The organism is Acidobacteriota bacterium (genome assembly GCA_016208495.1).
Classification (GTDB): Bacteria; Acidobacteriota; Blastocatellia; order Chloracidobacteriales; family Chloracidobacteriaceae; genus JACQXX01.
This window is the reverse complement of the sequence record JACQXX010000091.1, coordinates 1-115,343: the sequence shown is the minus strand read 5'-3', so window position 1 is coordinate 115,343 and position 115,343 is coordinate 1. Positions and strand designations below refer to the sequence as shown.

General features: G+C 50.6%; 71 protein-coding genes (1 of these 71 running past the window's edge). 36 read left to right on the top strand and 35 right to left on the bottom strand.

The window, feature by feature from the left end; genetic code table 11:
- Nucleotides 1-11, bottom strand: partial view of a hypothetical protein gene (locus HY774_18795; GenBank protein ID MBI4750536.1) — the beginning only. The gene continues 349 nt to the left of window position 1, outside the view; the window shows 11 of its 360 coding nt (coding positions 1-11); the start codon lies at nucleotides 9-11; the stop codon falls past the left edge of the window.
- 197 nt (nucleotides 12-208) lie between these two features.
- On the opposite strand from HY774_18795, the gene HY774_18790 reads away from it, so the two are divergent.
- The gene (locus HY774_18790; GenBank protein MBI4750535.1) at nucleotides 209-793 is read left to right on the top strand and encodes a lipid II-degrading bacteriocin; all 585 of its coding nucleotides are present in this window, start codon (nucleotides 209-211) and stop codon (nucleotides 791-793) included.
- Here the strand turns inward: HY774_18790 and HY774_18785 are convergent.
- The 3 genes from HY774_18785 to HY774_18775 all read right to left on the bottom strand — a co-directional run bounded on the left by HY774_18785 (nucleotide 755) and on the right by HY774_18775 (nucleotide 2,622).
- Entirely contained in the window at nucleotides 755-1,300 is a 546-nt protein-coding gene (locus tag HY774_18785) for a hypothetical protein (protein ID MBI4750534.1), read from the bottom strand. The genes HY774_18790 and HY774_18785 overlap by 39 nt on opposite strands.
- Before the next feature lie 60 nt (nucleotides 1,301-1,360).
- Complete coding sequence (locus tag HY774_18780) at nucleotides 1,361-1,675, bottom strand: hypothetical protein (GenBank protein ID MBI4750533.1); 315 nt, start codon at nucleotides 1,673-1,675, stop codon at nucleotides 1,361-1,363.
- 152 nt (nucleotides 1,676-1,827) lie between these two features.
- The gene (locus HY774_18775; protein ID MBI4750532.1) at nucleotides 1,828-2,622 is read right to left on the bottom strand and encodes a sterol desaturase family protein; all 795 of its coding nucleotides are present in this window, start codon (nucleotides 2,620-2,622) and stop codon (nucleotides 1,828-1,830) included.
- A 237-nt stretch (nucleotides 2,623-2,859) separates the two neighbouring features.
- On the opposite strand from HY774_18775, the gene HY774_18770 reads away from it, so the two are divergent.
- Nucleotides 2,860-4,182 carry an ergothioneine biosynthesis protein EgtB gene (locus tag HY774_18770; GenBank protein ID MBI4750531.1) on the top strand — a complete coding sequence of 441 codons (1,323 nt, stop codon included), beginning with the start codon at nucleotides 2,860-2,862 and terminating at the stop codon, nucleotides 4,180-4,182.
- Entirely contained in the window at nucleotides 4,182-5,150 is a 969-nt protein-coding gene (gene egtD, locus HY774_18765) for an L-histidine N(alpha)-methyltransferase (GenBank protein ID MBI4750530.1), read from the top strand. Before HY774_18770 ends, egtD begins: the two co-directional genes overlap by 1 nt.
- A gap of 215 nt (nucleotides 5,151-5,365) precedes the next feature.
- Here egtD and HY774_18760 read toward each other — a convergent pair whose 3' ends face one another.
- Both HY774_18760 and HY774_18755 read right to left on the bottom strand, forming a co-directional pair.
- The gene (locus tag HY774_18760; GenBank protein MBI4750529.1) at nucleotides 5,366-8,908 is read right to left on the bottom strand and encodes a CHAT domain-containing protein; all 3,543 of its coding nucleotides are present in this window, start codon (nucleotides 8,906-8,908) and stop codon (nucleotides 5,366-5,368) included.
- A 127-nt stretch (nucleotides 8,909-9,035) separates the two neighbouring features.
- Nucleotides 9,036-9,452: a hypothetical protein gene (locus HY774_18755; GenBank protein MBI4750528.1), complete on the bottom strand. Its 417-nt coding sequence runs from the start codon at nucleotides 9,450-9,452 to the stop codon at nucleotides 9,036-9,038.
- A gap of 348 nt (nucleotides 9,453-9,800) precedes the next feature.
- Between HY774_18755 and HY774_18750 the strand changes: the two genes are divergently transcribed.
- Together HY774_18750 and HY774_18745 are read left to right on the top strand one after the other, a co-directional pair.
- Complete coding sequence (locus HY774_18750) at nucleotides 9,801-10,184, top strand: RidA family protein (protein MBI4750527.1); 384 nt, start codon at nucleotides 9,801-9,803, stop codon at nucleotides 10,182-10,184.
- Between the two features lie 341 nt (nucleotides 10,185-10,525).
- Entirely contained in the window at nucleotides 10,526-11,704 is a 1,179-nt protein-coding gene (locus HY774_18745) for a hypothetical protein (protein ID MBI4750526.1), read from the top strand.
- Nucleotides 11,705-11,776: 72 nt separating this feature from the next.
- Here the strand turns inward: HY774_18745 and HY774_18740 are convergent, their stop codons facing one another.
- Nucleotides 11,777-12,934 carry a hypothetical protein gene (locus HY774_18740; GenBank protein ID MBI4750525.1) on the bottom strand — a complete coding sequence of 386 codons (1,158 nt, stop codon included), beginning with the start codon at nucleotides 12,932-12,934 and terminating at the stop codon, nucleotides 11,777-11,779.
- Between the two features lie 169 nt (nucleotides 12,935-13,103).
- On the opposite strand from HY774_18740, the gene HY774_18735 reads away from it, so the two are divergent.
- A complete protein-coding gene (locus tag HY774_18735; GenBank protein MBI4750524.1) occupies nucleotides 13,104-15,350 on the top strand; it encodes a response regulator in 2,247 nt (748 codons plus the stop codon).
- Nucleotides 15,351-15,457: 107 nt separating this feature from the next.
- On the opposite strand, the gene HY774_18730 is transcribed toward HY774_18735, so the two are convergent.
- Entirely contained in the window at nucleotides 15,458-16,804 is a 1,347-nt protein-coding gene (locus tag HY774_18730; GenBank protein ID MBI4750523.1) for a hypothetical protein, read from the bottom strand.
- A gap of 148 nt (nucleotides 16,805-16,952) precedes the next feature.
- Between HY774_18730 and HY774_18725 the strand changes: the two genes are divergently transcribed.
- From HY774_18725 to HY774_18710, 4 genes are all read left to right on the top strand, one after another.
- A complete protein-coding gene (locus tag HY774_18725) occupies nucleotides 16,953-17,627 on the top strand; it encodes a CDP-alcohol phosphatidyltransferase family protein (GenBank protein ID MBI4750522.1) in 675 nt (224 codons plus the stop codon).
- Nucleotides 17,624-18,079, top strand: coding sequence for a GtrA family protein (locus tag HY774_18720; GenBank protein MBI4750521.1), 456 nt, complete (start codon nucleotides 17,624-17,626; stop codon nucleotides 18,077-18,079). Before HY774_18725 ends, HY774_18720 begins: the two co-directional genes overlap by 4 nt.
- Nucleotides 18,080-18,560: 481 nt before the next feature.
- Complete coding sequence (locus tag HY774_18715) at nucleotides 18,561-19,160, top strand: RNA polymerase sigma factor (protein MBI4750520.1); 600 nt, start codon at nucleotides 18,561-18,563, stop codon at nucleotides 19,158-19,160.
- Nucleotides 19,161-19,163: 3 nt separating this feature from the next.
- Nucleotides 19,164-20,828: a zf-HC2 domain-containing protein gene (locus HY774_18710; GenBank protein MBI4750519.1), complete on the top strand. Its 1,665-nt coding sequence runs from the start codon at nucleotides 19,164-19,166 to the stop codon at nucleotides 20,826-20,828.
- 248 nt (nucleotides 20,829-21,076) lie between these two features.
- Here HY774_18710 and HY774_18705 read toward each other — a convergent pair whose 3' ends face one another.
- Complete coding sequence (locus HY774_18705) at nucleotides 21,077-23,512, bottom strand: sigma 54-interacting transcriptional regulator (protein ID MBI4750518.1); 2,436 nt, start codon at nucleotides 23,510-23,512, stop codon at nucleotides 21,077-21,079.
- 506 nt (nucleotides 23,513-24,018) lie between these two features.
- On the opposite strand from HY774_18705, the gene HY774_18700 reads away from it, so the two are divergent.
- The 3 genes from HY774_18700 to tssM all read left to right on the top strand — a co-directional run bounded on the left by HY774_18700 (nucleotide 24,019) and on the right by tssM (nucleotide 28,830).
- Entirely contained in the window at nucleotides 24,019-24,372 is a 354-nt protein-coding gene (locus HY774_18700) for a hypothetical protein (protein MBI4750517.1), read from the top strand.
- Nucleotides 24,373-24,464: 92 nt separating this feature from the next.
- Nucleotides 24,465-25,178 (top strand): DotU family type IV/VI secretion system protein, encoded by a 714-nt coding sequence (locus HY774_18695; GenBank protein MBI4750516.1) that lies wholly within the window; start codon nucleotides 24,465-24,467, stop codon nucleotides 25,176-25,178.
- Nucleotides 25,179-25,335: 157 nt separating this feature from the next.
- Entirely contained in the window at nucleotides 25,336-28,830 is a 3,495-nt protein-coding gene (gene tssM / locus HY774_18690; GenBank protein ID MBI4750515.1) for a type VI secretion system membrane subunit TssM, read from the top strand.
- Between the two features lie 127 nt (nucleotides 28,831-28,957).
- Here the strand turns inward: tssM and HY774_18685 are convergent, their stop codons facing one another.
- Nucleotides 28,958-29,467: a DinB family protein gene (locus HY774_18685; GenBank protein ID MBI4750514.1), complete on the bottom strand. Its 510-nt coding sequence runs from the start codon at nucleotides 29,465-29,467 to the stop codon at nucleotides 28,958-28,960.
- 243 nt (nucleotides 29,468-29,710) lie between these two features.
- Between HY774_18685 and HY774_18680 the strand changes: the two genes are divergently transcribed.
- Nucleotides 29,711-30,148 (top strand): amidase, encoded by a 438-nt coding sequence (locus tag HY774_18680; protein ID MBI4750513.1) that lies wholly within the window; start codon nucleotides 29,711-29,713, stop codon nucleotides 30,146-30,148.
- A 3-nt stretch (nucleotides 30,149-30,151) separates the two neighbouring features.
- The gene (locus tag HY774_18675; GenBank protein MBI4750512.1) at nucleotides 30,152-31,117 is read left to right on the top strand and encodes an amidase; all 966 of its coding nucleotides are present in this window, start codon (nucleotides 30,152-30,154) and stop codon (nucleotides 31,115-31,117) included.
- 367 nt (nucleotides 31,118-31,484) lie between these two features.
- On the opposite strand, the gene HY774_18670 is transcribed toward HY774_18675, so the two are convergent.
- Entirely contained in the window at nucleotides 31,485-32,300 is an 816-nt protein-coding gene (locus HY774_18670; GenBank protein ID MBI4750511.1) for an SDR family oxidoreductase, read from the bottom strand.
- A gap of 124 nt (nucleotides 32,301-32,424) precedes the next feature.
- Nucleotides 32,425-33,012, bottom strand: a complete 588-nt coding sequence (locus tag HY774_18665) for a TetR/AcrR family transcriptional regulator (GenBank protein MBI4750510.1) — start codon at nucleotides 33,010-33,012, stop codon at nucleotides 32,425-32,427.
- 251 nt (nucleotides 33,013-33,263) lie between these two features.
- Here HY774_18665 and HY774_18660 point away from each other — a divergent pair, with 251 nt between their 5' ends.
- A complete protein-coding gene (locus HY774_18660; GenBank protein MBI4750509.1) occupies nucleotides 33,264-35,813 on the top strand; it encodes a zinc-dependent metalloprotease in 2,550 nt (849 codons plus the stop codon).
- Between the two features lie 355 nt (nucleotides 35,814-36,168).
- Here the strand turns inward: HY774_18660 and HY774_18655 are convergent, their stop codons facing one another.
- The 3 genes from HY774_18655 to HY774_18645 all read right to left on the bottom strand — a co-directional run bounded on the left by HY774_18655 (nucleotide 36,169) and on the right by HY774_18645 (nucleotide 42,427).
- Nucleotides 36,169-36,549 (bottom strand): hypothetical protein, encoded by a 381-nt coding sequence (locus HY774_18655; GenBank protein MBI4750508.1) that lies wholly within the window; start codon nucleotides 36,547-36,549, stop codon nucleotides 36,169-36,171.
- 135 nt (nucleotides 36,550-36,684) lie between these two features.
- Nucleotides 36,685-37,236 carry a TetR/AcrR family transcriptional regulator gene (locus tag HY774_18650; GenBank protein MBI4750507.1) on the bottom strand — a complete coding sequence of 184 codons (552 nt, stop codon included), beginning with the start codon at nucleotides 37,234-37,236 and terminating at the stop codon, nucleotides 36,685-36,687.
- A gap of 238 nt (nucleotides 37,237-37,474) precedes the next feature.
- Nucleotides 37,475-42,427: a DUF4011 domain-containing protein gene (locus HY774_18645; protein ID MBI4750506.1), complete on the bottom strand. Its 4,953-nt coding sequence runs from the start codon at nucleotides 42,425-42,427 to the stop codon at nucleotides 37,475-37,477.
- 616 nt (nucleotides 42,428-43,043) lie between these two features.
- On the opposite strand from HY774_18645, the gene tssE reads away from it, so the two are divergent.
- The 5 genes from tssE to tnpA all read left to right on the top strand — a co-directional run bounded on the left by tssE (nucleotide 43,044) and on the right by tnpA (nucleotide 49,543).
- Nucleotides 43,044-43,529 carry a type VI secretion system baseplate subunit TssE gene (gene tssE / locus HY774_18640; protein ID MBI4750505.1) on the top strand — a complete coding sequence of 162 codons (486 nt, stop codon included), beginning with the start codon at nucleotides 43,044-43,046 and terminating at the stop codon, nucleotides 43,527-43,529.
- 44 nt (nucleotides 43,530-43,573) lie between these two features.
- Entirely contained in the window at nucleotides 43,574-45,442 is a 1,869-nt protein-coding gene (gene tssF / locus HY774_18635; GenBank protein ID MBI4750504.1) for a type VI secretion system baseplate subunit TssF, read from the top strand.
- Nucleotides 45,406-46,446, top strand: a complete 1,041-nt coding sequence (tssG, locus tag HY774_18630; GenBank protein MBI4750503.1) for a type VI secretion system baseplate subunit TssG — start codon at nucleotides 45,406-45,408, stop codon at nucleotides 46,444-46,446. The genes tssF and tssG overlap by 37 nt, the downstream gene beginning before the upstream one ends.
- Before the next feature lie 266 nt (nucleotides 46,447-46,712).
- Nucleotides 46,713-48,899, top strand: coding sequence for a type VI secretion system tip protein VgrG (tssI, locus tag HY774_18625; GenBank protein MBI4750502.1), 2,187 nt, complete (start codon nucleotides 46,713-46,715; stop codon nucleotides 48,897-48,899).
- Nucleotides 48,900-49,090: 191 nt separating this feature from the next.
- A complete protein-coding gene (gene tnpA, locus HY774_18620; GenBank protein MBI4750501.1) occupies nucleotides 49,091-49,543 on the top strand; it encodes an IS200/IS605 family transposase in 453 nt (150 codons plus the stop codon).
- A gap of 186 nt (nucleotides 49,544-49,729) precedes the next feature.
- On the opposite strand, the gene HY774_18615 is transcribed toward tnpA, so the two are convergent.
- From HY774_18615 to hpnJ, 4 genes are all read right to left on the bottom strand, one after another.
- A complete protein-coding gene (locus HY774_18615; GenBank protein MBI4750500.1) occupies nucleotides 49,730-50,110 on the bottom strand; it encodes an EamA family transporter in 381 nt (126 codons plus the stop codon).
- The gene (locus tag HY774_18610; protein MBI4750499.1) at nucleotides 50,107-50,535 is read right to left on the bottom strand and encodes an EamA family transporter; all 429 of its coding nucleotides are present in this window, start codon (nucleotides 50,533-50,535) and stop codon (nucleotides 50,107-50,109) included. Before HY774_18610 ends, HY774_18615 begins: the two co-directional genes overlap by 4 nt.
- Nucleotides 50,536-50,571: 36 nt before the next feature.
- On the bottom strand, nucleotides 50,572-51,459 hold the full coding sequence (gene hpnK, locus HY774_18605; GenBank protein MBI4750498.1) for a hopanoid biosynthesis-associated protein HpnK: 888 nt from the start codon (nucleotides 51,457-51,459) through the stop codon (nucleotides 50,572-50,574).
- 132 nt (nucleotides 51,460-51,591) lie between these two features.
- Nucleotides 51,592-53,049 carry a hopanoid biosynthesis associated radical SAM protein HpnJ gene (gene hpnJ / locus HY774_18600; protein ID MBI4750497.1) on the bottom strand — a complete coding sequence of 486 codons (1,458 nt, stop codon included), beginning with the start codon at nucleotides 53,047-53,049 and terminating at the stop codon, nucleotides 51,592-51,594.
- Nucleotides 53,050-53,245: 196 nt separating this feature from the next.
- Here hpnJ and HY774_18595 point away from each other — a divergent pair, with 196 nt between their 5' ends.
- The gene (locus HY774_18595; protein MBI4750496.1) at nucleotides 53,246-53,917 is read left to right on the top strand and encodes a hypothetical protein; all 672 of its coding nucleotides are present in this window, start codon (nucleotides 53,246-53,248) and stop codon (nucleotides 53,915-53,917) included.
- A 98-nt stretch (nucleotides 53,918-54,015) separates the two neighbouring features.
- Here the strand turns inward: HY774_18595 and hpnH are convergent, their stop codons facing one another.
- Nucleotides 54,016-55,032 (bottom strand): adenosyl-hopene transferase HpnH, encoded by a 1,017-nt coding sequence (gene hpnH / locus HY774_18590; protein ID MBI4750495.1) that lies wholly within the window; start codon nucleotides 55,030-55,032, stop codon nucleotides 54,016-54,018.
- Between the two features lie 191 nt (nucleotides 55,033-55,223).
- On the opposite strand from hpnH, the gene HY774_18585 reads away from it, so the two are divergent.
- From HY774_18585 to HY774_18575, 3 genes are all read left to right on the top strand, one after another.
- Nucleotides 55,224-55,922: an SOS response-associated peptidase gene (locus HY774_18585; GenBank protein ID MBI4750494.1), complete on the top strand. Its 699-nt coding sequence runs from the start codon at nucleotides 55,224-55,226 to the stop codon at nucleotides 55,920-55,922.
- Between the two features lie 584 nt (nucleotides 55,923-56,506).
- Nucleotides 56,507-59,809, top strand: coding sequence for a TonB-dependent receptor (locus HY774_18580; GenBank protein MBI4750493.1), 3,303 nt, complete (start codon nucleotides 56,507-56,509; stop codon nucleotides 59,807-59,809).
- Between the two features lie 424 nt (nucleotides 59,810-60,233).
- Entirely contained in the window at nucleotides 60,234-62,216 is a 1,983-nt protein-coding gene (locus tag HY774_18575; protein ID MBI4750492.1) for a proprotein convertase P-domain-containing protein, read from the top strand.
- Nucleotides 62,217-62,283: 67 nt separating this feature from the next.
- Here the strand turns inward: HY774_18575 and HY774_18570 are convergent, their stop codons facing one another.
- From HY774_18570 to HY774_18560, 3 genes are all read right to left on the bottom strand, one after another.
- Nucleotides 62,284-71,142 (bottom strand): amino acid adenylation domain-containing protein, encoded by an 8,859-nt coding sequence (locus tag HY774_18570; GenBank protein MBI4750491.1) that lies wholly within the window; start codon nucleotides 71,140-71,142, stop codon nucleotides 62,284-62,286.
- Nucleotides 71,143-71,171: 29 nt separating this feature from the next.
- Entirely contained in the window at nucleotides 71,172-72,191 is a 1,020-nt protein-coding gene (locus HY774_18565; GenBank protein MBI4750490.1) for a glycosyltransferase family 2 protein, read from the bottom strand.
- A 133-nt stretch (nucleotides 72,192-72,324) separates the two neighbouring features.
- Nucleotides 72,325-73,074: a 3-oxoacyl-ACP reductase FabG gene (locus HY774_18560; GenBank protein ID MBI4750489.1), complete on the bottom strand. Its 750-nt coding sequence runs from the start codon at nucleotides 73,072-73,074 to the stop codon at nucleotides 72,325-72,327.
- A gap of 455 nt (nucleotides 73,075-73,529) precedes the next feature.
- Here HY774_18560 and HY774_18555 point away from each other — a divergent pair, with 455 nt between their 5' ends.
- The 5 genes from HY774_18555 (at nucleotide 73,530) to HY774_18535 (ending at nucleotide 80,259) form a co-directional block, all read left to right on the top strand.
- Nucleotides 73,530-74,300: an HD domain-containing protein gene (locus HY774_18555; GenBank protein MBI4750488.1), complete on the top strand. Its 771-nt coding sequence runs from the start codon at nucleotides 73,530-73,532 to the stop codon at nucleotides 74,298-74,300.
- 14 nt (nucleotides 74,301-74,314) lie between these two features.
- Entirely contained in the window at nucleotides 74,315-75,862 is a 1,548-nt protein-coding gene (locus tag HY774_18550) for a PilN domain-containing protein (protein MBI4750487.1), read from the top strand.
- Nucleotides 75,863-75,998: 136 nt separating this feature from the next.
- Nucleotides 75,999-76,574 (top strand): type 4a pilus biogenesis protein PilO, encoded by a 576-nt coding sequence (pilO, locus tag HY774_18545; protein MBI4750486.1) that lies wholly within the window; start codon nucleotides 75,999-76,001, stop codon nucleotides 76,572-76,574.
- Nucleotides 76,575-76,735: 161 nt separating this feature from the next.
- On the top strand, nucleotides 76,736-78,925 hold the full coding sequence (gene tadA, locus HY774_18540) for a Flp pilus assembly complex ATPase component TadA (protein MBI4750485.1): 2,190 nt from the start codon (nucleotides 76,736-76,738) through the stop codon (nucleotides 78,923-78,925).
- Nucleotides 78,926-79,068: 143 nt separating this feature from the next.
- Nucleotides 79,069-80,259: a type II secretion system F family protein gene (locus HY774_18535; protein ID MBI4750484.1), complete on the top strand. Its 1,191-nt coding sequence runs from the start codon at nucleotides 79,069-79,071 to the stop codon at nucleotides 80,257-80,259.
- Between the two features lie 160 nt (nucleotides 80,260-80,419).
- Here HY774_18535 and HY774_18530 read toward each other — a convergent pair whose 3' ends face one another.
- The 5 genes from HY774_18530 to HY774_18510 form a co-directional block, all read right to left on the bottom strand.
- The gene (locus HY774_18530) at nucleotides 80,420-81,274 is read right to left on the bottom strand and encodes an alpha/beta fold hydrolase (GenBank protein ID MBI4750483.1); all 855 of its coding nucleotides are present in this window, start codon (nucleotides 81,272-81,274) and stop codon (nucleotides 80,420-80,422) included.
- 135 nt (nucleotides 81,275-81,409) lie between these two features.
- Nucleotides 81,410-82,774 carry an FAD-dependent oxidoreductase gene (locus HY774_18525; GenBank protein ID MBI4750482.1) on the bottom strand — a complete coding sequence of 455 codons (1,365 nt, stop codon included), beginning with the start codon at nucleotides 82,772-82,774 and terminating at the stop codon, nucleotides 81,410-81,412.
- Nucleotides 82,775-82,880: 106 nt separating this feature from the next.
- Nucleotides 82,881-83,741 carry a presqualene diphosphate synthase HpnD gene (hpnD, locus tag HY774_18520; protein MBI4750481.1) on the bottom strand — a complete coding sequence of 287 codons (861 nt, stop codon included), beginning with the start codon at nucleotides 83,739-83,741 and terminating at the stop codon, nucleotides 82,881-82,883.
- Nucleotides 83,742-83,923: 182 nt separating this feature from the next.
- Nucleotides 83,924-84,835 carry a squalene synthase HpnC gene (hpnC, locus tag HY774_18515; GenBank protein MBI4750480.1) on the bottom strand — a complete coding sequence of 304 codons (912 nt, stop codon included), beginning with the start codon at nucleotides 84,833-84,835 and terminating at the stop codon, nucleotides 83,924-83,926.
- A complete protein-coding gene (locus HY774_18510; GenBank protein ID MBI4750479.1) occupies nucleotides 84,832-88,389 on the bottom strand; it encodes an IPT/TIG domain-containing protein in 3,558 nt (1,185 codons plus the stop codon). Before HY774_18510 ends, hpnC begins: the two co-directional genes overlap by 4 nt.
- A gap of 520 nt (nucleotides 88,390-88,909) precedes the next feature.
- Here HY774_18510 and HY774_18505 point away from each other — a divergent pair.
- On the top strand, nucleotides 88,910-89,872 hold the full coding sequence (locus tag HY774_18505) for a PhoH family protein (protein ID MBI4750478.1): 963 nt from the start codon (nucleotides 88,910-88,912) through the stop codon (nucleotides 89,870-89,872).
- Nucleotides 89,873-90,082: 210 nt separating this feature from the next.
- Here HY774_18505 and HY774_18500 read toward each other — a convergent pair whose 3' ends face one another.
- From HY774_18500 to HY774_18490, 3 genes are all read right to left on the bottom strand, one after another.
- Nucleotides 90,083-90,484 carry a hypothetical protein gene (locus HY774_18500; GenBank protein MBI4750477.1) on the bottom strand — a complete coding sequence of 134 codons (402 nt, stop codon included), beginning with the start codon at nucleotides 90,482-90,484 and terminating at the stop codon, nucleotides 90,083-90,085.
- A gap of 165 nt (nucleotides 90,485-90,649) precedes the next feature.
- Nucleotides 90,650-91,504, bottom strand: a complete 855-nt coding sequence (locus tag HY774_18495; protein ID MBI4750476.1) for an SDR family oxidoreductase — start codon at nucleotides 91,502-91,504, stop codon at nucleotides 90,650-90,652.
- Nucleotides 91,505-91,602: 98 nt separating this feature from the next.
- A complete protein-coding gene (locus HY774_18490) occupies nucleotides 91,603-93,759 on the bottom strand; it encodes an FHA domain-containing protein (protein ID MBI4750475.1) in 2,157 nt (718 codons plus the stop codon).
- A 1,299-nt stretch (nucleotides 93,760-95,058) separates the two neighbouring features.
- Here HY774_18490 and HY774_18485 point away from each other — a divergent pair.
- From HY774_18485 to HY774_18475, 3 genes are all read left to right on the top strand, one after another.
- On the top strand, nucleotides 95,059-96,666 hold the full coding sequence (locus HY774_18485; protein ID MBI4750474.1) for a replication initiator protein A: 1,608 nt from the start codon (nucleotides 95,059-95,061) through the stop codon (nucleotides 96,664-96,666).
- Nucleotides 96,667-97,322: 656 nt separating this feature from the next.
- Nucleotides 97,323-98,012, top strand: coding sequence for a hypothetical protein (locus HY774_18480; protein MBI4750473.1), 690 nt, complete (start codon nucleotides 97,323-97,325; stop codon nucleotides 98,010-98,012).
- A gap of 62 nt (nucleotides 98,013-98,074) precedes the next feature.
- Nucleotides 98,075-101,176 (top strand): matrixin family metalloprotease, encoded by a 3,102-nt coding sequence (locus tag HY774_18475; GenBank protein MBI4750472.1) that lies wholly within the window; start codon nucleotides 98,075-98,077, stop codon nucleotides 101,174-101,176.
- A 169-nt stretch (nucleotides 101,177-101,345) separates the two neighbouring features.
- On the opposite strand, the gene HY774_18470 is transcribed toward HY774_18475, so the two are convergent.
- Nucleotides 101,346-102,071 carry a chromophore lyase CpcT/CpeT gene (locus tag HY774_18470; protein MBI4750471.1) on the bottom strand — a complete coding sequence of 242 codons (726 nt, stop codon included), beginning with the start codon at nucleotides 102,069-102,071 and terminating at the stop codon, nucleotides 101,346-101,348.
- Nucleotides 102,072-102,325: 254 nt separating this feature from the next.
- Here HY774_18470 and HY774_18465 point away from each other — a divergent pair, with 254 nt between their 5' ends.
- Entirely contained in the window at nucleotides 102,326-103,102 is a 777-nt protein-coding gene (locus HY774_18465) for a GntR family transcriptional regulator (protein ID MBI4750470.1), read from the top strand.
- A 252-nt stretch (nucleotides 103,103-103,354) separates the two neighbouring features.
- On the opposite strand, the gene HY774_18460 is transcribed toward HY774_18465, so the two are convergent.
- From HY774_18460 to HY774_18450, 3 genes are all read right to left on the bottom strand, one after another.
- Nucleotides 103,355-104,746 (bottom strand): MBL fold metallo-hydrolase, encoded by a 1,392-nt coding sequence (locus HY774_18460; GenBank protein MBI4750469.1) that lies wholly within the window; start codon nucleotides 104,744-104,746, stop codon nucleotides 103,355-103,357.
- A 205-nt stretch (nucleotides 104,747-104,951) separates the two neighbouring features.
- Complete coding sequence (locus tag HY774_18455) at nucleotides 104,952-108,593, bottom strand: carboxypeptidase regulatory-like domain-containing protein (protein ID MBI4750468.1); 3,642 nt, start codon at nucleotides 108,591-108,593, stop codon at nucleotides 104,952-104,954.
- Between the two features lie 427 nt (nucleotides 108,594-109,020).
- Nucleotides 109,021-112,341 (bottom strand): TonB-dependent receptor, encoded by a 3,321-nt coding sequence (locus HY774_18450; GenBank protein MBI4750467.1) that lies wholly within the window; start codon nucleotides 112,339-112,341, stop codon nucleotides 109,021-109,023.
- 1,651 nt (nucleotides 112,342-113,992) lie between these two features.
- Between HY774_18450 and HY774_18445 the strand changes: the two genes are divergently transcribed.
- Nucleotides 113,993-115,343, top strand: a 1,351-nt coding sequence (locus HY774_18445; GenBank protein MBI4750466.1) for a transposase, incomplete at its 3' end; no start/stop codon positions are given.

Sequence of the window (115,343 nt, the reverse complement as noted above, 5' to 3'; positions counted from 1 at the left end):
TTCGGAATCACCGAAATTCCATCCCCCATTTATGGGGACTTGTACTTAGCAAAATCCGGTTAGGAGCTTTTTAGAGGAGACGATTATTTTTTGGTTTGGCCCACGGTTTGCCTGAAGGTGAGTGGATTTACATTTCTGAGTTGACCTGGGCAGCTTTCTTGCCGGGATTAACTCAAATTCATCTGAATGTTTGATAAGGAACGCACATATGGCGAAAACCGCACGTCCTGGCCAGTATCGCACCGGAGCTTCACTGGTTGAATCTCCTCCCCAACAGCCAATCTCCCCTCCTATTACAACCTCTTCGCAACCTGAAGCTGCTTTTCAGAATATTGATAGTACCCTGGCATTTTCACACTATAGAGGTGGGAGTGGACGTCCTCTCCGAATGTCATTCAATGATATTGATACGTCATCAGTTAAACCGTCACAATTTCCTGCACTCAAAGCTTATATAGGTCCTGGTAAAGTTTGTCGAAATCAAATAATCCAAATTGAAGATGCAAGATTAAAATTTTTAACTTCGGGTGATCAGTCGCTTTTCTTAGGCAACATTACATTAAAATTAAATGGAGTGCTTATTACAAGAGACGATTGTTCCTTTGAATTTAAAGGAATTTTGAAAGCCTTTGATGATATTTATGATTTTAACCCTTCGTTTCATCGAAACATTTTTGCCGAAGGATTAACGAGATTAGGCAGTCTCATACCTGGCACCCAATATTACATCCAAATCCGAGGCGAGAAACCTATCTCAGAAAAAGGAACAAGCCCAGCCGGTGAAGCTAAATGAAGCAGTGAAGAAAAGTTGTCCCAGCTTCATAAACCCCACGATCACCAAACCTGCGATTGCAACACATAGCCCCAACCAGCTTCGGTGTTTGTTCAACTCAAGCTTCCATCTCAAGCCATTTTCAGGAGGAAGATACAGATTGTCCGTCTTGATTCCTTCAATGAGTTTTGAATTTGGCATCACCCAGATCGTCGCCTGTGAACGAACAGCAAGCCGATCAGCAACCGTCAAGCCAGTGTACTGATTTTGATAGATGGGTTGATTGATGAGGTACGTCTCATTTTCCGACCCAAAGACAACATCGCCATTGGCTCTGTCATAGAAACAATAAGCGTACTGAATCTCATAAGTTACAAAATCAGTAACGGTGGGGGTTTTCAACCCATTGTAAGCCGCAAAACCCAGGCCGAGACAAACAACCAGCCACCCGAAGATGTACTTGCGTTTTCTTCGGGCCATCACGTAACAGCAAACAACGGCACTGATGAGATAGAAGAAGAATTCCATGGCTGACTCACCGGGATTACCAGATTACTTCATCACAGTCTATTCGAAGAAGATCTTTTGCTAGAACGGGGAAGGACAAAAGTGTTTTGTGTTTTTCTTCAATCGGAGCACCACAAATTGCTTCCCGGCAATGTAAATTTCGATACACCCAAAACCTGACACTCGACTCCCTTCGGCAAAAACCGAATTGGTCCATCCAAAAGACTTAAACCGGTTTTCGACAAACTTCAGCCTGGATTGGTTGAGCTTCTGATTGCGCTCCCTTTTTCCAAGCCGCGCAATCACAATGATGTTTGTGTCTTTGACTTCTCTGGCTTTTTGAAGAGCATTATCCAACACCGCCAGGGCAATTTCGCATTCGGCTGGAGCTTGCAAGATATCTTGAACAGACAGAGTCTTCTTTTGGGAATTCAATCTATCAGCATTCAGGTGGTATGGACCAAAAATGGCAAGGCTCAAAAAAAGGATAAGGAACCAGACTTGTTTCATTCAGATAAACCTCTTTTGTTCTCAAATCAGAAATTTGGTTATCCCTTTCTCAACGGCCACACCTGTTGAAACCAGAAGGTTTTTGGAAACGTCTCGATTCCGTCAAACCCGAGTCGGGCTGGAACCTTTTGGTTTGGTAGATAGGCTGTCCCAAAAATCCAGTCCCAACAACAAAAAACAATCCCAAAATTCCGATTCAGGGGGCCGCTGTCAGGATGCACGTGATGCCAGATGTGAAGCTCCGGATGGTTGATCAGGTATTTCAACGGCCCAATCGAAAGATGAAGGTTTGCGTGGGCATATTGCCCAACCAGCGTTCCGATGACGGCATACCAGATCAGCACGTAGCCGCTACACCCGAGATACACGACTGGCACATAGAGCAACGTGTCGTACATCACGGCTTCCAGCCAGTGAAAACGCCAGTTCCCGATCCAGTCCATTTCGGTAATGCTGTGATGGACTTTGTGAAATTCCCATAACCATGGGACCCGATGTAACAGGTTGTGGATCAAATACTTGCAGAAATCCAGAACAATCAGAACCCCCAGAAGTTGAGCCCAGAACGGCCAGTCTTCCACCACGCCGCGATAAATCCATCCATAGAGCCCAAACCGGTCAAGCCAGTTTTCAAACGATTCGATCAGAAATGGAATCACGGCAGCCGTTAACATTCCAAATAGTTTCGCGTTGAACAGAAAGTGGCCCACGTCGGTCAAAAATCCGGGCCGGACAATCCCACGCGGCACCGTCGGGCGGAGGCGTTCGACTATCACACACATCAGGGCAAACACCGCCAGCCAGAAAAAATAGTCGTAGATCAAAAATTCCATAAGCCCACATATGCGAAGTGCAAAAGTGCCGACAAGTCGGCGCACTCCAAAAATTTCCGCTGGAACGGTTTCTTTGTGGCGCTGAGTTAGTGCACAATCCCTAACATCCAGAGCAACTACTGTCATTTCACATTCTTACACATTACTGATTTTGGTTCAGAGTTTAACCGGATCTCTTCATCGGAACAAACCGGCTGAAACCTTTTTCAGTAACCGCTTGACCAGGAGACCAATCCGATGAGCAACCACGTTTTTGGTCAGTCCCAACTTGCCTCCCCCACGCCCAAAGATCAGCTTCTTGAGGAATTCCAGAAAGTTCGCACTTTGAGCGAAACCCTGTGCCTGCCGCTTGAAACTGAAGATTATGTCATCCAGTCAATGCCGGATGTCAGCCCGCCCAAATGGCATCTGGCCCATACAAGCTGGTTTTTTGAAATCTTTATCCTGCAATCATTTGCCAAAGATTACACCTGCTTTCACCCAAAATATAATTTTCTGTTCAATTCCTATTATGAAGCGGTTGGCGAACGTCATCCGCGTCCCAAACGAGGGCTGCTGTCACGTCCAACCGTTGATGAAGTCATGCAGTACCGGCACTTTGTTGACGAAGAAATGCAGCGCTTTTTTGAAACGCTCGACGACACCACGTTTGAAACCATCAAACCGCTTCTGACCCTCGGGTTACACCACGAACAACAACATCAGGAACTGCTTCTGACCGACATCAAACACATCCTGGCCATTAACCCGCTCCGCCCAGCGTACAAAGCCAGTTTTCCTGAACCCGCTGAAGCAACAACCACCGAAATGCCTCCGCTCAAATGGATTGGGTTTTCAGGCGGCGTCAAACCAATTGGATATTCCGGGCACGACTTTGTGTTTGATAACGAAACCCCTCGCCATTCGGTGTTTGTTGAGGATTTCAAACTGGCGTCACGGCTGGTGACCAATGGCGAGTTTTTGGAATTTATCGCTGATGGTGGGTATTGCACGCCTACGTTGTGGCTTTCAGATGGCTGGCGTGTGATTCTTGAGCAAGGTTGGGATTCACCGCTGTACTGGGAGCAGATTGAAGGCGACTGGTGGATGATGACCCTGGCCGGCATGCGTCGGGTTGACCCGGCTGAACCACTGTGCCACGTAAGTTTTTATGAAGCGGATGCCTTTGCCCGCTGGGCCGGAAAGCGCTTGCCGACCGAAGCTGAGTGGGAACATGCCGCCGAAGGTATCACCGTTTCTGGAAATTTACTTGAGTCAGGCAAGCTTCACCCAACGGCACTGGCTTCAACGCCCCCAGGCTTACCTGGAAAGCCACAGCAACTCTTTGGTGATGTGTGGGAATGGACTCAGAGTCCCTACACGGCATATCCGGGGTATAAACCGGCGGCTGGCGCGCTTGGCGAATACAACGGGAAATTTATGTGTAATCAACTGGTTCTGAGAGGTGGTTCGTGCGTGACTTCGACCTCGCACATCAGGCCCACCTATCGGAATTTTTTCCCCGCCGAAGCCCGCTGGCAGTTTACCGGGTTGCGGCTTGCCGAGGACGCAAACTCATGATGCCGCGTGAATCGTTCGCTTTTTTTGATTACCAGCCACAACTTGACAACCTGTTCACCGAAGTCGTCACTGGGTTGTCTCACCTGCCCAAACAACTGCCCGCCAAATTGTTTTATGACCAGCGAGGGTCGGAACTCTTTGAGGAAATTTGCCAGCTTGATGAATATTACCTGACCCGCACCGAACTTGGGATTTTGCGCCGACACGCCGCGGACATGGCATCGCTGCTTGGCGACCATTGCCTGTTGATTGAATACGGCAGCGGCAACAGCCGGAAAATCCGCCTCCTGCTTGACCAGCTCAATCAATCGTCAGCCGTGTACATGCCAATTGATATTTCAAAGGAACATCTCAAACAAGCCGCGTCACAACTGGCCGTCTGTTATCCAAATCTTGAAATTGTAGCGGTTTGTGCCGATTACACCCGCCGATTGGACTTGCCTCAAACCCGGCGACAGATTCGACACAAAGCGGTATTTTTCCCCGGTTCGACGATTGGCAATTTCCCACCCGCCGAAGCCCGCACCTTTCTGGCCAACGCCGCCCAGATGCTCTCACCCGGCGGCAGGCTGGTCATTGGCGTGGATGTCAAAAAAGATGAAGCGATTTTGAATGCCGCTTACAACGACGCCCAAGGTGTCACGGCTGAGTTCAACCTGAATATGCTGAACCGGCTCAACCGCGAACTGAAGACTGATTTTGACGTGAGCGCCTTTTCTCATCATGCCTTCTACAATCCAACTCGCGGTTGTATCGAAATGCACCTGGTCAGCCAGAAACCCCAGACAGTTCATCTGGGCGACCACACCTTTCACTTTGAAGCCGGTGAATCAATCCACTCGGAAGATTCCTTCAAATACAGCATTCCGGAATTTGAAGCCCTCGCCCAGGAAGTCGGCTTTGAACCCCTCCGGGTCTGGACCGATGACAACAACCTGTTTAGTGTGTTTTGTTTGCAAGCAATTTAGGAATGAAGAATGAAGAAACCATTGAGTGGTTAGTGGTAGTTAGTGGTTAGTGGTTAGTGGTTAGTGGTTAGTGGTTAGTGGTTAGTGGTTAGTTCTTGGCTTCCAACGTTTCTTCGAAAGTATTGATTTCTAACCACTAGCCACTAACCACTTTTCTTCGAAAGTATTGATTTCTAACCACTAACCACTAGCCACTAGCCACTTTCTTCATTCTTCTAATATTGTCCCTGCACCTGAAAAGCTGCCCAGTAAAACGGAGATTTCCAGGCCCGTTCTTTTCGAATGGAAAGCTGGGCGGCACGCAATGCCTGTCCAGGCTTCATCTTTTCAGGTCCAAGCATATTCTGGTAAAAGCGCTTCATTAGTTCCGACGTGGCCTGATCATCAACCATCCACAAACTGGCCACGACCCGGCGGGCACCGGCATACAAAAAGCCTCGCGTAAGCCCAATCAGCCCTTCGCCACCTTGTTCCTGACCAATACCTGTCTGGCAGGCACTGAGCACCACTAAATCAGCATTAAGCTTGAGGTTGTAAATATCGCCAAGCCGTAAAAACCCATCAATTGAATTCCGGTCACGGTCCACCAAAGATAAGACAACGGCTGAAAGCTCTGGATTGTCAGTGTCGAGCAGGCCGTGGGTGGCAAAGTGCAACATCGAGTACCGGGTCAAATCCGTGGTGCGAACTTTATCCAGGCTGGCATCAAAGGCAATGGCTTTGAGAACCTGCTCAGCCGGAAACAATTTCGAGATTTCCTCGGCTTCAATTCGGGTAAACGGAAGTCGTTGTATGTTTAATTGTTGAACTATCGCCGGTTCCCGTGGTTGTTCAGTCGTTGGCTTGCCGAGTAACTCAGCTTTGGTCAAATTTCGGTTGGGAGTTGCGTGCTCAAGCGGCGCCGATTGGTTTGTAACCGGAACTTCCTCGGATCGAAAGACCGGGTCGGCGAAAATTGCCAGCCTTTGGGGCCGGTTGGTGGTGTCCGGTTTGGAAAGCGCCGTTAAGATTGAAGCTGAAGGCAAGGTAATGAGTTCGAACGAGTCGAGAAGAACTGCCTGGGGTTCAGGGTTCAGGGTTCGGGGTTCAGGGTTTTTCTTCTCTTTTGAGAGCAATTCAGCGACTGGTTTGGTTTCTCGCTCAGGATTTTCTTTCGAAAATGGCAAGGCGGCAAAGGGGATATACTGGAGTTTGCCATCGGCCACCAGCAGCAGCCGTGGACCTTTTAAATGCGGGCGGAGCGGTTCCAGAATCAACTCACTCAATTCAGTGGCAGCTTTCCAGTACCGGGTTTCAGCTTCGGCTCTGACGCGTTTTCGTTCGGCAACGTCAAGTTGTGGTTGGGGTTGGAGTTGAGTAAGGGCGTCTGACACTTTTTCAATGACCGGGTCGAGTTTCTCTTTTCCAGGCAGGACCACATAGGCCAGGTTGTTTGGAGTGACAACCCAGGCATAGCTGTTTACTTCTCGAAAACTATACTCAACCAGTTGGGTATCGGCGGAAATCACCTGCTGGATCTGGTCGGTGGTGAGCGGCTGAATCTGAGTTAAAGCCGCATATTTGGGGCTGGTTTCCCGGATTTTGGCGTCCAGTTGCTGAAGGGCGGATTCGGTACTTTGGATATCGCGTTTGAGTTTTACCTCCTGGTCCACCTTATGTACCTTTCCAAGCAATTCCGTCCAGGCGGCATATTTCGCTGTCAGGGTTTGCCGGAGTTTCTTTTCTTCAGCCAAAAGCGTCGGGTCACATCCTTCGCGAATGTCCACTTTGCTTTCAGTCAGCAATTCCAACAGTACCCGGGCCCTGGCTCGCTCGCTGATTTCAAAAGCAATGCGGTCGTGTCCCTGGTTGGGATCTTTTTGATGCAGGAGCAAAAACAACATGACCAGTTCTTTGTAATTCCTGGCTTGACTTGATTGAAACGAGAGCCGAAGATCAGATTGCACCAGATTTGAACGCAGCCGATCAAACAAAAGGACCGATTCCAACCCAAGTTCACGCGCTTTCCGGTAGTTTCCCAGGTTCACTTCGGTCTCAGCCAGACCTTTCAATGACTGGGCATGTTCAAGTGGGGAAAGGAGTTTTTCAGTGAATTTGATTGACTGTTGATACAAATCCTGGGCCTTGACCCAGTCTTTCCGTTCTGAGGCAAACTGACCAAGTTGAAAGTACAGATTTCCTAACTGGTCTTGTTGCTTGAGGTTTATTGCCTGACTCAGTGTTTCCTGAAAGATTTGTTCGGCTTCAGGAATTCTTTTCAATGCACGATATGCCAGCCCAATGTCCTGTTGGGTTTGAATTTGCAGTCGAGAATTCCCAAGTGCTTTTGAGAGAGTTAACGATTTTTGTAAAATAGTGAGGGCCAGTTCAAACTCCCCATTTGCTCCGTAAGCGTCGCCCAGGTTGTGGAGCGTTGATGCCTGCCCAGGTAAATCCTTTTGGGTCTCGCGGATGGCAAGTGCCGACTGGTAACAGTCAATTGCTTTGAGATTATTTCCAAGGGTTTTATATAAAACTCCCAGCGAATTCAGTACAAACGCCTGTCCACTCAGGTCTCCAATTTGTTTTTTGATCTCCAATGCTTCCTGCAAGACTGCCAATGCTTTCTGATAATCCCCTAAGACTCGAAACACATTCCCATATATCACGAGAGTAAGTGAGTAATACCAGCGATTATTCAAGCTTTTAAACATCCGGATAGCCTCTTCAAGGGGGTTAATCGCCTCCACGGCCTCACCCAGATGAAAGAGAGTTTCTCCGATTCTGAGTTTGACTCCAGCTTGAAGAAAATGCATGCCAAGCTTTGTGAAAATCACTTCTGCTTGTCGGAAGTACTCGAGGGCTGATCCAAAATCCCCTAAAGAGTTCTGGATCAAACCCAGCGAAAACAGTGAAATTCCCTCGGCTTGCTGGTCATCAATACTGCGGCTCAGTTCGAGTCCACGCTCAAAATACAGTCTGGCTTTATCAAATTTGCCTTCAGAAAATAAGATTTGCCCAAGCTGAGCCATAGTTACCGTTAAACTGTTGTTATCATTCAGCTTTTCCCACATCGGCAGCGCTTTTTCAAAGCAAATGACGGCAGTATCCAGTTTTCGCAACCGCATTGACATGGCGCCGATGTTGGTCAAGACATTGGCTTCACCATAGAGATCATCAGTTTGCTTATAAAAAGGAATGGCTTTTTCATACCCTTCAATTGCTTTCATCAACCCTTCTGCCGTACCTTTGGCGAGTTGGACTTCGGCTTCGGCAAAATATTTTTGGGCCAGCACCCGTGCCTGATCGGTTTCGGTTGGTTGCCGAATCTCAAGCAGTTGAATCAGATATGAACTTCCCTGCGGAATTCCCTCAACCGGGCTAACATCCAGTTGGTACCGCCCTGGGGTCGCAGCCAGGAGATAAACTGGCTCTTCGCCATTGAGGGCATTCATTCGATTGGCGTTGACAATGAGAGAGCCATCCGGCGCCGTGACTTTGATCTGCACATCAACTCCTCGCTGAGTCACCCGCACCACCGCAAACTGGCCGGCGTTGAGATCAACCGTGTACGACTGTGCGGGCATTTGTTCGAACGAAAATGATTCTTCACGACCAGGGATGAGGATTGGAATACTGGATTTCTCAGCCTGGCTTGATTGTGGGTAAACAGCAGCCTGACTGGTCAACGAAGCCGTGAGCCCAATACAGCCTATGAGTTCCAGTACAACGACAGCCATGAACGTAGCCTTGAGCAAACGAAAACCTGCGTGAGACATACCTTTCTCACCTCCACAATGCGGCTGAAAACGAATGAGTTTGACGGTTCAGAGTTCCGGTTGAGGAACTCTGAACTTAGCCTGAATTTGAAGGATTTGGCAAGCTAACGCTTGAATTCTGAACAATTTATGCAAGCGGCTCGCGGTCCGGTTCAACCCATTCGGTTTTGGCACGTTCGGTGGCCAATAACTCTGGACTGAAATGCTGCTGAATCACCCGCGAATTGGCCAACTGGCGCACAAGTTCAGCTTCGAGCGCCTGAGGGGTCATTGTTTCGTGGTTTTGGCGCCAAAACGCAAAAACCTTTTTCATCCAAAACTGAGTCACCGTCTCGCTGTAGACGGAAATGTTATGAATTTTGACGAAATTCAGCAGCGTTGATCGGAACCGGTCACGAGCCTCTTCAAATGGGTGCCGGGCAACATAAAACAACGCCACCCGCAAATGGTCGGCATGGCTGAAGGTTTCAGGGTCAAGCGTGCCGGCTTCAAAGGTTCGAATCAGTTCGTCAGTGGTGCGAGCAGAAAGTGCCAGGTGCGACATAGAAAAATTCCTTTCCAAAAAAGCAAAAGCCGCCTGCACTTAGATTGGCGCAGGCGGCACAGTACTAAAACAGTAAATTGCCCGGCAAAACCTGCCGGGCAAAAGAAAAACCGCACAAGGCAACTGGCCTTGCGCGGTGAACCTTTAAAAAACCACAGTCCAGCCGAAGTTGTCAATGAAAAAATCTGCCACCTGAACAAAATGGAGCAAGGGCGCTGTTGCTTTGAACCACGCCCACTTCGAAAACCCGGCACCCTAAAACAGTTCCAATCTTCCACAGCACAATTTAAAGTGGCAGGCGACCGCTTCGGCGGGAATCACAACCATCAGGAGACGAAAAACAAGTTTATGTCACGTCAAACCATTCATACCGAACATGCCCCCAAAGCCATTGGGCCCTATGTCCAGGCCGTTCGCATCGGCCAGTTTGTATTTACTTCAGGTCAGATCGCCATTGATCCAACCACCAGCCAGGTGGTTGAAGGTGACATTTCCGCCCAAACCGAACGGGTGCTGACCAACATCACCGCTGTGCTTGAGGCTGCCGGTGGCAGCCTGAGAAATGTCGTCAAAACCACGGTTTTTCTCAAGGATATGAACCATTTTCAGGCTATGAATGAAGTCTATGGCCGGTTTTTCTCGGAAAACCCGCCAGCCCGTTCTACCGTCGAAGTTGCCAGATTGCCAAAAGACGTCCTGGTGGAAATCGAAACCATCGCCTGGGTTGGGTAGGCTTTAGGGTTCCGGGTTCCGGGTTCCGGGTTTATAAAGACATAAAAGACATAAAGGACATAAAGGACAAACCCTTCGAAAACCTGGAACCCGGGCAAGATGACAGGGTGACAAGGTGACAAGATGACAAGGTGACCAATGACAAGATGACAAGGGATTTTTTTCATCCCTCATCCTTCATCCCTCATCCCTTGAAAGAACCCGGAACCCAGTGCTTTGGCCAGGCATTCAGAAATCCAGTTTGCTAGCCGGTTTTCAACGGAAAAGCCTTGAGTTTCCTGGATTTATCAGTATAGTGGGGGCTCGAATTTTACCTTCCAACCATCCCCAAAGGAGCATCCGTGGAACGAAAGATCCTCATATTGACCTCTGACACCGGTGGAGGTCACACCAGCGCTGCGCGAGCTTTGGAAGCCGGGCTTGGGCACGTCGTAGACGGTGTTTCATTCCTCGTGCATATTGCCCACGCGCTTGAAGAAAGCCACTCGCTGACACGCCGCATGGCCGGGCTATACAACGTACTGCTGCGTTCACAGCAAAAATACGTCAAGCATTATCACTGGTTTGTCAATCGGTTCCACCCAGACCGCTGGCCTTTTGTTTACAAACACGGAAAAAAATATCTTTCCGGCCTGGTTGACCGACATTGCCCCAATGTCATTGTGTCGGTGCATCCGATGGTTCAATACTGCCTGAGCCGGATGCTCGAAGAACTCAAGCTTGCGGACAAAATCCCGCTGGTGACAGTCGTCACGGACCCCTGTGGCAACTCCTGGAGTGGCTGGCGCGGTGACCACGTCAATCTCTATATCGTCGCCCACGAATGGGCCAAACAGGAACTGATTTCCTTTGGAATTCCGGAAGATAAAATTCGAATTTGCGGAATGCCGATTCATCCAAAATTCCAGGATGTCAGCGAGCGCGATCCGGCGATTGCCCGACTGGAACTTGGTCTCAATCCTGAAAAATTCACGGTCTTTGTCAACGCTGGCTGGGTTGGCGGCGGAAACATTCCCCAAATTTACAGCACCCTGATTGAAGCTGACCTTGACCTGCAAATGATTTTCCTGGCCGGGCGCAACGAAAAGCTCGAAAAAGAAGCCAAAGCCATGGCTCGCCATGCCAGCTTCCCAATCTCCGTGATTGGGTATACCGACAGGATGGATCATTTGATGAGCGCGTCGAGCCTGATGATTTCCAAACTGGGTGGCCTGACCACGTTTGAAGCCCTCGCCTCACAATTACCAATTATTGCCGATGGCCTGACACCGCCAATGCCGCAAGAAGCCGGAACCGGCAATTTGCTTGAAGAATACAATGCCGGCGTGATGCTCCGACGACTGGATGATATCGTTCCAATTGTCCGGCGATTATTACACGACACCGACGAATATTTGGCGATGAAGCAAGCCGCTGCCGCGCTTGGCATTCCAGATGCCACCAAACGGATCGTGAATGAAATTTCCCTTCTGATCCCGTCCCCACCCCCCGCACCAGCCGTCAAATTAATTCAAGGCTAGCGGAATTCAAAGTATGTTCGTGAGGAGCCACTCTGTGCCGCAAGGGCACGAGTGGCTCTTTTTGGTTTTGCCTTACTTTGAACCTGGGCAATATTTCAGTTCAGGGACGCCACCAGCCTTCCAAACCTGGTATATCAAACTTCCCAGGCTTCCCATCGGATCTAAATTGAGTGATTCAGCCGTGCTGAAGTTCGCTGTCAGTGTCTCTAAAAACGAAGTTAAGGTCTGATTAAGCTGTTGTTGTAATGACTCAAGCTCGGGCCCGGCCTCAGATTCAGGGCGAACAGGAAACGTCTCGATCCGAGCAACTTTCAAAATCTCCTCAATTTGTGAAAATCGCTCCCAATGCGTCCACCGATCAAGCGCGATTTCAGTCGCATCGCCGTGCTTGAGCTGATAGGCCGGGTTGACCTGCAAGTGGTTTCCTTCCGTCGCTCCTTCCCCCTGACAAATAATTGCCTGAATCAACGAATCAGCACGTTTTCTGGCCTGATGTGAATTCCCAGAAATGGTGACGCTGAACTGATAATCCTCCAGAATCCAGTCCCGTCGCCGGCGATGGAGGACGGTTTGAAAGTCGTCTTTTTGCTTGAGATCCGTCACCGTTGGACTTCCTTGTTGTGGGTACAGGTCTTCCCACATGACGTCCACCCCGTGTTGGAGGGCATGGTAGAACTCGCCGATTGACCGGTACTGATCTCGGGGCTGGGTGCTCAATGGAGGCGACGGAACCCGTGGCAGGTAGTGCTCAATCCAGGTCAGCAACCCGATTGAATCCAGGCTAAGTGGAGCCAGCCGAACCTGGTCTCTCAATTCCGACGGAACCGCAATATAGGGAACCGAATCAGGATCATACTTTGGAAAAAACCTCCCATCTTCCCCAATGAAATCAACCCTGGCGCCAATGGCATTGCACAAATTGGCCGCGAGTTCGATATGGAGCATTTCCTGGAAGGCAATGGACATAATGCTGTTAAAGGCAAACTGGGCGGTCTGCTCAGGTTTGCCTTGAAACCACTCAAAATCCGGCAACCCTCCAGGCAATATCGGGTAATTCACCGCCTTTAATTCAGGGCGACCAGTGGTCGGATCTGGCATCACTTGAATTGAATATGCCACCGACAAATACAGCGGGATGGTCCATAACTCAAGGCGGGCAGCTCCCGCACAATGTTCTCGAATCAGATCAACTGTCCATTCACGGATGGTGTTCGGAGTAGAATGGCTCATGAAATGAGTCTCCTTTTCGTGAGAAAACTGATGATGATGTTCTGGGAAGTCATGATGATCGAAAAATCAATGATCATCGGCAAGCAAGGTTTGAGGCACAAAAGCTGGCAATTGGAGTAAACTATCAGGCATTCTATCTCTCAATTTATTTCTGCCAACAGGCTGGTTCATGGTTTTCTCATTTTTTTATTCTGACCAGAGTCAAACCATCAAGATCGAATCACCTCCGGGGAGCAACCATCATTTGAAAAATGCCCTTGATGCAGTTGTTTGGGAGTGGATTCCGTATGTTTCCATCGGGTTATGCGCCTTTTACTATTTCGTAGCAGTGCTGCACTGGTGGTTTGTCCCTCCGCCTTCGTCGAGGTACCTCTCTACAGTTGCTCTCATATCTGGAATCCTTCTCACGGTTGTCCTTGGAGCTCACCGACGCAACACTATTCCAGTTGCCTGGAGTCAGCCTGTTGGGGTTGGAATCTTCCTGCTTCCAGTTATCAACAGTCTTCTGCATTTGTGGTTTGTTCCCGAAGCCAAACACACCACCAATCTCCTGCTAACTCTTATTGGAAGTGGATGCCTGTTGCTTTCAATCCGGGATTACTGGATTCTGGCAGGTCTTTCCCTCATTGGATGGTTTTTTGTTGCAAGCCAGGCGCCACCTGGCCCTGATTGGGGACATTTTGCATTCACACTTTGCAGCGCTGTGATTATCGGATTTGTCGTACAGGCAGCCCGTTTGCGGACTTATCAGCGACTGGAATTACTGAGAATCAAAAATGAATTCCGCAAAACTGAACTTGAGATCGCAACAGTCCAGGCCGAGCAGGCAAATCTTGCCAAAAGCGAGTTTCTGGCCAACATGAGCCACGAAATCAGAACTCCGATGAATGGCATTATTGGGATGGCTGAGTTGTTACTGGAATCACAACTCACCCCAGAACAACGCGAATGTGCTGAAACGATCAACGGCTCCAGTCGCGCATTGCTGGCAATTATTAATGACATTCTGGATTTTTCGAAAATTGAAGCCGGAAAGGTGGAACTTGAAAAAATTGAATTTGACCTTCGACACACAATTGAGTCAGTCACCAATCTGCTGGCTGAATTTGCCCATCGGAAAAACCTGGAACTGATCGTCCAAATTGATCCCGATGTCCCCACCCAGCTTTTCGGTGATTCATTGCGACTGCGTCAAATTCTGGTTAATTTGATCAACAATGCCATTAAATTTACAACTCAGGGGCAGATTCTCGTTCGTGTTCAGCCAGCAACCCCGGCTGATGCGCGTCAAGCTGTGATTCAGTTCGAAGTGGTTGATACAGGAATTGGAATTCCACCTGAAACGCTCAGTCGCTTATTCACCTCATTTACTCAGGCAGATGGTTCAACCACCCGCAAGTTTGGAGGCACCGGACTTGGCCTGGCAATTTCCAAACAACTGGTTGAACTTCTGGGCGGGAAAATTGGGGTCACCAGTCAACTCAAGGAAGGAAGTACTTTCTGGTTTACGGCGCGATTTGACATTACAGCACCCAATCCAGAACTGGTGACAACTTCCCAACTCTCCGGTTTACACCTTTTGATTGTTGAAGATAATGCCGTTTGTGGTGAAGTGCTGCGCGGCTACTGCCAGACCTATGGCATCAATTGCGAACTGATTCCAACAATTGGCGAAGCCTTCATTCGTCTTCAAAAGGCTGAACGTCAGGGTATGCCGTTTCGGGTGGTGCTCCTGGATCGTAAGCTGGCCGAAGGTGATGGCATCGAACTGGTTCGCACCATTCGGGCTCAACCATCTATGGACTACCTTCGGCTGGTAATGATGATTCCACTCGGAGACCGGGAGGCGCTTGAGTTGGTTCGGGCTGAGCAAATGCACTACCTGACGAAACCGGTTCATCAATCTACCTTTTATAATATTTTGCGCAATGCCTTGAAAATGGCTCACAAACCTCCAACCATCAAATTACAGGCCATGGCCCCCCTGCCCGCAGTTAAATCCCTTTCCCCTTTGCAGGTTTTAGTAGCCGAAGACAATGTAACCAACCAGCGAGTGGCGCGAAAATTATTAGAAAATTTGGGATGTCAGGTAGATGTGGTGGCAAATGGGGCCGAAGCGCTCAACGCCGTCAAACAATCCACGTATCATATGGTGCTGATGGACTGTCAAATGCCTGAAATGGATGGGTTTGAGGCGACACTTGAAATTCGCCGCCTTGAGCAAATCGCGTCTGAAGGCTCACCTGCCGTCAGAATCCCAATTGTGGCCCTGACCGCAAATGCCACCCAGGAAGACCAGACCAAATGTCTTGCCGTTGGAATGGACGATTACCTTTCCAAACCAGTGACACTGGATAAATTGACCAGGGTGTTAAAGCAGTGGACGGCCAAAGGACAGAATGAAGAAAGTGGTTAGTGGTTAGTGGTTCTTCGAAAGTATTGATTTCTAACCACTAACCACTAACCACTAATCACTAACCACTAATCACTAACCACTAACCACTTTCTTCATTCTTCACCTGGCTAGGGTTCGGCTGGTGCGTCTGGTTTGGCATCATTTCTGGTGCGAGCAAACGGTTTTTTCAACCATTCCTTGGCTCGATCTTGTGAATCAAAAACGTTTTTACGCGATAACACTTTATTGTAATGAACTACTGCTTCTGGACGCTTCATCAAGATGTCATTGATTTGACCAAGTTTAAGATGAGACAGCGTCACCAGGTCCGCATTGGCATTTTTGAAGGCAATCACGGCGGCATAATGTTGAGCCGCATCGGTATCACGCTCCTGGGCAGCCAGGGCTTCGGCAAACTGATACTCGATTAAATCACGGGAAGCTGCCGTTCGGGGGTCGGCCAATAATTCGGTAAACAACTTCACGCTTTCATCATATTTTCCAAGCCGAATCAACGAATCGGCGGTTTCCATTTTCACCAGGTAGTTGGTTGGATATTTCTTTCCAAGGACTTCCAGTTGCCGAAGCGCATCCGAATAGCGTTTTTCCCGTTTATAGAGCGCGGTTAAAATGACACGGGCATCATCCGGGACATAAGTTCCCTGCTCAGTGACCTGTTCAAGCAATGCCAGCCCTTTTTTCTTTGAGCCGCGAAAGCCTCCCATCGCAGCCAGCACTTTGACCGGCAACGGGAGTGACCCAACGACATAGTTGTACATACCAATGGTCAGGTTGGCATCCATAAACGTGGGATCAAGTTCAAGCACTTTGCGGTGCAGGTCCACGGATTTATCTCCGTTTTTGAGAGCTGAAATAAATGACCGGGCAACGGTGGCTTCATAGGCTGCCAGCACACCGTGGGTGGCGCCAAGAAAATACAACGTTTGGGGATCTTTGGGCGTGGTTTTCAATCGGGCCTCGGCTTTGGCAATGGCTGTGGCCAGCAAATCGCGAAATTCCTTGTCAAATTTGGGGTCTATGGTTTCCCTGGTTTCTGAATAGAACGAATCGTCATTATAAACACCGATTTGCAGGCGGCGGCTTTTGTTCAATTGTTCCAGCCAGAGAGCATTCGCCACATACAAATAGCCGGCGGGTTTTTCTGGATCCAGTTCGATCATCTGGCGGAAATCTTTTTTCGCCGTGGTGTAGTCAAGGTTGTAGACAGCGGCAAATCCCTCTAACCGCAGTCGGTCAAACTCAACCAGCGTTGATCCACTGGGTGAAGCCGCAGCCTCAGATGTAGAATTACCTGACTGCGTTTCAGTTCCTGTATGTTGTGCGATACCTGTCGTTGTAAACAGCAGGACCACAAACAAGCTTAGTGAGAAGAGTTTCATCATGGTTGAAATCGCCTTTTGGTCAAAGCAATGTGGAATTGTTGAAAAGGACAACCGTGATATGGTTGATGACATCAGACCTGGGCTTTCAACACCAGTAATGAAGAGAATGATTGAGGTATGAAGATGCCATCTGCCTGAACAACAGGTGGTTAGATCGTTCATCGTTCATCATTGATCCGTCTTCATTTGGAATCAACTCCAGTTTCACCCCAGAAAAATCATGGAAAAATCAGACTTCAAAGATGCGAAACGTCAGCTTGCGGGGTTAACCGCTCCGCTTGAACGCCGGGCAATCCAGTTTTTTGTTCAAAAATTGCCGGGCTGGGTCAATTCCGATCACCTGTCTTTGCTCGGGTTTTTGGCCCTGGTCGGTGCCGGAGCCTTGTACTCGATCAGTAAATCAAACCCGGTGCTCTATCTTTCCCTGGTGAACGTGTGTCTGTTGCTCAACTGGTTTGGCGACAGCTTGGACGGTTCACTGGCTCGACATCGGCAAAAACAGCGCCCACGATATGGGTTTTATGTTGATCACATCATCGACACGATTGGTTTTTTCTTCTTAATTGGCGGAATGGCAGTTTCGGGGTATATGAGCGAACGGGTCGCTTTTGGGTTGCTTACGGTGTACTACATGCTGATGATTAACTCGAATCTGTCAGCTTATACCCTGAGCAAGTTCAATGTTTCCTATGGGTTGTTTGGCCCAACCGAGTTGCGGATTGTACTTGCGATTGGAAATTTCTTTTTGATCACCCACCCGTTCTCAACCATTTTGGGTCACAAATACCTGCTCTATGATGTTGGCGGAGTCTGCAGCATTGTCGGCATGGGCATCACGTTCCTGATTGCCGTCCTCAAAAACATCGTGACTCTCTACAATTTGGAGCGTGTGTGATGGTCAAAACCGACATAGCGCCTCGTGAATCCCTGAAATCACTTGGCTGGCACTGGTTGAAGTTCAACCTGGTTGGGGCGGTGGGAATGGGACTCCAAACGATTGTACTTCACATTTTGGACGACCGCTCTGACCTTCGATCCTCAATCGCCATGCTCATCGCGGTTGAACTGGCGGTCATTCACAATTTTTTCTGGCATGAGAAATGGACCTGGAGCGACCGACCAAGCCTGACCTGGAGTGATCGCTCAATCCGCTTGATAAACTTCAACTTGACCAACGGACTGGTGTCTATCCTGGGGGCAGTTGTGTTTATGGAAGTATTGCACGAAAGACTCGGCTTCCCCGTCCAACTGGTTAATTTAATCTCAATTGTCGCCTGTTCATTGATCAATTTTCTGCTTTCTAACAGCCTTGTCTTCCGCAACCACATGAAGGAAGTAGCGAAGTAGCGAAGTAGCGAAGTGCTTTAGCCTTGATTTCCAGTCCGGGTCTGTCAACCCCGAAATTCTTTCTTTTCACTATTTCGCTATTTCGCTAACTGTCACCCTGTCACCCTGTCACCTTGTCACCCTGTCACCCTGTCTCCTGTCTCCTGTCTCCCTGTCACCCTGTTCTCCCTGTCACCCTGTTCTCCCTGTCTCCCTGTCTCCTGTCTCCCTGTCTCCTGTCTCCCTGTCTCCCTGTCACCTTATCAATCTGCTGACCAATTTTTCCAGGCTGGACCGTTGATTGAGCCAGAGAAGAGAACTTGGGCTGAGTGGCTGTTTTTTGTCGCACCACTAAAAAAATTGCAGGCAAAAAGCCGTCAACCTGTGGCACTGTTGAAGGAACTCGTCGTACCCAGACCACCATTCTCAGCCCGTCTTTTTTTGATGTCCTGGCTATCCTGCTCAGTATCCTAAACATTTCATTTTACACGGACATGCGCCCATGACTGACCGACGCGGACTTCGCAGCGTGCCGACAACCCAACCGGTTCAAACCGGAGAACTGGAAGACTTTGAACTGGTTCGGCGGTTCAAGTATGACCAGGACGCTCAGGCTTTTGAGCAGCTTTTCCGGCGTCATCAACAATATGTTTCTCACCTGTGTCTATCTCTGCTCCGCTCGCGGGCGGAGGCTGAAGATGCACTGCAGGAAATATTTATTAAAGTCTATCGCGGGCTCAACAGCTTTGAACCGAAAGTGACGTTTCGTGGCTGGCTGTACCGCATCACGGTCAACCATTGTCGGGATTTACTGGATCAACGTGCCCGTCGGGCCGAAGATTCCGAAGAGGAAACCCTTCACACGCTGGTGACTTTTCCCAAACAGGAAGCCAGCGTGATTGCTTCAATGATGACCGAAGCCGCTCTTGATCGGTTGAAACCGGAATATCGAGTGGCGTTTGTATTGCAGGCAGTTGAGGGCCACTCGATTGCCGAAGTTGCCCAATTGCTGGGAATTGGATTTGAGGCTGCCGCCAGCCGGCTTCGTCGTGCCTACCAGCAGTTTATTGATGCATATCAGGCGCTTAACCCCAAAGAATGAATTATGAAACGAACTCCGCCCACCCCTGAATGTGCCGCCCTTGGTGACCTGCTGATTGCATTTTCGGTTGACGAACTCGATCCGGAACGCAAGGCGCAAGTTCAAAGGCACCTCGATCTTTGCTCGCGGTGCCGCGAAGAACTTGCCGAAATCACGCAGGCCGCCCAGTTGGCTGAATCACTCGCGCTCACTAGCCCGGTTGTGGACCGGTACCCAGAGTTTCTGCGCCGCCTGGCCGCCTCTGAATCCAAACCATCGTCCCAGGCATTGCTTCCACTTACTGAAACCTTAGCCCTGGAAACTGAATCTGGATCAATCCCCATCACCGAGGGCGGATTTGCCGCAGTGGTCCCTATTTTTGGCCGAAGGCTGGCAGTTCGAACCGGATTTCAACGTGGGTTTGATTTAACGCTGCACGGTCGTCAGGGGAACCAGTTGTTACGGATTTCAGCCGCCTCATTGACCCGCGTGGCAACCGTGGCGGCTGGATTGAGTGCGGTTGCAGCCATCAGTATCGTGGCGATGGTGCTGGCGATTTTTCCGTCCATGTGGCGCAATCCAAACCCGCAACCCGCCACTGGAGGCGGGGTTTTGGGAGGAATGGCACCCGAGCCAATCATTCCGAAAGTGAAAGCGGTTGGAATTCGTCCTCCGCTGGTTTCAGGCTCAATTGAAAGCACAACTTTGATTGCCTGGAATGCCAATGGCAAAGTCCAGGCACAGTTTGTAACCAACAATCAACTGGTGGGACAACCGCTTGACTTGAAACTCCAAACTGAGCGGCAATCAAAATCAAATCAAGGATTTGAAAATGTCCCGGTGATTGTAACCGATGGATCTGGTTTTTTGGTGATGAGCGAGCTGGATTTTGGTATCTGTGCCTGGCGATTGAACCCCGGTACCACTGGTGCCGATATTTACCCAATCACACTGACCCAACGCGGGGTTCAACCTGCGGCGGTCTGGATTGGTGATCGGTATCTGGCCGCCTGGACCGTTCCTGATCCCAACAGTCCCAAAATTGAAATGGTTGAGCTTGGGTCTGATGGGCGGTTGTTGACCAAAACCCCCAAAGAAGTCGCCATTTCCCTGAATGGCAATAAACTCCGGAACCCGCTCCTGGCTGGTGACGGTAAGCAGACCCTTCTGGCGTATTTTACCCAGGATCAACGCATCCATGTGCAATTGTGGCAACTCAGTCAATCTGGACCAACGCCGCCCCAACACATTGTATTACCTACCTCGGAACAGACTGAACCCGTCGGCTTGAAAATCATCACCCGACCCAATGAGTTTGATCTTTTCTGGATCGAACATGGAAAACCAGCCGGTTCAGAAATTCAATTTGCCCGGCTTTCACGAAATGGCGAACTGAGTGCCGTTCAAACTTTGGTGGTGTCACCAATCAATATTCCAGAGTTTGATATTCGCGAGACATCAACTGATGTCAAACTCATCTGGCTTGAAACATCAACCAGAAGCGCTGTTCTGTTAATGCAACACTTCAGTTTTGAAGGAACCCGGCTGCAACAACCGCTGAATCTGCCAATTGAAACCTATCGTCCGCTGTCTGCCTGTTTTGCGGATCGGGATGGATCTTCCGTGGTCTGGTTTGCCCATCGTCCAACCGAAGCTCCCTCATTTTTTGTGACTTCTGATCTCCCTTGACCCAAAGAAAGTATGAATTATGAAACCTCGCCGTGATGAAACCATCAAACCTGAGTTCTTTCATTATTCATACTTTGTGTTGCGAACCAACATTCAGGGAGCCAATCGGCCAGGCTGTAAACCAGTGCTTTATTCCATTACCTGAATGTTGATTCCCAAGGCAATGACAAGGTAGCGCCTTCAAGGAAGACAAGTCTTGGAGATTATTGCCATCCGTGTGGCATTTCTTGCTTTTTCGAGCCAGGTTTTTATTCCGAAGGCCATTTGGGGTTGATCATGCGGAACAAATGTCCCAGTTCTTCGATTTTTTGGCGACGCCCGGCGTCCTGAATATAGGGACTGCTCATCAAACCTCCATAAATCACTGAAAATGTTTTGGCTCGTGGAAACCGCTCCTGATGGATAATCTGCGAAATGTTACTCAGGATCGAAAATTCAAAGTATTTTCGACGGTTGTATTCAAACTCATCGAACACTTCTTTAAACAGCCGGATAAATTGCTTCTTGATGGCTTCATCACTTCCAGTCTGAATGGGTGCCGTTCCACCAGTTGAGGGTGACACGTGGGCTGGTTCAACCGGGGCCGGCAACCCTGGAGTGGTGGATTGTGGCAGGTACCCATAGGGGACTGGAGGCCCTCCGAACTGGCCCATTGGTTGCGCAATCGGAGCTGGGCGGTAGGGGGTTGGTTCAGCCGAAGCAGTACTGGTTGTCGGCAATTTTGCCACCCCAGGCATATTCACTGCTGTTCGATAGTCAGTTGGAAAGGTAAATCCGGTGTTTGACATCATTGGGTCCGCTGGTATGCTTGTCACGGTTGCCGAAGCCGCCACTGCAAGTGCGGCGTGCGGTGGCTCGACTGAGCTGGTCACTGGTGCGAACAAAAGCGGATGATGCCCGATTGCCCGGTGGACGATTTCTGGGGTAATGACCGACACCCCAAACGATTTTGCCAGGTTTACCGACAATCCAATCGTATTTTGTAAACTGCGATAATTCCCAATCCAGCGCATGGACCGCAGGAAAATTTCAGCTTCGGGTGACAGTGAAAACTCGCCTTGCTCACGCAGGAAGGAAAGCGCCGTGGGGACAATCTGATCTGGAATTTCATGAAGTGGTTTGATGTGAATCCAGTACCGAAACCGGGATGGCAAATCAGAGCGAAACAACGGTTGTACGTCGGTGCGAACGCTTTGCTTACACCATTCTTCAATGGGCTGGTTTGTCGCCAGAATAATCCGGCAGGTTACGGGCCGATATTCGTTGGTGCCCATTCGCTGGTACTGTCGGTTTTGTAAAACGCGCAGCAACAACGCCTGGCATTGAGGCGTCAGCTCACCAATTTCATCAATAAAGAGCGTTCCATTTCCAGCTTCTTCGATTTTTCCAACCCGTGGCTGGGCATCGGTAAAGGCTCCTTTGACGGTCCCAAACAACTCGGCCACCATAAACGACTTATCAACCGCTGTCGCCGCGTCATAGACCACAAATTTCCCACTTCGGGTTGGTCCAGCCAGATGGAGCGCATACGCCAAATCCGTCTTCCCAACCCCAGGCTCGCCGCGCAGCATTACCGCAGCTTCCGGCTGATCTTTGCCAGCTATTTCCAAAAGGTTCAGCACCTCATCCATGGTCTGGTCATAGTAGGTAAATCGCCCAAATTGGCGGCGATAGATGCTGTGTGTCACCGGGAAGGCGCGAGCCAGCCGGATCAACTCCCGTTTCACCAGTGGTAAAATCATTTCCAGTGCCACCGGATCCGTTGCCTGTGAAACCACCAGTCGGTATCCGCACCCTAAATCAAACGTGTTTGAAATGGTCTCCTTTTCAAGTGGTCCGGCGTGATGCCCGGCCACAATGTGCTCACCGCCCACCGTTTTATGCAAAACGGTGACGTGATCCAGTGCCAGAAAGGTACGGGAGGTCAAGACCTGGATTAATCCGGAGAAAAAAGCCTCCAAATCAGTGGCCTGGATAAGGGGGCGAATCAAGAATCCAAGATCAACCGTCCGGCTACGGGAAGTGCTACGCCGCTCACGGTGTTTTTCCCGAATACTTTCCATCGCCAGTCGGGCGTCCGATTCATAGTAGCGGTTTTTACATCGTGAAAAGCACTCCAGTGCCTGCTCAGTTGTCTTGAGGGCAAGATCATAACTGGCTTCCACCTGGGACAATGCCAGCAAGGTCCGCCCCGTTTCAAACACCGAAATATTCTGAAAAACATTCAATGCCTGGTGGAGCCGGCGTTTGATTTCCGACCGGTCTCCAGTATTCGTCCGGCGTAAATAGGTGGCTTCCTGGAGTAAATGCAGTGCCTGGAAAAAAGGATCGGCGGCATTGACCAATTCTTCGATTGTATCCAGCGCAACGGTCCCGCCCCGATATCCGGCCTCCATTTCCAGCGCCGCGCGCCACAGCCCCAAATCCTCACGGCACAATTTCAGCAGGTTTGGAACCCGGTGGGCTTCGCGATGATTCATCAGTGCCAGGGCCATGACATAAAAATCAACGGCCTGAGGCGGGGGGAAATGTCCCAGGGCGAGATGAAAGGTCAATGACCCTTCAGAGTAATCATCTTCGGCAATCCATAACCGGCGGACCGACTCTGTGACCAGAGCTGGATCCAAAGTTCCGTTATGCAGGTCTAATATCAGGGGTAATGCGCGGGCGACAGTCTGTTCCATAGCGTTCTCCTCACTCTTCATTGGGCTTTCACAAAATTGTCAGGTTCAGAAATTTAAATTGATTGATTTCAAATTGTACTGCAAATCCCGTGCAATTCAATTTCAAATTGAATCATTTCAATAATTTTTTTTGCTTCTAATGGCTAAAATTGCACGAATTTTACTTATGCGGACGATTTAACCCATTTATTTTCATTAGATTCAAAGATTTTACAAATTCTCGCGAAAAAACAGAGAATCAAAGAACTTGATCTGAATAGAGTCCCCCTACTCCATTTTTAATTAAATACAAATTTAATACAGGTAAATTAAACCTGGACCGGGTTGATAAACTGATCTTGACTGGGGCTCAAAAAAACAATTGTCGCGTTCCCCCCGCACTAGACGGGAGGGGCCTTCAAAAATTGCAAATTTAATCAACCCTGGCAAGCCATTTGCAGAGGGACAATCACCACTGCCAGTCGCAGGGGGTAAAACTCAACGCTATCAAAGTGAGGCCAAAAGTTGTGCTGTCCCAAATACTTCAATCTCAGCTATATCAAGGCGAACCCGAAACCCGTTGGATTGGCTTTGGCGTAGGCTATGGCGAGCGCAATATCCCAGCCGATGTGTTCTTCGTTCAGCATTTATTGAATTTTTTGATTATTCACGGATGTTTGATTCCACTGGCCCAACTTGAAGAAACCGGCCAGATTGATGACGCCACAACGTTTGCAATTCGCTATTTTCAACGTAGCCACCTGAATTATGCCAACCCTGACGGTCGAGTCACTCCAAACAGCCTGACCCTGCGAAAAATGGTTGACATGGCCGGGATGATCCGTCTGCGACTTGACACCAGACCCTTTGATGCCGGGTAGAGCTTCTCCCACACCAGCCCTCGAAAAGATTTGAAGAACCATTATCACCGCATCAGTTTATTCTTCTGCAAGCTCTTGAAAGGAAAGGTATTATGCCAGCACTGGCAACTGAACCTACATTTACCGCACGCACCCCAATCACACCCGAAGTTGACCTGGTCACCCTGGCCAGCCCAATGTTTGAACTTGTCATGCGAATCCGGGCCGAACACGTTCAACCCTCAATGGAATTACAGGCCACGATTGATCGCATGGTTATGAGGTTGGAGCAACGTGGTCGGGGATTGCGCTATGGAGAAAAACAACTGGAGGCCGCAAAATTTGCCCTGGCTTCTTATATTGATGAAATGGTGTTGATGGCTGACTTCCCGTTTCACGATGAGTGGGAAAAATATCCATTACAATTAAAGTATTTTGGCGAACATCTGGCTGGAGTGCGCTTCTTTGAGCGGTTAAATGATCTTTTGAAAGACGTTGAACGCCAGGGTGACCTGGTTGAACTGTATTACATGTGCCTGCTGCTTGGGTACAAAGGACGGTTCCGGGATTATTTTGAAGACGAACTGGTGGATGTGGTCCGACAAGTTGAGGAGGCGTTGCGGCAGGTCAACCGACTGCGGACCGTGGCGCAATCTCCACACTGGCTTTTGGATGATCAACCTGAACCTCGTGAGGAAGTGAAATGGCCAAAATGGCTCCTGGGGTTGGGCATTGGTTCACTTGGGCTTGGAATTTTGACTTTTGCCGTGTTCAAACTGGGAATTGACCGAATTTTACACGCGGCGTTGACCTCACTTACCTGGTAATACCAACTGAGAATGCAGAATGAAGGAGCGGTTAGTGGCTAGTGATTAGAAATCAATACTTTCGAAGAAGAGCCAAGAACTAACCACTAACCACTAACCACTAACCACTTCTTTCTTCTTCATTCTCAATTCTTCATTCTGAAAAAGGTGCACTTCGATGAACTGGCAATCACTCCCTTTTAAATCCTGGTTACAAACCTTCGGCTTGATTTTGTTATATGGATTGGCCTGTCTGGTCGCCTGGTATGTGGCGCCGTTGCTTGGCCTCTCCCTGGTTGGGCAAATTGTACTGGTTGGGCTGGTGTTATTTACCTGGCCGTTAACCGTTTTGTTTGAAAAAGTTCGTCGAATGTACTGGCCCGCCGAAAACGAGCAAACCCAACAACTCAACCCTGGCACCGAAGACGCGGGAGATGAACCAGCCAATCTGCCTGATCAAGGTGAAGCCTTTGAAATGCTGACTGACTGGATTGAAACGACCTATGGCCGGAAAATACAGGATCGCTTCCGACAACCGTGGTTTGGAGTCCTGGGCCCGCCCGCCAGCGGCAAATCCGCCTTGCTTTTAACCTCGCAACTTGATTTTCAATTGCTTCCGCACCAGCGGCCTGCCGATCTCTACACGATTGAACCAACCACGGTAAGTGAATGTTATATTTCTGAATCAGCCGTCTATCTTGACCTTCCCGGCCATCTGGTGGCGGATACGGTTCGAAATGCAGCCTGGAAACATTGGTGCCAGCAGTTGGGTGAGTATCGTGAAGCACGCCCGGTTGATGGACTGGTAATTGTGGCGGATGCCAGTCGTTTGTGCTCGCTTGCCGAATCGGACATTGAGCAAGAAGCGAAAATTTTACGCGCCCGGCTCGATGAATGCCTTCAGTGGTGGGGACATTTGTTCCCCATCTATCTGGTTTTTTCGCATTCGGATACGCTGGATGGGTTTGCTGAATTCTTTGGGGACTATGATGGCATTGAACGCGGTCAGGTCTGGGGCGCAACCATTCCGCTTGAACAACGAACCACCGGGTATGCACTTTTTGATACCGAATTCGGGTATTTGTATGAAGCGTTGATGCGTCGGCGATTACTGCGGTTAAGTACGGCAACCACCCCCCAGGATCAGCTTCTGATCTATGAATTTCCAATCCGGTTTTATGAAATTCGGCAAAAGCTGGGCCTGTTTTACAACATTCTGTTTCGTCCAAGCAGTTTCCGGCAATCACCCTGGGTTCGAGGGTTCTATTTCACCGGGTATCAACCTGGTGAGGGCCAGCCAGAACCACGCTCCACAGACGAGCCTCGTTTGGATGCGGACCCCGACAACAATGAACCGGTTGCCGCTATCAATCAACGGAAACTGGGAGCACGATATTTCGGCGAAGAATTCTTTAAGGAAGTCCTGCTGGCTGATAAAGATTTAGCGGCCTTTTTCCAACCCCAAACCACGCTGCCCCGCTATGCGAAACCAGCGATTGCCAGTGCCATTGTGCTGACATTGGTTCTCTTTTTAGCCGGGCTTACCAATTCGTTTTTGCTCAACCGAGAGTATGTAGAGGAGGTTGAAGCCCGATCAGTTCGGGTCACACAATTACAACCACTTCAACTGGCAGGCGATTCGGAAGCGGCTTCGAAAAATTTTCAATTGACTCAGTTAGACGCGCTTGAAACGCTCCGGCAAAGCCTGACAACAGCGGATGCCCATGACCAGACTGGTCGGCCCTGGCTGATGCAAAGTGGCCTTTACGTGGGTGACGACATTGCATCAGCTGGACGTCGTGTGTATTTCGATGCGCTCCAGCAATCGTTTTGTCGCCCGGTGTTTATACAACTGGAATCAGATTTGCGCACGTTTGCGGCTGAATCCAAGCCAAATACGGATGAAGCCTATCTGAGCCAGCAATACGACCGGTTGAAAACCTATTTGATGCTCTCTCAGCCTGACCGGGCCAAGGGAACCTTCCTGTACTATCAACTGTCACCCTACTGGAAGGACGTTGTTCCGGCTGAGGGACAGGCCCTGGCCCTCAAACAACTTGAATTTTATGCCCTGCACGCCACCGATCTGGAATCCCCGCATTTGAAAGCGGATGAACTTCTTATTCGTGAGGTCCGGCAACGGTTGCTGGCCTACCCGGCAGTGAGCCGATTTTACAAACAATTCATTTCTGAAATTGACGCCAAAGTTCCGGCTGTCACCCTGGAAACCATTCTGGCCGGTCGTGGTTCAGGTGTCCTGCAGGGCGACTATAGTGTTCCTGGGAGTTTTACGCTCGAAGGATACCGCGATTATGCCGCCGACGGTTTGGAAACAGCCGCCCTGGAACTGGCGAAAAGTGACTGGGTGATGGGTGAAACGGGAACCAACCTCCGAGGCGCCAGCATTGACGTCACCCGATTGCGGGAAATGTATTTCCGTGAATACACCGCTCACTGGCAGCGTTTCTTAAAAAATACCCAGGTCAGGCCATTCAAAACCCGTGAAGAAGCGATTGAACTCCTGACCATCCTGGCTGAACCGGAATCTCCACTGGTGGTGCTCCTTACCGAAGTCAGTCGGCAGGTACAACCCGCAAATATCGGGGTTGGAGGTCTGATCCAGTGGGTGAAAGGCAAGCTATCAACCCAGAAAAAACCTGCCACCACCGAGGTTGAGCGCGAATTTGCTCCATTGCTGCTCTTTTTAAACACGAATATTGGAAATGATGGAACGCCGGTTTCCCAGTATCGGGTGGCGCTTCGGTCAGTTCTTGATACCTTGCAGATTACGCCCAATGACCAGTTGAATCAGGCGTCCCGAACCCTGTTGACCGGGAAAGATGACCTGGGGCTGCTCAAAGCCGAAGCCGGGGTGACCAAAGTGACCGAGACCTTTCGAACCGACTCGACGAAAATCATCGCGGGTTTGCTGTATCAGCCGCTTGGGAACCTCCGGGCACTCCTCTATGGCACCAACGGACAGGAATTGTCAGTCCTTTGGAATCAACAATTATATCCGCAAGCCGACAGGCTCAGAGCTGGATATCCGTTTACAAATGACGGAGGTGCCCCGCTCACCGAAGTGGCCCGATTTTTGAACCCTCAAGATGGGTTGCTCGCATCATTTGTCAGGGATCGGCTGGCAGGTTCATTTGAAGATGCCAATGGCGAATGGAAACTCAAGCCAGCCGGGGCCGTGCGGGTTACGCCAACCTTTGTTGGGTTTCTCAACCAGAGCCGGCGACTCCAGGAAACCCTGTTTTCGACTGGTGGGCGGACACCGGAAATTGCCTACGAACTCACCTTGCAGCCTTCAGGAACCGGCAAAATCAAACTTGAGATTGATGGTGTCACGCTTGAGTCCCAGGTGGGTACACCTCAATCGGGGAAATTGACCTGGCCGGCCAAAAGCGGAAGCCCCACCGGAGCACGGCTGACAGTAACGGTCCCAGGTGGTGCCACACAGGAAATGGCATTTCCTGGAGAATGGGGTATTTTCCAACTCATCGAGAACGGGAAGCCAGCGCCAGCCGGACCCAATCAGTTCTCTCTCACCTGGAACATCCAGTCAGTCACGGTAAAAGCCATCCTGCGAACAACCACAGCGGGCAATCCATTTGATCGGCAGCTTTTTGCCGGCTTTCAACCGCCAGTGGAGCTGTTTGAACGGTGAGAAATACTTGCCATAAGAAATTGGAGTGCAGCGTCAAGCCGCCGCACTCCAAGGGCATATCCAGACATTTTAACCACGAGACACACGAACGACACGAAAAAGTCAAAATACAAAGCGGCTTCAAATGTCATTCAACAGTTGGTTCTTCAATCAATTCCCGTGACCAGAACACCAAATCCGTCACCGCTGGCGTGCCGCCAATCGCTTTGATCCGCGAGGCAATCTGACCCCGGTGATACCACGAATGCCCAAAAAGCTGCGCCAGAATGTCTTCGACGGTGTTCCGAAAGGGTTTGCCGTCCAAACTCTGGTATTCAAAGGTTTTCACCAGATCGTCGTCGGTCACCGAGTTCAGGTAATCGGACCACGCCGCGTGCGTGGCTTCGAACTGGGCAGGAAGTTCGTCGAGCGTCACGTTTTTGGGGAAAACCACGGGCTTTTCCTGCAACGCTCCTAACCGATAGAGCCAGATTCTCCGGGCAGCGACAATGTGCCCCATCAGGTCCAGCGCCTGCTGAAAGCCATCGGCAGAGCGCAATGCCGCCGGGACGGCTTCAAGCGAAGCCAGCACGCGGGTGTGGCTGTCCTGTTCATACTCAAACCAGCGACGGAAGCGGGAAATCAAAATTTCAATCATAAAATTCAGTAAGAATTGGGATGGTCAAAACTATCGGATTCACACAACCTGCTGAATCTAGCATAGCTTCCTGTTGCCAATACAACCAATCATGCCTTTCACAAAATTGGCTGACTGGTCATCCAAATAGCAGTGTACTCTTGTATAAGCAGCGTCAATCACCAAACAAACTTCTTGTTTCTTTCTCCATCTTCCCATTTCCGGTTCGCAACCATACTACTCACATTCACCAGGAGTTTTCTCATGGACCAGCTTATCTTCGCATCCGCCAGGGAGCTGGCGCAGGCCATCCAGGCCAAAGATGTTTCTTCCGAAGAAGTTGTCACCGCTCATCTACGCCGCATTGAAACCGTTAACCCAAAACTCAACGCCTTTACCGAAGTATTTGCCGAACAGGCACTCCACCAGGCTCGACTGGCCGATCAGCACCTGGCTCAAGGCAACCAACTCGGCCCGTTACACGGTGTGCCGATCTCGATCAAAGATGTGTTTGACCTGGCCGGTGTGCGGACCGTTACCGGCTCTAAGGTACGGGAAACACTGGTGGCAACGACTGATGCCCCAGTCGTGACCGCTGTCAAACGTGCCGGCGCGGTTATTCTGGGAAAAACCAATGTCCCGGAATGTGGACTTGATTACCGAAGCGAAAATCTTGTTTTTGGCCGGACCAGCAATCCCTAGGATCTGAGTCGAGTTCCTGGCGGCTCCAGCGGCGGTGAAGCGGCGGCGATTGCTTCCGGATGCTCCCCGATTGGGCTCGGCTCAGATTTAGGAGGTTCGATTCGTGTCCCATCTCATTTTTGCGGCATCGTTGGGCTCAATCCAACACCAGGTCGAATTTCAAGCCTTGGTCATTTCCCAACCGTTGTGGGGCCGATGTCGCTTGGGTTTTCCGCCGGCCCCATGGCACGTCAAATTGATGATCTCTCCGTGTTGTTTCAGATTATGACTGAAACCGATCCGCAGGATCCGGCGACGGTTCCTCTGTCGTCTCGTACAGGTGATACTCCGGTGAACCGTAGCTTGAAAGTGATGTGGTATTCATCCGATGGAGTCACCCCAGTCACGCCTGAAACGGCGGCTTCGATTGAACATGCGGCAGCGCTGCTCGGTGAACAGGGCTTTGAGACAGTTCACCACAAACCGGCAGGTGTCGAGCGCGGCTTTGAGTTGTGGTTTTATTTCCTTGGCCAGTCATCCGTGCCGTTGCTGCTCAAAATGTATGAAGGCAAAGAAGACCTGATGGGCCCCTTGATGAAAGGGTTACTGCACGTCATTCAGCCAATGTCGTTTGAGCAGTTCCTGACTGTCTGGATCGAACGCGATAGGCTGCGAAGGTCGGTCCTCAATGAACTGGGTGACAATGGTGTGCTGCTGTGTCCGGTGGCGGCCATACCAGCGTTTCCACACACGCAAACAGAAAACTTTGAGATCAACCAGCACAAGATTGACTACCTGCAGGCATTCACCTACGCCCAAACCTATAATGTGCTTGGACTTCCGAGTGTTGTTGTGCCTTGCGGCAAGTCGCCGGAAGGTCTTCCGATTGGGGTTCAGATCGTCGGAAGACCATTTGAAGAGGAAAAAGTGCTGGCCGTCGCGAAAGTACTCGAAACCGCTGGCGGAGGTTATCAGCGCCCACCATTGTAACCCCCATAGGCGCCAGGATAAGGAAATTTGAGCCTGTTTGAGACACGGAGATGAGGAGACATGGAGACAATTCCATGGAGTGTGTACGATTGAATGAACTCCGGTTGGGAGAGGAGGAATGAGGCAATTCAATCTGTCTCCTTGTCTCCTTGTCTCCTTGTCTCCGTGTCTCTTTGTCCCCTTGTCCAGATCGGGCTCTGTTCCCTTATCCTGGCGCTTATGACTGTAAGCCCAGAGAACTTCCAGGCTTTTGAACCACATAAACCACGAAACACACGAAATACACAAAAGAAGTTCAACTCTTCAATGACTGGCAATTGATTGTTTTCGTGTATTCCGTGTATTTCGTGGTTTTTATTCTAAACATCTATGCCCGCGTCGAAGCGGTTTTGGTCGCCCGACGTTTCGGCTTCAAGAACTGCTGGGCAATCAAAGCCGTCACCGAGCGCGGTGTAAACCTGGACGTGAGCGACAGCAGATAATTGGCCATTCCGGAAACCACAAAACATCGGCCCTGTTCAAATGCTTTCAAACCGACTCTCACCACTTTTTCGGGCGTTTCTTTGATTCCGACGGCAGGTTCAGAGGCCCCGACGACATCAAAAAACGGTGTTTCCGTCGCACCAGGGCACAGGGCCATCACCCTCACACCTTGATTCCGATATTCGGCCCAGAGTGCTTCGCTCAACGACACAACAAACGATTTGGTGGCGCCATACACCGCCATGTAGGGCAACGGCTGAAAAGCAGCGGTCGAAGCAACATTGATAATGCCGCCTGACTTGCGGCGCACCATGTCGGGTAAAAACTGATGGGTCAGGTCTACGACCGAAGTCACGTTGAGCATCACCTCGTCGTGGTCACGGTGTGGGTCAAGCGTGTCAAATGGCCCGTAGGTGCCAAAACCGGCATTGTTGATCAGGATATTGACCGTCAGCCCACGCTTTTGGGTTTCCTGGTATACCATTTTGGCTGCGCCAGCCTGGATCAAATCCGCCGGAATGACTTCACAGTGCACGCTGTACTTTTGCGAGAGTTCGGCGGCCATCTGCCTGAGTTTGCTTTCGGTGCGAGCGACCAGAATCAGATGTGAGCCACGGCGGGCGAGTTCGTGAGCGAAAGCTTCTCCGATGCCAGAGGAAGCACCAGTGATGAGAGTGGTTTGATTGCGATACAGATCCATAAATGCTCCTTGTCAGCGATAAACACAGAATGAACGTTCATTCCATTTTATTTCAGGGTTCGGGGTTTGGGGTTCGGGGTAAATGATGGGGTGATTCAATTTGCCTACATTGCAGCACGGCGGGTTAGCGTCGGATGGCTTCCCAGCAGCAGGCTTCGGCGGCATCAATCATTTCCTGAGTCAGAGGAAAGTCTCCCTTCAACCCGGCTTTGAGTACGCCAGAAAGCGCCCCCCAGACGAAGGCCACCAGGAGTTCAACCTCAAATGATTTCAGGATTTGCAGACGCTGATTTTCGTGGAAGAGTTCAACCATCCGTTGATGGCCTTTCTGTTCGGTCAGGCGGCTGCGCTCGTCCAGGTAAGGTGAATGATGATGAAGTTCCAGAAACTGAAAGGCCATCGGGAATTCCTGGGCAAAGCTGGCGTAGCGTTGCCAGAACACATGAAATTGCTCCCGAAATGGAGCTTGTTCAGGAAAGCCATCCAAAATGTGATCCAGCAAGGCGGTTTTCCACTTCTGATACAGGGCATTGACGAGAGCTTCCTTGCTTTCAAAGTATCGGTAAATGGTACCCGCCGAGACACCAGCCCGTTCTGACACCAGCGGCATGGCCGTGCCGTGAAAACCGCGTTCAGAAAACAGTTCGAGTGCCGCCTGTAAAATCGCTTCGCCTTTATCAATGGGTGAGGGAATTTCAGTTTTTCGAGCCATAGATGAGTGACTTTGGTTTTATTGGAATGAACGTTCATTCATTTACCGTAAAGAAAACTGGATGTCAAGAACTTTCTTTTTCTTCGCCCAAAATTCTAGTTCTGGTTTGGATAACCTCTGGTGGAAACTCAAACTGAGGATTCTCCCCGTCTTTTGCAAGAAAAGGCATCCTAAATTGCTTTTTTTTCGTTACACTCCGCCAACCATCATTTACCTATCAATCAAAAAAATCAGTTTTTTGGAGGAACAGAATGAAGCCTGTGTGCTCGCCTCGCTTGCGAGGTCTGACTCTCATTTTGGGAGCGGTGTTGTGTTTGACCGCTTCCGTCCATGCTCAAATCCCGGAAGGGATGCCACCGGGACCGGGCCAGATGCCGGGAAAGGAAAAACCATCCGGCCCCAAACCCTATAAAGAAGTCATTACCGATCAGGCCAAGTCAAAACCTGGTTTGTTTACCATTCATCAAGTTGGAGAAAAAACCTATTTTGAACTCCCAGAAGCCCTGTATGGTAAAGTGATGCTCTGGAACACCGAAGTCGCCAAAGTCCCAGCCGGGATTGAATTTGGAGGCTTTCCAGTCGGATATCGCGTCGTCAAATGGGAACGACGCAACAACAAAATTCAGCTTCGCAACGTGTCATATGACAAGCGGGCTGATGGTAAAAGCGCGATTCAGGAATCGGTTGATGCGGCCAATCTGGAACCGATTATTCTGACCTTTGATGTCGAAGCCGAAGGCGAAAACAAATCCGCTGTCATCGAAGTCACCAAATTGCTGTCGTCTGATTTACCTGACTTTTCAGCCGTCAGCGTGCTGGGAAGTTTGGGGTTATCAGGTCCGTCACAGGTTGATTCCTCACGCAGCTACATTGAGGAAATCAAACCCTTTCCCACCAACATTGAAACCCGGTCCATGATTACCTACTCACTTGGACCTCCATCCAACCCGAGCCCCAACCCAAATGCCCCGCCTCCGGCTCAGATTCCAGGTGACATTCGCAGCATTTCAATTCTGGTTCACTACAGCCTGGTGCTGCTGCCCGAAAAGCCAATGATGGGCCGGTATGTGGACCCACGCGTCGGCTATTTCACCGAAGGGTTTGAAGATTACGCCAATGATCAGAATCAGGTGTTGTTGCGGCGCTTTATCACCCGCTATCGCCTGGAAAAGAAAGATCCAAAGGCCGCCCTGTCCGAACCGGTCAAGCCGATTGTGTACTACATCGCCCGCGAAGTGCCCCAGCAATGGCGCGCCTATATGAAACAGGGCGTTGAAGACTGGAATGTGGCCTTTGAAGCCGCCGGGTTTAAAAATGCCATTTTGTGCAAGGACGCGCCAACCAAAGCTGAAGACCCTAACTGGGACCCCGAGGATGCCCGCTATTCGGTAATTCGCTGGGCAGCCCAGCGGGTTGAAAACGCGATGGGGCCCAATGTCCACGATCCACGAAGCGGCGAAATCATCTCGGCCCACATTATTTTCTGGCAGGATTTGCTCAAGATTTTCCAGAAATACTATTTTGTGTTGTGTGCACCAAATGATCCACGGGCCCAGAAATTCCCGTTGCCTGAAACGGTGATGGGCGAGGCAGTTCGCTATGTCACCGCCCACGAAGTCGGCCACACCCTCGGCCTGCGTCATAACCACAAAGCCAGTTCCGCCTACACCATCAAGCAATTACGTGACCCGGCGTTTACCGATAAAAACGGGTCCACGGCCTCGATTATGGCTTATGGTCGGATGAACTACGTCGCCCAGCCGGAAGACAAAATCAAACGGCTGATTCCGCTGATTGGCCCCTATGACAAATTTGCCATCGAATGGGGCTATTCGCCGATTCCGACGGCCACCACGCCCGATGCCGAAAAGGCAACGCTCGATAAAATTTCCGCCCGCCAAGTGACCGACCCACTGGTTCGTTTTGGTGGAGAGGATGGTCCGTCCCAGGTTGATCCGATGGTCAAAACCGAAAACATCGGTGATGACCCCATCGAAGCGACCACGCTGGGCCTGAAAAACATGGAGCGGGTGGCCGATATGATCGTGAATGCCACGGCCAAACCGGGCGAAGATTATGCGGTGCTCAAAGACACCTATAACTGGATGATGACTGTGCGTCAGCTCTGGTTCGGGTCGGTGGTGAAAATGGTCGGTGGTGTGGTTGAGACCCGGAACCTGGGCAATACTGAACGGGAAGAATTTGCTCGCGTGCCAAAAGAACGCCAGAAACAGGCCGTTCAATTCCTGCTGGAGAATGCGTTTGTGGCGCCCAGGAAATTTGTTCAACCCGGTATTGCCAACCGCATCAGTTTTGTCGGTGTGGCGGATCAGGCCATGAACCAGCAACGGGGATTGCTTGAATCGTTGCTGAGCCCAACCCGCTTTAAACTGCTTCTGGATGCTGAAGTTCTGGAAGGCGACAAAGCCTATTCACCACTGGAATTTGTGGATGATGTTCAGGCTGGTCTCTGGAAAGAATTTGAAGCTGGTTCTGGAGTGACTTCAATTGACCCCTATCGGCGAAATTTACAGCGGTCCTATCTTGAATACATCAAAACTCAGCTTGCGAAAGCCGAAAAACCAGCCCAGGTTCCGCCAGGTGTCCCAGCCGAGTTTGCCGGTCTCATCAATCCAAGCACCCGAGGAACTGATTTCCGGAGCGTGATGCGTCTCAAACTGGCGAAACTGGCCAACAAATTGAGCATTGCGGCTGACAACAATAATTTTGATCCAATGGCTTCAGCCCATTTGCAGGATTGTCGCCGCGAAATTGACGAAATTCTCAATCCGAAGAATTAGTGAACGGGCGAAGCAGCGAAATGACCAATAGACACGATTGGAGATAAATCACCAGGAACGAGGAAGAGATGGCATCAAGTCAGTACCACCTGCGTGAGCGGGTGGGTTGCCGCGTGAAAGTCATTCAAATTCTGGTACATTCTTAACCCCGATACTGTCTAATAGAAAAAGCCGCTTGAGTTTGATCAAACTCAAGCGGCTTTTTCTATTGTGGCCTGGTTGTTTCGACTTTATTCCTTCGCTATTTCACGCTTCATGCCATTTTGGAATAGAGTCCTCGCGTTAGAAAACAGTCAAAAAGTTCAATCAAATAGACTTAATTGAACTACTGACTACTGACTACAAACTGGTATGACTACTTTGTGGCTGGTTCCGCCGCCTGGCTCGCTTCAAACCGCAGGCCGTTGGTCAAGCCTTTGAATTCAATGCGGATAATCTGACGAACACCATCTTGATTTGAAAATTCAAGCCGGTCACCCGTGGCCGGTTTATCGAGTTGTTCAGGGTTGTATTTGATACGAGCGACTTCTTTGCGACCATCGCTCAGAACCAGTTGACCAGGTTTATTGGCTTCGAATTCAGCCGTGTAGGTGCCCGGAACGATATTCTGGCCTTGAACCTGGCAGGGGCGAGGGATGACCAGAACTTTCTTTTCTTTTCCAATGGCAAAAGCCGGCAGGGCAACATTGATCACGATGAAGGAAGCCACTAACAGTTGTCCAAACAGTGTCCGCATATTGAATCTCCTTTGTTTCACGTAGGGCAAAGTATGTTGTGTTTTAGAGTACGAACGGTCGTTCTATTTTTGTTTCAAAAAAATTTCGGCTTTTTGAGCCGAAATTCAAATTGAGCAGGTACGGTTTACCAACCATCAATTCTTTGGTTGAACTCGGCACCGGTCAATCAACGATTCCATCATTGTTCGGGCGCGAGCTTCAGCCTGTGGATCGTGCATCAGGCGGCGGGCGTAGTTAGAAACCAGAATCGCCGCATGAAATTCGAAAGCAAATTGTTCTGGGTCAACATCGGGTCGAAAATGACCTTCCTCAATCGCGATTCGGGCCGACGTTGAGAGCGCGTTGAGCCAGTCTTTCTGGGCGCTGACCAGAAAATCCCGCAATGGGCCGGGCTGGTCGTCAAGTTCAACGGCAGCGCTGATAAAAATACAGCCTCCCGGCATAAACTTTGCATTTTCCCAGACAAACATATTGTCAAGCAGGGCGCGGAGCCTCGGTTCGCCGCGCGGTTTGCGCAACGACGGTGCCACCACGATTTCAACAAAGCGATCCCGGGCCGCCTCCAATACCTGGTACTGGAGATTTTCCTTGGAGCTGAAGTGGGCAAACAAGCCGCTTTTGGAAAGCCCAACCGCTTTGGCGAGTTCGCCGATACTCAACCCTTCAAGTCCAATGGTACTGGCCATCGCCAGTGCCTGATCCGGCAAACCCTATATCGAAAACAAAGGACTTAGCTAACCTACATTTTTGTGGGTGACAGATAAAACAGCTCAAAACAGGCTATTTTTCGGACTTTTTGCTTCATTTTGAGCATATCCCACAAAATCCGGGGGGATTAGCAGGGTTCAGGGTTCAGGGTTCGAAGGACGTACCTATCAAATCCAGGCCCGCCTTCTTCAGCCCTCAGCCCTCAGCCCAACGTCTTCAGCCCGATGTCTTCACGTCTTCAGCCCGATTTGAACGTAACTGATGAAGGAGTCTTTCAAGCACACTGGTTGGATTTGCCTGCCAGTCCCTGGCCAAAACGTAACACATCTTCCAGCCGAATGCCTCAAGCAGCGCCGGGTGCAGCACGGCCCGTTCAAAGGCTGAGCGCGTTCGATAATACTCGTCAGAATCAACCAGAATGGCCAACTGATAGGCGTCATCACCTGCCTGCCTGACAGCAAGATCACACCGAAAGGCTGAGTCGCCAATCTGGGTATCAACAATCAGACCCTGCTCTCGCAGGGCTTCGGCCAGACTTTCAACGACCGGATCCACCAGTGTGGTTGAAGCCATCGCCTGACCGGTATCACCAAATGAGGCCATGAGGGATTGAGCCAGGTGATGTTGTCCGGCGGACAACGCTTCAGCATAGGCCAGATAGGTCTTCAGGCAATGGGCGCCGTCATTATAAGTATTGGTAATTGCTTGATGGGTAATGGACGAAACTACGACCATATGCCGCCGGGCACGAGAAAACACCACGTTCAATCGTTTTTCGCCGCCATCGCGGTTAATCGGCCCAAAGTTTTGCCGCATTTTGTGCTGACGATCAAACCCATAACAGACACTCAGGACAATGATGTCCCGTTCGTCGCCCTGGACGTTTTCCAGGTTTTTGACAAACAGACCACAGAATTGATCATCCTGCTCACGCAAATACTCGGCTTCGAGCTGAGTTTGAAACACCGGGTCCGACTCAGCCAGTTCCGAAATGGCCTGTTCGATTTCACTTTGTTGAGCTTCGGAAAAAGCCACCACCCCCAGGCTCAACCCGGTCGGCTGTGACAGGAGTTGCCGAATCAGTTCTGCAATGTAGCGCGCTTCACGGCGGTTGCAGCGTTGCTCATACACCCCGTCCTCTAAATAATGAAACCCAATTGGGCGATCCAGAACGCACCTCACCAGGTTACCAGGTTCTTGAGGATGAACTGGTGATACCCGAACCGGAGGGTGGACATCGGGAATGGTCAACAATTCCCGATCATAAAACACCGCGTTCGAGAAAGTAATCAGGGCTTCAGATCGGCTGCGATAGTGCCAGGTGAGCCGACTGGAAGGTAAAACATCGGCGGCTTGTTTGAGCAGGCTTTCCGTTTGAAATTCGAGTTCCAACCCGGCAGACTCGTCAGATTGGCTCGCTGGTGGATCCAGATCAGCTTTTGAGGCAAAAAACATGGTTGGCGGAAGCTGCATTTCATCACCCACCACAATGGCCTGAGGCGCACGAAACAGCGTGGGAATGGCGTCTTCGAGCCGAATCTGGCTGGCTTCGTCAAAAATCACCACGTCAAACGCGGAACCATCAAGCGGAAGCGTGTCGGCAACACTGAGCGGACTCATCAACCAGACCGGCTTTAAGTCAAAAACCAGTTCGCCCGTTTCACCCTCAGCTAAATCGCGGATTGACCGAAACCGCATCACTTTGCCGAATTCATGTTCCAGTTCCCGTTTGCCTCGATTAAACCTTTTTTTCCAGCTTTTTTCCTCATCCTGAAGTCTGGCTGCCGGCAACTCCGCTTTTTTAAGTTTTTGCTGGAAAATCTCGTGGGGTTGGGCACTGACCACCTGGGCATTACAGGTCAGCAATTTTTGATGGAGTCGCCGGGCTTCATTCGCCTGTTTAGCGAGTTTGGCCGCATCAGTTTGAAATACCGTTCGATCCAGTCGCCGGGCACGGGCAATGATTTTCGTAAGCAATGCACTTTCCAACTGGCGCGGTGTCCAGGGGAAATCACACACGGCTCGATGGAGTTCCACCGGCCCTCCGGCTAAAGCGGCCAGTTCAAGCCGCAGTTTGCCCAGCAGGGGAAGATTCGCCCGGAGTTCGGCCAGATCAGCCGAAATCTCAGAAAAGGTTCGATTGGCAAACGGATCCAGAAGCTCTTCAAGTTCAAGGGTCAGGAATTCGACCGGGTGCCGGATTTGAGCAAGCTGAACACAAACGGCAGGGTCAAATTTTCCTGAAATCAGCCCGGCACGAAATGCTTTTTGGGTTGGATAGAGAGCCAGTTCGGCGGCGTGAAGACGTTCGATCAGTTCACGGAGTGGTCGTGGATCTTCAACTCGAAACCGGGCCTGGACGGTTTTGCGCAGGTTGGCCAGGGCTTCAAACACCTCATATTCATTCTGGAGCTGTTCCAAAATGGTGCTCCAGGTTGGTTGAATCGGGTGAGCCTGAAAATCATAAGCTGCTCGCAGCAGTTTGCGAAGTTTCCAGTAGGTTGGCGTCAACACTCCCAAAAATGATGACTCGACTCGCCGGGTCGCGGGTAACACCAGGGCAATTTCAGAAAGAGGAAGTCTGGTTCGCCAGTGTGTGGTTCGACTTTGGGCCAGGGTAAGTGCTTCGGAGCAATCCAGAAATTGATGAAACAGATCGCGGAGCTGTTGATAGGCATTCGATTTTCGATTCAGCAAGTCCAGGCAATCCAGTTCGACCAGCGGCATCAGTTGCTGGGCATAGGAACACAGAGCATTGAATTCATCAATGGTTGAGGCTCTGTGGAGCTGATCAGGTAGCAAAGCTGTGGCAGCCTGGATTTGTTTGACCAGTGGGTTGATGTGGTCAAGTGCTGCTTCCAACCGGGGAACAGGGTCAGACTGCACCAGCAATTCCCGGGTGAGTTGCCGGAGTGGGTGACGACCCAAAACCGGTTCCAGGCCCTGCCATTCCAGTTCTTCGGCCAGTTTGACCACGGCCTGTCCATTGGAAAGCCAGACCCCATACCCAGGAAGTTTTTCCAGGTCTTTTTCAGAGGAGGTTGGGGCGGGTTCATCCAGCGCAATCAACCTGCCGAGAGCCCCGCGCACGGAAATGCCGTCTTCAGGGAGCATCTGGCGCATCAGGTCAGCCCACTGTTCGTGTCGGCGCAATGCCTGAACAAATTGCTCACGAAGCTTTTCCTGGTCGGCACTGACCTGAACAAAGGTTGATTCAGCTTGACTGTAGTGTTCAAACTGGGATTTCAGGTCCTGGATAAAGCGCTTTTTGTCAGCCTGTGAATCGTGAATCAGCGCGCACAAATGCCCGAGGCCAGCCTGTTTCAATCGGTGATACACCACATCAATCGCGGCCCGTTTTTCACACACAAAAAGCACCCGTTTGCCACGTCCGACAGAATCAGCAATCAGGTTGGTGATGGTTTGTGATTTCCCAGTCCCTGGCGGCCCCTGAATAATGAAATGAGCTCCGATTCGGGCCCTGGCGATGGCATTTTCCTGCGATGGATCACAGGGAACAACCTGCAAAATCGGTGTCCTGATTGTTTCGAGAGAAGGCTGCGGCTGGGCATCGCGAGCCGTAATCTCAAAGAGGTGGTCAAATGAGGCCGATGACAGCAATGGATTTTCAAACAAGGTGCTGAAATCACGAACCAGCGACATTTTTCGAGAATTAAAAATTCCAAGCGTGACACTCGCCAGGTCAATATCCCAGGTTAAAGCATCATCCACTGTCGAAGACGCTGGGAGTTCGAAAATGATGGATTCACGCTCTCTCCCTGGTTGGGTTCGGGCCTGAAACGTCTCGATTTGTTTTCGTGTTTGATGAAACAACGCATTTGGCTCAGGAGATGTGACCAGTCGGAGTGTGGTATCCGGCGCTTTTTGGATCAGTTCCAGGTCAAACCGCCGGTAAAATTCAAGAATTGAAGCCTCATCAATCGCAACCGATTCCGGTAGAATAATTCCCAGTTTCTGACTGAGAATGTGTCGGACAACCGGGTTCACGTCGGCCTCTTCGGACTGGGGTGTGAGCAGAAATTCATCCCGTTCTCCACGGCGTTTTTCAATCGCAACCGGCAAAAGCAGCAATGGAGAAATAACTGGTTCATTCTGGCTGGTATTCAGATTTCGCCAGTGCAAAAACGCCACGACCAGCCGTAACTGACTGAATCCAAATTCGTTTTGCATTCGCCGGTCTTCCAGTCGGATTCGATCCAGAACCGTGTGAGCAAAATCGGTGTGGGCAGCGTCCAGTAGTGACAGCAGTGATATTTCGCTCCCGGAAGCCAGCCGGGTTACAACTTCGCCATTCCAGACCAGCGGTGGCAGGTGACCGGCAATATCCCCCTGATGAAAAGAGGCCAATGAAGCCACGGTCAGATTGAGGCTTCGGCCCGTGGCTTTGAAATACAGCAAGGGATTGCGCCGTGAAAGGTCAAACAATCGGTTGCGCAACCTGAGCAAAACCGCCTGGCGACGGGTCAAGGTTTGTGAGTGTTCGGCTTCCATCAAGAACAGCGCCGGCTCATCCAGTGCCTGTGGGTTTTGCGCCAGAAGCTTCAGTGTGGAAAGAACCCCCTGGAGATCTTTTGTCCGTCGCCGCCGGGACAATTCGGTGAGTGCGCGCAACAGATGAGCCAGTGCCGGAGGCAAGGCTGTTGCCAGCGAACCCAACGCGGAATGAAACCTGGTAAAGCGTTCAACATCGGCTGGTTCATCCAGGTCAAGTCCACAGGCAAGGCTCGCAAAAATTAACCCAACTGAAAAAATATCGGTCAACTGGTCATGATGGCCAAGCTGATGCTCCCAGGTCAGGTAGCCAGTCAGAAACGCTGGCTGGAGAGGTGGAATTTCATCGTCGGCTGTGGTTCCTTCAGCAGCAGGGAGTTGCGAGAGGTGTTGTTCCTGTCGGCGTAAAAACCGCTCAACCCGGCGAACCTCTTCTGGCTGAAGGTGCGGAGCGGTGACATCAAAGTCATAAAACCAGATTTTTTGATTCGAGACCTTGAGATGACCGAGTCCGATGAGTGGCGCCACCTGACCTTGCTGGTGGGTTTCCTGGACCTGTTCAATCAGGGGCAGAATGAGGGCAATGACTTCAGAAAGAGGCAATGGCCCCTGTTGAACGGTTGTCGCCAGAAATTCCCCGAGTGGTTGTGGCTGCATACTCTGAATGAAGAATGAAGAATGAAGAATTGAGAATGAAGAATTGAGAATGAAGAATGAAGAATACCCTGAATTTCGCTCAAAATAGCACCACATAGCTCAAAAATCAGGCCAATCAGTCCGTGACCCGGCTCACAACTGGAACTCTCGTCAAGCCGTGAGCGGCATCACACTTCACCGCACGCTCCTGCTGACTCCCACCAAACCGACTTCCACCTGGTCCTTTTCGTCCTTTTCGTCCTTTTTGTCCTTTTTGTCCTTTGGCTCTGGCTCAATTAACCCTCTGGATGACCAAACCCCAGGACAGGGAATGAAAAATGAAGGATGAAAAATCAATCCAAAGATTCAAACCCGCTTGCCTCAGCCTATTGTCCTGAGCCCTGAGTAGGACAGGCCCAAAGGCACTCAATCATCATCAAGGTCAATTAAATTCTAAATTAAATCTTGCTGACCAGAGTTGAATTCACAGGCGACACGTTTATCGCCCCACCAGCAGAAAACCTATAACTAGCTTCACATAAATCACTTAGAAGTATCTCTCAAGTTAAATTCAATTCCTGGCACGTTATTTGCTCTTTTGTCGTCATCATCTCAAACTTTCATTGGAGTAGGGCTTATGGCACGACCTGGAACGCAATCAACTTTTCGTCCATCACTGCTTGACCGGTTTCGGGACTGTACTTCAGAACCCCAAACGCTGGGAGCACTGCGGGTCAATTCGATTGAAGCGATGAAACAATCCATCGCCAATGACCTGCACTGGCTGTTGAACTCTCGCCAATCTCCATCTGAACAATGGGACGGGTCTCAGGATCTTGAAGCCTCGCTTTTGACCTTTGGGCTGCCTGATTTTACTGGCATGAATCCCAACAATGGTGTGTATCAAGAGCGGTTACGAGCAGGAATTGAATCCGCTATTCGGCAGTTTGAACCCCGGCTGGATCGAGTTCGTGTGTTCGTTCAATCACATTTACAAACTGAGCGCTCGCTTCATTTCCGCATAAGTGCGGTGGTGAAGGCGAATCTGGTGAATGAGCCGGTATTTTTTGAAACGGTGCTCAACGTTGGAACCGGGTCTTATCAATGGGAAGTCCGAAATTAAGAAACCAAAGCGGTGTCAAGCCACCGCGCTACAAACCATAAATTATGCGTGACGAATTATTGAGTTACTATGAACGGGAACTGGCTTATTTTCGCCAACTATCAGGCGAATTTGCCGGGAAGTATCCAAAACTGGCCGGTCAACTCCAATTAAATGCTGAAACCTGTACCGATCCGCACGTTGAGCGACTGATTGAAGCTTTCTCGTTTTTGACCGCACGGATTCGGTTGAAACTCGATGATGAGTTCCCCGAAGTCACTGAATCATTGCTTGGAGTATTGTATCCACATTATTTGGCGCCGATTCCATCCATGTCAGTCATCCAGATGCGACTTCGGACCGGTCAAGGCACTTTATCAAGTGGATATTTGGTGGATCGTGGAAAACAGGTTGATACCAACTCCATCAATGGGGAAATCTGCCGGTTTCGGACCTGTTTTGCCACTCAATTATGGCCAATTGAAGTCATTTCGGTTGGGTTACAATCAGATGGGCCATTGACGCTGCAGGGAAAAATGGAGCGAGCCACCCTTCGGATTAAGTTGCGGTGTGAAAACAATGTTCGACTCTCTTCGCTCAAAATCGGTAAGGGAGAGACTGCAGAGCCGATTCGTTCACTGCGATTCCATATTTTTGCTGATGCCCAGGTGGCCTTTCCACTGTATGAAATCCTGCTCAATCAGGCAGAAGCCGTTGAACTGGTTCAAACAAAATTGTCAACCGGGCAAACGGAGCTTCCCTCTACCATTCGGCTTGGCGCTGAATCAATTCGACCAGTTGGATTTGAAGAAAACGAGGGAATGCTGCCCTACTCAGCGCGTTCTTTTCCGGGATACCGGTTATTGACCGAATATTTCACATTTCCTGAAAAGTTTTTATTTGTTGAATTTACTGGCCTGGATCAGGCTGTTGCCGCTGGTTTTGGGAATGAGTTTGAAATTTGTGTCCGGTTGCGCAATGTAACACCTCCGCCGGGTGCAATTGATCAAGGTGCGCTGGTCCTTGGCTGTACCCCGATTGTGAACTTATTTGATCGGCGAGCAGAGCCAATCACACTCAATCATTACCAGTATGAACACCATATCATTCCAGATGTGTACCATCGGCGGACCACTGAAATTTATTCGATCAACTCAGTGGCCACAGCCGGGTCTGACCGGCGTGCATCACAAGAATTTTCCCCAATTTATTCTTACAAACACCAACTGGCTCGGCATTCCAATGAGTGTTACTGGTTTGCTGTTCGTCGTCCGTCCCAGTTAAAAGATGATTTCGGAACGGAAATGTATCTCTCGATGGTAAATCCCAACTTTGACCCACACCAGCCAGTCGAAGGGATTTTAAACATAGGGGTTACCTGTACCAATCGGGATTTGCCAGCTCAACTTCCGAATGCAGGCCGGGATTTGGAGGTGGATATATTGCATACCTCAGATTTGGTTCGGGCCCGAGTGTTGCGGAAATTCACCCCGACGTGTCGTCCACACTCACGACGCGGGTTGCATTGGCGGTTAATTTCGCATTTATCGCTCAATCATTTGTCGCTGGTTTCAACGGATGAAACCGGCACGCCCCATGCCCTGCGTGAGATTATGCAACTCTATGATTTTACTGATTCAGCCGCGGTTCGGAATCAGATTGCCGGACTGGTGAAAATTTCAAGCCGGCGGGTTGCCCGGCAAGTGGGGCCAATGGTTGGCAGTGGATATGTCCGAGGCATTGAAACCACACTTGACTTTGATGAATCGCTCTTTGCGGGAAGCGGTGCCTTTTTGTTCGCCTCGGTCCTGGATCGTTTTCTGGGACTGTATGTCTCGATCAATTCATTTAGTCAACTTGTTGCGCGGTCAATTCAACGAGAAGGAGAAATACGCCGATGGGTGCCACGCAGCGGAACCCGATCACTTCTGTAGTGAATAAGCTTCAGACGGATCCCTATCAGTTCTCATTTTTTCAGGCGATTCGATTACTTGAGCGAATTTTCCCTCATCGAGCGCCAATCGGACTTGATTCGTTACCCGGTCAGGAGGTCGCACGGCTGCGATCTGCCGTCTCGCTCGCCTTTCCGGCAAGCGAAATTGCTGATTTGAAATTGCCGTCACCCTCTGAAACCGAAGATTCAACGACCGACGAACTGGCTGAAATGTCAGTGGCATTTATGGGATTGGGCGGCCCGCTGGGAGTTTTGCCAACCTGTTACACGGAAGAACTCATTACTTTTGCCCGCCACAAAGAAACGGCACTGGCTGAATTTTTTGATCTTTTTAATCATCGCTTGATTTCTTTATTTTATCGAGCCTGGGAAAAGTACCATTTTCTGGTTGGCTTTGAGCGCAACAGTGCCGATTTGCTCACAAATGGTCTTTGCCATCTGGTTGGCTTAGGGACTCAGTCTTTACGCAACCAGCTCTCAGTACCCGACCACACCTTTGTGTATTACGGCGGGTTAATGGCTCAGCAGCCCCATTCGTCTGTGGCGGTTGAAGCCATTGTTTCGGAATATTTTGGTGTTTCCGTTGCCGTTGTTCCAAATATCGGGAAATGGCTTGAACTGGAACCCGAAGGAATTACGACACTTGGAGTGACTGCCTGCACGTTAGGGGTTGATACAATTGCCGGATCGCGGATTTGGGATCAGCAATCTACCTTTCGTTTGCGTCTCGGGCCACTCACGTTGAGTGAATATGTGTCCTTTCTTCCCAATGGCAGCCGCTTTCGACCGTTACACGACCTGACCCGGTTTTATGTTGGCCTGGAGTTTACCTTTGAAGTGCAACTCGTTTTAAAAGCAGAAGAAATCCCTGATTTTGTTTGTCAGTCCAGCCTGGGGAGCTGTTACCTGGGGTGGACAACCTGGTTGAAATCGGCTGAGTTTGAAAACGACGACGATCAGGTCATTTTGTATGAGAGCGAATAATACCAATTAGGGTTCGGGGTTCGGGGTTCAGGGTTTAGGGAAGTGCAATTATTCCAATGGTTTGGCTCCCTGGCAAATCGAGTGATTTCGAAAACCCTGAACCCTGAACCCCGAACCCTGAACCCTGAACCCCGAAACCCTGAACCCTGAACCCCGAAACCCTGAACCCTGAACCCTGAACCCTGAACCCTGAACCCTGAACCCTGAACCCTGAACCCTGAACCCTGAACCCCGAAACCCTGAACCCTGAATTTCGAGAAACTGTTATGAGTGCCAATCAATCATCAATCAACCCTCACAATGCGGCGATTAACCGTCCAATGCCAAGAACAGCTTTGAAGAAAACCGATGAGACGCCTTCTGCAATCCCTGGAGATGGCGGCGGCGGACAAGGGTCTTTGCGCTGGACACAAAATGGACGGCTCGTCAAAGTCATAACCCCGTTGCCTGATCCAAATGCGTTGATTGTCCGCGAACTCCAGGGGCAGGAAGCCATTTCACGGTTGTTTGAATACCACCTGGAAATGTATTCGGAAAACCCAAACATTGATCTGGATGCATTGATTAATCAGAGCTTAACCATTCGGATTCGGTTGTTTGATGACGATGACGACCATGGCAAGCCTCATGACCGCTATATCAATGGGATTGTGTCGGAATTTGCCCAACACAATACAACGCCGAGGTTTACACACTACCGGGCTACTGTTCGACCACGCTTTTGGACGCTTACCCAATCAACTGATTGCCGGATTTTCCAGGATATGACGGTTCCGGATATTGTGGAAAAAGTTCTCACCGAGCATGGCATTTCAGAATTTGAATTTGTTCTGGATCGAAAACAGTACACCATCCGGGAATATTGTGTTCAGTATCGAGAATCAGCCTTTAATTTTCTTTCCCGATTGATGGAAGAAGAGGGAATTTTTTATTACTTCGTCCACAGCAAAACCAGTCACAAAATGATTTTTGGTGATGCTCCAGGGCATTTTCGCGAGTGCCCAGATCAACCAATCGCCAAATATCACCCGGTGAACGCGGCCACTGGAATTATGTATGGTGCCGAGTCATACGATGTGGTCACCGACCTGATTGTTGAGCATCAGCTTCGTCCAAATCAGTATGCTCTGCGTGATTTTGACTTTATGAAAGCCGATAAGATTTATGAGTCAACGACCAAAACCGACACGGCGCAGGCTGGAACTTCAGGTGGAGAGCGTTCTCGTGAGATTTATGATTATCCGGCAGAGCCGACAGGGAGTCCCGAGGCGCAACGGTATAATTTCTGGGATATGCAAAAGGAAACTGACCGGTACGCCAAATTGCGCAAAGAAGAAGGCACCAACAGCCAGATTTACTTTGCCACGGGGTCAAGCAACTGCCGGGCATTTGTGACTGGACACTTTTTTAACTTAATTGACCACAGCCGGAAAGACTTTAATCAGACCTATGTGCTAACGACACTTGAGACCAGAGCCTATCAAAGTGATAGCAATAATGAACCTGGTACATTTCTTCAGAACACGTTCCGGGTGGTGCAAAGCGACACATTGTTTCGTCCAGACCGGTTAACCCCCATTCCGGTAGTGCAAGGATCCCAAACAGCCCTGGTGGTTGGTCCTCCAGGCGAAGAAATCTATACTGACAAATATGGTCGCATCAAAGCGCAATTCCATTGGGACCGGTATGGAAAATACAATGAAAGCAGTTCCTGCTGGTTGCGGGTTGGAACTCCCTGGGCCGGTGACAACTGGGGATTTATCCAGTTGCCACGCATTGGGCAGGAAGTCATCGTTGATTTTCTGGAAGGCGACCCGGATAAACCCTACGTGGTTGGGAGTTTTTATAACAGCACCCACATGCCACCCTACACGCTGGATTCAAACAGCACCAATTCAAAACAGGGGAATTATAAAACCGTCAGCACTCGGAAAAGCCGAAGCACGCTCAACGGAACACCCGAAAACTATAACGAAATCCGCTTTGAGGACTTAAAAGGTGCCGAACAATTGTTTATGCATGCCGAGCGTGACATGGACGTTCACGTGAAGCGTGATCGCCGTGAGCATACCCTCCGTGACCAGCATTTGATAGTTGAGCGGGACCACGTCGAAGAAGTTCACCGCAACCGAAACAGTCATATTTCCCAGGATCAGACCTTGTCGGTTGGAAGCACCCGGAGTGCCACCATCGGAAGTGTTGATGTCGTTGAGGCCGGACAGGAAATCCATCTGAAAGCCGGTAATAAAATCGTGCTGGAGGCGGGAAGCTCAATCACATTGCGCGTCGGTGCGAATTTTATCAATGTCACATCGAGTGATATTTATATCAAGGCGCCAGCGGGAATTGTCTATATCCAGGATGCCGGTGGACCCGAAAGTGGTTCTGGTGCTCAATCAGGCCGCAAAGCCGATGTGGCCGATGATGGGCCACATTTTGGACCGAAAAAGTAAGCCGAAAAAACCAGGTATTTTCCCCGCAGGGGATATTTAAAGAAGCCGTGGGTCAGCGTCAGCGCCACCCACGGTACATCCACCCACGGTACATCCACCCACGGCACACCCACCCACGGTACATCCACCCCTCCACCCGGTGACCCTGAAAGGGTCACCTTTCCCACGATGGCGGTTTAGAATAGATTTTTATGGGGCAATCACTCACAAGTCTTCTTGTTCATGTTGTTTTTTCCACCAAACACAGACGAAATATCATTTCACCTGACATTGAACCTGAACTCTTTGCCTATATTTCCCAGGTTTCGAAATCACATAATTCCCCATGTTTAGCTATTAACGGCACTGCGAACCATGTCCATTTACTCATTGTACTTTCAAAAAATTTAGCTTTGAGCAATTTAGTTCGGGATCTCAAAAGGAATTCATCCCGATGGATAAAAACAAAAGGCCCGAAATTCAATGATTTTGAATGGCAGGATGGGTATGGAGCATTTACCATTGGCCAATCAGGTGTGGACACTGTAAAAAGGTATATCTCTCGGCAAAAAATTCATCACCATCAATCAGCTTTTGAGGTGGAACTGAAAGAGTTGCTCACCAGGTATCAAATTGAGTTTGACGAAAATCATCTTTGGGAATGAACATTTGAACTCCGTGGGTGGCTTTACCGTGGGTGGCTTTACCGTGGGTGGCTTTACCGTGGGTGGCGCTGACGCTGACCCACGGCTTCTTTAAATATCCCCTGCGGGGAAAAAATGTGGTGGAGTTGACGCTGCCCCACGGCTCTAGTATTGGGCCGTGTCCGGAGGAAACTCGCACCACATTCTTTATTTGATCCCAGGGTCGAGCGAAAGCAATGCCGCGCCAATGCAAACCAGAAGCGTGCCGGCCCAGCGCATACGGTCAATGCGTTCATTGAGGAAAAACTTGGCGCCGAGGGTATTTAACACATAGCTCACGGCAGTGGCCGGTTCGGCAAAGCTCAAATCGGCAAACGACAGGACCGCCAACCAGGAAAAAAATGCCACCGCCATACCGCCAATCCCTCCGAGCAATGAAAGATTGGTCAGTGCCCGTTGGGATACCTGGAGCAGAAACCGCCAGTGCAGCGAATTGATTTCGCCCACCTGTTTCATCCCTCGGCTCAAAAAAATATCACCTACCGATCCAGCCAAAACCACCACGGCAATCAAGGTTAAGGTAATCATGCCTGCTCCTCCGCGGGAACTGAGAGTTCAGTATCTTCAACCGTTGAACTTTCCCCGACCGAGACCATCAAAACTCCCATTGAAATGAAAGTGACTGCGATCCAACGGGTTACAGTGACGTGTTCGCCTAGAAACCAGGCCGCCAGAAACACTGTGATGACATAGTTGATTGCGGTGAGCGGTAAGACATAGCTCAAATCTGCTTTTGACAGCATCGTCAAAAACAGGAGGAAAAAGGCAGTCAGCAGACCAACCGCAATCCAGAAAGTAGGATTCAGCAGCACGACCAGTATCGCGGCGCCGTAGTGCCCGGCATAAAAAGCCGTCAGAATCGGATCATGAATTTCTTTCATGGCCCGGCTGAGCAGGGTGTTTCCAAAGGCGTTGACCAGGATTGAAATCAGCAGGATCGGAAGAAAACGCATAGACTTAGAGAGCAGCAGATTGACGCTGCGGCTGGATCAAAGGGGTTCGTTCAACTCAAGCTGGATGTTGTATTTCGGTAGCAAAGCACGAATTCGCGGACTCAGCAAGGCGGCAAGTTCGTGGCTGCCACCAGCATTTTCTGGATCCGCGCCCACTTCCGCAACTTCGGGATGACAATACATTTCGTTGAAGGCATCTGTGAGTTGGGGAAGGAGTGCCAGCCAGAAATCCTCGGTCATTCGGCCTGTCTCCAGTAATCCATACACCCGATCTGAAATCAAAAAACGGTCCCTCGCCATTTTTTTGAGTGCCGAACGTGACAGAAGATGAAATACGCTCCAGTGTAAGAGTTTTTGGACCAGATGTGATCGGCGAATTTTGAGATTGGAAAAGAGCGGTTCGCGTGGAAGACGGATCCGCTTCACGCCGAAGTGCCGGGCGGCTTCGAGGAGGTACGAAAAGGCGACTGGGTGCATATGCAGATGCAGGTGGCCATCAACGTGCGCAAAGGGAAGACCTGTGGCGGCAAATAACTCAAATTGCGCCCAGATTTCACGGCGTAATTCTGCCCGGGCAGCGTTCGAGAAATAATATTTCACCCCAGCGGTGAATGGGTCATTCGAAAAATTCCCTTTTGGGTCAACCAGGTGTGGAATTTCTGATGGTCGGAGCGCCCCGCGACCACAAATCAACACCAGATGCAGCCCAACGGCAAGGCGGGGGCGAGTCCTGGCCGATTCAACGGCCTGGGCACAGGCTTCACCTGTCACCATCAGACTGGTACTGGTCAGAATTCCCTCATCATGAGCACGAACAATCGCCCGATTGACGGTTTCGGATTTTCCGAAATCATCAGCATTGACGATCAGGCGAATTGGGGTGGGTGGGGGAGTTGAAGCGGGAGGTTGAGCACCAAATTCCATAGGGTTCAGGGTTGCGGGGTTCAGGGTTCAGGTCCTGTAAAAAGAAAAAGGGCAACGGGACAAAAAGACCAAATTGCAGAAATCCTGAATCTGGTTTTCAAACCCTGAACCCTGAACCCCGAACCCTGGTCTTTACACCCCTTTATGCAGCCCGCTTTCGCGGTTCATCTGGGCACGAACAAACTCTTTGCGTTTTGACCGCAGTTTCAGGAACTGACGAGCTTCGGTAAAGAGGCGGTTGCGTTCTTCTTTATCGAAGATGGCTTTTCCAACAATGCGCGCCACGACTTTGGGTCGGAAATAGTAGGTGTCGTAGAAATTTTCGACATTGCGCATCAGTTCACCACGGGTCAACCCTGGATATTCAATATGCGGCAATTGATGGCCTTCTTCGTCCGTCATGGCGTGTTCGGTCAGCAACCCGGCTTCCTTCAAATAGTCATAGAGTTCAGTTCCCGGATAGGCATGAGCAATCGAGACCTGAATGGTTTCGCAGTCAAGTTCCTTGGCAAACTCAATCGTGCGTTTGATGGTTTCCGGCGTGTCGCCCGGCAAGCCCAGGATGAAATCCCCGTGGACGGCCAGCCCAAGTTTTTTGCAGTTTTTCATAAACTTGCGGCCCATTTCGACCGTGGCGCCTTTTTTGATGTTCTTGAGCACCTGATCATCGCCGGATTCAAACCCAACGATCATCAACCGACATCCGCCATCTTTCATGGCTTTGAGCGTGTCGTAATCGGAATGGACGCGTGAGGTGCAGGACCAGGTAAAGCCAATCTTTTGAAACTCTTTCGAGATATTGATTGTCCGCGATTTCTTCCAGGAGAAGGTATCGTCGTCAAAGAAAATTTCCTTCATCTCGGGGAAGAGTTTGAGCGCCACTTTGACTTCTTCGACCATATTGGGAATGCTGCGTTCGCGCCAGGCATGGCCGCTGATGGTTTGCGGCCACAAGCAGAAGGTGCACAGTGCCGGACACCCACGGGTTGAATAAAAGGCAATGTATGGGTGTAACAAAAACGGCACGTTGTATTTCGTGATGTCCAGATCCCGGTGGTAGATTTCCGAGGCAAACGGCAGCGAATCCAGGTCATGCAACTGAGGACGATCTGGCCGATGCACAATCTGGCCATCTTTGATATAACTGACGCCGTCAATTTCCTCTAATGAACGGCCTTCAGCAAATTCTTTGACCGTGTAGTCAAATTCCTTGCGGGCAGCAAAATCAATGGCACTGGAAGAGCGAAGGATTTCTTCTGGATTCGAAGTCACCGGCGGGCCGACAAAGCAAATTTTGATCTTTGGATCATTGGCTTTCATCATTTCAGCCAGTTTAATGTCGTTGTTCAAGCCCGGAGTGCTTGTAAAAAGGACGACAAATTCATAGTCTTTCGCAATTTCCAACGTTTGCTGAACACTCACCCCATGTGGAGGGGCATCCAGGAGCCGTGAATTGGGAATCATTCCCGCCGGGTATGCCAACCAAACCGGATACCAGTAGGAAGCAATTTCGCGGGTCGCCGGCCATCGGGAACTGGCGCCACCGTCAAATCCTTCGAATGAAGGTGGGTTTAAGAGCAACGTCTTCATGAAATTCATGCACTGCCTCGCTTTGAATGAAACTGAAAATAGGTCCAGGCGCTATCAAAACCAACCTGTGGGTCCGGGGTCGAACCCTGTACTCCAGCGACTTTGGCCGTGAAACCAGGAGTCAGTGGTGTGATTGACCCCGCAGGGGTGCGCCAGAATACCGAACAATCTCTGGAATTGAAAGGAACTTTTCAAAATGCCTGTGCTGAAACAAGCTTTGACACTCATGGCAATTGTAGGTATGAGTTGGGGGATATTCACTGCCCCGGTGGCGGGGAAAAGTGATAGTCCACCGCTTCCAGCCGCTCCGGACCTGGTACAACAAGTGGTGCAAAGCTTTGACGCTCTAACCGACTATCGCTGCCAGATGCATTCGTCCCGTCTCCGCAAAGATGGAACGATGGCGGTGGATACCAACAATTACTTTTTCAAAAAGCCAAAACTGATTCGTCTCGAAGTCACCAGCGGCGGGGACAAAGGTTCAAAAGTCGTTTTGAATAAAAAAGGCAAAGTTCGCGCCAAAGCTGGTGGGGTGTTGGGAGTCTTTACCATCACCATGGAACCAACTGACAAACGGCTCCAGGACGGCGATAGCAGTTTTGTCACGACTGATTTGGGGTCCACCCTCAAGGATTTGCAACTGACGATGACTGGTGCCAAAGCCACTGTCACCCTGATTGAAAGTCCGCGCCGTGCCTATCAACTGCTTTTGGAACGTCCAGGAAAGAAAGACACGATTCTGATTGATGCCGAACTCAAGCTCCCGCTCCAGTGGGAAGTCTTCCGCAATGGGAAATTTGATTCCAAAACAGAATGGAAAAATCTGACCAAGGATGTTGGTCTGGCGGATGAACTTTTTGAATTATGAAGAACGGGTCAGTCCCACCTGCGTAGGCTGGTGGATGAGAACAGACAAAACCCACCCGCTCACGCGGGTGGTACTGACAAGTCCCTATAACTCAAAGTTTACCGCAAACTTTTGGCTGAAATCAGCATATTCTTGAGATTCGCGGTCGCATCAATCACCGCCGTTGGCTCATACCCACAGTGAACCATGCAATCCTGACATTTGGGGTTCCCGCTCTTGCGGCCATACTCTTCCCATTTGGTCTTCTCAAGCAATTCACCAAAGGTTTTGGCATAGCCTTCGTTGAGTAAATAACAGGGCTTTTGCCAGCCAAAGACGTTATAGTTCGGATTTCCCCAGGGCGTGCATTCATAGTCACGTTCACCCATTAGAAAATCGAGGAAAAACGAGGACTGGTTAAACTGCCACCGTTTGCCACGCTCGGTTCTCATCGGTGACAAAACCTGGCGAAACAACGCATTGGTTTGCTCACGGCGCAGAAAATGTTCCTGGTCAGGTGCCCAGGCATAGCTGTAGCCAGGTGAAATCGTCATTCCATCAATGCCCAGATCAGCCAGGAAATCAAACATTTCGTGCATTTCCTCGGGGCTTTCACCGTCAAACACGGTGGTATTGGTGGTGACTCTGAAGCCTGCGGCTTTGGCGGCTTTAATGGCCCGCACGGCCACGTCGAACACACCTTCCCGACACACCAGTTCATCATGGCGCTTTTTCATGCCATCCAGGTGGATGCTGAAGGTAAAGTAGGGCGAAGGTGTAAATTTATGCATGTGCCGCTCAAGCAAAATGGCATTGGTGCACAGGTAAACAAACTTTTTCCGCTCAACCAGCCCTTTGGCAATCTCGTCAATTTTGGGATGGATCAGCGGTTCGCCACCCGCAATAGTGACAACCGGAGCGCCGCATTCTTCAGCAGCCCGAAAACATTCTTCCGGCGACAGGTTTTTTTTCAGGATTTCTTCCGGATACTGGATTTTGCCGCAACCGGCGCACTCAAGATTACACCGGAATAATGGTTCAAGCATCAGCACCAGCGGATAGCGCTTTACACCTTTAAAACGCTGCTTTAAAACGTACGCACCAACGGTTACTGCTTGTCGAAGTGAAATGCCCATAACAATGAAGGTAAAACAGTGAGGATATCTGAACTTTCTTGGAAATTTGGGTATGATGGGGCAAGAAGGTATCAAATCCGAAGGGTTTGACAAACGCATATTGCCGGGTCAGGTCGTCAACCGTTCAATTCACTTGAGACGGGGACCTCGACCTGATTTTCATAATTCATAATTCATAATTCATAATTCCTATGTGTGGACGATATACCCTGACAGTTGAAGAACCCGCTGTGTTGGATCGGTTTGGATTAACCGCAACCGAGTTAATCTTAACGCCCCGCTACAATATTGCTCCGACGCAGCCAATCCCGGTCGTGTTAAATACTTCATCGGAAACACTTTCGGTGGCTAAATGGGGACTGGTGCCCTCCTGGGCGAAGGATGTCAAAATGGCAGCCACCATGATTAATGCCCGATCTGAAACTTTGCTTGAAAAACCGTCCTTCCGCACCATTCTGAAATCCCAGCGGTGCCTGGTGGTGGCCGACGGCTTTTATGAGTGGAAGAAAAATGAAGACGGAACCAAAACCCCGTATCGGGTCAAACTCCATAGCGGAGAAGTCTTTGCGATGGCTGGCTTGTGGGATACCTGGAAAGCGCCGGATGGAACACGGCTACGAACCTGTACCATCATTACGACGACGGCAAACGAGGTATTGGCGCCGCTCCATGAACGAATGGCCGTCATTTTGCCGCCCGAAGCCGAACGGCTATGGCTGGAGCAGGATACACCCAACACATTGTTGGATTTACTTCACCCCTATCCTTCAGAAAAAATGATGGCTTACGAAGTCTCACCACGGGTGAATTCAATCAAGAATGATGACCCGTCGCTGATTGAAGCTGTGATCTCAGTTCCAAAGTTAAAGCAAGGTGACTTGTTTTCCTAAAAAAGAGCTTTCACTCCTACCGATGTGCTGATCATGGCTCTCAGCAGTGTATTTGCCTGTGAGAAGAGATCAGGTCTGGCCACATTTGAAGGTTAGGAGCGGTCGTCAGCGACCTCTCATCGTTTGGATGAAATTGTAAAGAAACTTCGATTTTCTTCCATAATTTTAGATTTTATATCCAGAATTCTGAATTTGAATTTTGGGATATTCCCGCCTGAATTTTGAACCCCTACTCAGTATCACCCCTAAACTTTATAAAATCAGCCGCATACATATTTTTGGAGATTCTTTGGATCTTCGGATTTGGGTTTGGTATTCAAATTGCACAAGGGGAGTACAGATTCAATGTACTCCCCTTTTTCCATTCCCTTGGATACTGGCACTCAATAACATTGCACAGTTTTGTTTTTCGGAAGTAAAAACGGGGCCACAGTACACCCTGACTCAACTGATCCACAGGAAAAGTGAAGAGATACTGAAAGAAAGCCCCGGTGAAGCATAGTTGCCACAACCAGGGAGAATGAAACAAGACGTCTTTTCGACTTTTCCACAGAATTTTTCTAGGAGAGAAAACGGAGGAACCTATGTCAAAACAATGCTTCTGGCTGGCGCCGTTCTTTCTGTTGCTGTCATTCATTCCAGTGTTTGCACAGGCAACAGACGGTGCCATGAACGGAAAGGTATTGGACGAACAGGGGGCTTCGATTGCGGGGGCTTCGGTCAAGTTGACCAATATGGAGACCGGCTACACATCGACAGTTACCTCAGACGCCAATGGGCTGTTTCGCGCCAGCTACCTTCCAGTCGGAAAATACTCAATCACGGCTGAAGCCGCTGGATTCAAAACCACCTCACTCGAAGGAATCGGGATTGCATTGAACCAGATCATTGACGTCACCATCCGCATGCAAACCGGTGAAGTCAGCGAAGTTGTGGTCGTTTCAAGCGGTGATGTGCTGGTTGAAACCACGACCTCAACTCTGGGCAATACCTTTGAATCACGCAAAGTCGTGGAGCTGCCGAGCCTGAACAACTCTCAGCTCGAACTGGCATTGCTGGCACCAAACATCACCTCACAGGCTGGTGGTACCGCCGGTGAAGGTGGTTCGGTCGGTGGCAACCGTCCACGTAACAACAGCTTCACGCTGGATGGCGTGGACAACAACGACGCCATTTTGACGGGCCACGTCATTGACGTGATTCCAGAAGCCGTGGCGGAATTCACGCTGCTGACCAACCAGTACACGGCTGAATTTGGTCACTCATCAGCCGGCCAGTTCAACACCATCACCAAGTCTGGAACCAACGAGTTCCACGGTGGTGCAAGCTGGTTCAACATCAACAAGAACTACAATGCGGTTGACCACCTGACCAAAGAAGCCATTGCGCGTGGCGAAATCCCCGATGAAAAACCACGGTTTGATTTCAACCGCGTCGCGGGCTATTTGGGCGGACCAATCATCAAGAACAAATTGTTCTTCTTTGGCGCCTATCAGTATGACACCACCGGGACGGCGGGTGCGCCGGTGAGCTTCCTGACCCCAACCCAGGAAGGCTTTGCCATTTTGGGCAGCCTCAACGGCATCAGCGCCAACAACCTGGGCATTTTGCGCCAATACACGGTACCAGCCGGTGGTGCCTCAGACGCAGTGACCGTATTAGGCCGCCAGATTCCAGTTGGTACAGTCAACTTCCTCAACGCCAACTTCGAAGCCAACCACATCTTCAACGTCAACGTTGACCAGGTGTTGGGCAATGGCGATCAGCTCCGCTATCGCTACAACTATGCCAAGTCAACCGCGCCCAACAATGGTGACGGCAACCCGGTGTTCAACGGGTCATTTTCACAGTTGAACCAGTTGGCCTCGGTGTCATTGATCCACAGTTTCACACCGACCCTGATCAACGAAACCCGCGTTTCCTATCGTCGCAAAAACAACAGCTTTGGGATCCCGGATGAATTTTCCAATTTCCCGAACTTTGCGTTTGATGATTTAGGGTACACCTTCGGTCCACAGGCTGAATCACCACAGGGTGAAGTGACCAACACGTACCAGTTGGTGAACAACACCACCTGGATCAAAGGCAAACATAACTTCAAGTTTGGCGCCGAATACCGCAACGTGATTTCCGCCAATAACTTCCTGCCGCGTGGTCGCGCTGAATATGACTATGCGACCCTCGAAGAATTCCTCCGCGACCTTAAACCAAACGGCTTTAACGGCGGCTTGCGTGGCGTCGGCACGTCATCATTTGCCGCCAACCGTCAGTCAATCTACTGGTTTATCCAGGATGATATCAAACTGACCCCGACCTTCACCTTGAACGTCGGTCTGCGGTATGAATTTTACAGCGTGTTCCGCGATGAAAAATTGCAGGCCCTGAACGCGATTTCAAATGTGCCGGGCGTGATTGAATTTGGTGAACCAAAATCAGACAAGAACAACTTTGCCCCTCGTATCGGGTTGGCCTGGGCACCAGATTTCAAAGATGGTGTCGGTCATGTCCTGTTCGGCAACAGCGGCGAAGGCTCACTGCGCGCTGGTTTTGGCATGTCCTACGATCTGGCCTACGGCAACCTGGGCACGCTTCAGTTGCCACCTCAATTCCAGCAGGAATTGAGTTCCGCCGCCGGCGAAGGTGGTCCATTTGGAACCGCCACCAACTTCCTGGCTAACGGCGGTCTAGGCAATACCCCAATTCCACCCATCACCCCAGCGGATGCCCGGGCAGCAACCTCGTCGTTTATTAGTGATCGTATTTTGCCTTACACCATGACCTGGAGCTTGAGCTATCAGCGCCAGTTGCATCGTGATTGGAGCGTGGAACTCCGGTATTTAGGCACCCGCAATGTCAAGCAAATTGCCCAGATCCGGTTGAATGGCGGTTTTGTTCCATTTGGAATCGCTGGCTTCAGCCTCCCAACCTACCTGAATGCGTCCCAGGTACCGGATCGCAATACCCTGGACAACATGCCGACCCTGGATGACCTGTTTGCCTTTTCATTCTATGGTACCGGGATTGGAGCGTTGGGGTTGCCCGAATTTCAACAGCCAACAGTCACAGCATTTTTGCCTGTCGGCAGTTCAACTTATCAGGCTGGTTCAATTGATTTGTCCAAGCGCTTCTCCTATGGCTACACGGCTTCCGCCGCATACACCTATAGCAAGACGATTGACCTTGGCACCAACGATCTGTTTACCAGCTTCATCAACCCACGCCGTGCTCAGGATGGCTTTGATGTGAGCAAAGACCGTGGCCCATCAGCCCTGGATCGTCCACATCGTTTTGTGGCATCGGTGATTTGGGAATTGCCGTTCTTCCGCAAAAACTCAAACCGTCTGGTCCGTAGCCTGCTGGGCGGCTTCCAGGCCAACGTGATTTACACGGCTGAAAGTGGTCAGCCATTTACGGCGCTGAGCGCCACCGACAGCAACCTCAACGTTGACACGGCGGGTGACCGCACTGTGTTTAACGCCAATGGTATTCCGGGAACGGGCAGTGCTGTCAGCGCTGTGACCAACTCCCGTGGTCAAATCGTCGGCTACCTGGCTCGCAATGGCAACGCCCAGTACATCCAGGCGGGTCGTGGTGTGATTGCGACGGCTGGGGCGGGAACACTTCGCGCTCCGGGCATCAACAACTTTGACATTTCAGTGTTCAAGGATTTCGAAATCCGCGAAGGCTGGAGAATGCAGTTCCGTTGCGAAATGTTCAACGCATTCAATCATGAACAGTTGACCGTCGGTGGTGGCAGCGTGTTCCAGTTGCTGACCAACGCGACCAATCTGTCTTATGCGAACGCCGCCAGCCCAACGTTTAACGATCCGCGAATTTTTGCTGGTCGTCCACGTGTGATCCAGTTGGGTCTGAAATTGATCTTCTAAAATGGTTGGAAGTTTTTATAACTTCTTCCTTTCAGGCAGCTTTTCTTCGGGAAAGCTGCCTTTTTTTATGAATGTGGCTGCAGAAATTTTTCAAAAAAACTTTGTTTCTGATTTGACGAATTCCACAATTTCAAGCGAGAATGAATCCAGTTCAACCCCCTTTTTTTCTGGTTACCTGAAGTATTCACTTCATCAAAAAATACCCTCTTTCTTCTGTGCGTTCTGCTTTCAAAATTTTTTTCATCTCTAGCGGATGATCAAAACTCCTTGCCATCAGCAGAGTCAGACAAATGATTCATTCTTCAATATGTTGAACCATTTCCATCAAAAATTCTGTCCGTAAACTTTTTCGAGCCAGGTATGAACGATGGCCATTTAAACAGGTTTTTACCTTGTAAAAACAACACTTTCCAGGAGACAGCCTATGAAATGGCGTGTGGGTGTATGGGTTTTATTCGTGGTCGTTGCCTTTGGGATACTGTCGCCGATTTCACGAGGGTTTACACAAGAAACCGCGAAGAATCGGATGCGAGTGTTACAGGCCCAACTGTGGGAAATTCAGCTTAAAGTCCTTCAAGGTGAAATACTCGGTTTGCAAAAACAGGTCCCGCTGACTGAGAAAAAACAAAAAAAGTTAGCTGAGCAGCTCTACCAACAGCAACAAATGCAACTGGCATATGACAAAGCCACCCAGGAACTCAAGATTTCCAAAGTTGCTGAAGATCTCGACATTTTGAATGTCACGGCCTTGCAGGAACGCTTTAACCAGATCAAAGCCCAATTCCTCGAAGCTCAAATTCAGGTCTTGCAAGAAGAAATCGAGCTTCGTGAACAGGCAAGCCAGGTCAAACAGGATGACCGACAGCTCCGCATGCTCCACCTCAAGGTGAAGTCTCTGGTTCAGGAGCAACAACGTTTGACCAAAGGCTTTACTGCCAACCAGGGCGGGCCGATGCTCTTTTGCAATGGAACTGGAAGCGCCCTTCCGCCAGTTGGGGATGGGGGCGAAAACTGCACCCCTGGAATTGAACAGCTCAATACCTCAGTGAATGTCCCGACCAATTTCACCGTCGGTGATGTCAACGTGCGGCTGTATCTGAGCCATGACTATCCATCAGATCTGAAAATTTCACTTCAATCCCCAATCGGAACCAGTGCGATCCTCGTTGAGGATGTAGGTGGAGATGATCCTGGATCATTCGGCACCACCTGTTCTCCGTTTCCAAATTTCGTCATTGACGACGAAGCATCTTCTTTCGTCCCTGATGTTCCTGGTACCTACACCGGCTCATTTCTCCCAAGTTTTGGAGAGGGGCCAGGTGATTCCCTTTCTATTTTCGACGGCGAGCCCGCTCAGGGATCCTGGACGCTGTCAATTTGTGATGATGCCGAGGACGATGCTGGGACATTTAATTGCTGGTGTCTGGAAATCTCGGAAGGGCAGCCAATCGAACAACCAGTCCTCTTTTCCGCTGATACCACCAATAACCGGATTCAGGCATTTGACGGCTTTACCTGGAATGTTGTCGCGGGCGGGGCAGCGGGCAGCGCCCTGGGACAATTCCGATTACCAGAGGCCGTGGCCTTTGATTTTGGCATGCTTTCCGGCAGGGGAGTTGAAACTCGACAACTTGGAGGTTCTCGACTCTATGTCGCTGACACTGGAAATAACCGCATTCAGTGGTCAACGGATGGCGGCAGCTCCTGGCAACTCTTTGCCTCGATTGGTTCAGCCCCAAATCAAGTCCGCGCACCGCAAGGACTGGTGGTTGATTCCGAGGGGAATCTCTATGTTTCTGATACCGGAAATGGACGGGTGCTGCGATTTGACGACGGTGTTCCGGGATTTGGGTTTGTTTTGGCCAGCAATGGTGCCGGGAGTGGGCAGGTCGGCGCCCCGCACGGATTGGCGATTGATTCCAACTTTACGTTGTTTATTGCCGACCAGTCCAACAGCCGAATTCTGAAACTTGCCAATGCCAATACCATTACCCTCTCGAATAAAGCCACCATTGTGGCATCACTCGGAGTTGGGTTGAACAAAGTCAAAAACCCACAAGGTGTGGCGGTTGATGATAGTGGCAACCTCTTTATTGCCGACACGGGCAATAACCGCGTTTTGCAATTTCCAAACGGCAATGCCAATCAAGGAAAAGCACTGGCCCAGGTTGGGGCAGGCTTGGGGCAGGTCAATGCGCCAGAAGGCGTTACAGTCAGCCGGTTTCAAAATAATATTCTGAACCGTGTAGTGTTCAACGGTCCATATCTGGTGGTCAGTGACACGGGAAATAACCGCATTCAAGGCCGCCTGGTAGCCAACACCGCCCAACAGTGGGATCTGGTTGGCTTCCCGAACGGAAGCGGAACGGGCACTGGCCAGTTCCGACGACCAAGCAAGATTCGGTAGTTTTAGGGCTTGGGGCTGAAAACATCGGGCTGAAGACGTCGGGCTCAGGGTATTAAACCCGTTATCTTCAGCCCCGAGCTTGCGAGTCTTCAGCCCCAAGCCCTGAGCCCCAGTTTTTTTCAGCCCCGAGCCCTTTCCGTACTTCCGCAGCAACGTTCTCAACAAAGGGTTCGCGTAACAACCGCTGGTGTGTTCCGCGAACCTGAACGACGTCCACCCCACCCTGAACCAGTCTTCCCCAGCCTAAATCCAGTGGTTCATCCGGTCCATGTTCTTCGGATCTGAGCACAATCACGTCTCCAGAGTACGGTTCACACTCATATTTTCGCGCGGCAATTGAGTTCAGTTTGACCACCTGAAACACCCGTCGGGCGTGTTCCAGGCCAAGGAGTCCCTGCAAATCAGGTGAAGTCTGTTTTCGCTCCAGCACAAAGGCCAGTTGCTGATCAAGGTCAAGCGACCGCAAATCATCTGGGGTAATGCCAAGTAGTGGATCCACCAGTGAAGCCAGCAAAACCGCATTGTCCACAACTGGTTCAGGATCCGGCGTGGTGACTTCGGCATCAATCAAAATCAGCCGGACGACTGACTCACCTTGTTGAACAAGCTGCCGGGCAGCTTCATAAGCAATCAATCCGCCCATTGACCAGCCGCAGAGCTGATAAGGCCCGGTGGGTTGAACTTCTTTTACATCAGCCAGATACGCTACGGCCATGGCGGGTATGTCTTCCAACGGGATCGAAACAAAATCAATTCCACGTGACTGCAGTCCATACACTGGTTGATCCGTTCCCAGGAGTCGGCTGAATTGGACAAACGGTGCGACCGTTCCGCTCAAGGCATGAAAACAAAAGACTGGTGGACGGTGGCCGCCTGGCTGGAGCGGCACCAGCGAGGTCGCCCTGGCGGGCTGGTTCTCACCAAGCACCTGGGCCAGGTGCTCAATCGTGGCTTTTTGGAACAGGGTTGCCACTGAGAGGCTCCGGCGGGTGAGTTGCTGAATCCGGGTAATCAGTCGAACTGCCAGCAGGGAATGCCCGCCTAGATGGAAGAAATTGTCGGTCACACCAATTGGTGAGACCCCAAGGGTTTCTTCCCAGAGTCGAACCAGCAGCGTTTCAATGGCATTTCTGGCTGGCACATAGGTTTGAGCGTGTGACGGGTCGCCAAATTCAGGTTCAGGCAGGCGGTTGGGGTCAATTTTGCCATGGGCTGAGAGCGGCAGCGCCTCAATCACCATCAGTGCCGATGGCACCATAAAATCAGGCAGGTGATCCGCCAGAAAACGTAAAATGGCTGTTTCAACCTGTGCTTCTTGATGGTCGGGATGCAGGGTACAGTAGGCCACCAGCCGTTTGTTGCCTTGTTGATCGGTGCGAGCCAGGACAATTGACTCGCGGACGGCTGGATGTTGATTGAGGGCTGCCTGGATTTCGCCCAATTCGATCCGGAAGCCGCGAATTTTCACCTGCAAATCATTCCGGCCAAGAAATTCAATCGTCCCATCGGGTCGGTACCGGGCAAGGTCACCGGTTCGGTAAAGGGGATGGGGGATGGCGGATGGGGGATAGCTGAAAGCAGATGAAACAGGTTTTGAACTGTCCTCTGTCCCCTGTCCCCTGTCCCCTGGTGTAAAGCTGTCCCCTGTCCCCTGTCCCCTGTCCCCTAAAGCGAAGCGTTCCGCCGTCAACTCTGGACGATTGAGATAGCCCCGAGCCACACAGTCACCACCGATAAATAATTCTCCGACAACACCCACCGGCACGGGCTGTAAAAACGGATCCAGAATAAACATGGTGCAGTTTGGCAGTGGTTTGCCAAGCGGCAGATTTGGGTTGATGTGCTCGCGGCGGCCTTTTTGAATCGGATTGGTCAAAACGCCAACCGTGGTTTCGGTCGGACCATAGTGGTTAAAGAACAAACAGGCCGGGTCTGACACTTCATCAAAGGAATGGATCCACTCCCAGGTGGAGCCTTCTCCACCCACCACCAGCCGTTTTCTGGGCAAAAGCTTTTGGGTAAAGGGTGGTATTTGAAGGGCTGCCAGATGCGAAGGTGCAATTTTCAGCACATCAATGCCGTAGTCTTCAAAATACTGGCTAAGTGCTTCAGGGTTGAGAGACAGTTCTTTGGTAATGACATGCAGGCACCCACCAAAGAGCAATGGTGGAAACAAAACTGTTTTGCAGGAATCCACCGTGAGCGGCTGGACCATGGCATAGCTCATTCCGGGTTCAAACCCAACCCGCTCTGAGACCCCAAATATGTAGTTCACAATCTGGCGGTGTTCGATCTGGACGCCCTTGGGTTTGCCGGTTGTACCGGAGGTGTATAAGACATAGGCCAGTGAGGTTGCTGATTGCGTAACTGATTTCTCTTCAATGGGTTCCACCTGAATGGACTCGGGAAGGGCATCCAGGCACAGAGCGGTAACCGTCATTTCGGCAAACCGATGTGCCTCTTTGGAAAGGACCAGCACCACGGGCATCCGGGTGTCTTCGACCATAAACTGGAGTCGTTCCAGCGGATATCCCGGCTCCATTGGAACATAGGCACCGCCGGCCTTGAGAATGCCAAGCACCCCGACCACCATTTCCAGCGAGCGCTCAATACAAAGCCCAACCAGCACATCTGGGCCAACACCAGCGGCCCTGAGCAACCGGGCCAGGTGTTCAGCCCGGTCATTCAATTGTCGGAACGTCAGTGTGCGAGGGGATGAACGCTGGTCTCCGAGGTCGCCAAATTCAACCGCAATTGCGTCTGGAGTTTGTGTAACCTGCTCCATAAAAAGATCTTGCAGGCAACGGTCAATCGGGTACGGACGTGTGGTTTCATTCCATTCAATCAGTTGTTGATCAAGTTCAGGTTGCGTCAGCAATGGAATGCGCCGAATAGATTGGTCGGCCTGAGTGATAATTCCAGAAACCAGAGTTTGGAAATGGCCAATCATTCGACGCATGGTGTCATGGTCAAATAAATCGGTGCTGTATTCCAACGCACCAGATAACTTTGCCCCTTTTTCAAAAATTGACAGCGTGAGGTCAAATTTCGCCATTCCAGGTGCCACGCGCTGGTCCGCTGCCGCCGGCTGGGATTGAGCGGACCGGGGCGAAACCGGAGCTGACCCGCTAAAAGGTTTAAATTCAGCCGGTGAGGCGGCCTGAAAAACAAAAAAGGCTTGAAACAGTGGCGTGTGGCTGAGATTTCGTTCCGGTTGCAGCACTTCAACCAGTTTCTCAAACGGCATTTCCTGATGGGCAAACACGTCAAGGACGGTCTGTTTGACCTGGAGCAAGACCTCCAGAAAAGTTGGTTCAGCTTCCAGTTGGGTTCGAATGACCAGTGTGTTCACAAAAAACCCAATCAAGGCTTCGGTTTCCGCCTGGGTCCGATTGGCAACTGGCGTTCCAACACTGATGTCATTTTGACCTGAATACCGTGCCAGCAGCACGACATAAGCCGTCAGGAGCACCATAAACAGGGTGACATTTTCCTGACGACTCAGTGTTTTTAGCTTTTCGGTGGCTGATTCATCGAATTCAAAAAACTGGCGGGCGCCCTGAAACGAGCGGATAACCGGTCGCGGTCGGTCAGTTGGAAGCTCCAGCAGTGGTGGGATACCAGCAAGCTGGTTTTTCCAAAATGCCAGTTCGCTTTCAAAAACAGCTCCCTGGAACCAGTTGCGCTGCCAGGCGGCATAATCGGCATACTGAATCGGCAACTCTGGCAAACCCGGTGAGTGATGCTGATGCCGTGCCCGATAGATTTGGGCGAGTTCTTGGAAGAGAACGCCTGCAGACCACCCATCAAACACAATGTGATGGACAGAAAGGGCCACTTTCGTTTTTTGATGTGCGCTCCGAAAAATCGCCCCGTGCAGCAATGGTCCACGTTCGAGGTTAAATGGCTGACGCAAGAAGGCCGTTATGTGACGTTCATCATCGGTTTCAGAATCTGGAATCAGGTGTTCTTCAAAGTGGAAATCTACGGGTGGGCCAATCACCTGAACTGGCTCACCTTCAAATGACGGGAATGTTGTTCGCAATATTTCGTGACGGCGAATTATTTCCGTAAATACCTGTTCAAGCTCAGGTAAGCTGACGGCTTCCGGCAGGCCAAAGACCAGTGGAATGTTATAGAGTGGACTGTCTGGTTTGAGCTGGTCGAGAAACCAGAGCCGTTCCTGGGCAAATGACAACGCGAGCGGGCGATTTCGGGAAACAGCCACCAGTTGTGGTCTGGTTTGACTGGTAGTTTCTTGATTTGATTGGGTTTGTGCGTGAGCAATGATCGTTGCCAGTTGGGCTATGGTTTGGGCTTCAAAAATCCGCTTGAGTGGCAGTTCAACTTCAAAGGTTTTTCGCAGGCGCGTGATCAATTGCGCTGCGAGCAGGGAATGCCCACCCAGGGCAAAGAAATTGTCGTGGATGCCAATCGCCTCAACTTTGAGCACCTGTTTCCAAAGTTCGATCAGCATTTCTTCGATAGGCGTTCGGGGCAAATCCACACTTCGATCTGCTCTCAATGCGCCCTGGTCTGGTGCCGGAAGTGCCCGGCGGTCAGTTTTTCCATTTGGAAGCCGGGGCAGTTTGGGCAGGATCACCACAGCCGATGGGAGCATAAATTCAGGCAGATGAGGTTGAAGGAAGGCGACCAGTTGCGCCGGATGAACCGTTTCAGAGTGGGAATCATCCGCCGAAAGCGTCATGTAGGCCACCAGTCGCTGATCGTTTGCCGAATCCTGCCGCACCACGACCACCGCTTCGCGCACCAGCGGGTGACGCTGCAAAACAGCTTCAATTTCATCAGTTTCAATCCGATATCCGCGCAATTTGACCTGGGTATCCATCCGACCAAGAAACTCCAGATTCCCATCCGGAAGCCAGCGGACCCGGTCACCGGTTCGGTACAAAGCCAGGGTTCGGGGTTCAGGGTTCAGGGTTCGGGGTTTAGCGGAAATAAATCTCGCTTTATCCTCAAAATTTTTTCTTGAAGTCCCAAATTGTTGATTGGTAGCTTGATCAATCATCTCTTGTTCAGAATCCCTGAACCCTGAACCCTGAACCCCGAACCCTGCCTTGAATCGCTCTTGCGTCAGCTCTGGTCGCCGCCAGTATCCTTGCCCGACACCCGCGCCGCCCAGGTAGAGTTCGCCGGGAATGCCAATCGGAACGGGTTGCCCTTCAGCGTCGAGCACCAGCGCGGTCATATTTGAAACTGGCTTTCCAATGGGAACTGTGCGGCTCACATCATCTGGCCGGCAGACAAAAAAAGTGGCGTCAATCGTGCATTCGGTTGGACCGTACAGGTTGACCAGTTCCACGGCTGGAAGTTTTTCAAAGAACCGATCCCGCAGGGTGCCGGAAAGGGCTTCGCCACCGGCAAAAACCCGTCGAAGTTGAGTACTTTGAGAAAAGGTGGGTTCTTCAAGCAGCAGCGAAAGCAGGGTCGGAACAACTTGCAGAATGGTAATCTTTTGAACTGCAATAACTTGTGACAAATTTTCCGCATCCTGATGAACCCCTGGCTCAGCCATCACCAGTTGAGCACCAGCCATCAGTGGCGCCCAGAATTCCCACACCGAAGCGTCAAAACTCAACGGCGTTTTTTGCAACACGCGATCATCGGCTGAGAGCGGAAAAGTCTCGTGCATCCAGTGCATGTGGTTGCAGATTGCCCGATGCGGAATCATCACACCTTTGGGCTGACCTGTTGACCCGGACGTGTACAGCACATAAGCCAGATCTTCAGGAGTCGGTTGTGGTGACGGGGTGGTTTTGCTGGTGATGGCTGGCACCGGAAGCGGCTGATCCAGGCAAATCGTCTGGGCGGAAGTTTGGGGCAGACGTTCGACCAGGTGGGATTGGGTCAGAATAAGCGATGCCTGGGCATCGCCAATCATAAACACCAGCCGTTCCGCCGGGTATCCTGGGTCAAGTGGAACATAGGCCCCACCGGCTTTCAGCACGCCGAGTAAGGCCGTTACCATCTCAATTGAGCGTTCAACAAAAATTCCCACCAGTGCGCCAGGTCCAACGCCCAGATGCTGGAGGTACTCAGCCAGTACACCGGCCTGTGAATCGAGCTGGTGGTAGGTGAGATGCTGATCTCCAAAAACAACCGCAATGGCATCAGGTGTTTGCTGTGCCTGGATTTCAATGAGTTGATAGAGCAGTTCGCCAGTCGGAAATTGCCGCTCGGTCTGGTTTGATCGCACCAAAATTTGATCGCGTTCAGCTTCTGACATCAACGGCAGGCTGGAAATCGGGGCTTCCGGATTGGCACAAACCCCCTGCAAGAGCGTTTCCAGATGGGTCAGAAACCGGCGAATGGTGGCTGATTCAAAGAGTTCCGTTTTGTATTCAAACCCGGCGATGATTCCGGCGTCGGTCTCAGCCATTGACAGCGTCAGGTCAAATTTGGAAGTACGGTTTTCAACTTCAAGGGTGTCAATAAGCTGGGTTCGATTGGGTGGCGTGGATTTTTGACTGGCACGGCCTTCCTGGCCAAAGGCAAACATCACCTGAAACAGCGGCGTGCGGTTGAGGTCGCGGTCCGGGTGAAGCAGCTCAACCAGTTTTTCAAACGGCACATCCTGATGGGCAAAGGCCCCAAGTGCCGTTTCCCGAACTTGCCGGAGCACATCCCGAAATCGAGGCTTGCCCGAGACGTTGACCCGGATGACCAGTGTATTGACAAAAAACCCAATCAGATTCTCAATTTCGGATCGGGTCCGGTTGGCAATCGGGGTGCCGATGAGAATGTCTTGCTGCCCGGTGTACCGGCTCAGTTGAACCGCAAAGGCTGCCAGCAGGGTCATAAACATGGTGCAGCTTTCACTTTGCGAAAGCCTTCGCAACGGTTCGACCAGATGTGGAGCAAACGTTGCCTGTTCCCAGCCGCCCCGATGTGATGGGTTGACCGGACGTGAATGATCGGCTGGCAACTCAAGAATCCCGGTTGTGTCGCCGAGTTGTTGCCGCCAAAACGCCAGTTGTGTTTCAAGCGCGGCACCGCTGAATTTCTCGCGCTGCCAGACCGCAAAATCAGCATATTGAATTGGGAGCGGTGGCAATGGAGATGGCTTCCCCTGAGAAAAAGCCGCGTAGAGGGTCTGGAGTTCACGCAAAAACACCCCAACCGACCAGCCATCCGAAACAATGTGGTGCATCGTGACCACAATCACCCAGTCTTGAGCGCCGAGTTTGAGAACCTTCACCCGAACCAGTGGTCCAGTGGCCAGATCAAACGAACTTTGGGTTTCTTCAATGATCTGAGCCGCCAGAAGCTGTCGCCCATCGGGTCTATCAGCCAGATGTGAAACATCAGACACCGAAAATGAACAGCCTGGCTCTGGATTGATTACCTGGACTGGCTCGCCATCAATGACCTGAAATGTGGTGCGAAGTACTTCGTGCCGGCGAATAATTTCCAGAATGCTCTGGTGCAAGATGGCGGTGTTGACCGGTAGTCGAACCCGAAAGCCGCCAGGAAGGTTGTAGGCGGCACTGCCTGGTTCAAGCTGGTCGAGAAACCAGAGTCGTTGCTGGGCAAACGAGAGCGGCAGTGGGTGTGTCCGGGAAGCTGGCTGGATTCCGACAGGTGGCTCGGTGGACGTTGCGGCCTGAGTCTGGCTTTTTTTGCGGAGCCGTTGAAGCAAAAGCGCTCGCTGTTCAGGTGTCAGGTTCGCGGCACTCGGGGCAGGATTCTCTCGACGCTGGCTGGAAACTGCAGGCTGGTCAACGGTTGTGGCCGCCGCCAGGGCTTTCGGCCTGGAGGCAAGATGGTGCAGGTACGCAACCAGTGGTTCAAAACTCAACCGGCTCACAAATTCTATGGCACGTGATCGGGCATCCGCGGCGTGCTGCTGGTAGAATTCACAATCTGAAAGCAATTTCTCTAATGCGGCACGCCACGGGGCAAGATTCTGCGCGGGAATAATCGGAATCGGCAGGTGGTGTTCGTCAAGCTGATCGGTAAAGCGCTCGATGGGATGGACCGGAATCACAAATTCAGTGCCAAGTTTTGCCTCTGGGATTCCACCCGAACTGGCCGCCAGCACTGGAACCCCGCGCAGCATGGCTTCAAGCGTGACAAATCCAAGTCCTTCAAACCACAGCGATGGCACCAGCAATACTTTTGTGTGTCGGAAGAGTTCGTCAATGTGCTCAGTCGGCGTCAGGAGCGAAATATTGGCGCGCTGTGTCAGTGCCACCCGGTCTTCCTGCGTGGCACCCCAGGTCGGTACGGCGGCAAACTGAACCTGGGGAAGGGCATCTGCCAGACCCAGCAAAATTGAAATACCTTTGACCGCACAGGGGTTGATATGCGTCACAAACGGATTTTCAAACTGCCCAAGATGCGGAAATGGAGGCTCGCCATAGGCTGGCCAGTAGAGTTGCAGCGAATCGAGCCCACTCCATTCCTTTATATATTGCTGCACAAATTGACTGACCGAAACAATCCCGGCGGTTTGCCCAATCAGGCGGGTACGCGCCTGGCTTGGGAAAAAAGCATGTGGCCCAAACGGAAGAAACTCAAGTGTGTGAACAATATACACAACTTTCGATGGACACGTCCGGAGCGCGGCGTCGAGCAAGTTTTGGGTTGGATCTTCGGTCGAAATAAACACGAAGTCAGGCTCATCGCGCTCAAGTTCCTTGACCAATTCCGTCCGAAGCTGCGCCGGGTCGGCAACTGAATGCACTTCGACCCCATTGAGGGTGAACACATCTGTGTGATCTTGGGCCCGAAATGAAATTTCCCGGCTCCGGAGCAACGCCTGAAACGATGACCGGGTTAACTGGTCGGTTGGGCTAAAGGAAGGAACAATCACGCGAAACGGGTGCCCTTGAGCAGAAAGGGCTTCAGCCAGAATCCGATTGCCTTTATTGGCCCCATTCAACCGCAAATAGGGCAAATTCATACTTAACAGAAGTTTCAAAACAGAGTACCTCACAGGACGGTTGGGTTGGAATGATCAATCTCACCTAAATGAACACCCGTCACGAAAGAGTGGGAAATCTGGGGCAAATGGTAAAATAATCGGTTATGGATAATTTCAAGCGGTGAGATCAATTTTTCAGCCAGATCACGCCCACGTTTACCAGCCATTCTCTCAACTCGATTGAAAACCGGATACAGCCATTTACGGCGATGTTTTCTGATCCACTCTTGTTTTTTCAGGTTTGGAGTCAGTCCCCATTTGGAGTAAAAATGGTCCAGTGTGGCCTGGTTCCAGGCTTCACTCCACCGGGTTCGAAAAACCTGCCGATCATCGTTGTCCATATTGAGTGGGGGATGATACGCAATCACAGAGGCTGGTTCAAAAATGACTTTGCCTCCCCGTTGGCTCACTTCCAGGCCAATGTCAAAGTGGTCTGAAGTGCTGTAAATCTTTTCATCCAGCCCACCAATCTGGTCCAGCGCTGATTTCCGCACCAGCATTCCATGAAATTCAACATTGATTGTTTCCTGCCGCCGGAGTGGAACCGGAACCGCGCTGATTGGCCAGGTACAGTATTGCATGTGGGCATGATAGATTCGTTGTCCACCAACTTCTTTAATTCCCGCCTCACCACCGGCAAAATGAATGATCTGATCTTCGGGTGGCCCAAGTAACACCATTGGCCCGACGATCCAGGCCCCAGTTTCTTCAGCACAGGTGAGCAATGGCTCTAGCCACCCCGGCGTGACTTCGACATCATTATCCAAAAACATCACAAATGGAGTCTTGACATATTTCAGCCCCACATTGCGAGCATAGTTTTGGTGAATCTGATGAGAGAATTCAATCAACTGAAACCCTTTTTCGCGAGCCTGTTGCTTCAAGTAAGTTGAAACAGAAGGAGGTGCGCCGCTATTGACATAAATCAAGTCAAAACGCTGTGGTGTATGAGCATAAATGCTCTCAAGGTTTTTGCGGATGTGGGAAAACTGTTCGCGAGTTGTGATCAGGATGGTTATCTGCGGCATAAGAAAATCTCTGGATCCTGAAAGAATGAAGAATGAACACGCAAGCCGGAAGCATAAAATAAGGTTCAGCCGCTGAAGGTCTATAGATTCTACAGTCTTTCTTCTTCATTGTGCAGAATCAGTTTCAACTTGATTAAGTCACTGTCCCCCCATCCTGGATGATCATCTCGCCATTCATATAACTATTGCGGTCAGAAACCAGAAAGGCGGCCAGTTCGCCCATTTCTTCCGGTCGTCCATAGCGCCCCAGTGAACACCAGCCTTCGTATGTTTCGCGGAATTTATCAGGCAAGGTGTGACCCAGGTCCGTGTCAAAAATACCAGCGGCAATGCCATTGACGACCAGGCCAAAGGGCGCTCCTTCGCGGGCCAGCATTTTGGTAAAGCCGACCACGGCAGACTTGGTTGTGGCGTAATGAACACTCGTCGGAACGGTACGGATGCCTCCGATTGAGCTGATATTCAAAATCCGGCCATACCGCTGACGCACCATTTGTTTAAACACAGGTTTGGTGACATTAAACAGGCCGTTCAAATTGGTGTTGACGACTTCATCCCAGGCGCGGTCCGTCATCGTCAAAAACATATCTGCCCGGTTAATCGCCGCGTTATTCACCAAAATATCAATTCGCCCAAACTGCTCAATAATTTGCCGCACCATTTGTTTCACTGCTGCGCGATCTGTGACTGAAACCTGAAAGGCCAGGGCGCGCTGGCCCAGGTGCTCAATATTGTCAACTACGGTTTGAGCGGCCTCGGGCTGACTGTGGTAATTAAAGGCGATGTTACAACCTTCGCGGGCAAAAACTTCGCAGATGGCCCGCCCCAGTCCCCGTGAGCCACCAGTGACCAATGCAGTTTTTCCTTCAAGTAATTTTGTCATGTCGTGAGTGAGTGATTTTTGAGGTGTCAGGTGAGTGTGTTGATTTCGAAGGACTTCGAATCGCCGATTGTATGGACAACCTATCGTGTTGTCCAGACAGGAGATGGAATATCTTTGGGTGAAGAACTCAGGCGATAGCGTCACTTTTCAATTCATCAATTTAATTAAAGTTGGATTGTGTTTCGTTTTTCCCAATCGGTTTAATTTAACTTTCATCAGATTGCTGAATCTAAATGAATTGAATCAATTAAATGCAGACTGGGTTTCAAAGTTCTGAGAGCCGCAAACCGGGCTCACCTAACCACACATCAGAATAAAATACTTTTGTTTTCAATATTTTAAGGTAACTTCAACCATTCAAAAGAATGCCATCGGCTGGACTGGTTCAAGCCATCATCAGGCAACAGAGTTTAATTCAAAGAGGTGGGTTCAGGCGCTCAGGCAGGATTTTCAAGGTGGTTTTCTGGATAAAGTTTCTGGCACGAGGGTTGCTCTTACTCAGGCATCCGCACCATCAGGATCAATCGGTGGGCAAAATTGAAACTCGATCTGCGAGGTATTGCCGTATGGGCGCCGTTTCCCCTGCACAGCTTGAAGTCACTCAACTGATTATGCCGCAACTTTTACGCAATTTGCGCCGGGTCATGGCTCAAAAATACGCCGGGTCAGGCTACTCGCTGGTGGTTCACGGCGAAGAAGTCGGCCTCGCGGCAGAGCAAATCGCCCGCGTCCTGCACCGCAATCATCCTGATTGCGAGCAAAAAGCGCACCTGGCATACCTGGCGGGAACGCTGCACGATTACGGCAAGATCGTGGTGCCTGATGAAATTCGGCTGTCGCGGCAGGTGTATTCGGAATCGGAACGCCAGGTGATGGAATACCATCCGATCTACGGCAAAATGCTCCTTGAATCAGTTGGATGCCACGAGGAAATTGTCGCCGCCGCGTATTACCACCACCTTCGATATGGCGGGGGTGGCTATCCAAACTGCGGATTAACCGGAGACCAGATTCCACTGATTGCCCGCATTGTCACCGTGGCTGATCATTTCGTTGCTCGAATTGAACATCGTCCACATCGTCGAGGCCAGTTCCCAGTGGAAGTTTGGGAAGATATGCAGCGTCAGCGTCACACTTTGTTTGATCCGCGGGTTCTGGATGCCTTTGAGGAAACCGAATTGTTGCAATCAGCCCTTGGAAACCACCCCCTTCGAATTTTTGCATAAAGGAAGCTACCATCATGTTAGGAGTCATTCGCTTTGGCTATCAATCAGCCGAGGTTACCCTTGGTATCGTCAAAACCGACGGAACAACTGGTCCATCCATTGTTCATCTGGAAACAGTTGCATCACAATCAGATGCCGTTGCCACACTCCAGTCAATTGCTGGTAATATCCCAGTATTGACCATCTACCCGAGCCCAATTGAAGTTCGCCCAGGTGAAGCCTATCTGACCGATATCGGGGCAGTTGTGTCACTGGGCAACCTGGTAACTGCCCGGTGCGATTTTGACTCCACGCTGATGTTGGCCTATGTGGACCCAATGATTGTGGAGCAACTTCCTGTCGGATCGGTTCTGTGTGAAGCCGCCTGCCTGGCTGAGGCATTTACCACGGTGTATCGCGAAGAAACCGAACGTGCCGTTCGGGTCGGTCACCTTCACATTTCCAGAACCCAAATTGACTGGTTCGTCTATGAACGCGGAGAACTGGTTGCCCATAGTCTTGAATTGGTGGATGTCAACGATGAGCAAGGGTTTGAAAATGCGATGACCCTGATGATTGATGATGTCCAAACCCGACTCCAATCAGCATTTGAACTGGTGGTTGTTTCGGGCGAATGTACTGGCGATCATCGGTCCCGGATGGACTGGCTTCGGGCACAACTCCAGGTGGAACTGATTCAGGTTTTTGATCTTTCAGGGTTGCAAACTGAAACGGGGTCAACTCCAGCAACCAGTTTGGTCATCACCGAAATGGTGCCGATGCTTGGGGGCGTTTATGCCTACCTCAACGACCACGGCGCCGATTTTCGTGGGATGGTTCGTTCCCGACCTGTTGCAACGCGATCACCCGGTTTCTTTGATCAGCTTAAAGGGATGATGGCCAGTGGTCTGGTCAATGTTTCACCTGGCGGCGCCCGGCGGTTTGAATATCTGGGTGTGGTATTGGGGCTGATTGCGATTGGGGTTCTGATTGGCGGACAGTATACCTTGCTGATTCGCCGAGAAAATGAGTTACGCGTTGAACAATCCGTCCAAACCAGGCGCGCCGAAGCCAACCAGACTTTGAAGCGGGAAGCTGAGCAGTACAAACAATACCTTGAAGCCTTAAACCACCGCATTGAAGTGGTAAATAAGATGCGTGAAGCCCAGGGTATGAACTATCAGATTTCAAATGACGTGAGCTGGCAGGTGCCGACCGGGCTGGTTCTAACCGTTCTCAAAGTCCAGGGCCGCAATGTAACGATCAGTGGATATGTAACACCCACCACTGTGACTCAAGCCCAGGCGGAAGCTGGTCAGCCGCTGGTCATTGATGTGGTGGATCCAGTTGCGGACTTTGTTCGCAACCTGGAAGGTGCGGGTCACTATACCAATGTGCGGTCAAATTACGTCCTGCAATCCCGGGAAGAAAAAAGCGACTTCACCATCACCTGCCAGTATCAGGGAAAAGTGTTTACCGACCCAATTGAGACCCAGCCAATTCCGGAACTGGTTGTCAAGGCCACTGAAAACACGGCGACTGCGACACCAAAGCCAGGGGAACCGGCCAAAAAAGCGAAATGAACTAAACCGTCAAAAATTGAATTATGAAGCATGAGAAATTCATCTGATATCACTATATCTAGCTGATAATCAACATTTTAAATATTCATAATTCATAATTCATAATTCATAATTCATAACAGCGGAGATTTGAACCATGCAGATTCAACGAATTGTAAAGCAACTCATTATCGCCACCTTGATGGCAGCCAGTAGCTGGGTCGTCGGTGACCAGTTTTGGTTTTCGGAATGGCAGTCAACCCTTAATACCCAGCAAGATATGATTGCCAAACAAAAGAAGGAAAATGACATCACGGATCGGTATCGCCAGGAACACGACCAGTTGCTTGCCGAAGTTGAATCCACCCGTGAGCGCTATCAGCAAGTGGCAAAGTATTTACCGTCAGTTGATGGACTTGGTGAGTTATTTGAGCAGGTGAAAAATCAAGCCCGCGCTGCCCACCTGGTTATCGAACGCAAAGACGACACCCACGCTCCGTACAAGCCAGGAATCAATGAATCAAAACTGGTGATCCAGTTGCGTGGACAGTTTCTCAATCAACTCAAATTCCTGGAATGGATGGGGACCCATCAACGGTTGCTGGTTTTTGCAGAACAGGAAGTGCGCAGTGTTGATGGCACAACCACGATGACCCTCAAAGGGTTTGCTCCAGTTGATGTTCAAACCAAAGAAATCGTGGAAGCGACCAGCACGATTCTGGCAAAACGATAAGAATGAGGGTTCAGGGTTCAAGGTTCCAAAATGACATAAAAGACTAAAGGGACACAAACGACATAAATTTGAAATCTCTGAACCCTGAACCCTGAACCCTGAACCCTGAATATTTGATGTTTCTGTTTCCATAATCTGATTCAACCAAAGGACAAACCGTCATGTTTAAACCAGCACTTTCACTTATGACCCGCCCCAATTTGCGATCAAACCCGCAACTGGCCGGAGTGATTCCTATCAATGAAGCTCTGGAACACAAAGTTCTGCTGTTGGGAGTAACGCCACAGGAACTGAAAGCCGCCGTGGTTGACGATGCCGGCTGTGCCTATTTGACTCAGGCGATGCAGCAGCTCAATTTTCAACGAAGCCTGGCCCGTGCCGCCCGATTGACGTTGCCCGAAGTTTCCCGGCTGGTACTCAAAGCCAACCGGCATGCCGCTGAAGATGTCCTCAAGGGAATTTCAAATTCATATCCTAAGGATCTGGAACTTCGATTCCAGACCGCAGTGGCAACGGTTATCCCTCGTGAAACGGCGGAACGTCACGCAATCTTGATTGAATGCCTGGTTGGAACAACCATTCATGCCTTGTATGCCGACGGAAATGGACGCCAGACGCTGGAATTCCTCCTCAATCGGGCTGATATTCGCAAGGCGATAGCCGCAGCGGCGCAAGTGGACGAAAGTCTGGCCGGAGAGTTTCGGTGTGAACCTCGACGGGTTCCGCGCGAGGTGATTGACCGGGAAATCAAGCGACTCTATGCCGAAACCCGATATGAAGGATTTACCCAGCGAGATACCCGGCGCTACGTTCAGGCGGTCAGACGTGAATGGGCCGCCCAGTCGGTTGATTCAACCGCTCGTCCAAAGACTGAAGTTTCCCAAAGCTTTAGCCACACCAAGCAGGTCTTTTACGATATCGCGGGTTCCGCTTTTCGTCAGGAAGCCTCGGACGTTCGAATCTTCTATGACTGGGATCGGCGTGCCATTCAGCACGAATTGTTTCTGGATGGCGAGTGGCGGCGTCAGGCGGAAATCCCCCTCGATTTTGCCGTGTACCAGTCAATGATCAACCTGGCCAAATCAGATGCTGGAATTCCAGACCTTGAAACCCATAAAACCCACGACGGAGACATTCATTTTAAGATTTCGAACCAGGGCAAAATCCTGGAATTTGACGGTCGAATTTGTATTTTCCCATACCTGAAAGCTTCAGCCCGGCAGGTGCCGCTGGCCATGATCACCATTCGGATTTTGCGAAAAAATGAAGAGATCCGAGGGTTGGGGGAACTGGGATTGCTTCCATTCCAGCAACGGATGATTGAAAAATATGTCCAGGGTTCAACCGGCTTACTGCCGGTCTGCGGGGTGATGAATTCAGGCAAAAACGGAACCTTAATGTCAATCAGCGCTGAAATTCATCGGCGATTTCCAGGGAAAGCCTTCATCAGCCTTGAAGATCCGGTTGAAACAGACATTCCGTTTGCTTTCCAGACCCAGGTGGCGCGCCATCGCGGGATGCAAACTTCAGATTATTTACCGTCCATTTTACGCAGCAATGTGCAGGTGATTCAAATGGGCGAAATTAACGATGCCGACAAAGCCCAGTTTGCCATTCGAGCCGCCCAATCTGGCCATTACACCCAATGCACGCTGCACGCCAAGTCTCCGTTTGATATTTTGCCGCGCCTGCAAATGTACGGCATTCCGCCGGAAATGGTCGGTGAAGTCCTGATTGGGGTGATTTATCAAAAACTCGTTCCCAAATTGTGTGACTATTGTGCGATGGATGAAGACCCAACCACGGTTTGGAACAACCAGCAATATCCGCACCTGCGGGCAGTGCTTGAACATTGGAACGTGGATGTCATGCGATTTCGCCCGCGCCGGGCAACTGGAATTTTAGATGGGAAACCCTGCCCCCATTGCAGTTACCAGGGCCGGGGTCGAGGATACCGGGGTCGAATGGGCCTGTTTGAAATTTGGGATGCTCCGTTTCAACGCCGACAATTACAAACCCAGACCAGTTTAGGCGAAATTCGCTCAACTGCCTTAAAGTTGAACCACTGGACGATTTTGCGATCCGCATTATGTTATGTGCAGGCTGGAGTGATTGATTTGGCGACGGCGATGACAGTTTATAACGGCATTGATCCAACCTATGAAGGTGTGCCTGGGTACCGGTTTGAGGATTTCGAACAATATGTCCGTGACCTCGATACGGAAGTCGAAGCATATAAACGAACTCAACCATCACAAGACACAGAAACCGCACCCCAGGCACCCCGTAACGCTTCGCCAATCAATGATTCGGTCATTGAAGCCGAAGTCTTTGAAACGATGGAAATGTAGTAATACCCATTTAGAATGAAGAATGAAGAGCCCATAGAATGATTAATGGTTGGAAAGCAATACTTTCGAAGAAGAGCCAGGCACTAACCACTAACCACATTCTTCATTCTTCCAAACAACCCTGAACCCTGAGCCCTAAATATATGACAACCCGGACAATGACCATGCAAACCGCAACAACCACACTTGAGAACGAGAAAGCCCTTCAGCGAAGGCAGCTTCAGCTTCCGCTCGAAGAAAAAATCCAGATTTTCGATCAACTGGCAACCGAACTCGAATCAGGAATCCCTCTGGTGACCGCTTTACAAACTCGAGTTCGGACCATTGATCACTTTAAGGATACCGCCCAGGACCCGCTGGCTTTTCTGCTGAGCGGCAAACCACAGGGCGAGGAGTTTATCCGGGAACTGGCGTCGCTGGTGGCTGATCTGGGACAACCGCTTCATACGGCGGCCCAGCAGTTTCCTGGAGTGTTTGACCCACAATTTCTGGCGATTTTGAATGCCGCGCAACAAACCGGACGCTATGGGATGGCGCTTCGTCGTCAGGTAGATTACCTCACCGAGCAAAAAATCCTGAAGGATCATTTGAAAAGCGTGTTGCGCTATCCGGTGTTTGTGTTTGTGGTGGCGACTGTGGTGCTGGCCGTGGCGCTGATCAAAATTGTACCGGGGTTTACGCTACTGTATGAAGGGCTGCTTGGAAAGGCTGAGTTCCACTGGACAACCCAACTGGTCCTCGATATTTCGGCCTTTGCCTCAACCAACTGGCCGGTGATGGTAATTGGGCTGGCTGGGAGCTTTTTAGGGTATTTCTGGTTTCGTCAAACCAATCCGAACGTGCGCCGGTTTGAAGATCAATGCTGGCTCAGGTTTCCCAGACTCAACCGCTACATTGCGCTCATTGACACGGTGAACTTTTTGAGCACCTTTATTTTGCTTCGTGAAGCTGGTGAAACCATGACCAATGCCTTTGCCCTGGCGGTTGAAGCGATGTCCAATTCCGAACTGCGCGAAGCTGGCCAGGAAGCCGCGTTGAATTTTGAACGCGGCACACCGCAATACATCCATTTGTCGCTTGCCACCATGCATCCGGTGTTTTCCGAGGCTTCATCATTGTATGCACAGTTGAAATCATATGAGGAACACGCGAGCCTGGCCCAGCTTGAGCGATATGTGAAGCTGCTCAAACACAATGCCAATTGCGTTCGTGACGAACTGGCCAGCTACGTTCAACCCGTTTCGTTGGTGGTGGTCGGAATCATTGTCGGATTTCTGGTCTTTTCACTCTATTTGCCGTTGTTCGAACTGATTGGAAAATTTGCGTCACGGTAAGGGAAGAGCAGGGTTCCGGGTTCCGGGTTCCGGGTTCCGGGTTCCGGGTTTTCGAAAAAGCAAAAAGGGGAAAGAATCTACAGTTCTTTCCCCTTTTTGCTTATGTCCTTTATGTCCTTTATGTCCCTTTTGCCTTTTTACCTTTTTGCCTTTTTGCCTTTCAGGTTAACTCAGGCAAAAGAACTGCTTCCCATAGCTTCTGTTTAAATTTGGCTTTAAAAAACCCAAAGTGGCCGATTCGCTTTTCACCGATATCGGCTGGGGCAAACCGCTTCATTTCGCGCGGAGCGTTGACATAAAAACCGTGTAACGATTCAGTGTTGCGCGCAGACATAAACTCATCATCTTCAAAGGAAAGCGAGACAATCGGAGTATTGACGGCGGCAAATTGTTTCCGAACCGCTTCACCTTCAACGCCGACGGCATATTCCGGATGCAAACACCACCGGCGCCATTGTTCCATCACACCGCGTGGAACATCGCCCACTTTCCGGAGTCGTTTTCCTGGAAAATAGCCGAACAGTCGCATCGAGACCGGCGCCACAAAGAACCAGAGCCACCACACCCGGCGGCGAAGTTCTGGTGCATTTTCCCGCCAGTAGCCGCTTCCGGTTCCAACCGTTATCACTTTGGTGATTTGTTCGTGGCGCGGGACAAATGGCACGATTTGGCCACCCAGACTGTGTCCAATCCAGTAAACGGGTTTGCCGTTTGCTTGCTGAAAAACTGCTTCGACCACGGCGCCGGTGTCATAGCGCGCCCAGTCAAAAATGTTGGCTTTGACTTCGCGCAGAGGTCGAACGCGCGAAAACCCCGTCCCACGATAGTCAAACGTCGCCACCAGAAATCCTTGCTCTGTCAGCCATTGGGCAAACGGACCATAATATTCCTGATGCACTCCCATGGCTGGAACAATCACCACTACTGCTTTTGCTTCTTGATCTGGAAAATAAAAACGGGCGGCAATTTCATGACCATCCGTCGTGGCAATTTTTTGCGTGATTGGAGTACTCATCGCTTACCTCACTGTGCATTTGTGGAATTGGGAATCGAAGAGGAGGATGTAATTCAGTTACCACTTTAAACAAGCAGGTTTTGAAATACTATGCGTTGTTCCAAAATCAGAAGGCCACGAATGAAACCAAACCGGTCACAGGCTACCTGACACCAGTCTCGCACAGAGATGCCCGCTCAGAACCGCGCCTTCAATCGTGGCTGGCAGGTGAGTGTTGGTCCAATCTCCGGCCAGCAGAAAATTTGAAATCGGTGTCTGGGGATTTGGACGGGCTTTTTCGACTTCGGGCGAAGCGGAAAGCGTGGCGTCGTGTTCTTTGACCACGAACGAATGCACCACCTTCGCTTCGCGTGCGGCGGGTAACACCGAGCGAAGATCTTCCACGGCCAGTTCGACCAGGTGTTCTTTCGGAATTTTGGCAAAGTCGTGCGCGGCGCTGATGATGAGCGCCAGGTGTTGCAAATCGCGCGGATTGTGTTTGACGATGACTTCTTTGTTAAACACCCACTGGATTCGCGTCCCAATCATTCCGGCAAACGCCAGATCCATCACGGGTCGGTCAAACCACACGTTGATGGATACAATTGGGGCTGATTGAAAATCTTTCCAGCCGGCAAAAAAAGGCGAGGTTTCAAAAACTTCGGCGGGCAGGAGCTTCTTGAGGGCAAAGTAGGGAACAGCACTCACACAACTTTCGGCAGTGATACGCTCACCGCCAGCCAGTTCAATGCCCACAAAACGGTTTGATTCAATCACAACCTTTGAAACCGCCGTGTTGACCAGGACTTTTCCACCACGCGCTTCGATAAACTGTTTTGATTGTTCAGTATAAAGCTCACTCAAGCCAACTTTTGAAGTCACCATGCAGGAATCCTGCTTCGTGCCGCCAAAGCCATCCTGGAGCACCCGGGCCAGGAGTTTGGCGGGCGCCACGGTGAGCGCTTCGTTGAGCGTGGCCACTGTCAGTGGTTCCCAGAACCGTTCTTTCATCAGCGCCGATTGCCCACAGGCCGACAACCATTGATCAACTGTCAAATGGCCGAGTTTTTTTTCCAGCGCGCCATTTCTCAAGCGCAAGGCACCGCCAATTCTGAGCGTCCGGAGTTTGTCTCCGAATGAAATCCCACCCAATCGGAACAATCCGGCCAGCAAGTGAAGCGGCGCCGGAAGGTTTGGACATTCCAACGTCTGGTGACTATCGCGGTCCAGAAAATCCACCCGCGACTGATTTTGGAATTCAACCAGATCGAAACTCCCAATTCGGCGCAGAAACGCAAATGTCTCGCGATAACACCCCATCATCAAATGCTGGCCGTTATCAATCACATCACCGGTTTTCGCATCGCGCATCGAGTAAGCTCGCCCACCCAAAAATGGCCGGCGTTCAATGACCTGAACCTGATACCCAGCCTCAGCCAGCGCCGTGGCCGTAGCCAGCCCGGCAAAGCCTCCGCCAATGACGACGACTGTTTTTGAGAGTGGTAACAATGGGTTCGTCATAGTTTCTTAAAGGTTTGAGATCTTCGAAAGAATGTCGTTTCCGTCTTTTATGTCCTTTGTGTCCTTTTTTCTCCGCCACCCACCCGCTCACGCAGATGGTACTGACTCATCGTAGTCGCATTCTTAACCAGGTACTGATGGCAACCAGTGCTTTTTCGGCTTTGCTCAATTTGAAGGTATCGTCAAACACGTTGTAGCTGGCGGCTTCGATCCGTTCGAGAATTTTGAAGTAAATCCGTCCCATAATCTCGGCTGAGACCATCCGTGGGCGGTCAGTTGGGTGCAGTGCTTCGCGAGCCTGTTTGAAAAAGGTCCGCGCTCGTTCTCCCTGGTGTCGCATCAGGGCCACAAAATTCGAATTGTACACTTCGGAAAACAGGTCCTTTTCAGAATATCCAAACTGGATGAGTTCATCCTGGGGCAGGTATACCCGTCCGCGCCGTGTGTCCTCTTTCAAATCCCGCATGATATTGACCATTTGCAGGGCTTTTCCCAGTTTGATGGCATAGTCTCTGGTGCCTGGCTGGCTGTACCCAAAGATTTCAATGCACATCAGACCGGTCACGCTTGCCACGTGATAACAATATTCTTCCAGTTCTTCAAATGTGGCATACCGACGCTGATCCAGATCCATCTCCATTCCATCAATCATGTCCTCAAACAAATGTTGGGGAATGGGAAACTGGGCCACAATCCGTTTAATATCGCGGCCAAGTTGCGTGGCTGGTGTCTGGTCGTCAAAACAACTGGCAATTTCCGCGCGCCAGCGGTTGAGTTCCTGGCGTGGGTCGGTGGCGGGATGTTCTTCGTCCACAATATCATCAACCACCCGGCAAAAGGCGTAGACTGTTTCAATTGCTTCGCGTTTTGGACGTGGTAAGACCAAAAAAGAGTACAGGAAATTGGTACTCGATTGATGGGTAATGACTTCGGCGGTTTGATTGGATTGGTCAATGGTCTGGGACATGGCTGCGGTTTGAAAATGGCGGCTCTCGTTTTTCAGACAACTATTTCCTCGGTTCGTGTTTCGGTAGAATCTCAGAAATCGTTGAAGAACCTGGATTTATTTTCTGTGTATTCCGTGGTTTCCGTGGTTTCTTATGCTGAAAATCCATGCCACTGGGGAACTTCAGAATCGGGGGAGACTCTTCATAGCGGGAGCCAGGCTGTCAAGGCAATTTTGAGTTTCTGCCGGGTGTCAATCACAGGACGATTCTGGAACACATTGAATTGATTGCGCCGACAGGCTTCCAAAATGCTCGTTCCTCCGCGCCACGTCAACCGCAATTCCCACCCAAGGCGACCTCCAACCGCCGAACACAATGGTTTGCCGCGTTCAAACAGGGCAGCGGTTCGATCAGCCAGCGACTGCATCAAGGCAATATATTCCGGGGTGTAACGACCAGCTTTAAGGTCCAATTCGGTATAGCCAAAGCGTTCCATTTCGCCCAGTGGGATGTAAATCCGGTCTTTGGCCAGATCAACCAGAACATCCTGCCAGAAATTGGTCAGTTGCAATGCCGTGCAAATATCATCCGACCAGCACGCCAGTTGCTCGTCACGGTGCCCAAACAACAGCAAAATCAGCCGACCCACCGGATTGGCTGAACAGCGGCTATAGTCAAGCAAGGCGTCAAAAGTCTGGTGACGTGACCGCTCAATATCAATCGTAAAGGCATCCAGCAGATCATGAAACAGTTGGAGTGGCAGTCGGTTGACTTTGATTGATTCAGCCAGCGCCAGAAATACCGGGTGGGTTGCCTTTCCATTAACACAATCAACAAGCTGCTCTCGCCAGTTTTCCATAAGTCCCAGGCGTTCAGCCTGACTCAACGTTCCTTCGTCGGCAAAATCATCCGCCGCCCGGGCAAAAGCATAGACGCTGTAGACATGCGGACGATGCGCTTTGGGGATCAAAAGCGAGCCAACCGGGAAGTTTTCATAATGCCCCAACGCAATCCGGCGGCAATGTTCAAACGCCTGGTCAAGGGTCCAGGATCGTGCGGCAAGTGACTGATGCGATTCGGTTTCAGTCGGAACAGGTTTCGCTTTGGAACTCATCGTTGAATGGTTATGGTTATGGTTGGTTGATTGATGGTGACGCCTCCGGTGGTGGCGCCGTTGATTCGAATCGTGTAGGTGCCCGTCGGAGCATCAGTTCTGGCCGAAAGCGTTAAATTTGCGCTGTTGCCAAGCGTGCTTTCGGGATTAAAAACGGCGGTCACGCCCGTAGGAAGACCCGCCGCGCTGAGGGAGACCGCGCCAGTGTAGTTCATTCGGGCCAGATTGATCGAGAAAGATGCGCTGCCACCCAGCGTAAGGGTTCGGGATGGTGGTGAAACCGAAATGGTGACCGAGGCTTGCGGAGCTGTGTTTACGATCAACATCAGGGTTGTGCCACTGATCGTCGCGCCAGTGGCCAGGCCACCCACTGGAATCTGGTAGGTACCGCCTGGAGTGCTGACACCCACCTGCAAGGTCAATTGCGAACTATTTCCCGTGGTTCGATCTGGGTCGAACCGGGCGGTGACTCCCGCCGGCAAAGTGCCAATCCCAAGTTTGACCTCGCCATCAAAGTTGTTTCGATTTAATCGAATTGAATATTGGGCCACCTCACCAGCTTGAACTGTCTGGCTGGTTGGATTGGTTGAAAGGGAAACGCTGCCATTGCCGCCGCCATTGCCCGAGACCACCAGGGTTGCCGTCGCTGGAAAAATACCGGCGCCGAAGGCAGTTCCCGAAACCGTCAACGCATAACTGCCTGGGGTCACGCTGGTCAAAGTCGCAATGGTCAGCGTGGCAGTGGTGCCCGTGGTCTTCTCTGGATTGAAGGTGGCCTGGGTACCTGCTGGTAATCCAAGCAACGCAAACCGGACTTCACCTGTAAAATTGGTTCGAACCAAATTCACGGCAAAACTGGCTGATTGCCCGGCCTGAATGGTTTTTGTCTCCGGAGATACCTGGACCCTGACAGTGGATCCTCCTCCACCACTTGAATTGATTGCTAAAGTCACCGAGGTCGGTGTCACTGAAGTCCCCGAGGCGGAACCGGAAATGTTGATTTTGACGGTTCCGGTCGGAGTGCTGGCAGCAGTCGTGACAATCAATTGTGAGTTGGTTCCAGTCGTGCTTTCTGGCCGAAAACTCGCCGTGGCCCCAGGTGGCAGACCAGATACCGAGAAGCGGACGTCACCGCTGAAATTGGTTCGCTGCAATTCTAAATTAAAAGTGGCTGCCTGGCCGGCAGTGATGGTTTGGGAAGCTGGCGTCGCCACAATGCGTACGCCTCCCCCACTGGCGGCTTTTTGAATCGTCAAGGTCAATGTGGCAGCTTGAACTGGTGTATTTTCCGCCAGTCCTTTAATTAAAATTCGATAAGTACCTTCAGCCACCGTGTTGAGCGTGGTAATCGTCAGAATTGAACTATTTCCATTCAATTCAGATGGAGCAAAATCGACCCGGGCACCACCTGGTACACCTTCAGCCAGTAATTTGACTGGTCCGATGAAATTTGAGCGGTTCAGGGCAATTTGGAAGGTCGCATTTTGCCCAGGTGCGATAGTTTTGGTTGATGGATTGATCGAAATGGCAACGGTGCCCGGTTCCGGGCGGGTTACAATCAGCAAGCCTTCCGCCGTCGCGGTTACCCCGCTGGTAAACCCAGTCACCTGAATTGGATATTTGCCGGGTTCAATCGTGTTGGCGGTGGCAACTGTCAGCGTTGATTCACCTGCCGTAGTCACATTTGGCTGGAATCGGGCCTGGGCGCCAGTCGGAAGACCGCTGACTGACAAGGCTACATTTCCTTCAAAGTTGGACCGCTGAATTCGAACCTTGTAATCAATCATTTGACCCGCTGTTACGGATCGTTCAAAGGGTTCCAGCGCCAGTTGGAAAAATGGCGCGCTGACCACATTCACCGTGGTTGTCGCCGAACCACCCCGATGCTGAACCGTAATCTGGAGCGGACCGCTTTCCGGTTGCGGTGGGAGCAAACACCGGATTCGGCTGGCATTTTCAACCCGCACCGTATACACCAATTGAGCTCCGATTTTGACCTGGGTGTTAGGAATAAAATTTGACCCGTTAATCGTCAATTCAGTGCTTTGACCAGCTTTGATTTCGTTGATGTTGAGGTCGGAAATTGAAGGCGGCGCCCCAAGTGTCACCCGGATGACTTGCTGCTTTCCTGAATCCAGAACATAAGCTGAACCACCAGCCAGGGAAATTCCCGTGGCATTTTGAAAGGTGCCGCTTTGGGCTAAGTCACTGACCACAAAGGTTGTATCCTGGAGTTCAACCACCCGAACCGTGTTTCCATCCGTGACATACAAATTGCCAATCGAATCAATTTCAACGCCCTGTGGATCACCAAACGTCACACTTTGCTTTGGTACATACCGGTTGGTTCGGGTCAAGGCACGGGCACTGACAATACTGCCAACCGTGGTGACCTGGCCGTCGGGTAACGCGATTAATCTCACCAGACGATTTCCACGGTCTGTGACAACCAGGATGCTTTGCTGCGTCCCACTGACCAGATCCTGTGGTGCGTTAAACAACGCATTGTTTCCAACGCCATCCAGGATTCCCGGCTGACCGATTGTGCCGGCAAAAACCGAGATTTCATTTGGGGTTCCAAGGCGGACTCTCCAGACAACATGGTTATCGGCATCCGTAATGTAGAGGTCCCCGGGCTGGGCTTCGACGACTCCGCGCGGTCCCCAGGAATCCACACCAGCCACAGCGGCCACATCGGCCAAACCAACCACGGTTTCGACCGTTCCGGTTTCACGATTAAAGCGCCGAATTGACTGGTTGGCAGTATCAGCCAGATACACAAACTGGGAATTGTTTCCTAACCCTAACCCGAGTGGGCCGTTAAAGCGCGAGGACGTCAACGCACCATCAATATTTCCCGGTAGATCAGGTGCACCAGCAAATTCAACCAGCGGCTGGCCAACTGGGGCGCTCCGAATGATGTGTCGTCGGAGATCGGTCGCATACACGCGATTTTGGGAATCAACTTTGATATCGCCATCGCCGACAATTCCTGAAGGAATACTCGCCACATCTGTAACCGTAATCACCAGGTCCCGAATGGCTTCACCCGAGGTTAACCGAATCGTTGCCGCCCCGGTTTGGACTCCAGTGACGATACCGGTCTGGTCAACGGTCGCCTGATCAGGCGTGAGGGTGGAATAGGAAATCACTTCATTGGGGAGCGGGACGCCCTGGGCATCCAGGACCTGAGCCTGCAGGGACACGGTGTCACCAACATTTACCACCAGTTCAGCCGGGGCTATGAGCTGGATCGTATTGAGACTTCCAACCGTCAGACGAATAATATTTGATTCCTGGCCGGTTGCTGGAATCACTTTTATCTCAAGCAATCCGCTGGTTTGAAACAACTCAGCCGGGAGCTCCTTGATGACAATTTTTTTCCCCGAAGGTTTTATTTTGGCACTGACCGGCGTGGTATTGATCACCACCACTGAATTGGCTTCAAAACCGGTTCCTTTTAACACCACTTTCGCCGGAATCTGGCCAACCGGGGTCTGTTCTGGTTTTACCGAGGTAATGGTGGGTGACTGGCCGACTGCCGATTGGCTCAAACAGAACAGGAAGATCACGGAAAGACAAATACGGGTGATTGCAACTTGGAAAGATTCAGAGCACGGCATAGAAAAACCTGGATTTTTCGGGGATGGCTGCTAGGCTGCATGGTGAGATGAGTTAATGGCCACGTTACACGGGTCTGTGATTATGGTCCAAACCCTTCCAGCCGACAAGGCACTTCTTTTATTCTTGAGCTGAGGGTCAATCCTGGGTTGTGTGGGCGATAACCTATGATTTTTCAAGGATCTGGAAGTTTTTTGAAGTCGGGTCCAACTTCGGTTGTAAAAATTTATGGATATGGACCCACCTCTGACTTCCTCGTTGACATAAGTCTAATCTTTAGCTAGTTTTAGCATCGCTTTTTATAGTTGGACTGGGATTTTTGATCACCACCCTCGTTGTTTTTGACGCTCATTGAGCCATGGTTGCTGGAGTTTCGAGGGTTGGAACGGTCGTCCCAGAGCCTGTACATTCACCCCCAACCCCTTGATTCAAGGTTTTTGTGAGGAAATTCAATTGAAGAAATTGCTCCTTCCTGAAAAAGGCATCGAAGTTTTGTTTGGTTCTTTTGATGAAAACATCAAGTATCTTGAAACCTTACTCAATGTCCGTGTTGGAATGCGTGGCAGTGACCTGATGGTGGAGGGTAGCGACGAAGATACACGGCTGGTAGAACAGATTCTTGAAGACTTCGTCAGTTTGATGAATGAAGGTGTGACACCAGGCAGCGACGAACTGAAAGTGGCTTTTAAACAGATTGCCGATGATCGGACCCTGACGCTGCGAACCTATTTCACCAAAACGGTGCGATTTAACCCGACCGGGAAGAAGATGGTGTCTGCCCGGTCCACTAACCAGCGGCGCTATCTCGAAGCAATTGATACCAATGATATTGTATTTGGAATTGGGCCAGCCGGTACGGGAAAAACCTTTTTAGCCGTGGCCATGGCGTTGCAGGCGCTGTGGAACAAACGGGTCACTCGCATTATTTTGACCCGGCCCGCCGTGGAAGCCGGAGAACGGCTTGGGTTTTTGCCCGGGGATTTGCAAGATAAGGTGGATCCCTATCTCAGACCGCTTTATGATGCCCTGTTTGACCTGGCTGAATACGATAAAATTGCCAAGATGCTGGAAAAGCGCATCATCGAAATTGCCCCGCTCGCCTTTATGCGGGGTCGAACTCTGTCAGATGCATTTATCATTTTGGATGAAGCCCAAAATACAACTTCAGAGCAAATGAAAATGTTTCTCACCCGAATTGGTCACAGTTCACGGGCAATCATTACCGGTGACGTGACCCAAATTGACCTTCCCTTTGGAAAAACCTCTGGCTTGATTGAGGTTCAGCAGATTTTGGAGGGAATCGAAGGGATTTCGTTTATTAAATTTACCCACCGCGACGTGGTTCGCCACCGGTTGGTTCAAATGATTATTCAGGCTTATGATCGGCATTCAAAATTGACGCATGATCCGGCTTGAAACCAGGACTGAAGAAAACGGGCTGAAAATCCTCGGGCTCAGGGCTTGGGGCTGAAGAAAACGGGCTGAGGGTTGAAATCCCATTTTTTTCAACCCTCAGCCCAAAGTTTTCCGCCCGACGTCTTCAGCCCCGAGCTTGCGAGTCTTCAGCCCCAAGCCCTGAGCCCAGTTTCTTCAGCCCCAAGCCCGAGATTTTTCAGCCCGCTTTCTTCAGTTTCGGCCATGGACCAGTTTTTTGATTCCGACCCCAAAGTGGACATCAATTTTGTCTTCTTCGATGGCCACCACCTGTCCTAAACCAAAAGTGGTATGGTCAATCACATCCCCAATTTGGTACAGGGTTCGGACTGAGTATGGAACCGCAGACTTAGTCATCATTTCAATCATGGAAAAATCAATTTGAGCCGGTTTGTCCTTCTTCGTGGATTTGGAAACCCGCGTCGTCCGCTCTTTTACAACCTTTGGTGCTTTATATTTGTGGTATGACTCACAGGTTGCACAAACGACCTTTACAATTGAACCATCTGGATCAACCGCCACAATTTTGTGAGTCCGTTCAAGTTTGCACTTTCCGCAATAGGTATCGACTTCGCCACCAACGTCGTATTTCATAAGTTTTTCTTATTTTCCCCTTGTCCCAGTTTTTGACTTCAGTTGAAATTTTACCACCCGTTTGAGTAACGGCGGAGGTACTTTCCGGTTTGGTTGGATTGAACCAATCCTCAAGGGCGTTCATCCTGGCCTCACAATCAGCACCTCCTGAAAGGAATGCGACCCTTACCCGTCTTTCTTTGGTTTGCGGATTTTCGAGGCCATGGCAGCTAACATTTCTGGTGGAAGGGTTGCCAGATGGTTAAATTCGCCTCCCATCAACCACTCGCCACCATCAATGACCACACATTCCCCATTGATATAGTCACTGTAGGGCGAAACCAGGTATGCCGCCAGGTTCGCCAACTCAATATGCTCACCAAAGCGGCGTGATGGATTGCGGCGTTTGGCCTCGGCTTCAAACTCGGGGCTGGGCATCAATTTTTCCCAGGCACCTGGCGTAGGGAAGGGGCCTGGGGCAATAGCATTGACTCGAATTTTATGCCGCCCCCATTCCACGGCCAGCGAGCGGGTCATCGCCAGCACACCCGCTTTGGCACAGGCTGACGGCACCACAAAGGCTGAGCCCATCCAGGCATAGGTTGTAACGATACTCAGGATGCGGCCCCCATTTCCAGCCGCAATCATTTGCTTTCCAAACACTGAGGTACAATGAAAACTTCCATTGAGCACAATGCCAACCACGCTGTTAAAGGCGTTTGCCGACAGGGTTTCGGTTGGTGCCAGGAAGTTTCCCGCGGCATTGTTGACCAGGATGGTGGTTGGGCCAAAGCGGTCGGCGACTTCGGCGGCGACTTCCTCGACGCGGCCATAATCGCGAACATCACAGGCGATGGCGTGGGCTTCGCCACCTTTTTCAGAGATTTCGTTGACGACGGCTTCCAAATTATCCAGGGCTCGACTGGTGACGACCACCCTGGCACCTAATTCAGCAAACCGAAGCGCCATTGACCGACCAAGGCCGGTACCGCCACCGGTCACAACTGCAACATCACCCGTAAGTGGTTTACCTTCAAACATGTGGTTGTGATACTCCCCTTTTTTCGATGGAATAGATGTTTTCACCTTGAAACATCTTTAAGTTTTTGCGTTTTTACCCAATTAAGCAATAAAATACTTCACTTTAATTGCCAGACTGGATAATTGGAAATAAATTGAATGCCGGTCCGATAGTGGTTGTGGGCAAATTTCACTGACCGAATCTCGGCCTGGGCCTGAAATACGCTATCGGTTCCGCGAATGACCAGATGGTCCCCAACGCGAACCTCATGGACCAGGGCCAGACAGGCGCCAGACACACTGATATCTTCGGTCACACACACCTCGTCAAAAGGGCGGCCATCAATGCCGTTGCCCCGGACCTGAATTTTAATGGCCAGCAAGATACGTGGTTCCTTGCGGCGTTCGGAGCCGGCTTCGGCCTTTGGATCGGGGCTCCCTTGAGGTGGCGGAGAGGCCGGTTCCAATCTGGACTCCGGGGGTTGGCCATCCCAATAGACCTGATAGACCTGAACCGACTTGGTTTTGCCCTTTACTTTCAAGCCTCCAATAGGCCGCATGGAAAAATCAAACTTCTGGCTTCCGGATTCAGACCAGGCGGTTCCATCCAGACTGCTATTCAACACATCGTCGTGCAACCCAAGCATATAAGCCCGAGCGGCAACATAAGTTTGTTCTCCAATCAAAATCTGACCATTTTTCGCATTTGACTCCAACCGGGCCGCCAAATTCACCGGGTCTCCGATCACCGTATAATCGGTTCGCAATTTTGACCCGATATACCCGACCGTGACCTCACCCGTGTTAATGCCAATTCCAATGGTGAGTTGTATATCCGAGTTTTCAGCTTCGAGCTCCTGGTTGAATTCAGTCACCTGCCGTTTCAGTTCAATCGCGGCCTGAATGGCATTCACGGCATCCGCATCAGACGGTTTTGGAGCGCCAAACAACGCCATGATGCCATCGCCAATAAATTTATCCAGGGTGCCGTTGTATTTGAAAATGGCGGCGGCGGCCCGCTCAAAGTACCGATTCAACAAGCTGACGATTTCCTGAGGTGATTTCCGTTCCGACAGGGTGGTAAACCCACGAATATCGGCAAAGAGCACCGTGACAATTTGATTGACTCCGCCCAGAGCCAGGCTGTCTGGGTCAGCCATAATTTGTTCAACCACAAACGGGGGCAGAAACCGCTGATAAGCCAGCCGGGCTTCGGCATCATGCAACAATTTCTCGTGAACTTTGATGTTTTCGACCGCCATGGCGGAATTGGCAGCCAGCGCGGTGAGAAAGTTGAGATCTTCGTTGGTAAAACTGATCGGGTCCGGGCGATCAACATAAATGGCACCCAACGCCTTTTCCTCCTGGCCAAGCATCGGCACACACATCACCGACCGAATCCGGCCTAATCGAAAGGTATCATGCTGCTTCAGCCCTGGGTCAGCCATCGGGTCAACCGAAAGCAACGAGACCCGGTCCCGAATCACCCGCCGAATAATGGTTCGGCTGACCGGAATACCGTCATATTTCTTTAACACCGATTCATCCCGATATTTCCCCCAGTTGATCTCTACCTCTTCTTCATTCGGCTGGGCAAAGATGATTCGCCCCGCATTTGAGATCTTAAAAATCTGCTCGGCAATCTTTTCGTAAATTTCCTCGATTTTGAAAACCCGGTTCAGCATCTTGTTGAGTTCATAAACAAACTCCAGGATGCGGCTGCGTTTGGCCAGGATCTCCATTTCGGTGGCAAACGACTGGTCAATCATGGTGAACGGTGAAGCGGCGGCTTCAACCTGATTCAATTTGGAACCCGAGGGAACTGAAGGAAAGCCCCCACTGGCCAGCCGGGAAACATCCCCTGAAAGCGTGGTCAGAGGCTTTAATAAATCGGCGGCACTCTTAAAAACGACCGTTCCTTCAGCAATTGGCCGGTCATCGTAGTCGAGGTTGGCAGCGGAAGTTTGGGTGAGATGGAACTGCAGTCGGAAGTTACCGACCCGGATTTCATCTCCATCAATCAAAACCCGGTTGACCTTGCGAGGAAGTTCTAACCCATTGACAAATGTTCCATTACGGCTGAGGTCATCACGAATGACAAAGGAACTGCCGTTTTGTTCAATGACCGCATGAAAGCGTGACGCCCGCTCGTCAAACAGCACAATCATGTTCTGCTCATTGCGTCCAATAGAGACAGGTGTTGCCGTTATGGGGTATTCAGTTCGCTGGCCGTGGGGTGAAATGATGGTAAATTTGGCTTGATGTTGCTGCTTCATGTTGCCTGGTTCGATTGGTTGAAAAATCTAAATCCTCTAATCCAAAGAATTTATGAAAGATAGGAGAGTCATTGGTTTGGACATGGATCAAAGCCCGGGTGGCCTCATCTCGCCAAAGAGAATCGGATCCGTATCGGTAAAAAGATCATGCCAATCGACACTGGGGATTGAATACAGACGCTTTATTGACGTTGAAAGGACTATGATACTTCAGGATGGACTGATTTCAAAAGCACTCGCTTGAGCTTTCGTATTTTTTCCCGTGAGAAGGGTCTTTTTTCACGATATACCCTCACTTATGTCCTTATACTATAGGGTATCTCAGTTTGCCCCTGTGCGCGCCTTATGTTTTAGGAAGGTTTGCAACGGGATACGAAAGCTTTGATATTATCCAGATTTGATTTTCTGATACCATTTTCTTTCCCTGATGGTAAGGTATGGACCTTTGACATAAGCCACTATTGACCTTTGACATAAGTCACTATTGATCTTTGACATAAGTCACTATTGACCTTTGACATAAGCCACTATTGACCTTTGACATAAGTCACTATTGACCTTTGACATAAGTCACTATTGACCTTTGACATAAGTCACTATTGACCTTTGACATAAGCCACTATTGACCTTTGACATAAGCCACTATTGACCTTTGACATAAGTCACTATTGACCTTTGGCATAAGTCACTATTGACCTTTGGCATAAACAATTATTGACCTTTGGCATAAACAACTATTGACCTTTGACATAAAAACTATTGACCTTTGACATAAAAAACGAGCTAAAAACTGGCATTTGAGCGCTTTCCCACGCCCTCTGAACCACAATATGTTGTGGTTCACTCAAACTAAAACCACAATCAGAAAGAATGGGCGAAATTTTCTTAAAAATGGGGCAAACTATTGACCTTTGACATAAACAACTATTGACCTTTGACATAAAAACACAGCGAACTATTGACCTTTGACATAAACAACTATTGACCTTTGACATAAAACCGCAGCGAACTATTGACCTTTGACATAAACAACTATTGACCTTTGACATAAGACTATTGACCTTTGACATAAAGACTATTGACCTTTGACATAAAAAATGCCACTTAAGTCCTTTATTTTCAACACTTTGTGGCCGCATTAACTGTATGGTGATAACTATAAGAATGATGTATATATTTATATATACATCACGCATGCGCGCATGTGCGCACGCGTAGGCAAGAAATCCATCCTCCGAAGTGGTGCAAAATCAGCTTTACTCCCCACCAGATCGGGAAAAACCAGGGAAACAGTGCCTTATGCGCAAGAAAACGCCCAAGCCGGGTGCGACAGGTTTGTTTGATACGACTGAATCACCTCGCAAAAAAACGCCGAAACGAACCCCCAAAGCCGTTGAAAATTTGCCTGAAGAAACCGAACGCACTGATCAGATTCGAATCTCGCAAGATGAATTCAATCTGGCGATTTTTCCAATTGCGGTTTTGGATAAACGCGCTCAAAAAATCACGTCCTATTTGACCTTCACTGAAAACATCAACTCCAATGGTCGAGAGATTACTCGAACGTGGACCGTGCTGGCTCACCCGATTGAAGGTTTACCAAGTACGACGGATGAAGATGTCTATGTGGCCTTGATGGAGTTGTCACACGAGCAAGGGGCATCGAAGAAAGTGTATTTCAGCCGGTACGATCTGATTCGCCGCCTGGGATGGCCCATGAACGCCAAACACTACGAACGACTCGAAAGCTCGCTCAAAAAACTGGCGGCGGTTCGCATCGAGGCCAAAAACGCCTATGTTGACCGGCAAACCAACAAGCTGGTTGACGTGGGGATGAGTATCATCCAGGAATTCAAGATCTTTGACGAAACCTCGGGCAAAAAGGGCGAAGCCAAAAGTTACATCCTCTGGAGCGACCGGGTCGCCCAAAGCTTGAACGAAAAAATGTTCAAAAAGCTGGACGCCGGGTTTTACTTCACCCTGGCCTCGCCGATTGCCAAGCGGTTGTTTCGATACCTCGACAAGAAGTTTGGGGGCGGGGATTATTTTGTGATCAACGCCCGAAAACTGGCATTTGAACACATCGGAATGTCACGGGATCTGCTTTACACCTCGCAGATTATGCAGCGCCTGGAGCCGGGCATTGACGAACTGGTTGATCGGCAGTTTTTGGCCGACTGGAAGCTGACCGAGGAAACCCTGCATTTTTACAAAAACCCCAAATTCGGGCAGCGGATTATGCAACTGGCCCTTCCGCTCTATAGCGCGGTGGACGATATGCAGGAAGACGATTTGTCACCCGAAGAGCGGGCGTATCACGACCTTGGACTTCATCTCGAACGGCAACTGGCCGAGCGGGGAATGATTCCGACCGTGGCCGGGCGGCTGGTGGAGAGTATGCTCACCCAGGGCAAACTGGATGCCATCGAAAAATCAATCAGCTTTTTTGACCGCCACTATCGCACCCGCAAACTCATCAACCCGGGTGGGTTTCTTTACACCTTGATCGTGAACGATCTGAGCGGTCGTGAGCGTGAAGATCCGGCCCCGACTGCACCACCGGCCAAACCGCAAAAGTCGCTTGATGCACCGGCCCTCGAAGAAATCACCGATCCGGAACAACTGCAGTTGCTTGAGCTTGGCTACATTGACTACCTCGAGCGGACGGGTGAGGAATTGCTGGTGCGGATGAGAAAAACCGAACTCAAGCAGCGCATTGACCAGGAGCGCGAAAAGCTTCTCGCTTCCGACAAGCGACGGATTTATGAACGGTGGTCGGCGGAAGTGCTCAGCGATCATTTGCGGCGACTGGTTGGCCGGAGTCTGGCGGCGCAGCAAGCTGAATCGTTTGCTTCCTGGTGCGCCCAGCAGGGGGTTATCCTGGCCACGGAAGGTGCGGACGAGTAGTGTGTGTGCGATTGGCTTGCGAGAGGAAAAGCCAGATGGGGCTTGATTTCAGGGCGGCTGAGATGAGTTTTTGCGTTTATAGGCGATTTAAGCGGTTTTTTGATGCGACATGGTCTAGTAAGATGGTGTTGAGGGAGAAAATCGCTATACGGGCAAATAAACGCATTTGACGGCTGTTTTTGAGGTGGATTTCTGGTCGGAAATTTTACTCCGGCCTTGATTTCATCAACCAGCACCAGAGCCGTCAGTAAACCTGACTGAATGGCTTTTAAACTTGTAAAAACGTATTAACTGAAAAAAAGTATTTGTTTTTTTTGCCTTAATGGACGCTGTTATGAAGGATTGGTAAAATTCTAACTTCTTTATTTAGAAAGAGATCAGTTTTTGCTTTTTTGTGTTTTTGCGTAATAACTCTTTTGTGGAAAATGATCATGATGACACGTATCACACCCATAAACGCCAGGATAAGGGAACAAGGCCAGAGCTGGACAAGGGGACAAGGGGACACAGGGACACGGAGAGAAAAACATTCTCCCGCTCCCAACGTCGGGAGGATGATCTCCTTGTCTCCTTGTTTCCCCAGCTCCTTGTCTCAAACAGACTCACATTTCCTTATCCTGGCGCCTATGCCTATCACACCTCATTCTCATAAAAAGATGATATCCAGGATCCAATTGACGATGTGTCTTGGACTGACCTTGATCTGGTTGTTTCAGGTTGATCAGCTCTGCCTGTTGGCCAGCTCGACACCAGGGCTGCGCCATGCTGCTCCTCGGGTTGAAACCATTGCCCCAGTCAATCTTGATCAAATGGCAAAGGCCGCCGGAAAAATTGTCATTGGCCGATGCCTGAGCGCAACTCCTCAGTTCCTTTCCCGAGAGATGGCAGGCAGGCTTCGGTTGCCAGGAACTGGACGCATCATGGAATATGTTTTTAGCATCGAGCAGACACTCAAAGGTCGAAAAAGCCAAACCATTCAATTTAAACAGATACATTCGCTTACCGGTCTCAACGGGCAATCTTTGTTGCACTCAATGCCTCACTATGAAATTGGCCGGGAGTATTTGCTATTTCTCACCCAGGAAAGTGAGGTTGGGTTGTGTTCGCCAGTCGGCCTGTTCCAGGGGGCTTTTCGTCTTCAGCAAGATAAAGCCGGTCAGGTGGTGGCAACCAACGGAAATCAAAATGTGGGTTTGTTTCCCCAGACAACTCCTCTTGAATCCAGGTTGAAGCGACAACTCACCCCACTTGAGAAAGCCTATTCAGCCCAGGGAAAGGGCCCGCTCCCAGTCGAAACCTTGATTTTGGCAACCAAAGAAATCCTGAAAGCCGCAAGGAATCAATAACTGAGGAGTCTTCAAAAAAGGTTCTGTCCAGAACTCATTTTCTAAAATGCAGAGGTGATGATTTGAAACTGGCAATCCATCAACCAAAACAAAAGTATCTGATACTGATGTGCCTGACTCTCTTGATTGCTCCACACCTGATGGCGAGATGGGGTGGTGGACCAGAATCGGGGAAAGTCCAGGCGGCGGGACCGCTCGCGGTTGATGAAACCAGCGGAACCCCGATTGTCTGGAACCCCAATCAAATTTTCTATAACCTGGATCATGGACCATTGGGACGGTTGTCGGAATCTGAAGCCAGTGCCCTGGTCCGGATTGCCTTTGCCAACTGGTCCACGGTGCCGGGAGCGAAAATAACAGTTCACGAGGGTCCATCACTGAAGGATAAAAATGGAAATCCAATTGATGTGACGGTTGAGAATGTGGATCAGGTTCTGTCTGATGAAGCGGCACCTGGGAGTGCTTATCCTCTCCCAGATGGGCAAAGCCCAATTATTTTCGACAATGACGGAAAAATCCTCGACTCGTTGTTTGGTCCACGGTCAGGAGTGATTGGTCTGGCGGGTTTTGAAGTCGTGGAAAACCAGTCGCCAAATCGAGTGGTGGAAGGGGTTGCCTTTTTTAATAGCCAGTATGTTGACGACAACCCGGACAATTCATTCTATGACTTTACCAATGAGGAATTTCAGGGGGTGGTCACTCACGAAATCGGTCATTTCCTTGGATTGGGTCATTCTCAGGTCAATGGACCCTCCATCATTTTTGACCGGGAGTTATTTGGGTTTGGAAAAGCACCGGTCGAATCAATTGAAACCATGAATCCATTTAGCATCCCAAAAACTGGGGTGGCGGCTGGAACTCCGGCACGGGATGATCAGGTCGCGCTGGCTCAGTTGTACCCGGATCCAGCTCATCCCCAGGCCAGCACGATTTCCGGCAGAGTCTTTCAGCCCGATGGCGTGACCCCGTTACAGGGGGCTAATGTCATTGCTCGAAATGTGAATGATCCGTTTTTTGATGCTGTTTCCCAATTGTCAGGCGCCCGCTATGTTCCTCCCTTTTTCAATTCCGGTTTGACCAGTGATCCTCCAGGGCCCGCCGCATTGCAAAATTTATACGAATTGCCAGGACTCAGTCCGGATCAGGAATATGTGGTCTTGATGGAACCAACTGCTGGCGGGTCGTTTAGCTCACTCACCACTTTTGAAATCACCAGTGAGTTTTTTAACACAGGCGAATCCGGCAACCCCGAGACTGATAACCCCAATCTGCAAACCCCTATTCGTCCACGGGCTGGAAAACAAACCGAGGGGATCAATTTTATCGTCAATGCCGCTTCAGCCCGGGAACTTCTTTCATTTCCGGCAATTACGGTTTCATCTGGTGTGACGTCGCCAGCCATCGCGACCATTGGAATTACTGATCCAGCGCCACCACCGGGAGTGATGGTTTCCCTGCGCTCTCGCAACAAGCAGGTTTTGGCCGACCAGGACATACTCATTCCGGCTGGAAAGACATCGGTTCAAATCCAGTTTCCTCGATTAAGCCCAGGGGTGGCCGGGTTTGAGGTCCGGGCGGAAGGGTATCTTCCGACCACGCTGGTAGTTGGGGCCGCCAGTGACCAGCCTGAATTCACTCCGTTCTCACCAAATCTGCCTGTCACTCGCAAACTGGCCGTGGGTGAAATCAAACTCTCTGAAGACGAGCCACCTTTTATTTTTCAGGTTCGAGTGATTGAACTTGGCGAAACCGCAGCCACCGCACAACGGAAGGGGAGTTTGCTGGCAACCCTTCCGGAAATCAGAGGCCCCAACCAGTCTCAAGGACGCATCACCCAAATGGCGTTTGGTTTGGATGGAAAAACCCTCTATGTGGCGCATGGGTTTGCCGGAACTTCAGTTTTTCTGGTTCAGGGGGAAGAATCGTCTTCGGCTGCCAGCACTCTCAGCCCGGAAAGCCCCTGGTCAGCACCGGATCCTGAAATCGGTCGTCAAACCCAGCCGATCCAGGTCAAAAGCGCCATTGTCTGGCGATTGACCGACTCAGATGGTGATGGGGTTGCCGAGGTGATTGATTATTTCGAGACCGGCACGGCTGATATCCAGGATCTGGTCGTCACTTCGACGGCAAGTGGTGAAGCCTTGATCCTGGCCAGTAATTTTTCCGATGCCAGAAGCTTTTTTAATCGCCAACCAGGCACTGTGGCACCCTTGAAGGCGGCGATTGTGGCCTGTGAGGATTCAGACGGCGATGGAAAAATTGATGGCACCGTGACCCGACAGGTAATCACAACTGACGAACTGGCGCTCCGGGATATCACCGAAGTGAGTGGTGGGATGGCCATTGACCAGCGGGATCGGTTGTTTTTCGCGGCTCGAAATACACTGAAAAACATTACCTCGATTCAACTGGCGAACGACACCGACGCCGATGGGTATCCGGATAAACTGGAACTCTTGCCGTTTATGGTCACACCGACCACAACCGGACTCAGTGGTTTAGCCAGACTTCGCATGCGTGAGTCGGATGACCGCCTGTTTTTTTCAAGTGTGACAGTTCAGGACACGCGGTTTATTCCGCTGGCCGGCGCCCTGTTTACGATTCCGGATATGGATGGAAACAACCAGGGAGATGCGCTGGTCAAAGTCGCTCAGGACCTCAGCCTGAACTCGGTGAGTCCAAACATTACGAATTCAGGGCTGGAGTTTGGACCGGGTGGGGAAGTCTATGTAATTGGTGCCTTTCCGGGGTTTCAAGCTGGTCCCCTGGTGCTGCCTCAATACACGATCTATCAGCTTCAACCAGCCGCAGAGGGCCTGGCAATGCCGTGGGTTTTTGATTTGGGAGTGCCGGTTGACCTGACCAACAAACGGGTTGGGTTCTTGACCGGATTGGCTCGCGGCACCACACCCACCCGGTTTCAACCACGCTTGAGTTCCTTTTCACTCACGAAGAAAACGCTCTACCTCAAGGGCCTTCGATTCAGAAAAGGTTTAACCTTGACCGTGAACGGGACGCCCGTTGATCCTTCGGCCTATAGCGTGACACCCACTCAAATTGTACTTCCAAAAGGCAAGAAACTCCTCCCCCGGCGTAAATCCGCTGTGATTCGACTGGTCAACCCTGATGGACAGAGTGCCGAGATCACGGTGAGTCGTTCTTGATATGAGTCAGTAGTCAGTAGTCAGTAGTTAGTAGACCAAAATCAGGTACTTAAGTCTGATGTTTCCTTGGAAAACGCACGCGTAAATTGCATAAATAGAATCAAATACACTTGACACAGATTCTCAATTCCCAACACTCGACTACTGACTACTGACTACTGACTACTGACTACTGACTGGCAGAATTAACCCGCCGAAATTCAAAAGCCACGCCATCATTTGGACCCCAGGCTTGCTGGCCGTCGGCTGCCCAACCACGATCAAGGCTGAACAGATAATCCGGACCAATGGTGACGTCTGAAGTCACTTCAACCGCTCCATTAAACATATTGGGGCAGGGCATGGGAGTTTTTCCAACAAATTCCTTGCCTTTGCGATGAACTACTAAATCACAGACGGGTGTGAGTTTAGTGGCGGTGATTGATTTTAAGACCTCGGGATTTTTATAGCCCATGATGTAAGGTTTAGCGGCTTCACGACCCCCGATGAGTTCATAGGTCCGAATCGTAACCTCGCCGCGTTTCCGAAAAATCTGATAAATCCGCTGGCGATAGGGTTGATCAGGCGCTTCGGAGGCGTGTTGTTCGATATACACTGTTGGGCCAGGCAGACCTTCTATCGCGCAGGGGGTGAGGTGCATCGTGATTTTTCGATGTTTGAAAACGAGCGGGTCTTTTCCTGCTGCATCCCGGTCTGCCTGAGCATGGGAATTGTAATCACCATGAAGCCACGACGCCAAAAGTGCAATTTCCTCATCTTTTTCCGGAGATTGAGGTTGTTGGTACCGGATGCCACTGTTGAGTGAACCGTCCTTGGAAAACACACCCGATACATTTCCATACCCTGAAGCTGCAATCCCAAATGCCACAACACATAATAAGGTCAGAGATTTCATTCACCCTCCAGGAAAAATTTTTGACTTTAAACCGCAAGATACTTGCGAAAACAACGGAGATACTCAAGAATAGGTAAGTTTATAAATGTTATAGTCATATAACAATTAAATCAATCATTCTACCGCAACTTGCTTTTTGCCTCATTGAACAACCTTTCGATCCTGCCCAGGTGATTGGCCGCGACACCGTGTGGCTGAAAATAGATGTCTGAGGCCATCAACAGCACACCACCTTGTTTGGGGAATTGGGATGTATGAAGAAGTCAACAAAATTTGCAAAAACCGGCGTGCCGCTTTATTACCAATTGGAAAACGTGTTGCGCCAAAAAATCTTGTCCGGCGACATAACGGTGGGGGAGCGCCTTCCAACTGAAGTCGAACTCTCACTTCAGTATCAGGTGAGTCGGATTACCGTTCGTCAGGCACTGGCATCGCTGGTTCGTGATGGGTTAATTGAACGCCGGCAAGGTTCTGGAACCTATGTCAAAAACCGGGATATTCTCAAAAGCACGGCCAGTGTGCGTGGCTCATTTCAGGATTTGATGAAACTGGCTGGTGAAACCAAACTCCAGGTGCTGGAGATTCAACATGTCCAGGCCGGTCTCAAAGAAGCTGAGGTCTTAAATATTGAGCCTGATGAAGATATCACGTACCTCAAAGCTATCCGCTTTTACCAAAATACTCCCTATGCCCTGGTGACAACCTGGATTCCAGATTCGATTGGAATGAAGTTGGACGAAAGTGATTTTCAACAGGGCTCGTTGCTGTCGGTACTGGAAAAACGATTGAATATTCGGTTGACTGAACTCTCTCAAACCATCCTGGCTGATTTGGCTGATGCCTACACGGCGCCGCTCCTGGAAATTCGGGTCGGATCACCGCTGTTGTGTGTCGAGCGGGTGGTCTACACTTCGGAAAAGCGCCCGGTGGTGTATACCCACACGCTGTATCGAAGCGATATTTTGCAATATTCCGTCAAAATGGTTCGTGATCCAAATGACCCAGACCCAAACTGGTCCTTTGTCGGATAGGTCAATCAAAGATGACAGGGTGACAGGGTGACAGGGTGACAGGGTGACAAGGTGACAAGGTGACAAGGTGACAGGGCATAAGCGCCATTTCAGGCCCGGAGGGTCGTTGTGTAATAGCCGTGGTGCGAAGCCCAGGGTCGGTGGTAGACACAGTGACAAGGGGGACAGGGTGACGGAAAGGCCAATGTTCACGCCTCATTCGTCCCCCCTTCGTTTTCACTTCACTCGAAGACACCAGCCAGAGCTATTCGCTTATAAATCAATCACATCCAGATATTGGGGAATCGTGACTTTCCAGCCAAGTTCATGCGAGATGAGGCGTCGTAACCCTTCGGATGACTCGGGTTCACCGTGGACAATGTAGGTCATTTTCGGTGGGCGTTTGAAATTTGAGAGCCATCGCATGATTTCAGATGAATCGGCATGGGCTGAGAGGCTGCCAATGCTGCAAATTTCAGCTTTGACCGGAACAATTTCTCCGTGAATCTTGATCTCTTTTTCCCCATCCTGGAGTCGTCGGCCACGAGTTCCAATTGCCTGGTATCCGACAAACACCACGGTGCTGTTTGGGTCTGGCAACGCACGCGCCAGGTGGTGCAGTACCCGCCCACCAGTGGCCATTCCCGAGGCTGAGATAATGACCGCCGGGCCTTTCAGATTATTCAGCGCTTTGGATTCGTTTTTGCCGTGAACCAGACTGAAATTCCGGGTCGAAAGTGGATTTCGGCGTTCCTCCTGAAGGCTGAGCATGTCCAGGTCGTGGTCTTCTTTGTGTTTCAGGTACAGCCGGGTTGCGGAGGCACCCATTGGGGTGTCAACGATGACTGGAATGACTGGAATCCGTTTTTCATCTTCCAGTTCTCTTAAATAGTAGATCAGCAACTGGGTTCGTCCGACCGCAAAGGCCGGGATGATGATCTTCCCACCCCGGGCAACCGTTGTATTGATAATCTCCGCCAGCTCACTTTTCGGATCAGTATCTTCGTGCAGACGGTTGCCATAGGTTGATTCCACCAACAAATAGTCAGCTTCATACACTGGCGATGGGTCATTGAGGATTGGCTCGTCATACCGCCCTAAATCCCCCGAAAACAGAATTGTAAAGGGTTTGGAGTTGCGTTCCTTGACATCAATCGAAACAAAACTTGATCCCAGGATATGCCCCGCCGAGATAAACCGGCCTGTCATATGTTTTCCAAGTTGAAACTCCTGGTTATAGGGATACCCAACCACTTTTCTCAGTGCGATGCGGGCATCTTGCTCGGTATACAACGGAAGCGCCGGTTCGTGTTTTGAATAGTGTTTCTTGTTGGCATATTCCGCATCTTCTTCCTGGAGCCGGGCTGAATCGGGAAGCAGTAAATCAACCAGTTCTTCTGTTCCCTGGGTCGCATAGACTGGTCCATCAAACCCATCGCGGACCAGCCGGGGCAGGTACCCGGTATGGTCAATATGCCCGTGTGTGAGCACCACCCAGTTAATCGAGGCTGGATTGATTGGCAATGGGTCCCAGTTTCGCAACCGGAGTTCCTTTAATCCCTGAAACAATCCGCAATCAATCATGACCTGACTGTCATTGACCTCCAGGACAAATTTGGAACCGGTAACTGTTCCGGCAGCGCCAAGAAAATGTATTTTTGCCATAAGATATTGGAAAGAAAGAGGTTTGTAGGTTGAGTGATGTATTGGTTAGAGCGATTTGTTTGGTCGGGCCACCTGAGCCTGGTGTGGATGATGTCCACAGGATAGCTGAAAGGCACCGGTCTTGAAACGAAAAAATGGCCTGACCCCCCGATGGAACATAGGGGGCCAGGCCGTAAAAGAGACCGTCACAACAACAAGCAAAAGCTTAGAAAACGATCTTGAACGCCAACTGAACAATACGTGGGCTGTTCAACTGGAATCGCGCCTGTCCAAACACGGCGCTGTTGATGTTTGGATCTTCGATCCCGAACATCGGCGAGTTGGTGAAGTTAAAGAACTCGGCGCGGAATTCGGTATCAATCTTTTCAGTGATTGGGGTGCGCTTGATGACGCTAAAGTCCCAATTTGAGAAGCGTGGGTTGTTAAATGACTGACGCGCCAGTGAACCAACCTGGCCGGCGCCTGGGTTGAAGAAGACCTGTCCGGCAAATGGACCACGGCCATCTGGGGAAACGGCGCGACCATCCGTTCCGAGGATGGATGGGTTAATCAGGTAGATTCCATTTTCAGTTGGGAAAAATCCAATCAGGTCTTTGATTTGATCGTTGGTCAATGACGTATTGGCCGTGTTCGTGGTTAGCGAGCGACCACCACGATTGAGCGTTCCGCGTCCTGACACGATTGAGAATGGGCTGCCTGACTGAACCGTGACAATTGAAGTTACCTGCCAGCCACCAACGACTTTGCGCAGGATCGGATTGCCTGGATTAAACCGTTTTCCAGGGCCGAATGGTAATTCATAGATCACGTTGGCTTTCAGGGTGTGTGGAATATCCAGAATGGATCGGGCATATTCCAACCCTGGCTGGTTGTTGTCCAGCAACGGCTCAAACAGGACTTGAGCATTGGTACCGGAACTGTTGGTCAGGTTTTTGCTCCAGGTGTAGTTGGCCTGGAACGTCAAGCCATTTGAAAAACGACGACGCATTTCAACCTGGAGCGCGTGGTAGTTGGATTCGGCGCCATTTTCGAGCACATCAGCCACGAAGATGTTTGAATTCGGAACAAAATTGACGTTTCCAGCCAATCCGAATTGATGGTACACCTGAGCCAGTGTTCCAGCTTCACCGCGCTGAATCAGCGGTTGGATGGTGCCGGTGTTGGTGAGCAATCCGCCGCCCGCGATGTTCGGGAAGACCAGCAGTTGCTGACTGCCCGCAATATTGGGGTTAAAGCGTGGATCAAAACGTCCAGTCTGAGCCAGGGCCAGGAAGCCGTTGCTCTGGGCACGAAGTACGTCCGCCGCAAACCCGTTGTTGATGACATCCACCTGGTTCAAGTCAATCCCGCGAATCAGATTGGTGCTCTTATTGCCGACATAGCGCAGCGACAGCACCATGTTGTTTGAAATTTCACGGTCGAGGCTGACGTTCCACTGGTGGAAGTATGGGGTTTTGATATCCGGATTGACCGCAAAGGCAGCCGCGGTGTTATCCAGGTTGAAGTTCTGAAGGTAAGAGCGCGGCACGACAAATTCAGGTGCCGCAAAGGAAGTTTGGAGCAAGTTCTGCACATCCCGGCTCAGGTAGCCGAAAATGTCGTTGCGATTGACCACGGCGCTCAATCCATCATTGCCCTCCAGCGCGTTGCGTGGGGCGGCAATTGCCTGATCGTTCACATAGGAAATCGAATATCCACCGCGCAAAACCGTCTGACGGCCCAGCCCTGGAATATCCCAGGCAAAGCTGATGTTTGGTGCAAAATTGGCCCGATCTGGATTGGCAATAAACCCATCCACAAACCCATAGGATCCATTTGGATCCAGGATGGCTTCGCGGACATTGCGGCCATTGAGCACTGGCGCGAGTAACAGGTTGTCACGTTCTTTGAGTGGTGTTCGGTAATCCCAACGCAGTCCCAGGTTAACCGTCAGGCGTGGATGTGTGCGCCAGGAATCGGTGAAGTATCCTGAATACTCTTTGTATTCATAGTTGCGTTGATTGGGGATCCCCGAAACATACCCTGAGTTTTGGGATGTGACTTCATAGTTGACCTGACCATCAGCCAGCGCGCCGCTCAAAAGAGCAAGCAGGTTGTTGGCGGTGTTCAACTGAGTTGGGTCAATTCCACCTGGGAAATCACGCGAGGTGAGTGGGACTTCATCTGGTGCTCCGACACCAAATCCCACTGTAAAAGCTGGTGGTGTTCCAACATTGAATACAAATGGATTGGTCCGGATCCGGTTAAGCTGGCCACCAAACCGGAAGAAGTGATCTCCACGGGTATAGGACATTCCATCAATAAAGGAAATCGTCGAGGTGGTTCGGCCCTCAGGCGTAAACTGGTTATTCGGATTGGTAATGAGCGGTAATGTCAAAAAGACACTGTTGAGATTGGCATTGGAGCCAAAATTTCCTTCAGGGCGGTTGCCACCAATCCGCAGTTCGTTGGTCAGGTTTGGCGTGATTTGCCAGTTCCAGGCGCCAACGGCAAAGTAGGTGTTAAGCGTGTTATTGGCGCCTGGCTTGGCGGCAAAGGAGACATCAGCATCCGGGCGGTCAACCAGTTCGGTTGCCCGATTGAAGACACCTTCAATCCGATGGTTGCTATTTAACACATAATCCAGGCGGAACCCGCCCACATTGCGGTCCTGGTTAAACGACCGGTTGAGGGCAAAACCCGAGGTGTTGAGGCCATCGCCAACGGTTGTGGCATTGGCGCTTTGTGGCGATGCATTCAGGATGCTGGCAATTGCCGGGTCAATATCCAGATTTCTCAAACCCAGGATATTGATCGTGCGGGTTTGACCCGAATTATCGCGGTAGGTAAATACACCCTGGCGTGCATTGGGAAGCAAAACCGTTCCGGTAAATGGCGTCCCGATGCGTTCACGTAACCCTTCGTAAAAGGCGAAGAAAAACAGTTTTTCTTTTAAAATCGGACCTGAAACCGTTCCACCAAACTGGTTGCGGATCAACTGTGGTTTGGCAACTTCTTGCAGGTTGTTGAAAAAGTCATTGGCGCCCAGGGCACTGTTTCGGTGATATTCAAACAACGAGCCATGATATTCATTGGTACCCGTTGGAGATACCGCACGAATGGCCGATGCCCCGCCTGAAACTTCAGCGCCGCCGTTTTGGGTGGTCACGGTAAATTCAGCAATTTGAGCCACCGTCGGACGGTTGGGTGAAAAGTCCAGCGAGTTGCGCCGCAACAGGTTATCCTGGATGTTGATCCCATCCTGGGTAAGGTTAGCGGTTGAGGCACGCTGGCCGTTGATGGTGGTGGTGGCCTGTGCCCGGGCGTTGTTCACGCCTGAGTTGACGCCAGCTTGCAGTTGGATCAACTGCAGCGGGTCACGACCATTGATCGGCAACTCTTGAACTTGTTTTTCAGTCACCGTGTTCCGAACTTCAGACGTTGTGGTCTGCACCAGTTCTTCACCGGCGGCGACTGTCACCACATCGGCTTCTGAGCCGACTTCGAGTGGAACCACAATCCCGTATTCTTGCCCGACGTCAATTTTCAGGTCTTCTCGGGCTGCCGTCTTAAAGCCTGGTGCTTCAATCCGGACGGTATACAGGCCCACCGCCATTTGTGGGAAAATACTAACTCCAGAGTCATTGGTCGTTCCTGTTATTTCCTGGGCTGTTCCCTGGTTGACGACCTTGACCGTTGCTCCAGGGATCACGGCATCCGTCTGATCCTTGACGGTGACCACCAGGCGACCATTGGTGCCCTGGGCCAGTGTGACCGGAGCATTCGACAGCAGAAATACCAGACCCAGGGCGAACACCGCTCCGGTCAACACCTTTGTGATGGTATTTCCCAACAATTTTTGATACATAAAAACCTCCAGGTAATTCGTCTACTGTTACCTTTGTGTTCATCCCGTGGCGTCTTCCAAAGTTCACCGGATGAACACTTTTTTGTTTTAGCGTGTGAAGCCTTTTTTCGAGGCTTTACCCTCTCAACTATGCTTCCTTTGGTATGAGAGCATTCAATTCAGGTAGTGCTGGCCAGCATTGTTTGAAGTTCAAAAGATAAATAAGTTTTTAATGAAAAACGCATCAATGTTTTTGCTTTACAGGGCTGAATGAAAAATGCGGCAGGCCCTGAAGTCAGCTTTGATCAGCAGTCCCAGAAACCTGCCCTGAAATCGGGGTTACAGGAAACCCATACCAATCCAGTGAGGGTAGGGAAGTGGCCAAGGGAGTTGGTCTATACACCCATCTGACATAACCAGCTCATCCCGGTCACGTTCCCGTCTTCAATTAGAAAATCAGTTTGAGACCAAACTGAATGGTTCGTGGACGACCCGCAAAGACTCGCGGGTTGTTAAACGAGGGGCTCGCCACATTGGCAAACGCCAGGTTGGTCGCGTTGGCGATTCCGAGTTGGCCGGGATCAATCACGCTCCCGTTGCCGACCGTGAGTTGTTCGTGGTTAAACGCGTTAAACATTTCGGTTCGGAATTGGAGTTTCATTCCTTCGCGGAGTTCAAAATCCTTGAAGATGGAAATGTCAAAGTTGTTGAGGCCCGGTGAGCGCAGTGTGTTGGCACCAGCCGTGGCAATGACGCCCTGGCCGGCCCGAATGTACTGGGCATTTGGGTTGATGGCGAGATAGCCGACGACTTGACCGTTTGAGTTGGTCACTGCTGTTACGCCACTGCCAGTTCCTGGAACACCATTTGGATTAAACAACGCCCGGTCACCGGCGGTATCGCCGTTGAGGTTGCTGTCAGTGGCGCTCAACGCCGTAAACGGTTGACCGCTTTCAGCCGTGTAGATCAGGTTGGACTGGAAACCGCCCAACAGTGTGCGGACAAGCCGATTCTGATGCTGGCGGAACCACGGCAGCTCCCAAATGATTGAGGTTACAAACCGATGTGGCCGATCCAGAGCTGAGGTTCCACGCATATCACCCAGGTTAAAGCCATCTTGGGCCCGGCGTGGATTGATGAAGCTCGTAAACAGGTCGTTCGTTCCAAAGTCAATCGTCTTGCTGAACGTGTAAGCGGCTGACATCGTGTAGCCATGTGAAAACCGCTTGGTCAAATCAACTGATCCAGAATGATAGGTTGAGCTTCCCACTGGAAGGAACGTGGTCACGGTTGGGGTGACAAAATCAGCCACACCCAGACCACCAACACCATTTCCATAGATTGAAATATTCACCAGTTCATCCAGGGTTCGCATTGAATCCAGTGTTCCCTGATCCGGCACCTGTGACGCATTGAAATAGGTTGGCAGGCTGAATCCGGCGATTGGGAAAATCGAATTCCCACCGTTAATCCGAATTTGGGCAATCTGTTTCACACCACGCGTGCCTAAGTATCGGAGTTCAACACTCCAGTCGCGGTGCAACTGACGCTGATAGCTCAAACTCCAGCTCATGGTGTAGGGCAACACCCGGTCTGGAATAAAGGCGGATGTTGCGGCGCGAGCTTCGGCTGGGGTATTTGGTGGAGCAGGGGTATTGCCCAGTCCTCCGTTGGCGATGAAATTGGTAGGGGTGCCAAAGGGACCGCCGTCACCAGTGGCAGTATTGAGTTCCTGCTGGAATTGCGGCGGTAACTGGAGCGTCCCAAGGTTGCCGTAAGCGACGTCAAAGGATGTTCCAAATCCGGCGCGGATTGAGCTTTCGCCGTTGTTGCCAAACAGGAAGTGACCGACGCCTTCTTTGAAATCTGGTGCCCAGGCCAGGCCGATGCGTGGGGCAAAATTATTTTTGTCGGTCTTTGGTACACCAAATTCGATGACACCTGGCACATTGGCAATCGCGTTGAGCGCCTGGAGTTTTTCATCGCGGAAGATGGTGTAAAACTCATAGCGCAGACCCAAATTCAACGTCAGGTTTTGGGTGAGTTTGACGTCATCCTGGGCAAACCAGTAAATGGATTTCCGATTGGCCGCAAAGGTTGATGCGCCAACACCTTTCAAGCCACCGTTAAAGCCGGTCGGTTTGAGGTCACGCAGGAACTCTTCGAGGGTTGAGTAGTCATATTCACCCCGTCCGCGTGGCAGGAAGCCGTTGGAGGAAATGACGTTGCGGAATTCAACCCCGAATTTCAGCGTGTGTTTGCCCTTGAGCCAGGTCAGGTTGTTGACATACTGGTAGCTGTTGGTGGTTTCACCCTGGGGTGATTCACCCTGGGGCCCAAAGACATACCCGGTATCGTTAAAGCTAAAGTTCGGGAAATTGGCAAATTCCTCCGGAATCCCAAACGAGTTGTTTTTGCGGCGATAGGAAATTCGCGTTTCGTTAATCAATGTCGGCGAAAAATTGTGGATAAAGGTAACCGAAGCCAACTGGTTGAGTTGGGTAAAGTCTCCGTTAAACACCGGGTTGCCGTTGCCATTATTGGGTGCAATGGATTTGGCATAATTGTAGCGATACCGGATCTGGTCGCCGTTACCCAACGCCTGATCCACATTCACATTGAAAATTTTGTTGGTCAGGAAGCTGGCATTCAGAAAGTTGACCGTGCCAACCGGAATATTCTGGCCCAAAACCTGAACTGAGTCTTCGGCGGCGGCGGCAGGAACTGTATACTGCTTGAAAATTCCGAGCGTCACGGGGCTGATCCCGTTCAAGTTTTCAAGCTGAGCAAACCCGGCGGCGGTTGGGGTCAAAAAGCTCGCTGGGTTCCCTGCCGTGCCAGTCGTGTCATACTGATAGGCACCGAAAAAGAAGAGCTTGTTTTTGACGATTGGTCCGCCGAGATACCCCGCCACCCGGTTGAAGTCAAATCGCGGTCGCCGGTCTGGCGCTTCGCCACGGGCAATTGACTCCTTGGTCAAGTGGTCAACCGCCTTGTAATTTTTGTTGATGTTGAACCAGCTTGCACCGCCGTGAAATTCGTTGGTGCCGGATTTGGTGACGGTGTTGAATTGACCAGCGGAAGAGTGCCCGAATTCAGCCGTGTACTGATTGGTCAGCAAGGTGAATTCCGCCACCGCTTCTGGAATCACATCAATGACGTGACCGGTCAAAATGGTATCGTTGTTGTCCACGCCATCCAGGGTGAAGCTGTTGTTGCGGGGGCGATTGCCACCGACCGAACCACCTTCGCCAGCGGTGCCGCCAGCCTGTGACGTGATATTTGGCGCCAGCAGCGCCAGTTCGAGTTGCGAATTGTTGAAGCTGGGCAGTTCAACCACCTTACGGGCTTCAAACGTGTTGCCGAGAATCGAGCTGCTGGTCTCGACCAGCACATCGCCGCCTGAAACAGTGACGACTTCACTGACTTCACCGGGCAGCATTTTGATGGTGACATCGATAATGGAATTGAGTGCAATCCCAATATTATCAATGGATGTTGTTTTGAAGCCGCTGGCTTCGGCTGAGATCGAATACTTTCCAACCGGAAGGTAATTGATTCGAAACAGACCGGAAGCATCGGCTGTGGCGCTTGAACTGAAGCCTGTTTCCATGTTGGTGACCTTCACCGACGCGCCGCTGATGACTGCCCCAGATTCATCAATGACTTTCCCATTGATGCCACCATCGGTGGCCTGGGCAGAGGCCGCGACCGTCGCGAAGAGCAACAGAATGGAGAGTACGCAAAACCGAATTAACCCGTTATTCATTGGGTCCTCCCATTGTTTTTCTTGTTGGTTGAGGGTGATAGTTCCCGATTGAGCCTCAAAGGGCCGTTGAGAGACAAAAACACCCCCAGAAACGCCAATGTGCACCTCTTGATGGGTACATCTCTTGACGCCAGTGAACTGAGTATCTGAATTGGCTTGTACTTTGGACCGAAACTTAATCCAAATTCTCAGGACAACAATGAAAAAGTGAGGAATAGCTGATTCTGGGTGACGAAATGGACAGAGAGAGGGGCAGGCAGGCGATCTAATTTTTTGGAATCTCCACCTGATAAATGGATTTGAACCAGGTTGGAGCAGGTCTTCGATTTTTTGAAGTGACACGGGGGTTCGCTTCAGGTATGGGATGGTACCCATACGCGCATACGCGCCAGGTTAAGGGGTTTTAGGCCCGAAGGGTTGTCGTGTAATCGCCGTGGTGCGCGAAGCCCACGGTCATGGCCAGGACGAGACCCAAGCCCGACAAAAGCATCGTTCAATACCAACGGAAAAGACACAAGGTTTCTTATCCTGGCGCTTATGGGGAAACAGGGAGACCAGGAGAAAAAACAACTGATCGCCTTCCCCGGCTCTCAATCGGAACTGATTCAACCTGACAAACCTGGTGAATTGTCTCCGTGTCTCCCCATCTCCGTGTCTCCCCGTCTCCTTGTCTCACACAGGCTCAAACTTCCTTCTCCTGGCGCGTATGCCTTGTTCCCCTTGTTTCCCTTGTTCCCCTTGTCCTCTACAGACTCAATTTTCCTTCTCTCTGGTGCGTATGCCCCGTTCAGTTGACTTTGAATCCAAAAATATGAAAACGCTATTGTGCAATAAGTGACATATGCAAAAAAGTTTTTAATGAAAAACGTATTTATGTTTCTGGCTTTATATGATGTCAGTTGAAAAAAAGCGGCAGGTTCTGGCATGGCTTCTGACCTGGATGGTTGTGAGGCAAAGCTGTCATTGATGGAACTACCCAAAAACGACCCCCCCCACTGCCATCGTCATTTGACCACATCAGAAATCCTGCCTGTTGCTCGGGTAAGAGCATCTCTGGAGGTCATTGATTTGGAGTGATCCGATTTGAACGAAAGGCCGGGTTTCAGGAACTGAGGTCAACCTTGTCCTCCACACCGGGCCTGATTCCTACCCGATGAGAAAATCAGTTTCAATCCAAACTGAATCACTGGTGGCAATCCTGTACTTCTGATGAAACGGTGAAAATCCAGGCGCCACCCTGGCAGCCGTCACTCTGATTGAAGTGACGGGCCTCGCTTACAAACGTAGTCCAATTTCAGGAGACAACAAATGGAAAAGGGAGGAATCGCTGCTTCAAGGGGATGAACTGGACAGCCGTGGGACAAATTGGCCAACCTCGAATGAAGGTGACTGCTGGATGGCTTGAAGTTTTTGTAGCCTTGCTGCAGAGTGTGGGTGCCTGCTGTTCAAGTTCAGCCTGCTGGCTGGCGACCCCCTCCGAACCTCGAAGAATCGTTCAATGATTTACCAGAAAAAATGCGAGAAAGCCCTGTCTCCAACCGCGAAGCGGTAAGGCGGGGATAAATCGCAACCGCTGAAAAACCAGCCTGAACGACCCTGAACATAGTAATAAATCTTGCCGAAAACGGTAGCTTTGCGATAGAGTTAAACTATGATAAAAAAAGCAGATAAACTCCGGCAACCCCCAACACCATCGTTTGTGGCTGAGTTTGAATTGGAATCGAATTCGGCGGGGTGCACGGCGTTGGAGAAGAGGCTGAATGCCTATCGACAAGTCTATAATGCGATCTTGGGCGAACTGCACCGGCGGTTGAAGCGGGCGCGGAAATCGGCGGAATGGGAAGCGGCGCGGAAACTGCCGAAAGGGTCGCCGGAACGCAAAGTCGCGTTTGCCGAAGTGCGGAGGAAATATGGACTTTCGGTTGGAGAGGCGCAAAAGATAGCGCAACGATTGAGCCAGGGACATCTCAAGGAATTGACGAATTCGCGGATTGTGCAGCAGGTGGCGAAACGGGCGTGGCGAGCGATTGAGAAAGTGATGTTCGGGAAGGCCAACCGGGTGCGGTTCAAGCGACGGGATGAATTCCATTCGTTCGAGACCAACGCCAACGACACTGGAATCCGGGTGGTGATCGGGACCGGGACGGTGTGTGTTGGAAAGTTGACCTTTGAATTCAAGGCGGATGAGACAAATCCGTATCACGTCCACGCGCTCAAACATCGGGTCAAATACACCCGGATCGTCAAGCGAGTGATCAATGGCCGGTCACGATGGTATGTGCAACTGATTCTGGAAGGGAAAACCCACCGTGATCCCGAGAAACACACGACTCAGAATGGAGAGCGGGTGGGACTCGATTTCGGCCCCTCGCTGATGGCGGTTTCGACCGCCACCGAAAGTTTTCAGGAATCGCTCGGCGGGGAACTTGACCGCCGAGAGGCTGAAATCCGGAGACTCCAGCGACGATTGGGCCGCAGCCGGAGGGCGACCAATCCACACAACTACCAGTCAAAGGGAACGGTCAAAAAGGGCCGGAAGCGGTGGCACCAGTCCTCCCGCTACCGACAGACCAGACAGCAACTCAAGGATCTGGAACGCCGTAAAGCCGCTCATCGAAAGAGTCTCCACGGACGGTTGGCGAACCGGATCGTCCGGTTTGGCAATCAAATTCACACGGAAAAAGTCAGCTATCGCGGCTGGCAAAAGCAGTTTGGACGATCAATCCAGCATCACGCGCCATCAGCCCTGGAAGGCATTTTAACCCGCAAAGCCGAAGCGCTCGGGGGTGGCAGCGTGAAGATCAACACCTTCCAAACCGCCCTTTCTCAAACCTGCCTGTGCGGGAATCGAAAGAAAAAGTCCCTCTCGGAGCGAACCCACCGCTGTACTGAATGCGGGTTCACCGCTCCCAGAGATGAATTTTCAGCCTATCTCGCACTTCATACCTCCTGGACCGACGGAAAATGGGTCGTGAATCTTGACGAAGCACGATCCGGTATCC

Bases quoted from the DNA above. Each gene is read 5' to 3' on its own strand.
- HY774_18790 (MBI4750535.1), top strand. From the start codon at position 209: ATGGCGAAAACCGCACGTCCTGGCCAGTATCGCACCGGAGCTTCACTG.
- HY774_18785 (MBI4750534.1), bottom strand. From the start codon at position 1,300: ATGGAATTCTTCTTCTATCTCATCAGTGCCGTTGTTTGCTGTTACGTG.
- HY774_18775 (MBI4750532.1), bottom strand. From the start codon at position 2,622: ATGGAATTTTTGATCTACGACTATTTTTTCTGGCTGGCGGTGTTTGCC.
- HY774_18770 (MBI4750531.1), top strand. From the start codon at position 2,860: ATGAGCAACCACGTTTTTGGTCAGTCCCAACTTGCCTCCCCCACGCCC.
- egtD (MBI4750530.1), top strand. From the start codon at position 4,182: ATGCCGCGTGAATCGTTCGCTTTTTTTGATTACCAGCCACAACTTGAC.
- HY774_18760 (MBI4750529.1), bottom strand. From the start codon at position 8,908: ATGTCTCACGCAGGTTTTCGTTTGCTCAAGGCTACGTTCATGGCTGTC.
- HY774_18755 (MBI4750528.1), bottom strand. From the start codon at position 9,452: ATGTCGCACCTGGCACTTTCTGCTCGCACCACTGACGAACTGATTCGA.
- HY774_18750 (MBI4750527.1), top strand. From the start codon at position 9,801: ATGTCACGTCAAACCATTCATACCGAACATGCCCCCAAAGCCATTGGG.
- HY774_18740 (MBI4750525.1), bottom strand. From the start codon at position 12,934: ATGAGCCATTCTACTCCGAACACCATCCGTGAATGGACAGTTGATCTG.
- HY774_18735 (MBI4750524.1), top strand. From the start codon at position 13,104: ATGGTTTTCTCATTTTTTTATTCTGACCAGAGTCAAACCATCAAGATC.
- HY774_18730 (MBI4750523.1), bottom strand. From the start codon at position 16,804: ATGTCATCAACCATATCACGGTTGTCCTTTTCAACAATTCCACATTGC.
- HY774_18725 (MBI4750522.1), top strand. From the start codon at position 16,953: ATGGAAAAATCAGACTTCAAAGATGCGAAACGTCAGCTTGCGGGGTTA.
- HY774_18715 (MBI4750520.1), top strand. From the start codon at position 18,561: ATGACTGACCGACGCGGACTTCGCAGCGTGCCGACAACCCAACCGGTT.
- HY774_18710 (MBI4750519.1), top strand. From the start codon at position 19,164: ATGAAACGAACTCCGCCCACCCCTGAATGTGCCGCCCTTGGTGACCTG.
- HY774_18705 (MBI4750518.1), bottom strand. From the start codon at position 23,512: ATGGAACAGACTGTCGCCCGCGCATTACCCCTGATATTAGACCTGCAT.
- HY774_18695 (MBI4750516.1), top strand. From the start codon at position 24,465: ATGCCAGCACTGGCAACTGAACCTACATTTACCGCACGCACCCCAATC.
- tssM (MBI4750515.1), top strand. From the start codon at position 25,336: ATGAACTGGCAATCACTCCCTTTTAAATCCTGGTTACAAACCTTCGGC.
- HY774_18685 (MBI4750514.1), bottom strand. From the start codon at position 29,467: ATGATTGAAATTTTGATTTCCCGCTTCCGTCGCTGGTTTGAGTATGAA.
- HY774_18680 (MBI4750513.1), top strand. From the start codon at position 29,711: ATGGACCAGCTTATCTTCGCATCCGCCAGGGAGCTGGCGCAGGCCATC.
- HY774_18670 (MBI4750511.1), bottom strand. From the start codon at position 32,300: ATGGATCTGTATCGCAATCAAACCACTCTCATCACTGGTGCTTCCTCT.
- HY774_18665 (MBI4750510.1), bottom strand. From the start codon at position 33,012: ATGGCTCGAAAAACTGAAATTCCCTCACCCATTGATAAAGGCGAAGCG.
- HY774_18660 (MBI4750509.1), top strand. From the start codon at position 33,264: ATGAAGCCTGTGTGCTCGCCTCGCTTGCGAGGTCTGACTCTCATTTTG.
- HY774_18655 (MBI4750508.1), bottom strand. From the start codon at position 36,549: ATGCGGACACTGTTTGGACAACTGTTAGTGGCTTCCTTCATCGTGATC.
- HY774_18650 (MBI4750507.1), bottom strand. From the start codon at position 37,236: ATGGCCAGTACCATTGGACTTGAAGGGTTGAGTATCGGCGAACTCGCC.
- HY774_18645 (MBI4750506.1), bottom strand. From the start codon at position 42,427: ATGCAGCCACAACCACTCGGGGAATTTCTGGCGACAACCGTTCAACAG.
- tssE (MBI4750505.1), top strand. From the start codon at position 43,044: ATGGCACGACCTGGAACGCAATCAACTTTTCGTCCATCACTGCTTGAC.
- tssF (MBI4750504.1), top strand. From the start codon at position 43,574: ATGCGTGACGAATTATTGAGTTACTATGAACGGGAACTGGCTTATTTT.
- tssG (MBI4750503.1), top strand. From the start codon at position 45,406: ATGGGTGCCACGCAGCGGAACCCGATCACTTCTGTAGTGAATAAGCTT.
- tssI (MBI4750502.1), top strand. From the start codon at position 46,713: ATGAGTGCCAATCAATCATCAATCAACCCTCACAATGCGGCGATTAAC.
- tnpA (MBI4750501.1), top strand. From the start codon at position 49,091: ATGGGGCAATCACTCACAAGTCTTCTTGTTCATGTTGTTTTTTCCACC.
- HY774_18615 (MBI4750500.1), bottom strand. From the start codon at position 50,110: ATGATTACCTTAACCTTGATTGCCGTGGTGGTTTTGGCTGGATCGGTA.
- HY774_18610 (MBI4750499.1), bottom strand. From the start codon at position 50,535: ATGCGTTTTCTTCCGATCCTGCTGATTTCAATCCTGGTCAACGCCTTT.
- hpnK (MBI4750498.1), bottom strand. From the start codon at position 51,459: ATGGAATTTGGTGCTCAACCTCCCGCTTCAACTCCCCCACCCACCCCA.
- hpnJ (MBI4750497.1), bottom strand. From the start codon at position 53,049: ATGAAGACGTTGCTCTTAAACCCACCTTCATTCGAAGGATTTGACGGT.
- HY774_18595 (MBI4750496.1), top strand. From the start codon at position 53,246: ATGCCTGTGCTGAAACAAGCTTTGACACTCATGGCAATTGTAGGTATG.
- hpnH (MBI4750495.1), bottom strand. From the start codon at position 55,032: ATGGGCATTTCACTTCGACAAGCAGTAACCGTTGGTGCGTACGTTTTA.
- HY774_18585 (MBI4750494.1), top strand. From the start codon at position 55,224: ATGTGTGGACGATATACCCTGACAGTTGAAGAACCCGCTGTGTTGGAT.
- HY774_18580 (MBI4750493.1), top strand. From the start codon at position 56,507: ATGTCAAAACAATGCTTCTGGCTGGCGCCGTTCTTTCTGTTGCTGTCA.
- HY774_18575 (MBI4750492.1), top strand. From the start codon at position 60,234: ATGAAATGGCGTGTGGGTGTATGGGTTTTATTCGTGGTCGTTGCCTTT.
- HY774_18570 (MBI4750491.1), bottom strand. From the start codon at position 71,142: ATGAATTTGCCCTATTTGCGGTTGAATGGGGCCAATAAAGGCAATCGG.
- HY774_18565 (MBI4750490.1), bottom strand. From the start codon at position 72,191: ATGCCGCAGATAACCATCCTGATCACAACTCGCGAACAGTTTTCCCAC.
- HY774_18560 (MBI4750489.1), bottom strand. From the start codon at position 73,074: ATGACAAAATTACTTGAAGGAAAAACTGCATTGGTCACTGGTGGCTCA.
- HY774_18550 (MBI4750487.1), top strand. From the start codon at position 74,315: ATGTTAGGAGTCATTCGCTTTGGCTATCAATCAGCCGAGGTTACCCTT.
- pilO (MBI4750486.1), top strand. From the start codon at position 75,999: ATGCAGATTCAACGAATTGTAAAGCAACTCATTATCGCCACCTTGATG.
- tadA (MBI4750485.1), top strand. From the start codon at position 76,736: ATGTTTAAACCAGCACTTTCACTTATGACCCGCCCCAATTTGCGATCA.
- HY774_18535 (MBI4750484.1), top strand. From the start codon at position 79,069: ATGACAACCCGGACAATGACCATGCAAACCGCAACAACCACACTTGAG.
- HY774_18530 (MBI4750483.1), bottom strand. From the start codon at position 81,274: ATGAGTACTCCAATCACGCAAAAAATTGCCACGACGGATGGTCATGAA.
- HY774_18525 (MBI4750482.1), bottom strand. From the start codon at position 82,774: ATGACGAACCCATTGTTACCACTCTCAAAAACAGTCGTCGTCATTGGC.
- hpnD (MBI4750481.1), bottom strand. From the start codon at position 83,741: ATGTCCCAGACCATTGACCAATCCAATCAAACCGCCGAAGTCATTACC.
- hpnC (MBI4750480.1), bottom strand. From the start codon at position 84,835: ATGAGTTCCAAAGCGAAACCTGTTCCGACTGAAACCGAATCGCATCAG.
- HY774_18500 (MBI4750477.1), bottom strand. From the start codon at position 90,484: ATGAAATACGACGTTGGTGGCGAAGTCGATACCTATTGCGGAAAGTGC.
- HY774_18495 (MBI4750476.1), bottom strand. From the start codon at position 91,504: ATGTTTGAAGGTAAACCACTTACGGGTGATGTTGCAGTTGTGACCGGT.
- HY774_18490 (MBI4750475.1), bottom strand. From the start codon at position 93,759: ATGAAGCAGCAACATCAAGCCAAATTTACCATCATTTCACCCCACGGC.
- HY774_18485 (MBI4750474.1), top strand. From the start codon at position 95,059: ATGCGCAAGAAAACGCCCAAGCCGGGTGCGACAGGTTTGTTTGATACG.
- HY774_18480 (MBI4750473.1), top strand. From the start codon at position 97,323: ATGATATCCAGGATCCAATTGACGATGTGTCTTGGACTGACCTTGATC.
- HY774_18470 (MBI4750471.1), bottom strand. From the start codon at position 102,071: ATGAAATCTCTGACCTTATTATGTGTTGTGGCATTTGGGATTGCAGCT.
- HY774_18465 (MBI4750470.1), top strand. From the start codon at position 102,326: ATGAAGAAGTCAACAAAATTTGCAAAAACCGGCGTGCCGCTTTATTAC.
- HY774_18460 (MBI4750469.1), bottom strand. From the start codon at position 104,746: ATGGCAAAAATACATTTTCTTGGCGCTGCCGGAACAGTTACCGGTTCC.
- HY774_18455 (MBI4750468.1), bottom strand. From the start codon at position 108,593: ATGTATCAAAAATTGTTGGGAAATACCATCACAAAGGTGTTGACCGGA.
- HY774_18450 (MBI4750467.1), bottom strand. From the start codon at position 112,341: ATGAATAACGGGTTAATTCGGTTTTGCGTACTCTCCATTCTGTTGCTC.